Origin of the sequence: Streptomyces sp. NPDC006798, assembly GCF_040635975.1 — a bacterium.
Taxonomy (GTDB): Bacteria; Actinomycetota; Actinomycetes; order Streptomycetales; family Streptomycetaceae; genus Streptomyces.
Map to the genome: position 1 here is coordinate 1 of NZ_JBEYIS010000013.1, position 115,343 is coordinate 115,343.

Below are 115,343 nucleotides of genomic sequence, written 5' to 3' on the forward strand. Positions count from 1 at the left end.
TGGGCGCGGCCTCTTTCTTTGCGTGTGTGGCTGGATCGGTGCTCGGCAGTTTGCGCGCCGTCGACGACGAGTTGCCGCAGCCGGGGGTAGACGGAGCTAAGGCCGTAGCCTGGCATGGCGTCGCTGGCGACCGTGGCCGCAGTGGCGGTCCCGCGGGCATGCAGCGTCCACAGGATCGGAGTGGCGTGCCGGGCGGCGATCAGCACTAGAGCGTCCTCGACGTCCCGCGCCCCGCGGAACTCGTCGGACGTCACCGGGCCGGGGTCCGTCTCCAGATGGGTCCCGGCCCAGGAGGCGATGGCGGTCAGCACGGGAACCAGATCCGTACCGCGGGCGGTCAGGCCGTAGGTGACGTGGCGAATACCGTGCTCGGTACGGTCGGCGAGTCCGAGATCGACGAGCTGGCGTAGCTTGGGGTGGAGCTGACCGTCGGCCATCCACGGCATGCGCTGCTTGATCTCCGTGTACCGCAGCGGCTGGTGGGACAGGGCCAGCAGCAGATGGACGTGCCAGCGCGGGGTGATCATGGACAGGGACTCGGTGACGCGCGCCAGATCGGTGCGGGCAGAGGGGGCCGGGCCGTTGGTGGCCAAGGGTGCACTCCAGAATCGACGGTGGCGGGTTAGCGCGCCGGGGCGGGCGCGGGAGACGGCGGTGGAGCCGGTACGGCGGGCGGGGCCTCCGCCGCCGGGGTGCGGTGGAGGCTGTCGAGAACGGCGGTCAGGCTCTGGACGTGGGCGTCGCGGACGGCGACGGACTCGGCCAGGCGGCGGGCGCAGTCCGCGATATGGCCGGTGTCCGCCCGGTCCAGCTCACGCTCCGGGTGCGCCAGCAGACGGAGCCGCGCCTGCTCGAAGGCGATCCGGCGGTCGGCGAGATCCAGATCGGTGAGGGTGGTGAGAAGGGCCGCGAGCAGGTTGCCCCCGGAGCGCTGGTCGGCGTGAGCGTGGAGGTCGGCGAGCGGCTGGCCGTACAGGGCCTCGATCCGTTCGCCGAGGCTGCGGGTTACCGGCTGTCCGGCCATCAGCAAGCCTTGCCACCCCGGCCCGGGGCCAGGACAGGGGCGGGGGCGGGGGCCGGGGGGCCGGTGACGGCGGTCAGACGGGGACGGCGGGATGCCGCCTTGGTTCCGGCGGCCGGGCCGGGCGGGGGCATGGTGCGCAGCAGGTGGTCCAGGGCGGTTCGGTAGCCGGCGCGGGCGTTGAGGGCCGCCTCGATCCACTGCGCGTCGAATCGCAGCGCGTCGGCGGACAGCTCGCTCAGGTCGCGGCCGGGGTCCGTGGACTGGTGCACCCGGTCCCGGGCCCTCGCCACCTGCTCCTCGGCCAGCACCAGGAACGATCTCAGTTCCAGGGCCCGCCGCAGAGAGGCACCGGGCTCCGCGGTGGCGTAGAGCTGGTCGACCGGGGCTCCGAACGCGGCTTCGAGGGCGTCGTCCTGACTGCTGGGCCGGTCGGTCACGCTCACCGTGGCCCCCGTCCGGTCGGCAGCGGCGGCTTCACCGGTATCGCGGGGGCGGCCGTGGCGAGCGCGGGCCGGTCCCGGCGGTGTGCGGCGACCGCTCCGCGCCAGGCCGCCGCAGGACCGGACCTTGCCGACGGGCCGGGGTCGAGGAGGAAGGCCAGCACGGTTGCCCGGCCGTCCCGGATCCCGACGGCGTCGTTGACCCTGTTGGCGGCGAGCATGATGCGGTCGTGATCCTCGGCGAGGTCGCCGGGCACGGTATCGAGGACGGCTACGAGGGCGTCCTCGGCGCGGTCCAGCGCAGCCTGGGCGACGGCGAGGAGGCCGTGCCAGCGCACGACCTCCGCCGCCGCCGGACTGGCGAGCGTCCGGGTGGAGACCGCACGGCGCAGCGAGGGCACACTCATTCCGAAGCGCCGCTCGATATGGCCGGTGAGGACACCGACCACGTCGGCTTCGTCAGCCACGGAACTCATCTCCTATATCCCTTCCAAAAATGCGGACGGGTTGAAGGATTTGACGGTCAGTTGAGGCACATGCGGACGGTCCGGTAGACGTACTTGGCGCTGACCCAGCCCTTGACGCCGGTGGTCCGGTCGGTGATGTAGTGCCAGGCTCCGCTGGTCTTGTGGACGGTGAAGGTGTGGTGGTCGTAGAGGATTCCGACGGCAGTCGAGGAGGTGGTCGCCTTGGACCGGACGGTGACGGCCTTGGTGCCGACGACCCATCGTCCGGGCCGCTCACAGGGCTGCGATGCCGCCGCAGGGGCGGACAGGGGCGCCGACGAGGAAGCCGTCGGGGAAGCGGCGGTCGCGGAGGGCGCCGAGACCAGCGGCAGAGCGAACGCGCCGAGTACGGCGGCCGTTACGGTCATACGTGTACGCATGAAGATCTCCAAGGGAAGTTTGGGGCATGGGAATTGCGCGGCGAATGGATGCCGTTCGCGTGATTCCAGAGTCCGGAGAATCACCGGTTTCGCGAACCGGGAAAGTGCTGCTAACTTCCCCCGCGTTTCGTCGCTGGCGGGGGTGATACCAGGCCGAGTTCGGTCAGCGGGTCCGGCCAGGGGGCTGCGTCGCCGGCGGGGGGACGACGGGTTCCGCGAGGCTGGTGGTGCCGGCGGCTGGGGGAAGTTGCGGGTTTTCGCCGCTCCAGTAGGCGTTCCACCAGGCAGTGGCGTCCTGGACGGTACGGAACTGGCCTTCTTGGAGGGTGTGCGTCCCGGACGCGGGGTCGATCCGCTCCAGCAGTACCCGGAACGGGCGCGGCTCCGCCTCGTCGACCGCGCGCAGCAGCACGGTGATCTCCGGCGTCTCCGAGGTGTCATGGGTGTAGCTGGCGAGGACGGCGAAGTGGTCGCCGTCTCCCGCGAGTCGTTCCTCCAGGGCGCGGGTGGTGTCGTCGGCCGGTGTGGTCCCGATGCCGGGGAGCAGGCGGATGGCGTCTTTGGGGCAGCCCCGGGCGATCAGCCAGGACTGTGCCATCGCGGGAAGTGGCAGGCGCCGGTGTTCGTAACGGAAGACCCGCGAGTCGGGGTCACGGCGGATGTGCAGGGCGACGATCCGCGGCTCGCAGGGAAGGCCGCCCCCGTCGAGGGTTCCGTCGTGGAGGGCGTAGTAGCTGTGCCGACCGTCGGTGTGGTGTTCGGCGAGGGACGTGAAGTCGTCCTCGTCGATGGCGATGTCCTCCCAGAAGGCGGCGCCGACCTGCTCGGTGGCCGGTTCGAATCCGTCGAGACGGAAGTCGACAGGGGAATACGCGGGCTCTCGGGTTGTCAGGGCGGAAGCCTCCTACACAGATGCGGGACCGGGTTCACGGTCGGGGGCGGGCGGCCGGGGCGGGCCAGGCGCCCGGCCGATGGGCAGATGGGGTGTACGGCGGAGCACAGCGGAGGGTGGCCGCCAGGGCGGCCCGGCCGGCGCCGGTAAGGGTGACGGGCTGGCCGGCGTGGAGCGAACGGGTCGTGTCGCAGTCGACGAGCCCGTCCCTTTCCAGCCTCCGGAAGTCCTCGGCCGAGATCCGGATACCGGAGGCGGCAACGACCGACACCCGCTGGGTGAGGAGATGCTCACGGAGCCGGGCTCCCCGGGCGATGGCCAGCAGCGCGGCCCGGTCCCGTGGCGACAGGACGTCCGAGGTGACGGGCGGTGTCGTACGGGCGGCGGCTTCGACGGGCTCCAGCGCCGTCAGCGCCGTATCCCGAAGCGCGTCACGCCGGGCGATGGCGTCCCTCATCTGACGAACCGCTCGGTCGATACGAACCAGCAGCGTCTCGTCGGCCGGATGCTCGCCGCTCGCCAGCCGGTGCAGCAGCACACGGTGGAAGTCGACCCCGTCCTGCGCCCGGACGAGGGCCCGGCGGGCATCCACCAGGGCGGTGAGCGGCCCGTCGAGGAGGCCGCGGTCCCGCTGCTCCGACAGACGGTCCGGACTGTGACCGGTGGCCCTTTCGATCCGGTGGTCGAGACCGGCGAGATCCTTCGTCACGGCGGTACGGGCATGATTCGTCAGGTCGGGATTGGCGCTGGTCACCGCTCGGTGGCGGCCAGGAGCGCGGCGCGCCGGTACGCCTTGCGGCGCCGCCCGTCCGGGAGGGTGATGTCGCGCGGCTTGACCTCGTACGGGGCCAGGAGCCGGGCAAGGCGGGCGGAGGTGAGGTCCGCGTAGCGCCAGCGTCCCTCGGCGATACCGGGCAGGACGCGCAGGGCGTCCACCAGGTCCGTGGATGCCAGGGCGTCCGGGTCGCCGCGGCCGGCGAAGACACCGAGCACGGTGTGCAGGATGGACCCCGCTTCGTCCTCGTCCGGCTCGTCCGGCTCGTCCGCAGGAACGTCGCCTTCCGCGTCACCGGTGAAGGCGCTCGTTTCGGCGGAGAGCAGCAGTGCCAGCTCCTGCCCGGCGGCGAGCCGTTCGACGAGGAGGTCGGCCAGCTCGTTCCGCTGGGTGCTGGTGAGGGTGTCGTCCAGGGGACTGCCGGGGCCCAGGAGCTGCTCGTCGAGCTGCTGGACTTCGAGAAATGTGTCCAGGATCGCCCGGTGACGGGGAGTTTCGGGAGGAAGCTCGGTCTTCAGCAGGGCGGCGGCGAGGTGGTCGAGGACCGTGGGAAACAGGAACGGGGTCGTCAACGAAAAGGTCCCTTCGGGGCGGGTGTGGGCAGGGGTAGGCCGTGCCGTGCCGGGGACACGGACCGCGGCGGGCTGATCTGGCGTCGGGTGGCGTCGAGTTGAGGGGAGCGGTGCGGGAGGCGTGCGCGAGTGCACTGGCCGGGCGGGTGCGTCCGAGCCGGGCGCGGACGGTTTCGTGCAGGTGGGCGCCAGCGGGTCCCACGGCGACCACGTGGACCTCGGTGCGGTGTGCCGAGGCGGGCGGTGCCGGGCGCTGGACATGGACGATTCCCCACGCGCTGCCGAGCGGCATCCCCCCGAAGCCCGCCAGGTTCTCGGCGAGCGCCCGTACGCCTCAGGACGGCCCGGTGGTCGCCTCGGCGATCCGGGCGAGGGCCTGGTCCCGCACGTCATCCGGTGCGGTCAGCAGATCGGTGAGCACCCGGGGGTCGAGGCTGAGTCCGGAGCGCGGCACCGGCCCGGTCACGAGGCGGCCTCCCCCGGCTCACCGGAAGGCCGTACGGCTCGGGCGGAGGGTCCGGGACCGGGCAGAAGCCGGTGGGAGGGCCGGTCCGGATCGGTCATGCACGCCGACAGTGGCCCGCCGGGAGCCCGTACGGCGGCCATGGTGTGGGTGAGGCAGTCCCGGTGCCACGCCAGCATCCCGGACAGTCCGGCCTCGGGGTCCTTGTGCTGTTCGTAGGCCATCCACAGGGCATGGAGCCAGGCGGTGACGTCCCGGTGCTCCTGCCAGTGGTCGCACCACGGGGTGGCGGTGGTTACTTCCGCCCCGTAGGAGGGGAGGAGGAAGTCGTCGACCCAGTCCGTCAGAGCGTCCACCTCGTTCTCCAGCGCTTCGCCGTCGAGTTCGAGGATGGGCTTCGGGTCCGGTGGCGGGGGTGGCGGCGGAGGCATACCGGGGAGCCCTGGGAAGTCGGCGGGCAGGCCGAACCCGGCGAACGGCGACGGGCCGGGGCCGGAGAGACTGTCGATTTGCCTCGCTTGGTCGGCCGTTTGGTCCAGGAGTTTCCGGACGCTCGCCTCGATGCTCTCCAGGCCGGAAGAATCAGGGAGCCGTATCGGCTCCGTCTCCCCGTCGTCGAGGGGGTCTATGGGATCGGACAAGATTCGGGTCTCCTTGACGCCGCAGCCTTGGTTGGGGAATTGCAGCTTCCACGGTCCTGGGATTCCCCGATTTCACCAACCGGGGGCTGGCTGCTATAACACCGGCAAGCACGGCACGGACAGGCCGCCGGAAGGGCGGTCCGGCCCGTGCCGCGCAGCCAGCAACTGTCAGGCTGAGAGCACGAAATCATCCTGTGAACGGACCTGCCGCAGGGTTTCGGTGAGCCGGTCGGCGGCGATCTCGGCGTAGTGCTCGGTCTTCTCGACACCGATGAAGCTGCGGCCTTCCAGCAGGGCCGCCACGCCCGTCGATCCGGAGCCCGCGCAGAAGTCGAGCACCGTCCCGCCCGGCGGGCAGATTTGCACCAGTTCACGCATGACGGAGACCGGCTTCTGCGTGATGTGCTTGCGGTCCTTGCCCGACGGCTGCGACGCCGAGTACAGGCCCGGCAGGTACACCGGGTTCCGCGAGGCGTCGACCTTGCCCTTCGCGCCCCAGACGATGTACTCGCAGTCCTGGCGGAACTTGCCCTTCTGCGGCCTGGCCTGCGGCTTGTGCCAGGTCAGGACGCCCAGCCACAGCCACCCAGCGGCCTGGAACGCGTCGGTGGTAATGGGAAGCTGTCGCCAGTCGGTGAACACGAGTGCGGTGCCGCCGGTCCTGGTGAGGCGGTGGGCCTCGGTCATGATCTGAGTGAGCCAGAACCCGTAACTGCGCTGGTCCATGTTCTCGCCCGTGAAGTCCGGCAGGGTGTGTCCGGCGTCGGCGGAGGTGTACTTCTGGCGCGCGGTCCGGCTGGTGCGCTCCTTCGCAGTGCGCCCGCCGGAGTTGTACGGCGGGTCGGTGATGACGGAGTCGACGCTGTCGCCGGGCAGGCCGGAAAGGACGGTCAGGGCATCGCCCTGGTGGAGGGAAAACGGCAAAGAGGCACCCCGGATTCGGGTGGGGGACAGGTGGAGGAAATCCCCGGCATTGCCGAATAGACCACGGGCTTCGCGCGGGCAGAGCACGGCCCGCAGCGCCGTGACGGCTTGATGCGCGAGGGGGGTACCAAAAACTGTAGGACACGATCCCCGGTTGACCACTATCACCACCGGACCCGATCGCCGGCGGGCGTGCCCGGTGCGGGAACTATTTCGCCAACCGGGGATCGCCGTTTACTGTTTTGGAACCGGGCCGACGCGCACTGCCGCCGCCCGCCCCGCCCCCCTTTACCCGCCCACGGAGGCCCTGTGTCCCCGCACACCTGACTCCTGTAGGGCAAGGGACTGCGAGCGGCCTCGTATCCCGAGCCCGGCCATTTCACTTCTTCCACCACCGGCCCCCCTTTCCACCCGTGGACACAGGGCAGCCGGGACCCTCACTTGAAGGAACGCGCCTGTGACACACGCATGCCCTGAGCCTCCCGTTCCCCGGACGCCGTTCGACCGCCGTACAGGAGGCAACACCGGGTGAAGGCCGCAGCCGCCATCGGCGTGCTCTGCCTCTCCCCCCTCCTGATCGCCGGAGTCGCCGTGATCGCCGCGGCTGGCAGCGGCGCCGCCCTCAACGCCACGTCCTGCGCGCCTGGTTCGGACGTCGACACAGACGCGGTGGCCAAGCAGGTCGCCGCGATCCTCGGTGGTGAGGGAGCGGACGCCGACATTCGCATCGAGGGCCTGGAACTGCCCGGCGAGCAGATCCCGCACGCGAAGTCGATCGTGGCCACGGGCATCTCGATGGAGGTGCCGGAGCGGGGACAGGTCGTCGCGCTGGCCACCGCGCTCCAGGAGTCCCGACTCCGCAACCTCAACTACGGGGATCGCGACAGCCTGGGCCTGTTCCAGCAGCGTCCGAGCATGGGCTGGGGCACACCGGAGCAGATCCGCGACCCCGTCTACGCGAGCACCAAGTTCTACGAGGGGCTGCTGAAGGTGCCGGGGTGGGAGTCGATGACGATCACCCAGGCCGCCCAGGCCGTCCAGCGGTCCGGATACCCGGACGCGTACGCGCAGTGGGAGCCGCTCTCCCGCGCGCTGCAGAAGGCGATCGTCGCCGTCCTGCCCGACGGCGGCACCGCCCCGGACGGGGACGCCCCCGGCACCCCTCCGGCCGGGTGCGTTCCCGGCGAGGACGGGGCCGGGTTCGGGCCTGTACCGCCCGGCACGGTGCCCAAGGGGTACGAGATCCCGGAGGACGCCGATCCGCGGGCGCGGGAGGCGATCCGCTGGGCAATGGGCCAGTTGGGCACCCCGTATCAGTGGGGCGGCCACTGCACCGATCCGCGCGGTCCGGATCCCATGGGCCGCTGCGACTGCTCCAGCCTGACACAGAAGGCATACGCCGCCGCCGGTGTGACCTTGACCCGCACCACGTACACGCAGGTCAAGGAGGGCAAGGCGGTCTCCGCGAAGGCTCTGAAGCCCGGTGACCTGATCTTCTCCCGCGGCACGGCCGCCGTACCCGAGCACGTCAGCCTCTACATGGGATCCGGCCTGCTGATCAACGCCCCGCGTACCGGGACCGTGGTCCGGATCGAGCCCGTAGCGGACACCAAGATCCTCACCGTGCGCCGCATCCTCTGACTCATCGTCAAATAATTCGAGGTTCCGGCCCCCTCCCCTCCGCCCCTTCCCCGCTGTTCCACAGACCACCGCGCCTGTATACGCAAGGAGCCCTGCCATACCCATGTCCGTCGCCGACCGTGTCCGTCTCGCCTTTGACCCCGGGGTGAAGCCCGCCGATGGCGGGCTCCCCGGTCTGAACGTGCTCAAGGAAGTCGTCTCCAGTATCAATTTGTTCGGGATCGTGGCCGTGGTCGGCGCCCTGGCGGTCTCGCTCGGGGTGTGGGCCTGGGGGCATCACTCCGGCGGTCACCAGTCCGAGGCCAACGGGAAGAAGGGCGCGCTCGTGAGTGCGGGCGCCGCCCTCGGTCTCGGCGCCGCAAACGGGGTCGTGGAGTTCTTCTCGACCCTTGGGAGCCGGATCTGATGGCCCGGCCGCCCGTGCTTCACCGGCATACCGGTCACTGGTCGGCGAACCGGCGGATCGCCACCGCCACCGTCGTGATCACACTGCTGGTCGCGGTGACCGGCCTCGTCGCCTGGGCCACCGGCGACCGGGACCAGCGCTCCGGCACCACCCCCGCGGCGTCCGCGAGCAGCACCCCGGACACGGAGGACAGCCCCGGCGTCTCGCCGGAGACGGGGTCGGTGGCGAAGCCGCCGGACCTCGACGATCCCCTCATGTACGCGAAGGCGGCAGCAGCGATGCTGTGGTCGTACGACGCCCGCTCCACCAACCGGGACCAGCAGCTCGCCGGGATGCGTACCTGGATGTCGGCGGAGACGACGTACGCCGACTGGCCGGCAGTCCAGGCCCAGATCCCGGACCCGGTGCTGTGGTCCCGGATGCGGGACAACGCCCAGCACGCCACCGCGACGATCAGTGACGCGAAGTTCCCCTCGGCGTTCAAACAGGCGTTGGCGGACGATCCGGCGGCGCTGACCGAGGCGTACATCTACGCCGTCACCGTCACCGGCAAGCAGACGATCCGGTGGAAGGACGGCGGGGGCGGCGCGGAGGACCGCGCGGTCACCCTCGCGGTCCAGTGCCGCCCGGACACGAGCTGCAGCCTCGTCTCCATCGCGCCCCGCATCGCCCCCTAGGCCACTGAACTGCACAGATAAGGAGGTCCGGTTCAGTGGACTTCTGCTCCATCCCCGTCGCCGGCGCACTCTGCGGCGCCGCGGACGCGATCGACTTCATCTCCGACCCCGGCAAAGCCATCACCGAGGGCATCGGCTCCTGGATCGCCAAGAGCTCCGGCGAACTCGCCGCCGCAGCGGCAGAACTCGCAGCCGACGCCGTCAACGTCACCACCGCGGTCGACCTGAACGCGGTCTGGTTCCGGGACAACTACGAACTATTGCTTCCCATCGGTCTCGTGGTACTGGTCGCCACGTTCTCCGCGCAGTTGGTCCGCGCCGCGATGAAGCGCGACGGACAGGCCCTCAGCCAGGCTTTCACCGGCACCGCCAGCGGTGTGCTGTTCGCGTTCGCCGCCATCGCCCTGACCACCGTCGCGATCGAAGTCGTCGACGCTCTGTCGGACGGCTTGTTCAAGGCGGCGAACACCTCGGTCGAGGACTCCGTACGCCGTATGGTCAAGGTGAGCCAGATCGGTGCATTGTCCGGGCTCGGCTGGCTCGTCCCGACCTTCGCCGCCCTCGGCTCCGCGATCGGCGCGTTCCTGTACTGGTGCGTCATGATGGTCCGAAAAGTCGGCATCTTGGTGCTGGTGACCTTGGCCGTGTTCGCCGCGGCCGGCGGAGGGTGGGAGGCCACCCGCCGGTGGCGCAGGGGCTGGATCGAGGCCACCGCCACCCTCGTCGTGTCGAAGCTGCTGATGACGGTGATCTTCCTCCTCGGCGCGTCCGCCATGGGCCGCACGAACCCCGAGGACGGGATCGCGGCCCTCGCCGATGTGATGGCCGGCATCGTCATCATGGCTCTGGTGCTGCTCAGCCCGTACGCGACGTTCAAGTTCGTGCACTGGGCCGCGGAAGGCACCGACGGCGAGTCGATGCACCGCGCCGGAGGCGCCGGTGCCCAGGTCGCCCGCCAGTACGCCGAGCAGGCCGCCCGCAAGGCCGCGACGGCCGCGACCGGCGGAGCCGGAGCAGCAGCCGGAGCGGGAGCCGGTGGCGCAGCGCCGCAGGGCCCCCCGGTTTCTGAGTTCCCCGGCGACATCGCCTCCACTTCGATGTCCTCCGGCAGCGACTCCGGTGGCGGCAGCAGTACGGGGACCGGTGGTCTCTCTCCGGGCGCCGACGCCGCCGCCCAGGGCCTGGAAAAGGCTGTTGTTTCCGCGACCGAAGGCGCCCGGGGCGACGCTACCAGCGGGGCCAGCGCCCAGCCCGGTGGAGACGTAGCCGACGCTCTCCCGGCCGAGGGCGCGGCCTGGCAGTCCGGGCCCCCGGCCAGTGCAGCTCCGCCCCCGCAGGGTGCTCCGCCGACCCCGGACAGCGCCGCCCGGCCGTCGTCCGGCCCGGGACCGGCGGCCGGACCGTCACCGGTCGGCGACTGACCCCCGCCCGTGATACCGGGCGGGACACCGTCACACCGATGCCGGTGTCCCGCCCGGCTACCTGAACCCATTCGCCCCGCCTCCGGAACGGTTCCCCCTCGTGTCTGACACCACCGCCCTCACGGTCACATTCCCGCACCGGTCGCGGCGGGGCATCCTTCTCGGACTGTCCCTGCCGCAGCTTCTGGTCACCTTCGCCGCGCTCGCCCTGCTCATGGTCACCGTGGTGTCCACCGGGCTGACCGGCGCCGCGGTACTCGCCCCGCTGTGGGCGGCCGTCGCCGCCCTCGTCCTGGTCCGGCGCCGTGGCCGGTCCCTGGTCGACTGGGCGCCGATCGTCCTGCGCTACACCCACCGTCGCCGTACCGGCCAGACCCTGTGGCTCGCCCGTCCGGTCACCCGTCCCCGTCAGGACGGCGTCCTCCACCTCCCCGGAACCAGCGCCTCCCTGCGGGTGGTCACGCCGCACGGCTCTTCGGCGGCGGCCGTCTACGACCCGCACCGCCGCACCCTCACCGCCGTCGCCCGCGTCTCCAGCAGGGCCTTCGCCCTCCTCGACCCCGCCACCCAGACCGCCAACGTGAGCGGCTGGGGCCGCGCGCTGGCGGGCATCTCCCGCAACGGGACCATCGCCGCGATCCAGGTCCTGGAACGTACCGTCCCCGACTCGGGGGACACCCTCGCCCGGCACTGGACCCAGCACGGCCACCCCGATACCCCGGTCGCCGGACAGGTCTATGCGGACCTGGTTGCCGCCGCCGGACCGGCCGCCGCACCACACGAGGCGTACCTCGCGATCTCCCTCGACCTGCGCGCCGCCAAACGTCTCGTCGCCCAGGCCGGCGGGGGGTTGCCCGGGGCGTTCACCGTGCTGGAGCAGACCACTTCCTCCGTCGCCCAGGCCGTCCGGTCCGCCGGGCTGACCGTGACCGGCTGGCTCACTGCCACCGAGATCGCCGCCGTGATCCGGACCGCCTACGATCCGGCCGCCCTCTCCCGGCTCCAGCAGTGGTCCGAATCCGGAAGGGCCGAGGCCGACCCCGCTGCCGCCGGGCCCGTCGTCCAGGTCGAGGAATACGACCGGGTGATCACCGACAGCGCGCGGCACGCCACCTACTGGATCGAGAACTGGCCCCGCACCGAAACCTCCCCCGGGTTTCTGCACGGGCTGATGTTCTCCGCCGGGGTCCGCCGGTCCCTCTCCCTTATATACGTGCCGCAGAAACTCGAAGCGGCGCTCCGGGATGTCCAGCGGACCAAGGCCACGATCATCGCCGACGCCAACGAACGGCGCCGCCGCGGCATGGTCGACGCCGAGGCCGACAGCATCGAGTACGCCGACGCCAAGGCCCGTGAGCGGCAGCTGATCGCCGGGCACGCAGACGTCGACCTCACCGGACTGCTCACCGTCTCCGCCGAGACCGACGCCCTCCTTGACGCCGCGTGTGCGCAGATCGAAACCGCCGCAGGATCAGCCCAGGTGGACCTCCGGCGCCTGGACTACCAGCACCCCGCCGCCCTGACCACCGCGGCTCTCCCCCTCGCCCGGATCGCCCTGTAACCCCGCCCGACGCCGTCCGCTCACCTCCCGGCCCCTGGGCAAAGGACACCTTGACCTCACCGTACTTGCGTGCCGCGACCACCGGCCTGCGCCACCACAGCCGCGACAGCGCGGCCCGGCCCGCCGACCGCGTCCACCTCGATACCCTCCACGCCCACATCACCGCACTGCACCAACTCGTCGACCGGCTCGGCGAAACTACCCGGCCCGCGCACCCGGCAGCCGGACGTCATCTCGCCACCGCCCACACCCGTCTGTGGCAAGCCGGCGCCGCCGTCCACACTGCCTTCCACATGCTCCCCACCAGCACCGACTGCGTCCCCGAGCAGATTCCTCAGGGCCCAGCCATTCTGACGATCTGCCAGCGGCACGTCGCCGCCGTCCACGCCGTCCGCCGTAAGACCACGCCCGCTGACCACACCCCCGCGTCATGAGCGGACAGCGCCGAAAGGGAACCCGTTCGATGTCCCACCGGCCCGCCCGCCGCGACCGCCGAGCGTCCGCCAGTCCGCTCTTCATCCCGCATGGCACCGACCGCGCCAGCCGTCGCAAGGCCCGCCGACAGCTCGCCGAGGCCAGCGCGGAGGCCCGCGCCCGCGCCTCCGCTCACCCCGAGGGTTCGGTACCGGCCGAGGAGCCGTTGCCCGCCCCGCTCTACGGGTTCACGGGGCGGCCCGGTCCTGCGTCAGCCCGCGGCAACCGGCTCAAGCTCCCCGCACATCGCATGACCACCGCCACTGCCTCCGGCGCGTATCCCTTCCTGGCGGAGGGTGGTCTGGGGGCCGACGGCATCTATATCGGCCGCGACGTCCACTCGGAAGCAGCCTTCTCCTTCGACCCGTTCACGCTGTACGGGAAGATCGAGGGCTTCACCAACCCGAACGTGTTGTTGGCCGGGGTGATCGGGCAGGGCAAGTCCGCGCTCGCCAAGTCCTTCGCGCTGCGCAGTGTCGCGTTCGGGTACCGGGTCTATGTCCCCTGCGACCCGAAAGGGGAATGGACGGCGGTGGCAACAGCCCTCGGGGGAACCTCCATCGCCCTCGGCCCTGGTCTCCCCGGCAGGCTCAACCCTCTGGATGCCGCGCCCCGTCCGCCGTCCGTGCCGGAGGACGAATGGGCGGGTGAGATCCGTAAACGGCGTCTGTTGCTGCTCGGGTCGCTGGCGCGAACTGTGCTGGGCCGGGACCTGGCCCCGATGGAGCACACCGCTCTCGACGTCGCCCTCGATGCCGTCGTCACCCACGCCGCCACCACCGGGCGGGCCCCGCTCCTCGGCGACATCGCCACCACCCTCAACAACCCCGCCACCCTGGACCTCATGGGCGGCACCCTGTCCGGACGCCTCGGCGACGCCGCCCGCGACCTCGCCCACGCCATGCGCCGCCTCGTGCACGGTGACCTGGCGGGAATGTTCGACGCCCCCTCCACCGCCCGCTTCGACCCCAGCAGCCCGATGCTGACGATCGACCTGTCCCGTCTCGGTGGCGCCGGCGACGACACCGCCCTCGTCCTCGCCATGACCTGCGCCTCCGCCTGGATGGAGAGCGCGCTCACCGACCCTGCGGGCGGGCGCCGGTGGATCGTTTACGACGAGGCGTGGCGTCTCATGCGTCACCCGGGCCTCCTCCAGCGCATGCAGGCCCAGTGGAAGCTCTCCCGCGGTCTCGGGATCGCGAACTTGATGGTGATTCACCGGCTGTCCGACCTGCTCACGGCAGGCGACGCCGGGTCCCGCGGACGGGCACTCGCGGAGGGCCTCCTCGCCGACTGCTCCACCCGGATCATCTACCGCCAGGAGAACGACCAGCTCCAGGCCGCCGCCACCCTCCTCGGCCTCACCTCCGTCGAGACCCAGGCGGTAGCCCACCTCACCCGCGGACGCGGCCTGTGGAAGGTCGCCGGACGGTCCTTCATTGTTCAACATCTTCTGCATCCACACGAGCGCGCACTCTTCGACACCGACGCCCGCATGCACTGAGTTCTCGGCCCGCAGGTTCACGAATCCCGCCGTACTGACCTCTGGTCTCCCTGTCGGCCCCGACAGCAATCCCCTTCCCTTCATCCCAGGAGTTACAGATCGACTTCCACCCGACCATCCTTCTCTTCCCCGACCTCGACGAGGAGGACCTCCAGGCCCTCGCCGACGACATCCAGGCGAACGGTCTCCTGCACCCCGTCGTCCTCGACGGCAGCAGCCGGGTCATCGACGGACGCAACCGTCTGAGGGCATGCGAGATCGCCGGCGTCGAACCCGCGTACACCACCTACGAAGGTGACGACCCCAGCGGCTACGCCCTGTCCGCGAACGTCCACCGGCGCAACCTGACCAAGGGCCAGGTCGCCATGATCACGGCCAAAGCCTGTTCACTGAGTGAACACGGCGAGCGTTCACTGAGTGAACGGTCCTCCCGTTCACTGAGTGAACAACTGGGAGTCTCGCTCGGCACGATCGGAAAGGCGGGCATCGTCCTGCAACACGCGCCCGACCTGGTGGACCCGGTGATCAGCGGTGCCACCGGGCTGAACGAGGCATACGCCACTGCCCAGGAGACCAAAGCCAAGGCCAACAGCGCCGAGGTCCAGCTCGCCCGCCTGCGCGAGGCAGACCCCGAACTCGCCGACCGCGTCGTCGAAGGCGACCTCACCCTGGCCGGCGCCTGGGCGGAACGCACCGCCCGGGTGGAGGAGGACAAGCGGCAGCGGCGGGTCGCAACCCGGCTGCTGGACGAGATCATCCCGCCGCTCGCCCAGGCCCGCGGCACCCGCACGTTCAGCCGCTACGACCCCGCCTACGCCTCCGGTACGCCCATCACCCGGGAAACCATCGCGCACGCCGTAACAGCGCTGGCGGAGATGGACCAGGTCTGGCAGGAGCGTGACCTTCCGTGACGTCCACGGCCGACAGCCGCCTGCAGCGCATCGTCGAGCAGAGCGCCACGGCGCTCACCGACGCCGACGGCCGCTTCCACAAACGCAGCCTCACCGACGCGGTACGCGAACAGCTCGCCCGCGAAGACCTCGACGCCCACATCAGGATGGCCGCCCTCGACCGGCTCGCCCAGAGCCTGGTCACCGGCTTCGGTGAACAGCGCAACCCCCGCCGGCGGCGGACCGGAGCGCTCTTCCACCCCCGCGACCTCGTCAAGCTGGGCACCGGCGTGTGGGTGTGGATGGACCGGTCCACCGACTCCGACCTTCTGGAATGGTCCCGCCTCTCCCGGCGCAACCGCTCTCGTGTCGATGCCGCGGACTCCGAGGTCCAGGACTACGTCGACCAGCGCATCGACGCCTTCCGCGCCCACGCCGACGTCGTCTACCTCGGAGACCTGGAACGCCTGGCGTTCGGCTGGACCTCCGACCAGGCCGACGTCTCCGGGAGTCCGAACTGAACACCGAAGCCTCGACGGCGCAAGGGGACCCCGCCGACGAGAAGACCCAGATCACGGACGGCACGTCCGGGCCGACAGAGCCCTCCTCGTCCGGGACGCTGACCCATCACGTGCCACGGTCACTCGCAACAGGCCGCAGATACACCGCGAGTCCCGCAGCGCACACGTAGCCGGACCGCTCCATCACCGCGATCCGGCTTCTCCACCAACGACACCCGTCGTCAGAACACTTGCGAGCTCACCCCCATGGAACCCCTGCCCCCCGCACCTGGCGCCCGTCCAGCGGCGGACCCCGAAACCGCCACCGGACCCGCCGACGACTACCTCCTCGGACTCCACCTGGGAGCACTGACCGACCAGCTGAACCGCGCCCCCTGGTACAGCGACGCCGCCATCGCCCTGGACCAGATCCTGGAACCGAACCGCGGACTGCTGGAGAAGCTCGCCGACTTCTTCGAAGCCGCGGCCGAGAAGGCGAGGGAAGCCGAGAGCGACGAAGGCTTCGACCTCCACGACGACCTCACCAACGCCGCGGCAGACGTACGCCAGCTCAGCGAGGAACTGCACCTCGCCGTCGACCAGATGCGGGACCTCAGCGCCCCGCACGACCCCGGCCCGCAGGCGCCCACCAAAGCCCGGGCATCCGCCGTACCCCCTCCCCCGCCGGCCCTCCCGCCGCCCGGCCGGACCCGCTGACCCGATCGGAGGACTGTTTGTCCCATCCCGACTTCGAGCTGTACGACAACGTTGGCCGCACCGGCGAGCAGACAGCCGCCGCCCGCTCCGGCATCGCTACCCCTGACGATCTCCTGCGCTGGGCCCGGCGCGACGCGGAACCCTTCCTGGGCGAGCACTCCGTACCGGAAGGTCCCCTGCCGAGCCCGGACCTGGCCCCCTACCTCAAGGCGCTCACCGCCGCCGCTACTCCCGCCGAGGCGCACGCCGTCACCGACCAGTTCCTGGACGCCGCCGAACCGGTCCTCCGAGCCGTGAGCGACTACCTCGTGGCCGCCGCCAAGCGGAACGGGCGCTACCTCGATGCCGCCCCCGGGTCACCGCCCCGCCTCCTGATGGAGGCGGCCAGCAGGAGCCTCTCCATCATGCACATCGCCGACGAGGCGAGCATGGCGACCCTGCGAGCCCACTACGACCCGGCACCGGCGCCAGCCGCCCCGAACCGGGAGCAGAGCCCGCCGGGCCTCCCCCCGGCACCGCCGAGCCCACGGCCCGGCCGGTAGGCCACTGCGCCGGACCGCGCCCTACGGCTCGGTCCGGCGCCCCCGGCCCGAAGCCGCGCTCCGCCCACCACTGCAGCCGGATGCCACCCCTCTCATGCTCTTCGGAAGGACGCCTCCATCTCCGCCCAGCAACCTCTCGCCCCGGACGAGCCGGTGCATTTCAGCCCCCGCTACCTCGCGGCCAGCCCGCCCACCCTGCACCGCCAGCACCTGGTGGCCTTCGCCCAGGAACACCAGTGGCCCCTCGCCGTGCATCCGTACGCCGTCAGCGCCACCAGCCCGTGCGACCGGATCACGATCCGCCACAGCCGGGCGGAGGAGGGGCTGGGGCCGCACCTGACGGTCACTGCCCGCACCGGTCCGGGTGCCCCGGAGCGGTGGCGGGCCGACGTCGGCGGAGCCACGCCCGTCGAGTTCCTCGCCTCCCTCACCTCCGCCGTCGCCCGCGGTCTGGAAGCCGACGCTGACCATCTGATCTACGGGATAGCAGGCGGCACGGAGCCGGACATGGTCGAGCTACATGTCGACGCGCGGTGGGAACTGGCCGACAGGCTGGGGCTGGTGGCCTTCCAGTCGGTGGACGGGCTCGCCGCGATAGTAGGCCGCCCACCGGGCACGGGCGCCCCGCCCCTTGAGGGCGACGAGGACATCCTCTGGCACGTCTTCGCCGCCACCCCGGACCTCGGACCCATGTGGGGCATCTCCTTCACCCAGGAGGCACCGCCGTTCGTCGTCAACGCCGTCCTGAACAACACCCTGAGTCCGGAGCCGCTCGTACGGCCCGCCGCCCTCGCGCAGCATCCCGACCTCGCGCACCTGGTCACCGCCCGCCCAGTCCGCCCGCCTGCCGACCGGTCCCCGCGCAGCGGCCCCGGGCTTCCCCCGCCCATGCCCGGCCCAGCGCAGCAGCCGCACACCCGCTGACCACCAGGACCACCGGTGCCCTCCTCCTCTCTCCCCGCCCAGATCAGCCTGAGCGTCAGCGCCCGTTCCGGGATCGTCGCCACCGTCGGCGGCGAGAAGTACTCCTGGGCCGAAACCGCCCTCAAGCTCGCCGGATTCACCCGCGACCACAAAGGCGTCTACACCCTTCCCGACAGCGACCCGGCCGCCACCCGCCTCGCACTCGCACAGCTCGTCGTCATCGCCGGCCGCCACCGCAGCGCGGTGACCACCAGCAGCCGCCCCTACATCGGCGACGTCGCCGACTCCATCGCCCGCCACCTGCCCGGGACCTGGACCTGGACGGTGGAGATCTACAGCCACCCGATCTGGCAGGAGGACCTCGTCCCCTGGCTCTGGGACTCCGGCCCTCTCGCCTCGGCGGTGCGCACCGAACGGGTTCCTTACGCTGTTCAGTTCGACAACGGCGATGGCGTTCACCTGCTGCTCGCCGAGCGTCCCGGCCACGCCGACGGGTATCTGCTGGGTGCTCTGGCGCCCGAACCGTTCGACGACAACGACACCGAGCCGAACGCCCCGCTGGGCATCGTCCTCCCCCAGGCCCCCGACGCCGCCGCCCGGGCGATCACTGATCAGTTCCTGCCCGGCTACCATCAGGCCGTCCAGCGCCGCCGGATCGACGCCGTCGACCACGCCCTCGCCCGCACCCGGGCACTCGTCCGGGATCAGAGGCCGGGCATCCCCGCCGCCGGCCGGGACAGCGGCGGACACCTCGTGCCGGACGGCGCCGTGGCCGCCTGGTACGAATTCCGCGAGTTCCTCGTCCACGGCCCCTTTCTCTTCGCGCACGTTCCGCCCGAGCAGGGTCCGTCTGCGGAACGGGCCGCGCTGGAACGGCTGCGCGGTGCCCTCGAAGCCGGGAGCGAACTCCTGCGTGACGACTGGGACGCCGCGTACACGGATCCGGCACCGGCAGCCGCCCTCATCCGCACCGAACAGGAATCCGAGGCTCAGCGCAGCCGGCTGGCGTGGCCGTTGATCCGGACCTGGCTGGCCGACGGCGACACCCTGATACGGCAGGCCCGTGCCAGGCTCGACCGCCCCGGTGCCCGCTCTCCTGCGCTCGCCCCCTTCATCCCGCGGGCGCTTCCGCCCGGGGCGAGCGCCGGCCACCACCGCTGACCCCGACCAAAGATCCCGGAGCCTGTGGACCATTCCTCGCACTTCGTGTTCGGCACTCACCCCGACCACGGCTTCGCCGCCACCGCCACCGCCCACACCCCCCTCCACCTCGCCGACTGGTACCTCACCCGGACCCAGTTCGAACAGGTCCCCGGCACACCGGGCCTGTACCGGCTGACCGACCCCGAGCATGACGGCGCGCGCCGTACCCGGCAGGCCGTCCACGACCTGCGCGCCCAAGGGTTCGCCGTCTACGCCGACTACGCCCTCGACCCGGCGTCCGAGCCCGCGCTCCCGGAGCAGCTCGTCACCGCCCGGCAGACCCGGCTCGCCCGGGCCGCCGCCGCCCGCTCACCTCAACTGCGCACCACGGCATCTCCGTCCCCGCTGCCGGTGGCCGCCCCGGTACCCGGCGCGACGGCCGCTGTACGGCCAGCGGGGAGAAGCCGGTGACCGCCGTACGCGGGGTGGGCGGCCATCGCGTACGGCATGAGAATCCACGGCGCCGCCGGTCTCCTCACCGGTCCGCCGATGGAGTGCTGTCACCGCGGCCCACCGTGTGCTGAGCCCCGGGCACCCGCCACCGATCCCGCCCGGGCGGGTGACACCCCGCTACTGACCGACCCGCACCGCAGGGGGCCTCCCGCCCCTTCCCGACCGAAAGCCCACCGCCTATCTCTTCGCCGCGTACCGCCGACCAACCGCTCTCCACACCACCGCGCGGCCCCCTGCGGGTGGTCCTGTCCCGCCCCCATGTCGTCCGGCTGCTGACCGCCACGATGGTCGGGCGGCTCCCCACCGTCATGGCGCCTATCGCGGTCATCCTGCTGGTCACCACGGCCACCGGCTCGCTCGCCACCGGCGGCCTGCTCGGCGCCGCCTACTCCCTGACCGCCGCCGTGTCCCAGCCGGGCAAGGGCAGGCTGCTGGACCGGTACGGGCCCGTGCGGATCTCCGGACCGGGCGCCGTCCTGCACGCCACCGCCCTGCTCGCCCTCCCGCACGCCGTCGGCGCACACCGGGCCGGCGCCGTGGCGGCGGTGGTGGTCGCCGCGCTGACCGCGCCCCCGCTGGAAGCGGGCCTGCGCGCCATGTGGCCCCGGATACTGGCCGACCCCGGCGAACGACGGGCCGCCGTCGTCCTGGACAGCACCTGCTCCGGCCTCGTCTTCATCACCGGCCCCCTCCTCACCGGCGCCCTGGCCGCCGCGCACGGCCCCGACGCCGCGCTCACCGTAGCCGCCGTCCTCGGACTGGCCGGCACGGCAGGCGTCCTCACCTCCGCCCCGGCACGGTCATGGCACCCGGCCGGCCAGCCGGTACGGAAATCCGGGCGGCTGCTGACGGCCTGGCTCGGCGGTCTCGTCGCCGTCCTGACCGGAACGGGGCTTGCGACCGGCGCGATGAACGTGTGGGCCGTCCAGCTCGCCGACGTCAACGGCGACCCCGCCCTCACGGGACTGGTACCGGCCGTGTTCTCCCTCGGTGCCCTGGCCGGGAGCGTCCTGTTCGCCAGTCATCTGCACCGCTCAAGCGCCCGACGACGTCTGATCACCGGCGCGGCAGGGCTCCAAGCAGCCTGGGTCGTTCCGCTGCTCGCCGTACACCACCACCCCGCGACCGGTGTCACCGTGGCGGCCGTGGCCGTACCGGGCCTGTTCCACACCGTCGTCACCACCAGCGTCGTCCTCACGGTGCAGGCCCTGGCCCCCGCGGGACGACGGGCGGAAGCGTACGCGTGGCTCATCCTCGCCGGCGGCACCGGACACGCTCTCGGCACCGCCCTGGCCGGAGCCCTCTCCACACACCCCCTCGGCGGACCCGTCCTTCCCGCGCTCGGCGCCGCACTCACCCTCGCCGCGGCCATCCGCACACTCGCGCACACGGCGCCGGGCGTACGCGCGTAACCGACGCAGAACCGCCCATCATCTACTGGCCCAGGAGGAACAGATCACCGATTCGCCCCATCCGTCCACGAACGCAGTCGGCCGGGCTCGCGACTTCGCCCTGCGGTTCTCGGTCATCCACCGGCGCTGCGAGACCGTCCTCGACGGCCTGCGCAACCGGCACGGAGCCGTCATCGACGCCCACGCCGCCGCCGAGGCGGTCGCACAACGCAACCACGCCGCCGCCGAGGTCTACCGCAACTTCCTCCTGCCGCACACCGGGACGCTGCTCACGGCGGCACGCGGCGCGCTGGACAGGCTGCCGCCCGCCCGGCACCACGCCGGATGGGCCGCGCGACTGGACACCCTGAAGCACGCGGCCGACCAGATCCAGCAGATCCTCGCCGAGGCAGCCTCCGAGCCGGACAGCGAGGCCGCCCGTACACAGGCGGCCATGTGGCCCCACCTCGTGACCTGGGCCGAGCACACCAGCACCGCCTGCGACCTGGCCGGCCAGCAGCAGACCTCAACGACCACCGCGCTGTCCGGCGACGACCTGCGGGAGTGGACGCAGTTGGCCCGGGCGGCGCGGTCCTCCGGCCGCCTCACCCCGTATGAGTCCTGGTACGACGCCGACCAGCGGCTCATCACCATCGCCGTCCTTGAACACCAGGCCGAGACCTTCACGGTGGTGGCCCTCGCGGGCGACCTCGACAGCCCGAACGTACAGGTCCTGGGGCACTACGAGGACGAGGTGGAAGCCATCGAAGCGAGCCCGCCCCCCGTGCCGCCCGGAGTGCTGCACCCTGCCGCCTCCCCGTACGCGGAGCGTGCCCACTCCGCGGAGGTCAGCTTCCAGGCTCTGATCCAGGACGTCCGCGAGGCCCGCCGGGCGTCGGAGGTGGCGGAGGCGATCGAGGCCGCCGTCGACCGCTACGGGCTCACGCGCGGCCAACTGGTCCGCCTGGAGGAATTCGTCAGCGTCTGCGCGGAGTTCGCCCAGGCCCTGGGTACCCAGCACGCGCAGCGTGTGGCGGGGCGGCTCAGCGCTCTGTCCCGGCAGTTCGCCGTTCTCACCACCGAACTCAGAGACGCCGGCGACGACCTGAGCTCAACGGTGGCCGTGCTGCCACCCCACCGGACCCCGCTCCCCCAGCGTCCTCCTGGCAATGACCATCCCGCCACGCCCACCACGCTCCCCACGGCACCGCCCGCCACGACACCCGCGCACCGCCGCTGATCCCCACGGTCAGGCTCGCGGCTCGCAAAGGACACCGCACCGCACCCCAACACCCCACCGCTTTCCCGCCACCACGGATAGGAGATCCGCCTTGCCCGACGCGCCAGCGGAGCCGTTCATGCCGATCCGGCACACCGTCACCGGCGAGATCACCACCACCGGCTACAACGCCGCCGCCCGGCGGATCCTGCTCCAGGACGGCTTCGAGGAGGCGCCAGGCTGCGCCTGCCGAGCGGCGGAACCCGCTACGGAGAAGACCTGCGGGCCTGCTCGGCAGCCGACGAGCTGCTCGACGCCCGGCATCCCCTGCGCCTGGACCGGGCCCTGGGGCGGCCGGTGAGCGCCGACGGTACGCCCCGCCTGTCCCGGTCGCCGATGCCGGCCCAGTCCGTGATCCGCTCCGGGAGCGGCCAGCCCCTCTCCAGCGCATCGCCACCCCGCTCGAATCCGCACCTGTTGAAGGGCTTCGTTCTTGACCACACCCGGAACGCCTACCAGTCCGGCGCGTACCAAGGGCGGTGAGCTACGGGCCAAGGTGGCCCGGTTGCTGGCCGACCGGCCGGCGGACAGGCTCACCATCGGGGACATGGCCAGGCAGCTGGGCCACTCCCACGGCGCCGTCCGCAACGCCGCCCTCACCCTGGTGCGACGCGGCGAGGCCGACCAAGGCGGAACCGGACAACCCACGTTCCGGGCGAACGCGAAGACCGCGGCAGCCGCGCGGACCGCTGTGATCAGCCCGCCGGGCACCCACTCTCCCCGCGCCCAGGCGGCCACGGCCCGCACAACCATTACCGCGGCGGCCACGCCCAGGCAGACCGGCCCGATCCGCCGCGCGGGGGGCCAGCTCTACCACCCCCGGGAACTGGCCGATCTGCCCGACGTCGAGGCGCTGAACCGTCTGCGCGACGCCGACGTACCGGTTCTGCTCTACGGCCCTCCGGGCACCGGCAAGACGAGTCTGGTCGAGGCGGCGTTCCCGGACCTGCTCACCGTCGCCGGTGACGGCGACACCACGGTCGGAGACCTGGTCGGCGAGTACACGCAGGACGACGGGGGAGGTTACGTCTTCCAGTACGGTCCGCTGGTCACCGCGATGGCCGAGGGCCGCGCCCTGCTGATCGACGATGCCACCTTGATCTCACCGAAGGTCCTGGCGGCGCTGTATCCCGCGATGGACGGGCGCAGGCAGATCCAGGTCAAGGCCCACAAGGGCGAGACCATCAAGGCCGAGCCGGGTTTCTACGTGGTGGCGGGCCACAATCCCGGCGTCCACGGGGCGGTGTTGACGGAGGCGCTGTCGTCCCGGTTCAGCGTGCAGATCCAGATCGGCACGGACTACGACCTCGCCCTGGCGCTGAAGATCGACGCCCGGGTGGTCCGGGTCGCCCGGCACCTCGCCCGCCAAGTCGAACTCGGCGAGCTGGGCTGGGCCCCCCAACTGCGGGAACTGCTCGCCTACAGGAAGACCGAAGCCGTCCTCGGCACCAACGCCGCGCTCGCGAACCTGGTCGGCATCGCTCCCCTGGAGGATCGCGACGCGGTCGCCGCCGCCGTCATCAAGGCTGCCGGCATCAAGAAGATCGCTCCCCTCACCCTCGGCAAACAGCTTCCCGCCTCGGCCCTCCGGCAGCCCCCGGGCATCACCGGCTCCGCGCACCGGGGCCGCTCGCGATGAGCGCCCACCACCACGTCCACTCCCCCACACCGGACGACGACGCCGACCTCGCGCGATGGGACGACGACGGCGCCCCGCCCGCCCAAGCCCGCTCCTCCCCCAACGCGTGGCTGCGCGTGGGAGCCGAACTCGGCGACCGGCTGGTCGCCCTCTCCGGCCGCCAGGACCTCCTCGTCACCTGCCGCCCCGGCACCCGCAGCGGCGCACCGGCCGCGTTCTACCCCACCCTGGGCGAGGTCGAATTCGACGCCGCCCTGTTCGCCCCGCTGAAGCCCCACGAGATCCATCCGCGGATCGTGGGCGACGAGGAACGGTATCCCGCCGCCTGGGGAGTGTTCGTCCACGAGGCCGCGCACGCGGCCCACTCCGTCTGGACGGCGCCTGCCGGTGCGGACCCCCGTGTCGTCAAGGCCGCGCTCCTGCTGGAGGAGAGCCGCGTCGAAGGCGCACACCTGATCACGCGGCCCACGGACCGCACCTACCTGCGCACCAGTGCCCGAACGCTGGTCATGCCCGACATCGCCCACCCCACCCTTAAGGGTATCGAGCACGCCGCCGGCGTGGCGGCCCTCGTCCTCGGCCGCCGTGACGTCGGCATCCTGGACGCCGGCGAGACCCGGGCCGTCGCCGATCTGTGCGAGAAGGTGCTGGGAGCGCCCTTGCTGGCCACCCTCACCCGCATCTGGACCGCAGCCCACCAGTGCGCCGATCACGACGCCACGACCATGCTCGCGCACGCTCAACAATGGTGCGACGCTCTGGACACCGCGACCCCCTCCCTGCCCGTGCCGGACAACCTCACCGACCTGCTGTCCGGCGCCGTGGGGATCGTCATGGACAGCACGGCAGCCACCGACGCCGCCGACCTCGCGGCACAGGCCGCGGCAACCGACGCCCTGGCCGCGCGGTCCAAGGCGCAGGCCCAGGACCGAGCCCAGCAGGCCGGCCAGCGACGCAGAGCCGCCGCCACCGCCAAGTCGGTCTTCAACCCCCGTAGCACCACCGTCACCCCCGACGGCAAACCGGCGCCCCACGACAACCCGGTCACCGGCACCCGCAGGCCCACCGCCGCCGAGCAGAATGCCGCCGCACGCCTGAGCCGCGCCCTGCGCGCCGCCGCCTACCGCGAACGGACCGAGGAGCGGACCACCAGCCCCACCCCGCCCGGCCGCCTCAACATGCGCGCGGCCCTCGCCCGCGACGCCCAGCGCGCGGCCGGGTCGGTCCCCACCGCGCAGCCGTTCACCCACACCCGCCGCCGGAACTCCCCCACCCCACCGCTGCGCGTGGGTATCGCCGTCGACGTCTCCGGATCCATGAGTGCCGCCTGCGCGCCCGTCGCGTCCGCCGCCTGGATCGTGGCACGCGCAGCAGCCCTGACCGACCCCGACTCCCTCACCGCCACCATCGCCTACGACAGGCACCTCACCGCGCTCACCCGACCCACCCACCGGGCACCAGAGCACGTGACCTTGTTCGAGGCCAACGGCGGCCAGCACAACCTCGGCGACGCCATCGACGCACTCAACCACGGCCTCGAACTCAGCCGCCCCGGCGCCGGCCGCCTCCTCGTGATCGTCACCGACGCCCGGTACCGCAGCGATGAAACCGCTCAAGCCGTCACCCGCGTCAAGCAGCTCACGACCGCCGGCTGCGCCGTACTCCAGCTCACCCTCACCGCGAAGTCCCACCACTTGCCGGGAACCACCCTGCTGCACCTGCCCCAGCCCTCCAGCGCTCCCGCCGCCATCGCCACGGCGGCCACAGACGCCATCCGCAGGACACGCTGAGACGACGCAGGCCACCACCCCAACCGCCCCCGAAAGGCACTCGATTTGAAGCCCCAGACCAGCAGCCCGACCTCGAACGTAACGCCCGTCAAACGGAATTCTTCGGGAGTCCCGAAGCACTGGACGGTCGTCCACACCTGTGGACACGAATGGGCCCACGACCTGTCCGGCCGGGCCGCCGACAAACGCGCGGGCTTCGCGCGCTGGCTCGGCAGCCGGGACTGCACCGACTGCTGGAAGGCCGCCCGCGACAGCGACACGGCCGGCCGGGAGGAATGGCTCGCCGCCCGGCGCGCCGAAGAACAAACGGCAGCCACCGCGTGGGCGGACCGGTTCGACATGCCTCCGCTGGAAGGCCCCGAGAAGGCCCTGGCCTGGGGCGAGCGCTCCCGCCACCAGCTGGTGACGGCCGCGCACACCGCCCTGGTCGCCGAGGGCACCTGGGACGAGACGAACTGGGCCGTCCTAGAGGAGAAGGCGCGCACCGTCTCGCGGGCCGGTTGGTGGATCGACCAGCGGGACGCCGATGGCGCTGACCTGCCGGAACTCCTCGACGCCGCTACCGAGGCGGACCGCGGGACGGAGAATCCGTACCGGTAGCCGCGGGGCTTTATAGCCGACGATGCCCGGTTCGTGAAACCGGGGATCGTGCGGACCCTTGAATCATCCCCACCGCCACCCCGTGCCCTGTGGAAGGACCCCGCCGTGCCCGACCCTCACCACCCGCTGTTCCTTCCCGCGGACACCGTCACTCCGGAACGGGACATCACCCACCAGCACTTCCGCCCCGGCGATCAGGTGATCATCGTCAAGGGCGTTGCCGGCGCGGGGCTGTGGGGCGAGGCGATGACGGTCGTCACCCCGTCGTGGCACACGGCGACCGATGAGGACGGCTGGCGCCTGCGGAACCCCCGCGGCGGAGCCCAGAGCTACATCACCGCCCACCCCCGCTACATGACCCACACCTCGCGGCTCTGCCGGGACTGTCTCGTTCACCAGCGGGCCCTGGAAGTCCACCTCCTCCCCAAGGTCTCCGGTGCCACCGGGCCGGTGGACTGCGGCTGGTACACCCTCACCGGCCTGAACCAGCTGGTCCACACCGGCGACGCCCGGGGCGGCCGGTGATCGCTCACCTGTGGAAGCCGAGCCTGAGCGCGTACCGCCCCGTCGAAGAGGCGCTCGGCCGGGCGCACACCGCGACCGGATCGGTTCACGACTCGGTCGTCGCCTACTGGGACCGCCTGGGTGACCACATACAGGGCGAGCAGCGGCACTGGGCCCCGGTGGACTGGATCAATCACCTGGACGGTATGACCTTCGAGTGGCCGTTCGCTGCCGACGACGGGGGCGTCCGGGAGCCCATCTTTCACCTCACGGCCACCTTGCATCCCTCCGACCGGCCCCTGGGTTCCACGGAGTGGGGTGATATCGCCCACCGTCTGGCGATCACCGCCCGCCTCGCGCAGCCTCTCGACGAACTGGGGTGCCAGTGGGTGGCCTTCCAGGCCCGGCCACGGCGCCTGGATCTGCTGGCCAATTTGATCCGGCTCGACGGCAACTGGCAGCGGCTGGACGCTTCTCCTCTCCAGGGAGTCAGGCGTCAACTCCGCCGAGTGGAGCTGGATTTCGGCCTGGTCCGGGCACACTCCGCAACCTCGTCTCCGCCCCCGCACCCGCCCGGCCGTGGCCCGGGGCGCCGATGACCTATTCAGAAAGTACCGCCCGTGCTCCCTCTCGCCGACCGATTCCTGTCCCTTCGCCGCGATCCACACTCGGGCGAAGTCCTCGCCCGAGGCGGCGGCCCCGACGCCCACAGCATCCTGGAGCGCTCCGGTTTCGTGCCCGTAGTCCGGGCCCACGAGACGTACCACCGGTTGCCGACCGGCCTCGACTCAGGCGAGGAGATCCGGCTCGCCACCCGGGCCGTCGCCCGGCTCCGCACCGCCGGCGTCCCGATGGAATGCGACCACGCGTTCGACACCGACGTCCGCGAAGTAGCCGACCTCACCCTCGGCGCCCAGGTCGGCGCCCTCGCCGCCGACATCTGGCGGGCCACCACCAGCGAGGAGGTCGCCGACTTGCTGGCCGAGGTGACCGCCGCGTACGACGGCGTCCTCGCCGGACTGTCCGACGTCCTGGTCGCCACGGCCGACTTCTATCGGGAGCTCGGTGGTCCCGCCGACAGGCCGAGAGGCGAGCGGCTGCAATACCTCGCGGTCCACGGGCTCGGCGCCGTCACCGCCGATCTGCGCGAGTCCCGCGCAGATCTGGCCGACCGCCGCACCCCGCATCCCCGGCGGTCGGTGTGCAACGGCGAGGTCCCGCCGGCCGAGAGGGAAGCATCCGCCGTCTGCGCCTGCCCACCACCGCCCCCGGCGCCCGTCCCTACCCGGCGCCGCTGACCCTCCCTTCCCCACGACCGAGGAGCCCATGCACGAACACGAACACGACCACGACGTAGAGGGGTTCGCCACTGTCCTGGCCGGTGAGCTGCCCGGCCGCTGGAGCGTGGAGTACCGCGAACACGCCAACCGGGCCGAGCAAATGGCGCGGGCCGAGGCGGTGTGGGACATGGGCCCGGTCGCTGACGCCGTCGCCCGGTACCCACTGCGGCACGACGCGATCCTCACGGCCGGAGACGGAGTCCGCCTCTACGTCACCGGCCACCCCAGTCGCGACGGTTTCCTCGTCGCCGCTATCGCCCCGCCGCTGATAGCGGAGGCGTTCCGGGGGGTGCGCGAGCCGGACGGAATCGCGGTGCCCGCCGACCCGTTCAGCGCAGCGGACGCCGTCTCCACCGGCCTGCTGCCCCGCTATCAGGCCGCCTTCGCCCAGGTCCAGGACGCCGCCGCGCGTCTGGAGTCCCGGCCGCCGGTGGTCCTGACCTGGGCGGGGCCCGACCTCCACGCCACGGCCGATTCCGAATCCGTGATGGAGATCCTCACCGAGTGCGGGTTCACCCCCTCCCTCCCCGGCCGGACGACCCTCGTACTCGGCGGGGCCGACACCGCCCAGCAGGCCCGGGCCGTCCGCGCGGCCGGAGCCCGGCTCGCCCAATTCGGGATTCACCTCGCTCTGCGCCACCCGGCTGTCCGACCCGGCCCCGGCACCACTGTGTCCCCGGCCCAGCAGCCCCGGCCGACGGCCCGGGCCCGGTGAGCGGCTTCGACGACGAGCCGGAGTTCTTCGTCCTCGACTACATCACGATCACCCGCGACCCCCGTACCAAGCTCGTCGTCGCGGTCGGCGGGAACGAACGAGCCTCCGGCATCCTCCAGACCAAAGGCGAGTTCCTCCCGGTTCACGGGCCTCGGGGCGACTACCACCGACAGCCCGCTGATCTGCCGGTCGAGAACCAGCGCCAGGGCGCCACCGCCGCAGCCCACGCCCTCCTGCTCGCCGGGGCCAGTGTCCACCTCGACCCGGAACTGAACACCCTCCTTACTCCGGACGGCGACCGTGACGCCGTCCACCGCTACCTCGGCCAGCTCGCCGACCGCGCCTCCAGGGCGACGTGCGACCGCGAGGTCGCCGCTGTCCTGACCGAGATCGTCGCCCCCGACGTGGGGCTTCTGCCCCGCCTCACGGCCGTACTCGTCGACACCGGATTCGACTGGTACCAGAGCAAGGACGCCGCAGGGGAAGATCCCGCCCTCGCCGCCCTGCTGGTGACCGCCGCCGCTGATCTGCGCCGGTCCTCCCAGCAGTTCGGGCACATCCGCAACCAAGCCGCCGCGCCCCCGCCGCTGCCGGCCCGTCCGGCACCACCCCCGCCGCCCGGGCCGGCCACCTCCCCCCGCCGCTGACATCCCCCTCGCCCCGACAGCCTCCGCCTGTCCAGCGGCAAAGACCCCGTCCGCCGGACCGGCTCCACCGCCGTTTCCCGCGCCCGCCCCGGAGACTCCCATCGCCCCGCATACCCCCGCCCCGCCGACGACGGCTCTGTCGTGGCTGCGCCGCCTCACCGCCCGGCTGACCCGCGGACGGCAGCGCCCCCGCGCACCCCGTTCCCCCGGGCACCGGGAAGCCGTCCCGGCCATCCCCACCGTCTGGGGACCGGTCCCCAGCCGCCCCCGATACGACTTCCGACCGCCCCCTCCACCCAGCTGACCGGGAGGACCATGACCGACCCCACCCCTGTTCCCGTCCGGCTCGCCGGTGAGATCGTCCGGCAGATCGACCAGCTCTCCGAGCAGCTCATCCAGGCACCGCCCGCGCTGGCCGCCCAGATCATCGCCACCGTCCTCGACCCCGAGAACGGTGTCCTGGGCCGGTTCACCACCCTGGTAGCCACGGGAAGCCACTTCGCCAAGGACCACGCCGAGAGCGGGTTGCTCCCACCGGAGGTCTGGCTCTCCCTCGGCCGCGCCGCGAACGGCCTGTACGGCATCGGGCTGGATCTCGACGAACACACCGACGCTCTCCGGCAACTCGCCCGCCCCGGCCCATCGGAGACCGCCCCCAGAATGCCGAAGTCTGCCTCGCCACTGATCGCGAGGCGGCACCGGTGACCGACCGTCAATGGGCCGATTGGCACCGCCCCCAGCAGCACTACCTGATCGAACCCCGCTACCTCGCCGGAGGCGGCGACATCCGGCACGCCACCGAGTTCCTCCGTGCCTCCGGCTGGAAGGACCGGTCGAAGACCGGCGGCCCCCTCGTCTTCCACAACCCGGACAAACTCGTCCGCGTCGTATTCGATCCGCTGGCCCAGCCCGGTGGCTGGACGGTCGAGGGCCGGGCCACCGCCGACCGGCCCTCCTGGGAGGCGCGGTTCGGGACCGGGACCCCCGTCGAGATCATCGCCGGGCTGACCGACGCGCTCACCCAGCAGCCCACTGCCCACGCCCCCAACGTCTGGGCACCTCTCGGCACCCACGGCTGGGAAGCCCGACGCGGCCAGCACGTCACCGCCGTCAGCCCGGACAAGAGCGCCTTCGTCCAGTTCCATCAGTCCTCTCCTGGACAGGCCCACTGGTGGATCGGCGCCCGTACCGAACACGGCCGAGCGTGGGACGCCCACCTGTCCCCCACGACACCGCTGTCGCTGGTCCAGGCGCTCACCACCGCACTGTCCGACCCCCGGCCCGTCATGCGCCCCCTGGGCAACGTTCCGCCCAGCGACCGGATCCGTTCCACGTCGGTGTCCGTCACCCCCGCCCAGCTCGGCGCCTGGCAGCAGGCCCGGCTCACCGCCGCCCGCACCGCGATGTGGGCCCGCAGCGCCTGGACCGCCGCCCGCCCCCGCAACCGGCACCCCGCCACCGCGGCGCCCCGTGTCCCCGCCGGACACACGACCGGCCGCCGCTGACCTCCGCCCGGACCGTCGGCCCGACCACCAAGGAGTATTCAATCCCCCTGGCCCCCATCCACCCCCCGAGGCACCTCGACGCACTCGCCCGGTTCGTCCACACGGCAGCCGAGATCATGGCCACCTACCACCAGGACCCCGCCCAGGAGCAGGGCGACGACGGCCGGCCCACCGACATCGAGGCGTACGGCTGGGCCGCCCACCGCCGCGACCGCAGCATGTGGGCCGCATACGTACCCGTCCGGTCCACTGTCGGCACCCTTCTCGCCACCGCGACCGCGCAGCTCGACCTGCTCCCCCAAGAGGCCCGGCCCGCGTGGGCGTCCAAGATCACCGCTCTCGCGCGCGCCGCCGACACCCTGGAAACTCATCACGACCGCCTGATCAGTGAGCTGCGCGATCACCTCGTGCACAGCAACGCCCCGGCTCTGATCAGCATCGACGTATCCATGACCGAGTTCTTCGACGAGGCATGGTCCGCTCTCCACGTCTGGGCGAGCGGCGGGCACGCCGTCATCGAACTGAACACCATGGTCGGGAGTGCGTCCACTCCACCTCCCCAGCCTGCGCTTCGCCTGCTGAACGGCGGCGTCGCGTCCCCGCCGCGCGGACAGGGCCCGGCCCGGGGAGGGCGTTGCTGACGAACCGGCAGGTCAACGGATTCGCCGCCGACCACGAAACAAGCCTCCTCGACGACATCGCGCCCCGGTATCTGGCAGGGCCGGGGGATGCCCGCCACGTCACGCACGCCTTGGCGGCCACCGGGTGGAGGATACGGTCCGATCCGCTCGCGCCGGTGGTCGACCTCGTCAGCCCCGACCTGCGCTACGAACTTCGGCACGAGCCACAGGTCATGCCCGGCGGGACGACATGGCGCCTGCGCGGCAACGACCCCCGCGGGTCCTGGTACGCGCAGTTCACCGCGATCCCCGCGGAGATCCTCGCCGGCCTCACGGATCAGCTCTTCCTCCCGCCCCCCGCCGAGGAGCCGCCCACAGTGTGGAACCTGCTGGCCGACGTCGGCTGGTCCCACACCCCCCACAAGGACGGTGCCGCGGCCCGTTCTCCCGACGGCATGGTCGTCGTCGAGGACATGCAGATCACCGAGGGCTACGAGGCGCGTGCCTGGCGTATCCATGTCCGGCCCCGCCCGGACCAAGGGCCAGTGATCTGGAGTGCGTGGATCGCCCACGAGCCCCCCGCGCACCTGGTCACCGGTCTGGTCGCGGCGCTCACCGACCCCGCGCCCCTGCGACGCAACTGGGGACAGATCGGGGCCCACTACAGCGCCCGGCGCACCGAGAGCCGGGTGACCCCCGAGGCACACGTCGAAGCGCACCGCACGCGCATCGACACCGTCCGCGCCCAAGTCCGCGCCGCCCGCCGCACCAACTCTCCCGAAAGCAGCACGCCTTCACCCGCCCCCGCTGCTTCCTCCTCGCTCCGACAGGCAAGGTGACCCCCTATTCCGACGCATACCCCCCGGCCCGACCAGCTCCTGTCCGACTTCCTCGCCCGCATGGACCAGCTCCAGAGCGCGTGGGAGTACCACATCGACACCCACACCGACCCGAACGGTGTGCCCTACGACGACGAGGCCCACCAGCAGGCCGAAGCCCGCCGCAACGCCGAAGGGTGGGCCGCCTACGAGCCCGTCGCCCTCCTCACGGAGCGGCTCGTGATCTCCACCGAGAGCCGCCTCGCGACCCTCCCCGGCTCCGTCGTCCAGGCCCGCTGGGGATCCCAGCTCAGCGCACTCACCGCCGCCACCCGGGCGCTCACCGTCGTCCGTACCACCTGGGACGACGAGATCACCGCCCTGCCTCCGGACGCCCGGCCGGGAAACGCGGCCTACGACACCGTCACCGCCGAGCGCGATACGGCGGTCTGGCCCCTGCTGGAGGAATGGGCCCTGCACGGGCAGGCGGTACTGGACATCCGTGCCGCCGCCGGAACGGAACGGACGCGGATGACCACCCGCGCCCCCGCCCCGCCCGCGACCACCCGGTCCTCGCCGACGGTGCGCCGGTGACCGGGCGCGCGCTGGTCGAGGTCGCCTTCGTCGCGCCCCGGTATCTGGCCGGCGGCGGTGACCCCGCCTGGATCACCGTGCCCCTCCACCGGACCGCCGGGTGGAGCCACGGACACGACCCTTTGATGCCGCGGGTCATCCTCTCCGGCCCCGGCCAGAAGGCCCTGCTGAGACTTGAGCCCACCACCGACGGCCAGTGGTGGACCCTCACCACGCCCCGGACGCCGGACGGCCCGCCCGGTACGCGACCTTCGGCGGACGCACCCCGGTCGAAGTGATCGCGGGAGTCACCGACGCCTTCACTTGGGCACTCGCCGCCCCCCCCTGCCCAGAGACCTCCTGCCCCTGCTACCCCACGACCGGTCCCGCACCCAGGTCACCGTCCGCGAAATCCCCGCAGCCCAGCGGGCCTTCGCGCTGGAAGCCCGCATCCGGCAACTCACCTCCCCGGCTTCGCACGCGGTTCCGCGCGCCCCGGCCGCGGGCCGCCGCAACCGCTGCCCCGGCCCCTCCCCCACCTATCCCCCGGACCAACTCTCTTGCCGAACTCCCCCTCCGCTCCCTCTTCCTCGTCCACCCCCGGCACCGACCTGGCGTTCAAGGCCCTGCTAGGGGTATTCGCGGTCTCCGTCCCGGCCGCCAACCTGGCCTGGCTCGCCGGTAACGCCACCGCCTGGCTGACCAGCTCAGGCCCCTCAGCCCCGTACCGGCCAGCAGACGCCCTCCTCCACCCCGAACAGCTCTGGCCCGCCCTAGGCGAAACGTTCCTGCTCATCGGGACCCGTATCACCCCCGCCGTCGTCCTGGTCGTCGCCGGTACGATCGCCGCCACCGTGTGGAACCGGCACCGGAACGGCGTCGGGGGCCGCCGCCGGGTTCGCGGTACGGCGAAGGCGAGGGACATCGAGCCCCTGCTCACCAAGGCCGTCACCGCCAAGGCGCGAAGTCTGCGCCCCAGTCTCAAGGACGCGAAGGCCGTCGCTCCGTCCGACGCCGGGGTTCGCCTCGGCAACCTCCGGGGCACCCGTACCGAGGTGCGGATGGGGTACGAGGACGTCGCGGTGGCGATCATGGCCCCCCGGTCCGGGAAGACCACCAGCCTGGCGATCCCGAGCATCCTCTCGGCCCCCGGGGCGGTGCTCCTGACCTCCAACAAGGCGGGCGGCGACGCCTACACCGCCACCATCGACGCCCGTGCGGCTGTCGGGCAGGTGTGGTCGATGGATCCGCAGCAGATCGCCCACGCCGAGCGGACCATGTGGTGGAACCCGCTCGCGGACGCGAAGACTCTGGACGGTGCGGGTCGGCTGGCCGGGCATTTTCTCGCCGCGTCCGTGGACGCGAGCCAGCAGGGCGACTTCTGGTCCAAGGCCGGCAGCAACATCCTGAGCCAGTTGTTCCTGGCCGCGGCGCTCGACGACCGTCCGATCACCGACGTCATGGACTGGCTGGCCTTTCCCGCCAACCGCGCCCCCTTGGATATCCTGCGCGATCACGGCTTCACCGCCGTCGCCGCCCAGCTCAAGGGCACCGTCGAAGGGCCCCCGGAGACCCGCGACGGTATCTACGAGACCGCCCGCCAGTACGCCGCCGCCCTCCTCAACACGCAGATCGCCCGCTGGGTCACCCCGCAGGAAGGGATCGCGGAGTTCCGGCCCGCCGAGTTCGTCACCTCGACCGACACGCTCTACCTGCTGTCGAAGGACGGGGGCGGCGGCGCCTCCGCGCTGATCGCGGCGTGCGCGGACTCCGTCATGCGTGCCGCGACGGCCCAGGCCGAACGTGCCGGCGGGCGACTGGACCCGCCGATGCTGGCGATCCTCGACGAGGCCGCGAATGTGTGCAAGATCAGCGACCTCCCCGACCTGTACTCCCACCTCGGGTCCCGCGGGATCATCCCCATGACGATCCTCCAGTCCTACCGCCAGGGCCAGAAGGTCTGGGGCGACGCGGGCATGGACGCCATGTGGTCCGCCTCCACCATCAAGGTCATCGGCTCCGGAATCGATGACCCGGACTTCGCGGACAAGCTCTCCCGGCTGATCGGCGACCACGACGTCGAGACGAAGTCCACCTCCACGTCCGACTCGGGCACCTCCACGAGCATCAGCATGCGGCAGGAGCGGATCCTGCCAGCCGACGCGATCCGGGCCCTGCCCAAGGGCACCGCCCTCTGCTTCGCCACCGGAATGCGCGCCGCCATGCTCGATCTGCGGCCCTGGTACCTGGAGCCCGGCGCCGACGCCCTGTCCGCCGCCTCCGCCGCCGCGTCCCAGGGCATCACCGCCCGCGCGGTCGCCAAGGCCGCACCCCAGCAGCGCGACCTCAGAAAGGCCGTATGAACGGAACGGCTCTCCACCTGGAGGAGCTGCTGCTCCTGGCCGACCGGGCGACCAATCTGTCGGACTCCCTCCATCTCCTGGAAGGCGCCGACCGCGACCAGCGGCAGCGCTCCCCCGCTCCGCGCTCCCGGCCGTCTCCGGCACCGGCATCTCCCCGCCTCGCGGCCTACACCGCGCCACCGGTCGGCGGCCCCACCCGCGCACCTTCCCAGGGCCCTGCACTGCGGACCCCGCCGAGAGCGCCAGGCTCCGGCGCCCTCCCCATCCCCCCACCCGTCAGGAATTCACCCATTTCCCCCACTCCGCAGTTCCGCGCTATTTCACTCGGCGCGGGCATCCAGTCCAGCGCCATGCTCGCCCTCTCCGCCGAGGGAATCCTCCCCAAGGTCGATTACGCCATCTTCGCCGATACCGGCTGGGAGCCCAAAGCGGTGTACGACCATCTCGACCGCCTGGAACGGGAGATCGCCACACCCGCCGGGATTCCCATTCTGCGGGTCTCGTCCGGAAACATCCGGGATGACGCACTCGACCCGGAGCACCGTTTCGCCAGTATGCCGCTCTACATTCTCAACAAAGACGGCAAGGCTGGAATGACCCGGCGCCAGTGCACTGGCGAATATAAGATCAAGCCAATAAAGAAGCAGGTCCGCAAACTCCTCGGATACCCTTATCCGGCACGCGTCCCGAAGGGTATTTTCGTCGAACAGTGGGTCGGCATATCCACCGACGAATTCCATCGCGCCAGAGACGCTGACGTCAAGTACATGCGCAACCGGCACCCTCTCATCGCCGATATGGACTGGTCCCGGGCCGACTGCATCCGCTACCTGACATCCCGCGGGCTGGCCGACACTCCTAAATCATCGTGCCTGGGATGCCCATTCCACGGAAACGCGCAGTGGAGGGAGATCCGCGACAACTCACCCGAGGAGTGGGAAGACGTCGTCGCGTTCGACGCGGCGATCCGGCAGGGAAATGCCCGTGCGAACGCCTCCGGGAATCCGCTGCTCGGGCAGGCGTTTCTGCACCGCTCCCGTGTCCCGCTCGGCCAGGCACCAATTGACCACGTCACCGCGGCCGAATGGGCCGCCCGCCAGCAAGACCTCGACAGCGCCCGCCCCGACGCCGAAGAACTCGAACAGAGCGTTGTCGACGGCTGCTCCCCGTGGGCGTGCCGGGGCTCGGTGGAGCCGGTGCAGGACGAATTCGGACTGAGCGCGTGAGCGGGCTGGTTCTGGATTTGTTCGCGGGCCCGGGCGGCTGGACAGTCCCCATGCACCGGTGGGGTATCCGGGATGTCGGTCTGGAGTGGGACGAGTGGGCCTGCCGAACGCGGGCGGCTGCGGGCCAACTGACCATCCGTACCGACGTCGCCCTCTACCCGGTTTGGCCGTTCGCGGGCCGGACCGGGGGGTTGATCGCGTCACCGCCGTGTCAGGCGTGGTCGATGGCGGGCAAGCGGCTCGGCCTGGTGGACCAGCCGCTGGTCCACCAGGCGGTCGCCGACCTCGCCCAGGGGCGTGACACCCGCGAACGGCTGCTGGGCGCCTGCCGCGACAAGCGCAGCCTGCTGGCGGCCGAGCCGATGCGCTACCTCCACGCCCTGAACGCGGCCGGTGAGCCGGAGTGGGTGGCGATGGAAGAGGTCCCGCACGTCCTGCCCCTGTGGCGCCAGTACGCCGAGGTCCTGCGGGGATGGGGGTATTCAGCGTGGACCGGGATCCTGAACGCCGCCGACTACGGGGTGCCGCAGACAAGGAGGCGGGCGATCCTCCTCGCCTCCCGGGTCCGTACCGCGACACCGCCGCCCCCGACGCACGCCGCCACCGCCGAGCCCGAGTCGCTGTTCGGGCCGGGCCGGGACCGCTGGGTCTCGATGGCCGAGGCACTCGGCTGGGGCGCCACCGACCGGCCAGTGCCGACGGTGTGCGCGGGCGGGGGGCCGGGCGGCGGGCCGGAGCCCTTCCCCTCCGGCTCCCGCAAGACCCTGACCGACGCTCGCGACAGCGGAGCCTGGACAGCCCGCCGGATCTCCGCTCCAGCTCCCGCCAACCGGACCCGCGGGCAGCGCGCGGTACGGCAAACCGTCCGGGACAGCGACACCCCCGGAGCGCGTCCCTCGGCATGCGTCGCGGCGGCACACGGCCGAGCGTGGAGCCTGCGGAGCAACAACCAGGCCAACGCCACCGTCCGGTCCATCGACGAGCCGGCGGGGACGCTGTTCTTCGGGCACCGCGCGAACGAGTGCGTCTGGGTCGCCGAGCCCCTCCCGGAATCGCCGGGCGAGGAAGGCGGGGCGGTGGAGTCGATCCGGATCACCGCCGCCGAGGCCGGGCTGCTGCAGACCTTCCCCGCCGACTACCCGTGGCAGGGCAACAAGGGGCAGCAGTTCTCGCAGATCGGCAACGCCGTCCCGCCCAGGCTCGCGGCCCATCTCCTCGCCCCGCACCTCGGAAAGACTTTCACCCGCGACGACTTCACCCTGGCGGCCTGATGCCCGACACCACCGACCCGTACGGCGACGAGGAAGGTCCGGAGGACTCCGCGCCGTTGCCGCCGGCGCACTTCGCTGAGCAGGCGCTCCTCGGCGCCCTCCTCCTCAACCCGGAACGGCTCAAGACCCTCGGCCCGCTGGAAGCGGTCCAGTTCGCCAATCCCGCCCACGCCGCCGTGTTCGCCGCCATGAGCGCCCTCTCCCCTCCGGACGCCTCCGTGCACGCGAAGGAACCGGCCTGGCTGATCGCCGTCCTCGACCACGCCCGCCGCGACGCCCGCGGGCTGACCGCCTCCTACCTCCACGCCCTCGTCCAAGCCTGCCCTGACCCCCGGCATGCCACGGCCTACACCCGGATGATCCGGTCCGACCACGCGCGCCGCACCCTGCGCGTCCACGCCGGGCGCCTCGCGCAGACCGCCACCGTCCCCGTCCAGCCCGACCCGGCCACAGCGGTGCTCGCCCAGGCCGACGCCCTCACCGGGCATCTCGACCTTCTCGCGGGCCAGTTCGCGCCGCACCCCGGTTCCCTCCCCCGCACCCCCGCACCCCCCGATCCGCCGAGAGACACCGGCACGGACGTTGCGGAGGAGGAACGCATGCTGGTGGCGACCGCGACCGCCCACTCCGGTGAGCTGGCCCGCGTGCGGTGGCTGCAGCCGAGCGACTTCGCCCTCCCCATGCACGCGGTCCTGTTCCACTGCCTGACCGCCCTCGCCCACCGCGGCGAGCCAGTGGACCCCGTCACCGTCCTGTGGGAGTCCCAGCACCGCGGTCTCCTTCGCGACGCGCCCCCGGCACACATCCTGACCCTCCTGTCGACACCGGCCGGTTCCATCGAGCACTGGGGCGAGCGGGTTCTGCACCGCGCGCTGCTCCACCAGGCACACACCACCGCCGGACGTATCCGCGCCTTCACCGACGACCCGGCCAACTCGGTTCACCAACTCATCACCGGCAGCCGCCGCGCCCTCGCCGGACTGACCGCCGTACGGACCCGGGTCCGGCAAGCGCACCAGCCCTCACCGACCGCCACCTCGTCCCCCGCCGCCCCCCGGGCGGGGCCCGCCCTGCGCACCAGAGCCCACGCGAGCGGGCTTCGCTAGGCTGTCGTTCCTCCGGACCACCTTCACCCGCCCGGTTCACCGGGCCGCGACACCGACCGCGACGGTTGCCATCAAGGCCATACCCGCCAGCGCCACCGTGAGAGGGATCGCGACACGGGGATGAGCAAAGGCGAGATGGAAGAGTACGACGCCCACCACGCCGGTGAGCACAGCGATTACCAGGACGATCATGGCGGTCGTCGTAGACACAGCGAGTTCCCCTGCGGTCGATCCGAAGCAGCTCGACGATCATGTCGATCGGCGGGCGTTGCGGCACGAGCACACCGTTGCGGAATCAAGGCAACGGTGCAGGGTGGCAGGTAGAGGGCAGAGGCGAGTAAATGACATCAGGTGAGCTGGTTCCGGACACTCCGCGCGCGATGATCTTCCAGAAAGACATCGACCAGACGCAGGTCGGCCCCGAGCGTTACGAACTCGCCCGCGCGCTCCGCGACCTGGCCCCCAGGCTCGGCGTGAGCCTCAGCCGGTACGCAGTCCGCATCTTTTTGGACCGCTCCACCCTCTCCCGGTACTTCAGCGGCACGGTCGTACCACCCGCCTCATTCGTCGAGCGGCTCGTCGAAGACGGCGACCGGGCAACCGGTACCGATCTCACCGCAGAAGCGCGCAAGCTGGTACGTGAGCTGCACCGAGCCGCTCTGCGGGCCACGAGCCCGGGAAGCGCGGACCTCCAAGACCTGAGAGACAAACTGGCGGCGGCCGACCAGGAGAGTCACCACCTCCAGCAGGAGGCCCTGCTCCTGCGCGACATGCTGATCCGTGTGCAGGAGCAGCTCGACGAGCAGAAGACCCGGATCCGTCAGGTGGAACGCGCCAGCGCGGCCAGCCGCCTCGCCCACCGCACCGAACTGGAACAGCAGTCCGCCGGCTCCGAGGCCCTTCGGACCGAACGGGACGAGCTCCTGCAGAAAATCGCCCGACTGAGGGCAGAACTGGAAAAGGCTGAGCTGCGCGCCCGGACTGCGGAAGGACGGTGCGCCCTTCTTGAACAGCAACTGGAAGCCGCCGAAGGGCAGGCCGAAGAAGCCGAGACTCCAACACAGGAGGTCATAGAATATCTCGCTACATTTACACGCGAGAACAGAATATTCCGCGACCTTCAACTGGAACCCGGAGACGGGGACCAGAGTTGGGGCGGCGGCATAATCAAACTGCTCGGCTCGGCACTGGGCTCTCGGATCGAAAAATCCCTCTATAGCCCGAGCCCCGCACCGCTGACCGAAGCAGCAGTCCTCAACCTGCCCGAAAAACCCGGAGCCTTCCAGCTGATCCGCCGGTCTGCAGACGGGTCCGACGTCTGCGTTTACCTGGGCAAGGACGAGCACTCTCTGCGCCGACGACTGACGAAACTCCGGCAGAAAATCCGAGGACGAAAGAACCTCTCTTCGAGTGAAATATTTTTTAATTACCTCCACATCGAGGACGACCTCTCCACCTTTGCCGTTGACAAAATCCTCCTACAGAACTGGAATGCGCGAAACGGGGAACTCCCGCCATGGAATAAAAACGATTTTGGCGCTATGGACGCAGGACGCGCCCGCGACCATTCTTCGCTGGCCCCTCATCATTTCGATGCGCTCCATCCCATCGACCTGACCTGGACAGTCTATGACCATCAGCACCCGGCAGGGTGGAAGTCCGAATGGCAAATCATCCGTCGCCTTAAATCAGCACTCCCCTACACCTTCAGAACCCTCGGGGACCAGAGGTACTTCGACGCGGGAATGATCATGATCCCGGGGGGGTCACTGACCGCCGATACAGCGTTCCGTCTACTCGCACAGGCCCTCGGCCCGGAATGGCAGATAAGTGCCCTCGCAGGGCGCGTCATCCTGCACGTTGAACGCGTGGAGTACCCCTCCGCGATCCGCTATTATCGAGGGTTCGAGGTGGAGGACGGTCCGTACGCAGACGCCTGACCAAACGGAATTACCAGCGCACTTCCGCGCTTCTAGCTACCGGTGAAGCTGCAGATCACGCAGGGGCTCGCACGCGCTGCAGATGATCGCCCCGAGGGCGGCAAGTCGCGTCAGCTCCCCCTGCCCGATACGCCGGGTGCGCTCCGCAGGCAGCCGGACCTCGCAGCCGACCGCGTGAAGCTGCGGTGCGTCCGCCACCCGTTCCGGCGTGAACACCACCCATCCGGGCCCGCCCTCCGGCGACTCCGGCTCTCCCGCCAGTTCCGCTTCCGCGACCCGTCGGCGTTCCTCGCCGATCCAGCGGTCCGTACGGGCGAGGTCCTGCAACTGGACCTGTCGCAGGAACAGCAGTCGCTCCAGCCGGCCGGAGCCGCTTTCGGTCATTCCAGCCCCCTGCCGGACTGTCGGGGATGAGCAGCCCGGCGCCGCTCTCCGCTTGAGCCCCGTCTGGCCGACAGCCCCGTCTGCCGCAGGCGCGTCCGTCCCGAAGCCGCACGTCGAGGCCGCGACCGGGGCCAGGCCGAAGTCGCGCTGCCGCTCCTCCCAGCGCACTGTTCGCCGCTCCAGTACCGGCCCGCCCCGGCCTTCGCCAACCACGGGAGCCTCCGGCCCAGCGCCTTGCGCGCTGGCGCCAGCCGGTGAGGCCGGGCAAGCGGGCCGAGGGGGTCAGCAAGGGATTCAGCCATGACTGAAACCATACCCAATGTCGTGCACACGTTCGATTCTCGGCGCTGGAACGTACCGGTCCGGCCTCCGGCAGTCCGAGAACGGCCGGCCCGGGCACCACTGCGGTCGGGCCGTACCGACTGGCTGTTCTCCCCTACGAAAGGAACCGATGCCCCACCCCGACTCCCCCGTCCATGTCCGCCTGGCGCTCCATCCCGTTCACCGCTCGGCCGTCACCGCCGCTTTCACGGGTGCGCCGCCCGCCGAAGTCCGAGAAGTCCTCCTGTCCCACGGCTTCCGGGATACCGAGCCGGGGGTGATGGTGCTGGCCCGGATCGACCGGGAGGAGCCCCATTACACCGCCCGGGCCGTCGGCGCCCTCGCTCGCCGCGGCCACCGGACCACGGTCGACCCCGCCCTGCAGGAGGAGATCGACACCGAGTGGACCTGGGGCGGCTATCCGATGCCCTGGCTGACCCGCGACGAGATCCGGGAGGTAGGAGCCGCAGCCCAGGTGATCCACGACGACATCGTCTCCGGCCGTCTCACCATCCGCCTGCACGCCCACGACGGGTACACCATCGTCGCGGTCGGCACCCACGAGGACGGCCGCCACCTCCATTTCCACGGCGAGGACCATCTCCGGCAGATCACCGGCGTCTACGACACCGAGACCGAAGCCGTCGCCGACTTCCACCGCCTCCACACCGTCGCCGTACGCCCCGGACCGGCCCCCGCCACCGAAACCGAACGCGCCGCCGCCGAAGCCCTCACCATCCCCCTGTCCGCCAGCACCCTCCCCGGCGCGACGACCACGACCGAGACACCGGCCCCCACCCTCGCCAAGGTCCCCGGCCCCGGCGAGCACGAGGCGCTCCTGACCTCCTTCCTTGACGCCCAGAGGGACTGGGAGCGCTACCGGACGTGGTCCGACGCCACCACCCACGCCGTCCACGAGAACCTGTGCCTGCGCGTCGAACTCGACCATGAGGCCCGGGACCATACCGACATCGCCTGGAGTGTCGCCGCGTACGACTCGCCGGTCGGGCAGCGCCTGTGGCACGCCACCGCCACCGTCGGCACCCCCATCCCGATCATCAGCACCTTCCTCGCCGGTCTAGCCTCCGACAACGCCTGGACCGATATCCCCGAGCCGCTGACCGAGACCTCCATCGCCGAGGCGATCCGTCCTCTCGCCGACGCCGGATGGGCCCACACGGTCGACGGTCACCGGATCACTGTCACCGCCCCGGGCCCCAACCCGGCCGGAGTGACGGTCGACCCGCTCGCCCGGCCCGGCGGCTGGACGCTCTGGAGCGGCCCCCACCCCGACCGGCCCGACTGGACCGTCAGCCTGTCCCGGCACACCCCGCCAGCCCTTCTGCAGGACCTCACCCACGAACTCGCCCACGGCGCAGACCTGCCCGCGCCGCAGCTCCGCCCCCACCACCCTCCGGTCACCGCCTTCCCCTCCGCACTCCGGCCGTCCGGCCCGTCACGAGGCCGCTGACGCGCGCCAAGCGTTTAGCAGGGGATGCCCGGTTCACCAAACCGGGCATCCCCTGGACCATTGATTACTCCACCGCCACCCACCGTCCGCACCGTCGAAAGGCCACCGGCACGATCACCAGCCACAGCCAAAGCCGCACACCGCCGACCGCCCCACGCCCGGCCGACCCTCGGCTACGACCCGGTGTAGGCGAGGCGGAACAAGTCGCCGGCCCGCTCCAGATCCCGCTCGGACCGGAGCTGGACCTCCAGGTCCCCCGTACCGTGATGCCCGAGCCCCGTCACATCCCGGGTGAACCCGGGAACGAGGTCGACCCCCTGTGGGCGGACCTTGAGATAGGCGAGGACCTTGGTCTGCTGCGGCAGGCAGACGCAGGCGAAATTCCGCAGCCGCTGGTAGGCGCGGTACTGCTTGCGGTGCACCGTGACCACATCGGCTCCCAGGCCGAGCAGGACCTCGTCCACCGCCCCGGCCAGCTCCCGCAGCGCACCCACCGGTGCGGCTGCCGACCGCCGGACGGTCCGCCGCCGCCGACGGGGCACCGCGGCGTGCCCGGCCACGGACGCGACGGTCTCCAGGCCGATGTGGTCATCGCCGTAGAGCCGGTAGCGGACCAGGTCGATGCTGCGCCGGTGCTCCCGCACGGCGTGGACGTCGTACCGGGTGAAATCGCCGGCCACGCAGATCAGCCGCGGGCTGCTCCACAAGATCCGACTCGCGGCATCGGCACCGAGGCGGTCGCGCACCAGGCGCTGGAACTCCGCCTTGTGATCCATCAGCCACGCCAGGTAGTACAAGCCCTGGTGGATGACCCCCGCGTCCGTCGCCCGCTTGTACTCCACGATCACGGGCGCGCCGTTCTCGTCCAGCCCCAGCGAGTCGATCCGCCCGCCGTGGACCGGCCCGGTGTTGTACTCGCTCGCCAGGAACCTGACGCCCAGCATCGTCTCCATGTGCGCCTCGACGAGGCTCTGCACATCCGCCTCGATCTCAGCGAGACGCGGCACCACCTCTGTCAAGCCGCCCGCCGTGTTGAACAGCTTCAGCCCCGACACCTCCCCTGATCGACTCACTGGTCGACAACACCGGGCAGGTGCGGATTTGTTTCCACGAGACGCGCGAGTGGCCGCACGGATGGCATGGGAGACCTTCTTCACCCGGGCCAGGGACCAGTTGTCCCCCGATTCCTGAAGACCCGCTGTTCCCCCATGTGTCCCCCAGGCCAGGTGACGATGCATCAGTCACAAATGAACCCGCAGGTCACAGCCACACAAGCGGCGACAGATCGAAAGTCTTCTAAGCGCTTGGCCGCAGGTTCGAGTCCTGCCGGGGGCGCGCATCCTTTTAAGACTCCGCCCTCCCGTCCGGGAGGGCGTTTTTACTGTTCAGGGATGCCGGATGGACCCGAGGCACTCACCCCGGGCCGCGTAGTGCGCGCCCAGGGCACTCTCCGACCCGGAGCCGAGGGACGGCATGATCCGCCGCCGGCCGGCCGAACGCAGATCGCCCGCCACGACGACGCGCGGATGCGTCCGAGTGCGACGGCACACATCGACCACGCGCCTACTCCAGCCCCACGGCCCCCTCGTACGCGGTGATCTGATGTACCACGGCTGCCGCGGAGACGAGTTGCCCGGATCCGATCAAGCGACGGGCGACGACAAGTCCCGCGGCGTGGACGTCCGGTCCCGCGTCACTCGCGGACGCGTCCGTGACGATCCACGGCGCGTAGCCGTACTCGAAAGCGTCCACGGCGGACTTCAGAACACAGCTCTCGGTCGCGATCCCGCAGAAGACCAGATCGGTCCAGCCCACCCGGCGGATCAGTTCCGCGGCTTCGGACGTGAACAGCGTGTACCCGGCCTTGTCGACCACGGCGTGGGCACGAGCACCGGCCTCGACCAGTTCGGGCACGAGGTCGGTCTCCGGGGACGCGCGGAGACGCCGCCATTGGAAGAAGCGCTCGTAGGGGCTGTCCGGATAGTTGAAGTAGCGAGTGAAGACGACAGGACGCCCGGCGCCGGTCCACCGCGCGACCAGATTCGAGACCGCACAGCATGACGGCTGTGACGGTCTACGAAGCCGTTCTGCGTATCGATCACGACCAACGCGGCGTTCCCGATGTCCATGCGCTACCTCTGCCCACCCACGTCTGACGACATGCTCTACCGGGCTCCGACGAGAGCCGTCGTCACCGGGCGGACAGCGACTCCCCGACCTCTTCGGAGATCCCGGCGGCCCACTTGTTGATCGTGTTGAACGTGGCCGGGGCGACCGCGATGGCGTCGGCCGGCGGCAGCGGGCGCGGTCGCGGGCCGCCATGTCGGCCACCAGTTCCCGTACGGCGGGGCGGCGGATGTCCTGCGCCGCGCGGCTCTCGGCGATGCGCAGCGCCTGGTAGCCGTCGGCGAGACGGCCCTGCTGGTCGTCGGCTCGGGCGGTTCGACCCACAGGGCGGCCCGGCGTTCGGGCACGGGGGTACGGCGGCGCACGAGGCGCCCGCCGGACACCCGGACGTGCCCGAACCGGGGGCGTATCAGGAGCCGGTCGGATCAATCCGTGACGGGTACGCACTCGGCGAGCAGGGCGACGATGTCGTGCCAGGCGCGCTGTGCGTGGCGTGGGTGGTGGCCGACGCCGGGGAGCACGGTGTGGTCGACCGTCGGGTGGTGGAAGGCGTGGAGGGCTCCTCCGTAGACCACGAGGCGCCAGTCGACGCCCGCTGCCTCCATCTCCGTGGTGAACGCCTCCCGTTGGGCGGGCGGCATGATCGGGTCTTCCGAACCGACCCCGGCCCAGACCGGGCAGCGGATGCGGGCCGCCTCGCCCGGTCGGCCCGTGATCAGTCCGTTGACCGTTCCGATCGCGCGGAGATCTACGCCGTCGCGACCGAGTTCCAGGGCGATCGCGCCCCCGGTGCCGTAGCCGATGGCGGCGGTCCGGTCGGGGTCGGCCCGGGGTTCTGCGCGCAGTACGTCGAGTGCGGCGCGGCCGATTTCCCGCATCCGGTCGGGGTCGGCGAGCAGCGGCATACAGCGGGCCAGCATTTCCTCCGGGTCCGCCAAGTAGCGTCCGCCGTGGAGGTCGAAGGCCAGTGCCACATATCCCAGCTCGGCCAGGGCGTCGGCCCGGCGGCGTTCGACATCGCCGAGTCCTGTCCCCTCGGGTCCGATCAGGACCGCGGGTCGGCGCTCGGTACCGGCCGGGAGCGCGAGGTGTCCGGTCATCGTCAGGTTGTCGGCCGAGTACTCGACCGTACGAGTGGTGATCGTCGTCATACGACTGGACGGTAATGACCACCGCGCCCGATCGGTGTGGTGTTCACCGATGGCAGAGCAGTTCGTCCGGCCGCAACACCCGGACCCGCGCGGTCGGCCGGTCCCGGCGCGCTCACCATTCGGCGGGCAGTTCCCGGGCCGCGTAGTACGCGCGCAGGGCGGCCTCCGCCCCGGAGCCGAGGGCCGTCATGATCCGCTGGTAGCGGGCCGAACGCAGATCCCCGGCCACCACGACGCGCGGATGCTGGGCGGTCGGCGGGCAGTAGCCGTCCGGGCCGCGGACCAGGTCGCCGGGCGGAGCCGTCGGGGTGCTGCCGAGGGAGAGGTACGCGGCGTCCGCCACCAGGTCGCGCCTGGCACCGCTCCCGTCCGTCACCTCCGCCGCGACCGCCCCTCCTTGACCGTGACGCAGTGTCACCTGCTGTACGGGCAGCGGCACGACGCGCGGGTCGCCCCGTACCTCCTCGATCTTGTACGCGTCCGGCTCCGGGTACGCCACCAGCAGCCGTACGTCCAGGGCCGGATGGGCGCGGAGGAAGGTGCCCACCGGGCGGTCGCCGCCGAGGACGAGCAGCGTACGACCCCCCACCTCACCCGGCTTCGCCCGCCACAGCGGGGACGGGGCCGGACCGGCGGCAGCCGTGAGCCAGGGGACGTCGTCCGGCCGCAGTGGAGCCACCCCGGTGGCGACGACGGCGTACGGGGCCGCCAGCCCCGCGCCGTCGTCCAGGGTGACGGTCACCCGGTCCTGGGTGGCGCGGAGTTCGACGGCGCGGCGGCCGAGTGCGAGTCGGCACAGTTCCGTGGCGTTCAGCTCCGCTGTCATCGCGTCGGCCAGCTCCGGCCCGCTGGTATGGCCGCCGAGGACATTGTTCAGTGCCGGGATTCGAAAGAGATTCCGGCACAACCTGTCCGGCTCGATCACCACCGAACGCATACCGACACTCGCGGCCATCCGCGCGGCGGCGCAGCCCGCGGGGCCGCCGCCGATGACGATCAGATCCGTGTCGTACGGGGCAGGCGGCCCGGAAGGGGGCGGCATGGCGGTCATCCGGCTATTCCAGCACCGGTCTCCCCGCGCGGGCTCTGTGTGCGGACGGTCTCGCCGCTCCCGGAGCCTTCGCAGGAGGTGGGCTCGGGATCCGCTCGTCGTAATCCGTGAAGAGCCGGCCGACCAGTTCGCCGCGGCTGGAGACGGCCAGCTTCTCGAAGATCGATTTGATGTGGTCGCGGACCGTGTGGGGGGAGAGATGGAGTTCGGCGGCGATGGCGTTGGTGGGGAGGCCGCGGGCCACGCACCGGGTGACCTGGAGTTCCCGGTCCGACAGTTCGTACGCCTGGACGATCAACGGGGTGATCTCGGAGGCCGGGGCCCGTTCGATGACGACCGCGGAGAAGCCGGGTTCGCCGTCGGCGCCGCGCAGGCAGGAGCCGTGGCAGACCAGCCAGCGGCCGGTCCGGCCGCGCATTCTGATCCGGGCGGTGTCGCCGCCGTGCCGTTCCGCGATCGCTCTGGCGCGCATCGCGGTGCCGTGGACCCAGAGGGGCACGCGGACGCCGAGGGCGGTGACCGAGGTGGGTCCTTCGGGGAGTTCCTCCAGGTAGCGGCGGGCTTCGTCATTCGCGGAGACCAGGGCGCCGCCCGCGTCGAAGAGGAGGAGCCCGGTGCCGGTCGGGCCGCCTTCGGCGGGGGCGGGGCGGGTTTTGGCGTACGATCTGAGTCGGCGGGCGATCGGTGTGCCGAGGTCCTGGAGGAACCGCCGTTCTGCGGCGGTGAAGGCGGCTCGGCCCTTCTCGCGGAACAGGCTGATGTAGCCGTGCGGGCGGCCGTCCACCCGGAGGACGGCCCGGAGTTCGTCGTGGAGTCCGCGCGGTACCAGGAAGTCCCGGTAGAGGGCGCTTCGGCCGGGTCGGCCTCCGGTGCTGTCCCAGAGGCTCGCCACCGGTACCGGTGCCCGGGCGAGATCGCTGAACAGGTTGATCCGCTCCGTGAACAGTTCATGCCGCCAGTAGGCGGTACAGCTCTGGTCCTCGGTGTTCTCGGCGAGGACCGGTGAGGTGATCATCCCGGTCTCGGGGTCAGTGGCGCGCCAGACGCCGACGTCGTACGGGACGGCCCGGCGCAGTTGTGCGGCGAGGATGCCGAACATCGCGTCCGGGCCGTCGGCCCGGATCGCGCGGGCGATGAGTTCTTCGCGTCCGGTCACAGGGGGCATGCTGCGGCACTCCGTTCCGGGTCGCCTGTGGATGGGGGAACGTACAGCGGCCGACTTCACGGTAGGCGACACCCCGGGTGGTACGGGGCGCCGTCGGTGCCGGGTCACGATTTCCGCCCGGAGCGGACGGGCGGGAGCTGGAGGGCGGTCACCCCCGCGAGCAGGGGGAACAGGGCGACGACGGCCAGCGCACCGGTCAATTCCAGATGTTCGGAGAGGGTTCCGGTGGTGGCGGAGCCGATGCCGCCGCCGACGAAGAAGAGCAGATTGAGGATGCCCATGGCGGCGCCGCGCCGGGCGGGTTCGAGCCGGTCGGCGAGTACGGCGGTGGTGAGTACCTGGGTGGCCGCGAACGTCGCCATGCCCATGGAGGTGCCGATCAGCATGACGAGGACACCGCCGTCGACGAGGCCCACGATCCCGAGGCAGACGGCCGAGGTGACGGCGGTTCCGGCGAGCAGGAGGCCGCCGCCCCTGCCGGTGGTGAGCCGGCCCGCGATCCGGGCGGCCACCGCGCCGACCACCGCTCCCGGCAGCAGCCAGGCCCCGACGGCGAAGACGCCCCAGCCGTACTTCACGGTGAGGATCTGCGGGATCGCGTACATCGCGGCGAACAGCCCGGCATAGCCGCCCAGTCCGATCAGGGCAGCGGTCAGGAAGGCGCGGTCGGTGGCCAGTGGGCGCGGGAAGAATCCGTCGGGGCGCCGGCCGGTATGGGCCGCGAGGCCGACCACCGACAGGAGCAGGAGCGCCGCCAGGGCGACGACGGGCCCGGTCGTGAGGTCGAGTGAGGGTGCCTGGATGAGCAGGAGCAGGGTGGCGGCGGCGGTGCCAAGCAGCAGCCCGCCGCGCGGGTCGACGGGGGTGCCGAACCCCGGCCGGGCCGCGGCGAGCCTCAGGCAGAAGGGCACGGCCAGCAGGGAGAGAGCCGGTAGTACGAGGGTGATCCGCCAGTGCGCCCACTCGGTCGCCATTCCTCCCATGAGGGTGGCGGTGGAGGAGAAGAGGGCCATGGACGCCCCGAATATCCCGAGGATCCTCGCGCGTCGCTCGACGGGCGCGGCGGAGGCGAGAGTGAGGGCGGCGGACGTGATGGCTCCGGAGCCCGCCGCCTGGACGAAGCGGCCCGCGACGAGGGTGCCGAGGGTGGGGGCGGTGAGGCAGATGACGGCACCGGCCGCGAGGAGTGCCGATCCGGCCAGGAGGGTGTCGCGTACGCCCCGTTTCGCCGAGAGCCGCCCGAAGAACGCGGTACCGATACCGAGCGCCAGGGCGTGGGCCGTCAGCACCCAGCCCGCGACGGCGGGGCGGACGTCCATGCCGGCCGCGACATCGGGCAGCGCGACCCCCGCGGCCGTCACTCCGAAGATCACGGGCCCGAAGAGGGCCCCGAGCCGGAGCCCGGTCGCACCCGCGTCGCAGGTGTTCCGTGGTGGGGCCTGAACGGTGGCAGTGGTCGTCATCAGGGCTCTCCTTCCGGAGGCCGGACGCACCGGACCGATACGGAGCCGTGGGTGCGGCGGCCCTCCGCGGCTGATCCGGTCGGGCGCTGATCACGGTTCCAGCCGTGGCACCGGACGCCCATCCCCCTTTTGAGGGGAGCCGGGCGCCGGTGGGTCCGGCTCGGTCCGGCCGGTCCGGCGACCCCCTGACTATCCCCCCGTCGGCAGGTCCTCCGGCAGCAGTGTGCGGAGGTCGTCGATCGTCGGGTGGGTGACCTTGGTGAGGCGGCGGGCCTGGTGGGTGACCATGGTTTCGAGGAGTTGGCGGGCCAGGCGCGCGTTGCCGAAGGTGCGGTCGCGGGGGACGCCGTCGACGCGGGTCCGCAACGCCTCCAGGGTGGGGGGCGGGCAGGTGTAGCCGGTTTCCTCGGCCTGGTGGGACATGATCGTGAGGAGTTCGTCGGTGGTGTAGTCCTCGAATTCGACCGTCCGGGAGAAGCGGGAGGCCAGGCCCGGGTTGGAGGAGAGGAAGCCGTGCATTTCGGCGGTGTAGCCGGCGACGATCACCACGATCTCGTCGCGGTGGTCCTCCATCAGTTTCAGCAGGGTGTCGACGGCTTCCCGGCCGAAGTCGTTGGCCGAGCCCTCGGGGGTGAGGGTGTATGCCTCGTCGATGAAGAGGACTCCGCCGATGGCGCTCTGGAAGACCTCTTTGGTGAGCTGGGCGGTGTGGCCGACGTAGCGGCCGACCAGGTCGGCGCGGGCGACCTCGACGAGTTGGCCGCGGGAGAGGACGCCGAGGGAGGCCAGCAGGCTCGCGTAGAGCCGGGCCACGGTGGTCTTGCCGGTGCCGGGGGCGCCGGAGAAGACCAGGTGGCGGCTGATCCGGGGGACGGGCAGGCCCGCCGCCTCGCGTTGCCGGGCCGTGGTGAGCAGGCTGACCAGGTCGGTGACCTCGCGTTTGACGGCGTGCAGTCCGACCATGGCGTCGAGCCTGGCCAGCATCGCGGCCCGGTCCTCGGCCTCCGTCGCGGGGGCCGCGGCGGATTCGGCGACGTCCTCGGGGAGCAGCAGGGTGAGATCCCGTTCGGCGGGTTCGTCCATGGTGGCCAGGCGGAACGCCTGGCGGTCGACCATCTCTTCGAAGACCCGGCGGGCGGCGCGGCCGTTGCCGAAGGCGGCGCCGCGTTCCATGGTGTCGTAGTGGGCGGCCAGGGCCTGGGTGGTGCCGGGGCCGAGTTCGTACTGGTTGGCGCGGCACATGCTCTCGGTGATGGTGACGAGCTCGTCGACGGAGTAGTTGCCGAATTCGATGGTGCGGGTGAAGCGGGAGGCCAGGCCGGGGTTGGAGGAGAGGAAGTCGTCCATCTCGGCGGAGTATCCGGCGGCGATGACGGCGACGTCCTCGCGGTGGTCCTCCATCAGCTTCAGCAGGGTGTCGACGGCTTCCCGGCCGAAGTCGTTGGCCGAGCCGCCGGTGGTGAGGGTGTACGCCTCGTCGATGAAGAGGACTCCGCCGATGGCCTTCCTGAACGCCTCCGTGGTCTTGATCGCCGTGCCGCCGATCACCTGGGCGACCAGGTCGGCCCGGGAGACCTCGACCAGATGGCCCTGCGGCAGTACGCCGAGTTCGGCGAGGATCGAGCCGTAGAGCCGGGCCACGGTGGTCTTGCCGGTACCGGGCGGGCCGGCGAAGACGAGATGGCGGCTCATCGACGGTACGGGCATGCCGAGCCGTTTCCGGCGCTGGGCCAGCTGGTTGAGGTTGACCAGGGTGCGGACCTGGTGCTTGACGCCGTCGAGGCCGATCAGCGCCTCCAGTTCGTCCAGCGGGTCGCGCGGGCCGTCGTCGGGGCGGCCGCCCTGGGTGCCGGGGCTGCCGGTGAGGGCCGTGTCGGCCTCCAAGGCGTCCGGGGAGCCGTTCTCCGAGCTGGTCAGTTCGTGTACGTCGAGCCGGTCCCCGGCCCTGGTCCGGGTGAGGCCCGCGCCCCGGTTGTCGCGTACCGCGCAGTCGTGGAGCGTCACGGGTTCCGCCGTGTCGATCCGTATGCCGTCGCCGACGCTGCCGGAGATCTCGCAGAAGCGCAGTTCGGCGCGGGCGCCCGCGGTGAGGAGGACGCCGTGGGCTCCGGCGCCGGTGATCCTGACCCGGGTCAGTTCCGCCTCCCCGCCGTCCTCGACCAGCAGCCCGGAGGAGCCGGGGGCCTCGATCTCGGTGTCCCGTACGGTCGCCGAGCCCTCCCGGCCCACCGAGACGGCCGCGTCGCCGCACTGCCGGAAGGCGCAGTCGTCGAACCGGACCCGGGCCCCGCCGGCGACCCGTACCCCGGCCTGCGCGGCCCGTTCCACGACGCAGAACTCCAGCCGTCCGCGGCCGTCGTCCCCGGCCTCCACGCCGTGCCGTCCCGCCCCGCCGACCAGGACGCGGCGCAGCAGCGGCTTGGCCAGGGCGCGGAGGGAGATGCCGCTGCCCTTCGGGTCGGTGATCTCCAGCCGGTCGAACTCGGCGGTGGAGTCCTCGGTGAGCTGGACCGCGGCCTCCGGATCGGCGCAGTCCCGGACCGTGGTCCGCAGGAAGGCCGGTGAGCTGGATCCGGTGACCCGGATCGCCGCCCCGGCGGCCGAGTCGAAGGCGCAGTCCTCGAAGGTGCCCCGGGACCGGTCGGTGACCAGCAGTCCCTGGCCTTTGGTGCGGCTGGTGGAGCACCGGCGCAGCAGGGGGTCGGCGCCGTCGGAGAGCGCGATTCCCGGGCCGGTGGTGCCGGAGACGGTGACGTCCTCCAGGACCGGGCGGGACGCGCTGCTCAGATGGATGCCGACCGCGCAGTCCCGGACGGTGGTCCGGGTGACCCTGGTGGTGCTGTCGCCCTCCAGCGCGAGGGCCGGTTTGTCGGTTCCGCTGATGTCGCAGGATTCGACGGAGCCCTGGGACTCGCCGTTGGCGAGTACGCCGTTGCCGCGGGCGTCGCGGATCCGGCAGTCGCGGATGGTGGAGCGGGCGGATTCGCCGAGTACGACGGCGGAGGAGCCGAGGTTCTCCAGGACGCAGTCCTCGACGACGCCCGGGGTGGTGGAGGTGTCGACGATCCCGGCGCCCTCGCGGTTGGTGATCCGGCAGCCGCGGATCGCCAGTGAGCCGGTCTGCCGGGCGAGCAGCGCCGTCCAGCCGGAGCCGATCACCGTACAGCGGTCCAGGGCGACTTGGCCGCGTGGCGCGTCGACCACGGCGACGTCGTCGGCGCCGCCGCGCAGGACCAGGTCGGTGAGGAGTACGGCGTCCGCGACCAGGGTGACCGCGGTGCCCCGGCGGGGGCAGATCTCGACCGAGCCGGGTTCGCCGTCGCCGACGATCGTGACCCGGGTGCGTACGGTCAGATTCTCCGGGTACCGGCCGGGGCCGACCCGGACGACGGCTCCCGTACGGGCCGCGGCCAGTGCCTCCTCGACGGTCCGGAACTCGTCCGACTGCTTCTGACCAACCGTCAGTACTTGCCGTGACACGCTTGCCCCTCCTGTGTGCCGACCGGGTCCGGCGCCTGCCCGGAGCCGTACGTCCCGTCCGTCGTCCCGGCTCCGGGTCGCCTAGCATGTGCCGCATGCCGTCTGCCCGTTGCCGTCGTGTGATCAGTCTCGCGGCGGCCGTCGCGATACCCGTCCTGCTGCTGGCGCCGCCCGCCCGCGCCGACGGCGAAGAGCCGGTCAGTCTGCCCCCGCTGCGGCTGCGGACCGCCGACGGCGACCCCTGTGCGACGGCGTCTCCGAAGACCGCGACGATGAGCCCCTGGACCCATCGGGCGCTCCAGCTCTCCCGCTCCTGGCAGCTCACCCGGGGTGCCGGTGTCACGGTAGCCGTCGTGGACACCGGTGTCGGGGCGGACGGCGGGCGGGTACCGGCGCTGGCCGGCCGGGTCACCGCCGTCGGCGGGGCCGGTGAGGACTGCGTCGGGCACGGCAGCTTCGCCGCCGGCCTGATCGCCGCCGCGCCCACCGGGAAGGGCACCGTCACCGGCGTCGCGCCCGCGGCCCGGATCCTCGCCGTACGCGGTACCGACGACCGGGGCGTCCCCGACGGGGAGCTGATCGCCGACGGTATCCGTACGGCCGTCGACAAGGGCGCGAAGGTCGTCTACGTCGGCCAGGTACTCGGCTCCGGCAGCCCCGGGCTGACCGAGGCGGTGTCCTACGCGGCCGGGCGCGACGCGCTCGTCGTGGCACCCGCCGCCCCGGACGTGGCACCGAAGGGCGCCGACGGGCGCCCCGACACCCGGGCCCGCGCCTACTGGCCCGCCCGGCTGCCGGGGGTGCTGTCGGTGGTCGACCACGGGCCCGACGGCGGCCGCCCGAAGGACGCGCCCGGCGCGCTCGCGGCCGATCTCTCCGCCCCCGGCGGCGCCGTGGTCGGTATCGGGGCGCGGGGCCCGGGCCACTTCATCGGCTCCGGTTCGTCGCTGGCCGCCGCGCATGTCGCCGGGGCGGCGGCGCTGCTGCGCTCGTACCATCCCCGGCTGGGCGCGGCCGCGACCGCCCGCAGGCTCACCGAGGCCGCCTATCCCGACCACACGCCCCGGCTCGACGTCTACGCGGCCCTGACGTCGCTGCTCTCCGGGCAGCGGGCACCGGCCGAACCCGCTCCCGAACCGGCGGCGGTCCCGCCGTCCGCCGCCGAAGGCCCGAAGAACCGGGCCCTGTTCATCGGCGGTGGCGCCCTGTTCCTGGTGCTGCTGGTGGGGGCGGCGATGGTGATCGTCCCTCGCGGCAAGGCCCGCGGCTGGCGTCCGGCGGGCCAGGGCCTGTCCGGAAAGTCCCGACCGGCACGCGACGCCCGGCACGCACACTTTCCCCCGTAGCCCTTCGGGCGCGGGAGGGACCCCCGGCGTTGTCGTCGGTCGCCGAAGGCCCCCTGCGCCCGGCGGCGCGGGTGGGGGCACCTCCGAGGCGGAGCCCAGGGGGCGTACCCCCACCGCGTGGACTCGCCCCCCGGGCCCTGGCGGCCCGGAGGAACCCCCGTCCTCCGCCTTGCGACCGCACGCACCAGACCCCGCTCGCCCATCCGGCCCGGTCCACCAGAAACTCCCCGCGGCGTATCCGGAAAGCGGCGCCGTCCGCCCGGGCGGCGGGGTCCGCGGCGTCCGGCGCGGGCGATCGCAGGGCCGGGGGGTTCCCTCGTACCGGACGTACCCGGGAAATCCCGGCCGTGCGCGGGCCGGGCGGCGCGGGCCGGACAGACCTTTCCGGACCCGCCCCGGGGCCCGCCCGGAAGACCCCGCCCGGCCGTACGGGACGGGCTCCGCGCCCCCGTCCGTCACCCGGTCTCCCCGGCCGGGTCGACCAGAGCCGTCTGGATGTCGACGCTGTCGCGGCGGGTGATCCGGGTGCCCCGGCCGGGGATCAGGTTGCGGCCCTTGACGTTGCCGAAGACATAGCCCTCGGTGGGCGGGCAGGAGAGCAGGACGCCGGGGGTGTTGACCTCCAGCATCCGGCGGAGCAGCGGATCGTTGAGTCCGCGTCCGGCGCCCGCCGCCGAGCGGGCCACCACCAGGTGCATGCCCACCTCGTAGCCGAGGGCCAGATGGTCCATCAGCGGGGCGAACGGCTGGTTCAGCGGCCCGCCGCCGCCGACCATGTCGTAGTCGTCGACCAGGACGAACAGCCTCGGTCCTGTCCACCAGTCGCAGAGCCGCATCCGGGCGGGCGCGATGTCGGGGCCGGGGACGCGGGTCTTCACCGCGCGGGCCGCGCCGTCCAGGAGTTCCTTGAGGGCGTCGGTGGAGACCGCGTGGCCGAGGCGGTACGCGTCGGGGACGGCCTCCACCAGTTCGCGCCGGTAGTCGACGACCATGATCCGCGCCTCGGCGGGGGTGTACCGGTCGGTGATCGCCTTCGCGGCCAGCCGCAGCAGGTTGGTCTTGCCGCTCTCGGCGTCGCCGACGACGATCAGATGCGGGGTGGCGGCGAAGTCGTGCCAGAGCGTGCCCATGGACTTCTCCTCGACGCCGAGCGGGATCCGCAGGCCCTCGGGGTCGACGGGCGGCAGTTCGGCGGCGGGCAGCAGGGCCGGCAGCATCCGGACCGGTGGCGCGGGCGGGCCCGGCCAGTGGTCCCGGACCCGGGCCACCAGGTCGGCCACGCCGTCGGAGAGGTCCCCGGCGCCGGTCCGGCCGTCGACCCGGGGCAGCGCCGCCAGATAGTGCAGCTTGGAGTCGCGGGTCAGGCCCCGGCCGGGGATCCTCGGGACCGCGCCCGCCATACGGACGTCGATCGTGGAGTCCATCGGGTCGCCCATCCGCAGCTCCAGCCGGGTCCCGGTCTGGTCGCGGACCGCCGCCGTCAGCTCCACCCAGCGGGAGGTGGTGATCAGCAGATGGATGCCGTAGTTGAGGCCCCGGGCGGCCAGCGCGTTGAACGTGGCGAGGTACTGCTCGTAGTCCTGGCGGACCGTGGACCAGCCGTCGACCGCCAGGAAGACGTCGCCGTGCGGCTCGTCGGGGAACTCCCCGGCGGCCCGGCGCCGCCGGTAGGTCGCCATGGAGTCGATGCCCTGCTCCAGGAAGAACCGTTCGCGGTATGCCAGTACGGCGCCGACCTCGGACATCACCCGGCCGACCCGTTCCTTGTCCATCCGGGCGGCGACCCCGCCGACATGCGGCAGCCCGGCCAGTCCGGCGAGCGTGCCGCCGCCGAAGTCGAGACAGTAGAACTGGACCTCGCGCGGGGTGTGGGTGAGGGCGAGACCGGTGATCAGCGTCCGCAGCAGGGTCGACTTGCCGCTCTGCGGGCCGCCCGCGATCCCGGCATGGCCCCCGGCGGCCGACAGATCGACCAGCAGCGGGTCGCGGCGCTGGTCGAAGGGCCGGTCCACGATGCCGACCGGGGCCGTGAGCCGTCCGCGCGCCGCCGGGTCGGTGAGTCCGTACTCGGGGTGCGGCACCAGGTCGAGCAGCCCGTCGAGGGCCGACGGTTCGTCCAGCGGCGGCAGCCAGACCCGGTGGGCGGGCGGCCCGGCGTCCCGCAGCCGTTCCACGGCCACCGCGAGCAGTGACTGGTTCGCCTCCTCGGGCTGTTCGGGCGGGGCCTGGCCGGGGGGCGGGTCGGGCAGCCGCCGGGGGACGACCCAGCCGGAGGTCCAGGGCACGACCTGGCTCGCGACCCGGGCCCGGTGCGCCGAGCCGCTGCGGCGCCGGTAGGGGCCGGAGACGTACGCGGCCCGGAACCGGGTCAGCGCCTCGACACCCGACTTGACGAAACCGCTGCCGGGCGTCGGCGGCAGCTCGTAGGCGTCGGGGACGCCGAGGACGCCCCGGCTCTCCATCGCGGAGAAGGTCCGCAACCCGATCCGGTACGACAGATGCGACTCCAGCTGGTGCATCCGGCCCTCGTCCAGCCGCTGCGAGGCCAGCAGCAGATGGACGCCGAGGCTGCGCCCCAGCCGGCCGATCATCACGAACAGCTCCATGAACTCGCGGTGCGCGGCGAGCAGCTCGCTGAACTCGTCGACGACGACGAAGAGGCTGGGCAGCGGGTCCAGCGGGGCGCCGTCCGCGCGGGCCCGTTCGTACTCCAGGGCCGAGGTGTAGTTGCCCGCGGCCCGCAGCAGTTCCTGTCGCCGGATCAGCTCGCCGTGCAGGGCGTCCTGCATCCGGGCGACCAGCTCGACCTCGTCGGCGAGGTTGGTGATCACCGCGGAGGTGTGCGGGAGTTCGTCGAGGCCGAGGAAGGTCGCGCCGCCCTTGAAGTCGACCAGGACGAAGTTGAGGGTCTCGGACGAGTTGGTGAGCGCCAGGGCCAGGACCAGGGTCCGCAGCAGCTCGCTCTTGCCGGAGCCGGTGGCGCCGATGAGCATGCCGTGGGGTCCGGTGCCGCCTTGGGCCGATTCCTTGATGTCCAGTTCGACGGGGGTGCCGCCGGGGCCGACCGCGATGGGGACCCGCAGCCGCTCGGAGCGGGTGCGCCGGTTCCACAGGGCCGCCGGCTCATGGCGGTGGAGGTCGGGGATGCCGAGGAGGGCGGTCAGTTCGGTGTCGGCGGCCATCGGCTCGCTGGCCTCCCGGCCCACCCCCATCCGGTACGGCGCGAGGCGCTTGGCGAGCGCCGCCGCGGTCGGCAGGCCGAGGGCGTCCGGCTCGCCCAGGCCGACCAGTTGTTCCTTGCGGTCCCGGTCGGTGCGGACCAGCCGGAGTCCGTCCTCGGCGAGGTCGAGCCGGAGGGTGGCCCGGCCGGGCCGCCAGGTCAGGGTCCCGTCGAGGTCGAGGAGGACCGTGTTGCGGAAGCCGGGCCCGTCGGCGCGGTGTCCGGCCGGGAGGGTGACCCCGTCGAGGACGACCAGGACGTACGGCTCCTCGCGGCCTGTCCTGGCCTCCGGGTCGAACGGGGGCCGTTCGGCGAACTCGGGACCGAGGAGTTCGTCCAGCTCGTTGACGGAGGTGACCACCATCCGGACGGCACCGGCGCCGTCCGACTCGGCCCGGTGCAGATTGTGCGGCAGCCACTTCACCCACTCCCAGTCGGCCCGCCGGTCGTCGGCCGTACAGACCGCGATCCAGACGTCCTCCGGGGAGTGCACCACGGCCAGCTGGGCCACCATGGCCCGGGCCAGCGCGCGGGACCGGTCCCGGTCGCCGCGGAACAGGACCCGGGCCCAGGCCCGCAGATAGACCGCGATCGGCTGCCGGGGCACCGTGGAGTAGGCGCGGGTGAAGCTGCGCAGCGCGTGGGCGCTCAGCGGCTCCAGGTCCTCCACCGGTTTGGTGGAGAGCGGCGCCAGGGTGAGGCCGAGCTTCTGGTCGCCGACGGCGACCCGCACCTCGCCGAAGTCCTCGTCGGCGGGGCGCCGTTCCCAGAGCCTGGTGGTGCCGACCAGGGACCAGAGGGTGTCCGGGGCCGGATGCCGCCAGGCGAGGGCCCGCTGCTGTTCGGCGACCGCCGTCCTGGCCTTGCGCCGGACCTGGCGGAGATAGCGCAGATAGTCCCGCCGTTCGCCGTTGAGCCGCTGCTTGCGCTCACTGATCCGGCGGACGTACTGGCCGAGCATCATCGCCACCGCCGACACCACCATGATGCCGAGGGCGAGATAGATGAAGACCCCGCTGCGGGAGCCGCCGGGGCGCATGTACATCAGCACCATCGAGACCGACATCAGCGCCATCGGCAGGTAGTTCCAGACCGCGGAGCTGTCCGGGGTGACCTCGGGCAGTCCGGGCGGCTCCTGGAGGCTCAGCTCCCCGTCCGGCATGTCGGGTCCGCGTCTGCGGGCGGGCCGGCGGAAAAGGACGGTACTCAACGAGCGCTCTCCTTCCGGGCGCCGCGAAGACGGCACGGGCGGGGTCACGGGCAGGGGTCCGGGACGGGCGGCGGCGACACCGTCCGGGGTCCGCGAAACGCCGAACGGACGTAAAAACCGGGCGGGTTGGACAGACCGCCATGAAGCGCGCACACCGTCGCGGCCGCCCCCGAGGGGCGGAACCCACCGGCCACGGGCAGTCTACGATCCAACTCACGGTTCACTCGTACGGGCGCACGCGGGGCAGTCGAACCGGTGCCCCCGACCGGTGTGCGGCCCGGCCACCGCACGACGACGTTCGACCGACCCTCCGGAGACCTGACGGGGTCTCCCGACGAAGCGTGAGCTCCCATGACCGACAGCACCACGTCCGAACTGTGCCGCGTCACCGTACGCGCCCCGGACACGTCCATCGATCTCGCGGTCCCCGCCGACGTCCCGGTCGCCGACCTGCTGCCGACCCTGGTCCACTACGCCGGTGACGACCTGGCCGAACAGGGCCTGGAGCACGGCGGGTGGGTGCTCCAGCGGCTCGGCGGCCCCCCGCTCGACGAGGACGCCAGTCTGGAGTCACTGGGGGTGCTCGACGGCGAGACGCTGTATCTGCGGCCGCATACCGACGCCCTGCCCGAGGTCCTGCTGGACGACCTGGTCGAGGGCGTCGCCCAGACCATGGAGACCCGGCCGTTCGCCTGGACCGCCCCGGCCTCCCGGCGGGTTCTGCTGGGCCTGGTGGTGCTCACTCTCGCCGCCGGGCTCGCCGCCCTCGCCTGGCCGGGTCCTTCCGCCGAGCTGCGCGCGCTGGCCGCGGCGGCGACCGGGCTGCTGCTGCTGGGCGGGGCCGCGTCCGCCGGGCGGGCGGTCGGCGACGCGGAGGCGGGGGCGGCGCTCGGCCTGGCGGCCGTACCGTACTTCGCCCTGGCCGGGTGGTCGCTGCCGGGCGGCGCGCTCGACGGCCCCGGCCAGTGGGAGGTGCTGGGGGCCCGGCTCCTGGCGGCGGGGGCCGCGGCGGCGGGCGGGGCGATGCTCGCGGTGGCCGGGGTCGCCGCCTTCGCGGCACTCTTCCTGGCGCTGATGGTGGTGTCCGCCGCCGCGGTACTGGCCGGGGCGCTGATGATGACGATGGGTCTGGGGCCGGGGCATGTGGCCGGGGTGGTCGCCCTGGTCGCCGTCATTTTCGGGGCGTTCGTGCCATCGATGTCATTCCGGCTCTCGGGGCTGCGGATGCCGCCGCTGCCGTCCAACGCGGAGCAGCTCCAGGAGGGCATCGAGCCGCACTCCCCGTCGGCGGTGGCGGCCCGTACGGTCGTCGCCGACGGCTGGATGACCGGGCTCTACGCCGCCACGGCCGCCGTTTGCGCCGCCTGTCTGGCCGGTCTGGCGCACCGGTTCACCCTGCCGACCGTACTGCTGGCGTTCGCCCTGTCGCTGCTGCTGCTCCTGCACGCCCGGGCGCTCGGCAATGTCCTCCAGCGGCTGTCGCTGGTCGCGGCCGGGGTCTGGGGCGCGGCACTGCTGGTGTACGCGGCGGCCGAGGGGGCCGCTCCGGCCGAGCGACTGCTGCTGGTCGCCGGGCTGGGCGCGGTCTCCGCCGCCCTGGCGATCGCCTCGTGGACCGTGCCGGGGCGGCGGCTGGTGCCGTACTGGGGGCGGGCGGCCGAGATCCTGCACTCCGCTACGGCGATCAGCCTGCTGCCGCTGGCGCTGTGGGTGCTGGGCGTCTACGGGTGGCTGCGGGCCATGAACGGCTGACCGGCCACGACGACCGCGCGGTCCGGGGCGGACCCTGACGGACCCCGCCCGTCCCGGACCGGACGAAACCTGACGATTCCCTACGGGCGGCCGACCCCTGAGGGCCCCCGGCCGGCTCCCGGCCGACGGGCCCGGCCGCCCGGCGGACCGCCGACGCGAAGGACCGACCAACCCCATGCAGAACAAACGCGACCAGGTTCAGGCCCATATGTTCCTGATGGGCCGCCTCACCTCCAGCATGCTCCGCTCCGACCCGGACTCCCCCGAGAGCCCCCAGGGACGTACCAACCGGGGAATCGCCATCGGTGTGATCGTCGCCGTCCTGGTGGCGGTCGGCGCCTTCGTCGTCGGCCTGGTCAGCCCCGGCAAGCAGAGCTCCTGGAAGACCTCGGGCGATCTCGTCGTCGACAAGGGCACCGGAGCCCGCTATCTCTATCTGGACGACCGGCTCCGCCCGGTGCGCAACTACGCCTCCGCCAAACTGATCGGCGGTACGAAGCTGGGCACCGCGGCCGTGAGCACCAAGTCGCTCAAGGGCGTTCCGCGCGGCACTCCCGTGGGGATCGAGGGCGCCCCCGACGAACTGCCCGCCGCCGGTGATCTCGCCGGGGCGACCTGGCAGGTCTGTGTCACCGAGACCCGGCGGGCGGACGGTCCCCGACCCGTGACGACCCTCGCCGTCGGCCTCGACGGGGCGGGCGAACCACTGGACCGGACCCGGGCGCTGCTGGTCGCCGGGCCCGACGGCCACGACTATCTGATCTGGCAGGGCAGCCGGCTGCGGATCGACCGCGCCGGGGCCGCCGGGGAGGCCCTGGGCTACGCCTCCGTACGCCCCGTCCCGGTCTCGGCGGCGTTCCTCAACGCCCTGCCCGCCGGGCCCGATCTGGCGGCCCCCGCCGTCGAGGGCGCCGGGACGCCGGGGCCGCGGCTCGGCGGCCGGGCCACCAGGGTCGGCCAGCTCTTCACCCTCGCGGTCCCGGGCGCCGACGAGCGCCACTACGTGCTGCGCGCCGACGGGCTGGCCCCGCTCACCGCGACCGAACTCGCCCTGCTGCTGGCCGATCCGGCGATCCGTACGAAGGCGTACGGCGGCGGCGCGCCGGTCCCGGCGGTACTGACCTCCGACGCCCTGCGGGGCGGGCTGGCGCCCGACGCCGGACCGGCCGCGCGGCCCGGCCGGACGCCGGAGACCCCGCCGAAGGCGGTCGGCGTGCCCCGGGACCGTACGCCCTGCGCGGTGGTCACCCCGGACGGCGACGCCACCCGCTTCGGGGTCGCCCTGGCCCCCATCGCCGAACTCGGGCCGGTCGCCCAGCACTCCGCCGGGATCGCCGCCGCCCCCTGCGTACCCGTCGACCGGGTCGCCGTACGGCCGGGACGCGGCTCGCTGGTCCGGCTGGTGGGCGCGGGCGGCGGCGACCTCGGCGGCACGCTCTACCTGGTCACCGAGGCCGGGGTGAAGTACCGCCTGACGGACTCGGCGGCGGTGGCCGCCCTCGGCTACCAGAAGGTCGTACCCGGCGAGATCCCCGCCCCGATGCTGGCGATGCTGCCGTCCGGACCCGATCTGGGGTCCGAGGCGGCCAGGACGGGCCGGGCCTCGGTCACCGCGCCGCGCTGCGCGCCCGCACCCCCGGGAACGGCCGACAACGAAAAAACAAGGTGACGGCAAGAAAGCAACGCCCGGGTGCAAGCCGGGCTTCCTAGCATCGACCGCCTCGGACCGAACCACGGAGAGGGCGGACATGGCCGCGAACGGAATGCAGCAGTCGGAGGAGTCCGCGACCCGGAACGGCATCCAGGCGCTGGAGATGGCCTTCACCGGCATCACCAAGTGCCGCCAGGACGTGGAGACCACCAAGGCCAATCTGATGTCCCACTACAAGGGCGCAGACGGCAAGGCCTTCGCGGACCTGGTCACGGCCTGGGAGGAGAAGGCCGACGTCATCCTGGTCAATGTCCAGGACATGATCGAGACGCTGAACCAGACCCTCTCCGAGCACGGCCGCCAGCAGGGGTCCGCGGTCGACTCGATCAATCAGGAGTACGCCCGGTCCGACGCGGTCTTCGACGCGCTGCGCGGCTGATCCTCCCCGGGCCCGGCCCACCCCTTCATTCCGGTATCCACGCGATCCGGCGATCCATGTGATCCAGGCGATCCACGCGATCCGCTCGAAAAGAGGACGGCTCATGACGGACTTCTCCGACGGCTATATCTACGTCGACTACTCGCATATGAACAACGCCGCCGACGACATGGTCAGCCAGACCAAGGCGATCGACAGCATCCTCACCAATCTGGACGCGGAGCTGAACGAGCTGCGGAACTCCTGGATCGGTGACGACAAGGACGTCTACGCGCAGAAGCAGCAGGTCTGGAACAGCGCGGTCGAGGCGATGGAGCAACTGCTCACCAAGCACTCCGTACTGCTGACCAGCGTCTCCGAGAACTACCAGTACAGCGAGCGGTCCCTGACCCAGATGTGGGACTCGGTGAAGATCGGCCGCTGACAGCCGGTCCTGTGGGGCCGCCGTGCGGCGGCCCGGCCCGCCGCTCATCGCCCCGACTTCCAGGAGACGTGCCATGGCGAAGGAAGACCCCAACCCGAAGACCGGCAGGCTCAGCATGGACAAGGCCGGTCTTCAGGCGTTCCAGCGCGACCGGGTCGAGCCGTTCCAGGAGGAGCTGCGCAAGATCACCGTGGACGATCCGACGTTCGGCCCGTCCATGGGGAAGCTGATCGGGAACACCGACTTCTCCGGCAAGCGCGACTTCGACAGCTACGGCTCCTCCCGGCCCCTGGCGATCGGGCTAATGCTCAAGCAGGAGCATCTGCACGGCAAGGGCCTCGCCCTCAACCAGGCGATCGGCAAGGCGGCGGACCGGCTCACCGAGATCTACGAGGAGCAGGCCGGGCTCTTCAAGGACCTCTCCACCAATCTCGAAACCAGTATCGAGACCCTGTTCGGCGCCCAGTCGGGCAATCTGACCGGGATCGACGGCCAGGACTTCCTCGATGTCTTCGAGGACGTGGAGGCCAGGCTGACCGGTGACCAGAGCGGCGGCGGAGGCGGGGGCAAGGGCGGCGACAAGGACGACTGACCGCCGCCGCCCGCCGCTGTTCCCGGAGCCCTGCCCGGCCGCTCCCGACCGTCCCGACCCGATGCCCGGAGAACCCCCTCGTGGCCGAGAACGTCGTTTACCCCGCCGACTCCGTCGACGACTACTGGCATACCGCCGTCCAGGTACTCACCGGCTATGTGATGCCCAAGCGGGAGACCGTGTTCGGCTCCCTGGTGGGCAATGACTCGATTCCCCTGATGCGGGTGGAGTTCTCCGACCACGACGGGGAGCCCTCCAACGCCATCGTCGACGCGGTGGACGATCTGGGATGGCGGACCGAGAACTCGGGCTGGCGGGTGGAGAACACCGACTTCGTGGTCCCGTTCTACTCGGGGAAGAACGGGGCGATCGCCGAGGCCCCGGTCGGTACCCGGGTGAAGATGAAGAAGGCCCGGATCACGCTGCTCGGCACCTCGGGCACCGATGACCCGCCGGCCGGTGGTGTCGTCCTCGGCGGGGAGTTCAAGAGCGGCCTCGGCAAGGACTTCCAGGGACAGAGCAAGGACACGGTCTGGAGCAACAAGGCGCTCGCCCAGTACAGCTACGGCGGCGGCAAGGCCCTGGAACAGTTGCTGAACCGGGGCAATACCCGGTTCTTCAGCTGGAACGACCTCCCGGTACACGACGCGAACGCGGTCGATCTGGATTCCTTCAACCGGAACGCGCAGGCATTTGACCGGGTGGCCCAGTTCTTCGCGGGCCGGCTGAAGGAGCTGAAGGACTGGGAGTACGACCTCGGCAAGCAGGAGGCGGTCTGGAAGGGGCAGGCCGCCGGGGTGTTCAAGGACCTCGTCCACGGACTGGTCCGTACCTACGAGTCGTACAGCAAGCAGTTCCCGGTCTCCGGGACCGTCAACTCCACCTACGGAAACGATCTGCGGGGCTTCCGGGACGACGTCCGGACCGCCGCCGACAAGCTCCACGGCAAGTGGGACACCTGGCAGTTGCTGACCGGTAATCCGCTGCGCTGGCTGCACGACATCCTGCTGGACGTCACCGACACCATCTGGAACCAGAACATCCGCAAGGTCCGCTACAAGCCGAGCTACAGCTCGCACGCCTACGCCACCTCCGCCGGCTACCACTACGTCAAGTTCGAGAACTTCACCGCCGCGGTGACCCCCTACGGGAAGCTGGAGGAGAAGGACACCTGGAAGAAGATCGGCGAGGAGGCGATCCGGCGCTGGCAGAAGTCCGTCCAGGACGTGCTCTCCACCGCGGGCAAACAGGCCCTCATCGATGTCGAGAACGCCTTTAACGGGCAGCGGTTCCCCGAGAAGGTGACCACCGTCTCGATCAATCTCTCCAACCAGCTCGCCAAGGACCAGGCCGCCCGGGACCGGGCCGAGGCCGCCAAGGCGAAGGCGGACGCCGACGAGAAGCTCCGGCTGGCCAAGGAGGAGGCCGACCGCAAGGAACGGGAGGCGGCGGAGCGGGAGCGGCTCGCCCGCGAGGAGGCCGAACGCAAGCAGCGGGAGGCCGAGGAGCGGGCCCGCCGCGCGCAGGAGGAGGCCGAGCGGCGGCAGCGGGAGGCCGAGGCGCGCGCGGAGCAGCGGCAGCGGGACGCGGAGCGGCGGGCCGAGGAGAAGCAGAGGGAAGCCGAGGCCCGGCAGGCGGAGAAGGAAGCCGAACAGGAGCGCAAGCAGGAGGAGAAGGAACGGGAGGCGGAGGCGAAACAGGCCGAAGCCGAACGGAAGCAGGAGCAGAAGGAAGCCGAGCAGAAGGCGAAGCAGGCCGAGGCCGAGGCGAAACAGGAGCAGAAGCAGGCGGAACAGGAGGCGAAGCAGGCCGACGCCGAGCGGCGCGCCGAGGAGCGGCAGGCCGAGCAGGAGGCCAAGCAGGAGCAGAAGGAGAAGGAGGCGCAGGACCGGCAGATCCTGCTGACGAACCAGGCTCGCGCCGATCAGCGGCGGCAGCGCGAGGAGCAGGAGCGCAAGCAGGCGGAGGCCGAGGCGAAACAGGAGCAGAAGGAGGCCGAGCAGGAGCGCAAGCAGGAGGAGAAGGAACGGGAGGCGGAGGCCGAACGGGCCGAAGCCGAACGGAAGCAGGAGGAGAAGCAGGCCGAGCAGGAGCGGAAACAGGAGGAGCGGGAAGCCGAGCAGGAGCGGAAACAGGCGGAGGCCGAGCAGCAGCGGATTCGTACGGAGTCCGAGTACAAGGCCGACCAGCAGGAGCAGCGGCGGGAGGCCGAGGAGCGGCGGGCCGAGGCCGAGGCGAAACAGGAACGGAAGGAAGCGGAGGCGGAGGCCCGGCAGGAGGAGCTCCGTACCGAGCAGGAGCGGAAACAGGCCGAGGCGGAAGCGAAGCAGGAGCGGAAAGAGGCCGAGCAGCTTTCCCGGCAGGAACAGCTCCGGGCCGAACAGGAACAGAGGCAGGCCGAGGCCGAGGCGAAACAGGAGCGCAAGGAGGCCGAGGCGCGGGAGCGCGCCGAGCGGCAGTCCCGGGATCTCGGCCGGGATGTCGACCACGGCCCCGGCGGCCAGGGGCGGGGCGGCGCCGACGTACCGATACCCGACGGTCTGCGGCTGCCCGACGGCTCCGGCTCCGGCACTATCACGCTCAATCCGGACGGCTCGGTCACCACGGAGTACCGCGACGGTTCGACTCGTACCATCGACCTGCCGGGCGGCGAGGTCGTCACCACCCGGCCCGACGGCTCGACGGTCGTCGACACCCTGCGGCCCGGCGACGCGATCACCGACCCCGACGGCGGGGTCACCCGGCTCGGGGCGGACGGCACGCTCACCACATCCCTGCCCGACGGCTCCCGCAGCGTCCTCGACCCCGACCGGGGCACGCTCGTCAGCGATCTGCCGGACGGCACCAGGGTCACCACCCCCATCGACCCGGGCGAGACGCTGCCCACCGGCCTGGGCGGCGGTACGGCCCTCCCGGGTGGCGGGGCCCTCTACTCGTCCGACTACTCCGGCGGTTACGAGGAGGAGCTGTACGACCGTGAGCCGGGCTCCGGCAGCGGCGGCGGCGCCGACTACGGTCTGGGCAGCGGGAACGGCGCGGGGATGGGGATGCCGATGCTCCCCATGGGCACCCGGATCAACGGCGGGACCACCGGCGGCGGCGCCGAGGGCGAACGCGTCCGGGGGGTGGTCGACGACGGCCGTCCGGTCACCACCCGCCATGGTCAGGGCGGCGGCCGGGACGACGTCTCGGCGGCGGCCCGCGGCTCGCTCGCCACGGCCTCCGGCGGGATGCCGTACCTGCCTCCGGCGGGTGGCGCGGCCGGTCAGCCGACCGAGAGCGGCGACCGCGAGCGGGCCTCCTGGCTGGACGAGGACGAAGACGTATGGGGTACGGACGAGGGCGGCGCCCCCGCCGTCCTCGGCCGCTGAGCTTCGGAGGACGAGAGATGAGTGAACCCATCCGGGAGCGGCTGGCCGAAGCGGTGGCCCGGCTGGAGCGGACCCAACAGGCCGTCGCCGCCGCCGAGTCACGGCTGCGCGGCGCCGCCGTGACCGTACGGTCCGGGGACCGCAGTGTCGAGGTCACCGTCAATGCCCAGGGTCAGCTCTCCGATCTGCGGTTCCTCGACGGCAAGTACCGCACCATGGGCGCCGTGCAGCTCGCGGCCGCGGTACTCGACGCGGCCCGGCAGGGGCAGGCGGAGATGGCCCGTACGGTGCTCGACACCTTCCAGCCGCTCTCCGAGACGGTCGGCGACCGGCCGCGGATCGAGGGCTCCGGGGTCGACTGGGGTCAGGTCTTCGGTCCGCTGCTGGACTCCGCCGGGCTGGGCGCGGCCGGGACCGGGCGGGGCGGCGGAAGCCGGCGGCTGCGCGACGAGATAACCGAAGACGGTGAAGACGGCGAGGCTGCGGCGTCCTCGCCCCGTACGGGCGGCCGGACGAAGGGGCAGTGATGAGTTACGGATACGGACCGCATTTCGAGGCGGACCCGGCCCGGCTGTCGGCGTTCATCTCCGAGGCCCGGACCTTGGCCCAGCGGCTGAAGCGGGTCGCGAACGACTTCCCGGCGACGGTGGAACCGACGTCGATGTGGTACGGGATCAACGACGACTACGCCCAGGAGACGGGCCCGCAGGCGGAGCGTGAGTTCCGTTACGTCATGGACGGGCTGAATCTGGTCGCCAAGGGCTTCGAGGGCTCTGTCGAGGGCCATTTCGCGGCCCTGCGGAAGATCAACTCCACCCAGTCGGAGAATCTGGACGACATCGGCCGGCTGGGCAACGGGCCCGACCCGCTGAGCGGCGGCGGGGGCGGCGGCCCGGGTGGCGGGAAGCACTGACCGTTGATCCCCGACAGTATCGAGTTCCCCGAAGCGGCTCGCTATATCCTCTTCGTCCTGCTCGGCGAACTGCCGTTGCAGGCGTCCTCCGATATGGCGTTCTCCAGCTCCATTCCTTACGAGGACAAAGCGGGCCAGGTACTCGATCTGCGGAGTGAGATCGCCGATCTGCTGAACAAGGTCGACGGGGCGCTGCCCCCTCAGGTCGCGGCCAGTTTCAAGGAGGCGCTGGCCCCGCTGACCGGCGCGGGCGGCCAGGATCTGCTCGGAGAGTTGGCGGGACAGATCAGCCAGGTCTCGGACAACCGGATCAGGCAGTCCCAGAAGATCATGGAGTCCAAGTACGAGATCATCGCCGAGGCGCTGATCCTGCTGGCCGAGCTGGCGATCATCGCGGCGCTCTCGTTCTTCACCGGCGGACTCTCCTTCAGCCAGGCCGCGACCGCCAAGGCACGTACCACGGTGGCGGTCCTCACCATCATGCAGCGGCTGCTCAACCAGACGCATCTGCTCCCGGCGCTGAGCGAGGCCGTGCAGGAGGCGCTGACGACCCTCGCCGTCCGGCTCGCGATGCTCACTCTGAACGACGGCCCGCGCCGCCCCGACGGCATCGACGGCCGGGACATCCTGAAGTCCCTGGCGGTCGGCGGTCTCGCCGGTTTCTTCGGCTCCGGAATCTCCGATCTGATCGGCGACATCTTCAAGCGGCAATTCCGGAACTTCGGCGACAACAAGTGGGGTGTCTTCGGGGGAAACGTCTTCCGCAACGCGGCGAGCGAGGGCCCGAGTGAGGCATTCGCCGAATTCCTGGTGAACGGGCTCTTCGACAACCGCTGGAAGTTCGATCTGCTGTCGATGGCGGGCGGCAGTCTCAGCGCAGTCACCGAGATGATCCTCAGCGGCGCCCTGGACCACATCGCCAAGGGACTCAACAGCAAGTTCTTCGACGGCCGCAATGTCTTCACCACCTATAATCCGCCGCCGGGGCCGGACACCGTACTCGGCGGCGGGGGCGGATCCGCCGTGGTCCACACCCCGAGGACCACACCGGACACCACCGTCACGACTGTGTCGTCCGACGGTCCCCGGTCGGTACCCGGACTTCTCGGACCGACGCCCCCGCCGGTACGCACCTCGGTACCTCCGGTGGTCGTACCACCGGCAGTCGTACCGCCCCTGGTGACCGGCGGGGCGACACCGGTGAACACCCTCTCGCCCGAGCTGCTGACCGGCGGAGTGGACCCGTACCGTACGGACGGCCCGCCGCCGGGCGGCTCCTCCCCGTACTCCCCCGGCGGGCAGACCGGCAGCCGCGAGACACCGCTGGTCACACCGCCCGTGAACCCGCCGGATCCCGGGGATTCCAGGGATTCCGGCAACCCTGTCGGTCCGGTCCAACCCGGCCGGTCCGTTCAGCCGGTCGATTCGTCCCGTGATCTCACCTCACCCGGACCCGGCACCACCGGGTCCCCGGTCGTCGGCCCGGCCCCCGGTACGACTCCGGCGGCCGTGACGACCCCGGCCGCCCCCGATCGCGGCGCGACCGTACCGTCCGTCAACTCTCCGTCGCCGACGACTTCGCCGTCGACCACATCGCCGTCCACGGCCGCGCCCGCCTCCGGTGGCCGCCCGGACGTGCCGGGGTCACGCGGAACCCAACCGGAGGACGCCTCTCAGGAGGAGACGCGGACGGCACCCGAGGCCCACGAGAACACCGGTCGGCGCGGCTCCGGCTCCCCGGTCGACGCACCGGCCGTCCCGGCCCCGCCGCCGACCACCCCGACCACCCCGAACGCCCCGACCACCGAGCCGGTCAGGTCCGAACAGTGGCGGCCCCGCCAGGACGCGGCGCCCTCCACCGTCGTACGGACCGTGATCCCGGCCGGGCCGGAGGCCGGCGGAACCAACGGAACCGACGGAACCGACAGCGCCCGCGGAAGCCGCACGGCCGACGGGACGAACCCCAGGGGCACATCGGCGGCGGACGACGGATCCACCACCGTCGCTACCGAGGTGCGGCGGGTACAGGCGGACGACGGCCGCTGGGTACGCGCCCTCTCCCTCGACGTCCCGGTCCGCCCGGGCCCCGGACTCGCCGGGCTCGACCTCGACGATCTGCGGGAGCGGGTCCGCGTACTCCTCGATACCGAGGTCAATCACGGGCTGTCGCTGCCCCGCTCCGGCGACCAGCTCCATATCGACCTCTCGGTGCTGATCGCCCCGGGCGCCGCCGGTGCCGTGGAGATCTCCGCCGCGGACCACCCCGGCCCCTCCACCCAGCGGCACATCCGGCTGTACGGCGACGATCCCGGGCTCGCTCCGGCCGAGCGCGAGCGGCGCCGCGCCGACAACGCGGTCACCGTGCTGCGCCAACTGCTCCGCCGGGCGGGCCTCACCCCCACCGCCGACCCGGCGACGGGTCCGCTGGTCACCCCGGAGGCGCTGCGGACCACCGAGTCCGTCACCGACACCACCACGGCGGCCGGGCCGGATCTCCTCCCGCCGGTGGTCCGCCCGTCCCTGGAGTCCGACGGCCCCGGCTTCGGGCCAAAGCCGGCGACGGCCCGGCCGGACCGGCCGCGTCCGATCGTCACCGCCCTCGCCCTGCCTTCGGACCCCGACGCCGACTCCGGCACGGACTCCGAATCCGAATCCGAATCGGACTCCGGCAGCGAATCGGAGAGCGAATCCGGCGGCGGTACGGAATCCCGGCCCGTCCGGCACTCCGACCCGGCACCGCAGGCGCGGCCGGAGCCGGAGCCTCAGCCGACGGGGCTCATCGTCAAGCACCATCCCGACTACATGCTGACCGTCGGTTCCGGCGTCGGCCGGCTGCTGCACGGCCTCGGCCATCCGGCGCTGCTCGCCGGGGACGCCCGCGCCCGGGTCCAGTTCGGCAACCCCCGCCCACTGCTGACCGTGGACTTCGAGGTGGTCGCCAACGGCCTGCCCGACATCGACGTCCTCCGCCGCGAGCTGGAACGGCTGCCGGGCGACCCGGTCGTCACCGTCCCCGTCCAGAACCGTCCCGGGGCCGTACTCCTGACGGTGAACGGGGTCGACATCCGGCTCACCGTCGGCACCCCGCCCAGGGCCTTCGCCACGGCCCCCGGCTTCACTCTGCCGTCCCCGCCGGACTCCCTCGCCGACGCGGCCCTCGCCCTTGCCACCGCGCCCGACCGGACGTCCCGCGACGAGGCCCTCTTCGATCTGCTGTGGACCCTCGGCCGAGCCCCCGCCGAAGGCCCCCCGGCCGCCGCGCTCATCGACGCCCGGGAGGACGCCTACCGGGCCGCCGCGCCGCCGGGAGCCGCGCCCTCCCTCGCCGTACAGCTCAGTGAACTGCTGGACGCCGCCCTCGACCCCGACGCCCTGCACCAGCACGAAGTCCTCTGGGCAGACAACGAGGCGGACGAGGACGACGAGTCGCTGCTGACGGAGGAGTTGACCACCTTCGCCGCCGAGCTGCGGTCCCTGCCTCAGGTGACCGCCGACCCGGTCCGCGTACTCGCCCGCCGGATCCCCGGCATGACTGGGAACGAACGCACGCACACCATCGCCCGCCTCACCCCCGACCACCGCGAACGACTCGCCAACACCCCCGCCCTCATCGACACATTGCGCGACACCCTCACCCACGACCAATTCGCCACCACAGCCGCCGACCTCATCATCCAGATCCCCGACGGAGTCCACCAGCCGACCTCCGCCCGCGAGGCCGCCCGTGAGCAGGTCGCCCGGCTGCTGCGCGATCCCGTCGTCACCGCCCGGCTGGTCAAGCTGGGCTCACGGGTCGTCGTGGTGCCCCGGGACCGGCCCGTGACGTCCCTGGACGCCTTCAAGGAGTTGGAGCACCGGACCGGTCCCGACGGCCGGTGCTTCCACACCATGCGCGGAGTGGCCACCCTGCACGCGGCCGTGAGTGAGGAGAACCTGCTCGGCGAGCACACCACGATCGGGGCGGTGAGACACCTCCCCGACGGCTACTCGGCCACGTTCCACGAGGTCTCCCACATCGTCCACCGGGTCGGTCTGGACTTTGCCGACCTCGGGCTGATCAACCACGTCTTCCAGGCCACGACCACGGCGGGCGAGGCGGGCGCCTGGCCCGACGGCGCGCTCTACGTCCACGACACGAGGACCGGCCGCCGCCGGGGGCCCAACTACAGCAGCCTCAACCAGTACGAGTTCTTCGCCCAGCTCACCAACGTCTATCTGCGGGCCAACACCGGCAACGACCCCGTCACGGGCGGGCCCCGCGAGAACGGCGGCCCCAAGTGGGTCGAGGCGAACCATCCCGACCTCTACCGGCTGCTGCTCCGGCTCTACGGCCCGGGGCCCGAACGCTCCCTCAAGGCCAACCCGGTCGTGGCGACCCAGGGCATGAACGAGGGACTGGCCGGGGCCCGCGCCCTGCTGAACAGCGACACCGCCCGCGAGATCGATTCCGATACCGATACCGGCCTCGCGTCCGACTCCGGCTCCGACTCCGGCTCCGATTCCGACTCGGACTCGGACTCGGACTCCGGCGACGGATCCGGAGCCGTACGCGGTACGGGCCCCGGCCCCCGCGACACGACCGCCGCTCCCCGGCGCGCCGGGCTGTATCCGCCGCTCGCCGTACCGACACGATCGGTCAGCTCGACGGAGTCGGAGGAATCGGAGGAATCGGCGGGCGCGGCCGTACCTCCGCACCCAAATCCCGTGCTGGAGGTCGGCCAGTACGTGGCCCTGGCGCTGCGCGGCCTCGGCGCGCCGGCGGTGCTGTCCGGTACCGCGCGCGATGTGGTGCAGTTCGACAACCCCCGCCCGCTGAACGCCGTGGACTTCCGGCTGGTCGCGGCCCGGCCGCCGGCGGCCGACCGGATCCGCGCGGCGCTGGAGCGGGAGCTGCCGGATGCCCGGATCGATCCCCTGCCCGCCCCGGACGGCGACCGGGCCTTCGCCCTCTCGGTGGACGGGGTCACGGTCCGGTTCGGCGTCGGCGACCCGCCCGCCGCCACCGTCACGGCCGACGGCTTCACCCTCCCCGCCCCGGCCGGCTCCCTCGCCGAAGCCGCCCTCGCCCTGGCCACCGGGACCGACCGCGACCGTCTCGACCGGGATCTCCTCGATCTGCTGTGGGCGGCGAGCCGCACTCCCGCCGACGGTCCCCGGGCCGCCGCCCTCCTCGGTCCCGTGGCCGACGCCTACCTGTCCGTCGCGCCGCCCGGGGCCGCCCCCTCCGTCGCCGTACGGCTCAGTGAACTGCTGGACGCCGCCCTCGACCCCGACGCCCTGGCCGGACACGAGCGGATCTGGACGGCGCTGGGGGTCGAGGAGGCCGATCTGCCGGGGCTGCGGACCGAATTGTCCGCCCTCGCCGCCGAGCTGCGGTCCCTGCCCGAGGTAACCGCCGACCCGGTCCGCGTACTCGCCCGCCGGATCCCCGGCATGACCGGGAACGAACGCACGCACACCATCGCCCGCCTCACCCCCGACCACCGCGAACGACTCGCCAACACCCCCGCCCTCATCGACACATTGCGCGACACCCTCACCCACGACCAATTCGCCACCACAGCCGCCGACCTCATCATCCAGATCCCCGACGGAGTCCACCAGCCGACCTCCGCCCGGATGACCGCGCGGACCGAGATCGCCCGGCTGCTGCGGAACCCCGATATCGCGGCCCGGCTGGTCAAGGGCGGTTCCCGGATCGTGGTGGTGCCCCGGGACCGGCCCATGACGGATCTGGACGCCTTCAAGGATCTGAAGGGTCTGGCCACCGACGACGGCAGACCCTGGGACGAGGTCCGCGGCATGGGGCGCCACAGCGCCGCCGTCACCGAGGAGAACCTGCTCGGCGAGCAGCCCGAGGTGGGCGACGAGGAGGCGTACCCCGACGGCTACTCCACCACCCTCCACGAGGTCGCCCATACGATCCATCTGCACGTCCTGGACGCCGCCGACCGGCTGCTGATCACCGAGGCCTTCGAGGCCACCGACGAACTGGGCGAGGACGGCGCCTGGCCCGACGGCGCGCTCTACGGCTACGACGAGGGCGGCGAGCGCAGCCTGCCGAACTACAGCAGCCTCAACGAGAACGAGTTCTTCGCCCAGCTCACCAATGTCTATCTGCGGGCCAACAGCGGCAACGACCAGTTCACCGGTCTGCCCCGCAACAACGGCGGCCCGAAGTGGGTGGAGCGGAACCAGCCGGGTCTCTACCCCCTGCTGCTGCGGCTCTACGGCCCCGGGCCCGAGCGGCCGGCGGCCGTCAACCCGGTCCACGCCACCGGCACCGAGAACGAGGCGCTGGCCCGCGCCCGCGCCCTGTGGGACGTCGCCGGGGGCGAGCCGGGCGAGGGCGGTGACGCGTACGACGACATGCGGAAGCTGTGGGAAGGGCCCCGGGGCGACGGCCGTACCGGTGACGTACTCCCGCCGGGCGGCGGACGGCGGAAGTACGAGGGAGTACGCGCCCTCTGGCACGCCGCCACCGGCAGCCACCAGCCGCAGGGCCATCCGGAAGCCCCGGCGCCCACCCCGGGCGGACGGCGGCGGAGGGCGGCGCGCGCCCTCTGGCAGGCGGCCACCGGCGGCCGTTCGCGCGACCCCGCCGCAGCGCCGCCCGCCCCGCTCCGGCCCGCGCCGCCCTCCGCCGCCGTCCGCCCGGAGACACCGGAAACACCGTCCGAAGCCCCGGTGGAGACCGGCGAGACCCCGGTAGCAGTCGAGGAGACACCGGGACCGGCCGATCTCCCCGAGCTGTCCGCGTACGCCCGCTCCTACGGCACGGACCACGACGGACAGATCGGACTCGTCCTCTTCGAGCGCACCCCGCGGGCCGTACTCGACGGTCTGTACCGGCAGATCACCGACGCCCTCGGCATCCCCGGCGGCACCCCGGACGCCACCGCCGTACGGAACCGGCTCGCCGGGCTGCTGACCGCCGAGGACGTCGAGGAGCACCGGCCCCGGCTGCGCGACAGCGGGGGCCACCGGATCACCGTGCGGCACGGGAACCGGGACCGTACCGTCGACATCCGGTTCCTCCACCGCGACACCCGGCACTCCGCCCGGTACTACGGCGCCGGGCAGCTCACGCCGCCGGACGCCCGGGTGGAGCGGCGGGCCGAGGGCGCCCAGGGGTTCACCGCCACCGAGGACTCGGGCACGTACCGCACCCTCGTCCTGCCCTGGTCGCTCAACCACTCCGTCGGCTCCGGGCCGCTGCGCTGGGGCGACATCACGGTCACCACCAGCCTCACCCACAACCAGCTCACCCAGAGCATCACCGTCGGGGAGACCTTCCAGATCAACAGCAAGCACTTCGCGAAGGAGCCGGCCCGGCCGCTCGACCTCGACGCGCTGTGGCAGATCCGGGTCGACGCGGCGGACAGCACCGACAACGCCGACAACGCCAACGGTACCGACACCGACACCGACGACGGATGGTCGGCCGCGCGCTCGCACGGGCCGCTCACCGGCTGGTTCCCCGAACACCGGGCCGTCGGCGACGGCACCGGCAGCCCCGGGCCCGGCACGACCACAAGCACAAGCCGGCCCGCCCGGCTGCCCGAGCCGGGCCCCCTGGACGATCTGCCGCTCTGGGGCGTGGAGTCGCTGGCCCGGCCGGGGCGGCTGCTCGCCGAGGTGCTCGCCGCACCGGCCTTCCCCGAACTGCGCGCCCTCGGCACCGGATCCGCACAGGCCCTGGACGACTTCTTCGCGGAGATCTTCGGGCGCGGTACCGCGTTGCCGCAGACCGACGGCGGGGTCTTCTCGCCCGTCCTCACCGACGCCGATGACAACGCCGTCGGGGTGGTCCAGCTGATCGCCCGGGTGACCCCGGGCCGTCCCCTGCTGCGCGCCCCCGACGACAAGCTGTCCCTGGAGATCTATCTGGGCCGGGGACTGACCATGGAGCAGTCCGCGCGGCTCAGCAGCGGTATCGGGGTGGATGTCGCGGGCGGTCCGACCTTCAACCCCGGCCGGGGGAAGGGCGAGAGCGATACCGCGCCCCGGTTCGGGATCGGGCTGCTGGGCCGGTTCGGCGGCGGCTGGAAGGTCGACGAGGGCCTGATCGGCACCGCCACGACGACCCTGATGCACGGCGCCTTCACCACCGGCGGGCAGCTCCTCACCCCGGCCACCGTCGACTACGAGGTCGTCCTGCACCGGGCGGCCGGGGGCTCGGCACGCGCCGCGTTCGGCCCCTGGCGGGACGGGCTGCGGCTGCTGGTGCCGCCCGCCGACACCATGGCCGGGCAGCGGCCGGTGGGCGGCGGGGTCCGGGCGCTGACCGGGCGGCTGGACCGGCTCGACAGCATCGGGCCCGCCGAGCTGCCGTTCCGGGTCGACAGCCCCGAGTTGACGGCGTTGCTGGACCGGGCCGCGAGCTGGCTGCGCGCCGAGGGCTTTCTGCCGCCCACCGATGGCCCGGCGGCCGGCCGGTTCCCCGGCGGGCCGGTCCTGGACGAGCCGGCGCGCCGGGCCCGGCTGGCCGGACTGCGGCGGTGGAGCCGGTTCCGTACCCGGCTCGGTCTCGCCCTGGCGATACCGGAGGCGGTCGACGGCGGACACCATCTCTTCTTCGAACGGCCCGCCACCGTCGGCGCGACCCGCCGGGTACGGCTGCGGCTCTCCGCCCGGCGGGACACCGGGCGGCGCGCCGAGCACCTCCGCAGACTGCCCCGGGTCCATCCGCTCGGCTCCGGCGGCTACGAGACGGGCGGCGCCCGGCAGCGCGGCACGGCCCTCAGCGGCTACGGCGGGGGCGGTTTCACCCTCGGTTTCCCCGTCGCCGACGGCCGGGGCACGGTGACGGGCGGGCCGGATTACACGGCGACGGGGCAGCGCACCGAGGCGGTCTCCGTCGGTGACACCACCGGGCTCGAACAGCTGATGCTGGCGGCGGGGGACGGCGGCGACGTCTTCGGCGTACCCCTCGTCCTCGAACTCGACCTCTACGAAGGCGATGACGAGACCCCTCTGATCCGGTTCGCCGACCGCGCCGACGAACCGGGCGAGGGTTCCGGCGACGATTCCGACGACGACTCCTACGACGCCTTCGACGCGGACGGGACCGGTGGCGGGAACGCCATCGCCCTCGTACCGCTCGGACCCGGCGCGCGGCGGCGCGGTGTCCCCGGCACGCTCTCCCTCCTCGTCCGGCATCACCTCACCCGGCCCGCCGCCGGGGCACCGGCGCCCGCCGAGCCGGCCGCCCATGTGCTCCGGGCGCCGGTATCCGACGCCACGGACCGCGACGACCAGCGCCGGCTCCACCCGGCCGCCGCCCAGGAGGGACCGGTCACCTCCCCCGTCCCCGTCCCCGTCCCCGGTACGGTCCCGCTTCCGGCGGGCTCCTTCGTGGACGGCTTCCGGGTCACCGCGGCCGTGATGGACGCCCTGTCGCGGATCGCCGCCGGTACCTATCCGGGCGTTCCCGGGCCCGGCCCCCTCGCCCGTGCCGCCCGGACCACCGGCGCCGTGCTCTCGGACACGGCCGGACGGGTCGGCGGCACCACGCGCCGTACCCTCGAACTCGCCCGGCAGAGGCTGCCCGTCGGCCGGCTGGGGCCCGTCAACGACATCGGCGTACGGCTGCGCGCCCCGCTGTCGCAAGCCGCCCGGACTTCCAAGGCCGAGGGCGCGGCGGTCTGCAAACGGCTCTCGGCCGCCGCGCTCGGCGCGGCCCGCAACGACCCCGGAACCCTCGCCGCCGAGGCCCGGCAGTCCGCGATCCGCCCCGGTCAACTGCTCGCCCGGGCGCAGCAGATCCTCGGCGGGCGCTATGTCGTGGACGCGCTCACCCTCCCCGGCATGCTGGCCGACGAGGTGCTCCAGGTGACGATCCGGGGCTATCTGCACCAGCCCCGGTATCTGGGTGACGCCACGCTCTACACGGAGCGGTCGGCGATCTCCGGCGGTTCCGCCGCCCGGCAGCACGGCACGGGTCGGACCCACCAGTTCACGGGCGGGCTCACGGGGCTCCAGAGCGCCCCCGCCGACCGGTCCGCCCTGGTCCACCAGTTCAATCCGAGCCTGCGGCACGGCTATACCCGCCGTAACGAGACGGCGGACACCCGGACCGCGATCACCAAGGTCACCCGGGTCCAGTCCCATACCGGACCCCACCATCTGATCGGCGCCCATGTCACCCTGCTGATCACGGTCAGGCGCGGGGTGCGCAACGTTCTCGGCAATACGTTCGGAGTGGGTGAACTGGATCGCGTCGAGGTCGCCGTGGACCTGCCCGAGGCGATCACCTTCCTCACACCCGCCGCGGTACTCGCCCGGTACGCCCACTGGTACCGCTTCCCGGGGGTGACGATTCCGGTGCCGCCCACACCGAACCTGCCGCCGCCGGACGACTTCGCCAGGACCGGTCTCCTCGGGCTCGGCACCGTACTGTCGCTGACCCAACTCAGCGGCGAGGCCGACGGGACCGGCGGCAACGTCGGTGCGCATCGCGCGGAGCACCGCGACCGGCTGGGCGACGAGCTGATCCGGCTGGTGGAGCGCGAGGCGCCCGGCGCCACCCGCCCCGGGCACTCCTCCTATCTGCCCGGTGTCGCCCCCGAGATAGCCCGCAGGACCGAGCCCGCCGCGCTGCAGTCGCTGCCCGGACGCGGACCCGACGGCTCCGCCTTCCAGTTCGTGCACGCCGCGCTCGGCGGCGCCCGGCTGGTCGAGGTGGCGCTGGCGGCGGTACCCCTGCGGGGAACGGCCGCCCTGCGCGAGCTGCGCGGCCGGCCCGTGACCGCCGCCGGGATCGAACAGACCCAGACGCACGCCCCCGGGAACCGGGCGACGACCCGGACCGTCACCCGGGCCCATCAGACGACGGCCGCCCCCGTCTCGCGCTTCCCGCGCCCCGGGGTCTTTGGCCGGACCGACCGCGAGGGCCCGGCCCTCGCCCTCACCCATCAGCGGGCCCGGATCGCCCGCCAGGACCGCACCGGCGAGGACCGGCTGTGGACCCGTACCGACGTCGTCGCCGACTTCGAGGGCGTGGAGTACGTCCTCACCGCGTCGGTACGCTCCCGGCTGATCACCGAATGGCCCGCCAACGTACCCGGCGGAGTGCTCCGGGCCGGACTGCTCTCCTTCAAGGGACTGGAGGGCACGACCGCCGAGCGGCTCGCCGACTGGTGGCAGCGGATGCTGGCCGGGCGGCCCGACCGCCGGATCTCCGTCCCGGCCTCCGCCGTGATCCGGTTCGCCGGATCGGAAGCGGCGCCGCCGCACGCGGTACACGGCCCGCTGTCGCCCGCGGTCCACACCGACGATCCGGTACGCACCGGACCGGCCCCTAACTCCGGTCCCGTCGACGGCACAGCAGGTCCGGTCGACGGCACGGCGGGCCGGATCGACGGCACGACCCGCCTGGTGCCCACCGGACCCGCCCCCGTCTTCCACTTCAACGGCTTCCCGGAGCTGGTCACGGCGTTGCGCGAGGTCGCGCCCGGGACGGTCGCCGACTGGGGTCTGCCCGCCGCCGTCTCCGCCGAGGCCGCCGCCACCCGGCTCGGCGAACTCGTCCAGGCCGGACGGCTGACCGTCGACACACCCCGGACCGGTGCCGGGCTCACCCCCCTGGTCCCGGGCACCCGGACGCTGCCTGGTTCCCGGCGACCGCCCGTGCTCTCGATCGCGTTCTACGCCCCCCGGCCCCTCGCCGCCAGCGCCGATGTCGCCGTGGACCGGGTCCGCCGCCAGGGGCGCGGCACCACCGTCACCGGCTCGGCGGGCGGCGCCTTCGCCCTGACCAACCAGGGCACTCTCTCCCTGAACACCGCCGACCGGCAGCTCCTCGCGTTCTCGTCGCCGCTCGCGGCCCAGCAGCCGCACACCTCCGGCTACGGCGGCAGCGCCACCGGCAACCGGCTCAACCGGCTGCGGACCGGACAGGCCACCACCCCGGCCGACCGCGCGGGCACCCCGAACCACCAGGCGCTGACCGATGTCGTCATCACCGTCGAGGGACCGAAGGGGACCCGCCGGGTCAGCGGCGCCGCCGTCGTCCGGCTCTGGGAGAACGACGTACTCGGCTTCGGTGTGACGGCCGCCCGCCCCCGCCCAGGGGTGTACGACGTCCCCGCGTTGCTCACCGACGGGCAGCGCGCGGCCGATCTGCGCGACTGGGCCCGGCATCCGCTGACCGACCTGCCGGACGCCCTGGCCGCCGCGCTCGATCCCCTGGACCCCGCAGCCCGGCTCTGGTTCGGACTCGGCGCCGACCCCGGCGGCGACCGGCTCGCCCACGCCGTCCGGGCCGCCGCCCGGACCGCCGCACGGGCCGGACGGCCGGTGGAAGCGGTGGTCAGAACCGTCGACGGCCCCCGGCACTGGCCGTTCGACGCGAACGGCGACCCCACCGACACCACCCAGGGCACCGCCGCCGGATGGCAGGCCTGGCGGGACGCGGGCACGGCCCATGACGACGCCGTCGCCGCCCAGCGGCGGGCCGCCGCCCTGATCCGGGAGCGGGGCGGGGAATCGGTCGCCGCCGCCGAGACGCTGCGGATCGCGGAGGCCGCGTACGCCGACGCCGTCACCACCCACGAGGAGGCCCGGGCCGCGCACACCACGGCGGTCTCGGCCGCCGACACCGTACGCGGGACCGGCGCCGAGTCCGTCGCGGCGGCCGAAACGGTGTACGCGCGCACGGAGTCGGCGGTCCGCGAGGCCGAGGCCCTGCCGACGGAACAGCAGGTCGAACGGGCCGGGGACGGTTGGCGCCGGGCCGACGGCGAGGCGCGCGCCGCCGAACGCCGGGCACCGTCGGCCACCGAGACCGTCGCGCTCCGCAACCGGGCCGACGCGGCACACGACGCCTGGCGGAGGGCGGCCGAACTGCACGAGGGCCGAGCCGCCGCCGTGGCCGCCGCGCACACCGCCAGGGCCCGAGCCGCCCGCGCCCTCGAACGGGCCGAGGCCGAGCGGGACCGGCGACAGCGGGAGGCCGACGCCGCGATGGCCGAGGCGGCCCGTACGGCGGATGCCGCCGAACGCGCCGCCGACCGGCAGGCCCGGCTCCGCGACGCCGACCGGGACCGGCTGGACGGCATCAGGCGGGAGCTGGGCGAGCTACAGGCCGAACTGGCCGTCCAGGCCGCCCGGCAGGGCGCCGCCCTGCGCGAACTGGCCCGGACCACCCGGGCGCTGGACCAGGCGCGCCGTGCCGAGGGGATCGGGGAATCCGGGTCGCTGCTGGGGTCGCTGTCGGCCGCGCCCCAGGAGTCGGAGCCGGGACCGGGTCCGACGGGTCGGGCGCCACGGGTCCGTCCGGCGCCCCCGGCGACGACGGCCCCACCGCCCGCGCGGTCCGACCGGTCGGCGGCGTCCGGCACCACACCGCCGACCGGTCCCCCGCCGGCCGTCGCGCCGAGCGCCCCGCGCCGTACCGACGACGGCGGTGCCGTACTCGACGGCATCCGGTACGCCCCCCATCCGGTGGCCGCCGGAGCCGAAACCGCCCCCGAACCCGCCTCCGGGCGGGCGGCGGAAGCCGTCGTACTGGCCGCGCTCGGCGACCGGGCGCCGCTGGCCGGGCTCCTCCCGGCGACGGAGCCGGACCGGAGCACCGCCTTCCGGGCCTGGCTCGCGACCACCCTCGACGGCGCCGAGATCGCCGACGACCAGGTGCCGCCGCTGTCCCCGTCGGCCCGGATCCCGCTGCCCCTGCTGACGGACGCGGGCCAGGTCCTGACCGACGCCCAGCGCGCCCAGGGCACCCTCCTCGGCGATCTGCTCCCGGCCGCCGAAATCGCCGCCGGACCCGCCGTACGACTGCGACTGCTGCTGGCCGACCCCGCGTTCGGCGGAACCGGCACCCGACTGCCGCTGCTCCCGCTGCTGACCGCCGCGGCGGTCGCGCTCGGTGTGACGGCGGCGGTGGCCCCGGCGGACGGCCCGCTCGTACGGCTGCCCGGCGGCGCGCCGGGCCCGGTCGCCGTACCGCCGCCGTACGTCCTGCTCCTCCACGACGGCGACCGGTGGATCGTGCTGCGCCGCTCCCCCGCCGATGAATCCGCCGATGAATCCGGCACCGAGTCCGGCGACGAGTCGGGGGGCGAGACCGGGCCGGGCGGGGCGCCCTGATACGGGGGCGGGCCCGGGGGCCTCGGTCCGTACCGAACTCCCCGGGCCCGCCGCCCGATACGACCCCGCTCAGGAGCGGGCGAAGCTCCACTCGTGGTTGTTCTGCCCCTCCGGCGCGCACGGCCAGATGATCAGCTGGCGTTCCTTCTCGCTATTGCTGTACGAGTCCAGGCACTGATTGTTACTGGCATAGTTACGGATCCAGTACTTGCCGTCCGCCCGCTTGTCGAGCCACCAGAGCTGGTTGTCCTTCGTCGTGCCGTTGCAGGGGTATTCGGTGACTCCGGTCGCCCCGCCGACTCCGCCGTAGCCGGGCAGATCCAGACACATGCTGTCCATGACGTTACGTATCTGGAAGAGCGGCACGCCACCGGGCCCGGCGTCGGCGTAGCGCCGCTCCACACTCCACAACTGGTTGTCGCCGTTGGTGTTGTTGCAGGTGGCGTGGTGGATCTCGGTATCCGGCCGACCACTGGAGTAGCCCGGGACATCCACACAGGTGCCATTGGTGTTGTTCCTGATCAGTACCCGGGTCAGTACGGCGGGCAGATCACTCGCCGCGCCCCGGGCCTGCGACTTCGGCTTCGACTTCGGCTTGGTCTTCGGGCCGGACTGCCCCGGCTGCCCGGACTTCGCCTCGGGCCCGGTGCCCGGCGGCGGGGGCGGTACGGCGGCCTGCCCCCCGCCCCCGGGCCGGGCCTTCGACTCTTCCTTCTTTCCTTCGACCGGCTTTTTCGACGGTTCCTTCTTCGCCGGCTTCGACGGGGGCGGCGATTCGGCGATGAACGCGCCCGCCGGGTCGTCCTCGTCGTTCAGAATGTGTTCGGCCGCCCCGGTGTTGACGGCATTCTTCTCCTCGCCCTTGCTGGTCGCCATGATCAGCAAGGGGACGGCGGCCAGGAGTACGCCCACCATGGCGGCACCGGCCAGTACCGGCTTCCCGATCCGGCCGGGCTCGCGGGTATCGGGTCCGTCCGCGTCGCCACCGGATCCGGCGGCCGTCGCGGCGGCACCCCGGCGGGTCTTCCCGGCCCGCGCGGCAGCCGCCGTCGCGGCCACGGCGGTGGTCGCGGCCCCGGCGCCCGTGCTCGTGGCGGCCGGGGCGGCTGCGGCCACTGCGGATTCGCCGTTCGCCGCGGACCCGGGCTTCTCGGCCTTCTCCCCCGCCTCGGGCTCCTCGGATCCGGACGCACCGGACCCCGACCGCTCGGACTCCGGCTCGGGATCGGATTCGGACTTTCCGGGCTCCGGCGCACCGGACTCGGGCTCCCGGCCTGCCGCCGTGGTCCCGTTCGTCCCGTTCGTCCCGTTCGCCCCGTTCGTCCCGGCGGATCGTTCCTCTTCCCCGGCCCGCGTCGTACGGGACTCCGAAGCCCCGGTCTTCGGAGCCTCGGACTCCGTTTCCCTCGCCGGTTCCGGGGTCCGGGAGCCGGTACGGGACGTCCCCCGGCCCAGGAGATCGGCGGCGACGGCCTCGGCGTCGGGTTCGGCGGCGGACCCCGCCGGTCGGCCGGCGGGCTCTCCCGATGCCTTGTGCTGGTCGGACATCTGTTTCTCCTCTGGTCCCGGCGGCGCTGCCCCGGGGCGATACGGATACGGGGAACGGGTGGCGCGGTTTCCGGCGGCCGGGTCAGGGCCGGTCCGGGTCCGCGCCCCTCGGTGGACCGGGCGGCACGGTCGACGGCACGGGCGCCAATGGGCCCGCCGCCCGGAAGTGTCCGGCGAGCCGCGCCGGGTCGGTGCCGTCGCGGCCGGTCAGCGCGCGGGCCAGGGCGGCGTGCAGCAGTTGGCGGCCGGAGGGGGTGAGGGTGCCGAGCAGTACCTCGTGGACCAGCTCGGGGAGCCGGTAGTGCCCGGCGAAGGGGTCGCCCCGGTCCGGATGCCAGACCAGCAGTCCGGCGGTGACGGCGGCGTCGACCAGGGCCGGCAGCCGGTCGGCGGCCAGCCCGGGGATCTCGGCGAGCAGTCCGAGATCGAGCCGTCCGCCGTCGGCCGCGGTGTGGGCGAGTGCGGTCCGGGCCTCCTCGGAGACTCCGGCCAGCCGGTCGTGGACGATGGTGCCCACCGCGGCCGGTACCCGCGCGCCCGGTCCCGTACGGCGCCCCGGCGGCAACCCCAGCAGCTCCGTCAGGACGAACGGATTGCCCGCCGACCGCCGGTGCAGGGCCCCGGCGTCGGCCGGGTCCTCGTCGCGCGCGGTGAGGAGTTCGGCGATGTCGTCGGCGGTCAGCGGCTCCAACTGCAGCCAGAGGGTGCCGCGTCGGGCCAGATCGGCGAGCAATCCGCTGACCTGCGGCGCCCCTGTGTCGCGTAGGGCGCAGACCACGGCGGCCGGGGTGTTGCGGAGCAGTTCGGCGAGGCGCCGCAGCCGGGCGTGGCTCTCCGGGGCGGCGGAGTCCAGGTCGTCGAACTGGACCATGGCGGGCGTCCGGCGCAGTCCGCGGACGAGTGCCTCCACCGGATCGGGCCGTCCGGCCGCGGACTCACCGGATTCACCGGATGTACCTGATTCGCCGGCCTCGTCCGGTGTACCGGGACCGCCCGGACCGCCGTACCCGGCCGGACCGCCGGGACCCGGCTCCCGCCGCCCCAGCGCGTCCAGCAGACCGGCCAGCGGGCAGGACCGTTCCCCCGCGCCGCCGAACTCGCCCACTCCGTCGGATCGGTCGCCGCGTAAGCGGACCACGGGCAGTCCGGATCCGGCGGCCCGGGCCGCCAGTTCGTCCAGCAGCCGGGTCTTGCCGGTGCCCGCTTCGCCGGAGACCACGGCCCACCGGGTGCCGCCCCCGGCGACGGCCGCCAGCAGCCCGTCGAGCCGGGCGATTTCCTCGGCCCGCCCCACCAGGTGCGGCACGTCGGCGGAAGCGGTCGCGGCCGAGGAGGGCGCGGCCAGGTGGTACGGGCCCGGGGCGCCGCGTACGGGCCCCAGGACATCGGTGTCATGGCGCAGTACGGCGGTCTGGAGTTCACGCAGTCCGGGGCCGGGGTCGAGGCCCAGTTCGCGGGCGAGGAGGGAGCGGAACCGCTCGTACTGCCGGAGTGATTCGACCGACCGCCCGGCCGTGTACAGGGCGCGCATCAGCAGGGCCCAGGACGTTTCACGGAGCGGGGCGTCGGTGGTGAGCCGGGTGGCGGCGGGTACGGCCCGGCCGGTGTCGGCCTGTTTGATGAGGACGGTGACGCGGAGTTCGCGGGCGTCCTGGCGGGCGGAGTCGAGCCGGGCGCGCTCCCGGAGGGCGAAGGCGTGGTCGGCGGCTTCGCCGAGGGCCGGTCCGCGCCAGAGGCCGAGGGCCCGGTCGAGCAGTTGGAGGGTCCGGTCGAGCCGTCCGTCGCGGAAGGCGGTACGGGCCGTGAGGACGGACTCCTCGAAGACGGCGGTGTCCCGGGCCTCCCGGGGTATCCGGAGCGCGTATCCGGCCCGGCTGCTGACCAGCAGCTCCGAACGGCCCTGGCGCCCGGGGTCGATGGCCGACCTGAGCCGGCTGATGTGCGCGCGTACCGAGGACGCGGCGGCCGTCGGCCGGCCGCCCTCCCAGAGGTCGTGGCAGATCTCGCCGAGGGAGACCGGACCGCCGTCCTGGATCAGCAGCCGGGTGAGCAGTACCCGGCGCTGGCGGGGGCCGAGGTCGAGCGGTTCCGTGCCGCGCAGTACCTCGACGGGGCCGAGCAGGCCGAACCGCAGCGGGGAACCGTCACGGGTGTCCATGAGATCGGCCACCTCCTGATGGCGCCGTCCGGAGCGAGCCGCACGACATGTCCGGGGGTACGCGGAGTCCGGGGTTCACGCGGGTACGGGTGTACGGGTGTACGGGTGTACGGGTGTAGGGGATACGGGCGCGAGGAGCAGGGGCACGCGAACGGGACTCCCGGGTCCGGTCCGGTCCGCGCGGTGCCGGCAGCCTATGCGATCCAATGCGACGTACAAGGATCAAGGTGGCGCCGGTGCGACGCGGTTGGGACCGGTCGGCGACGGTCCCGTGACACGCTCGTTCCCGGTCTCCGTTCCCGACCGGGTCCGAACGGCCGTCGAGCCCGCTCACCGCGCCCATACTCTCCGGTAACGGCCGTACCGGGAAATGCCGTTCGCCCCTGGGTACAGAACTGTGACACGGGCCCGGCGGACCGCCCGGGCCCGTGCCGCGGCGCCGAGTACCGGGGCGTCAGGCGGTGTCGAGCGGCAGATCGAAGGCCGCGGGCAGCCGCCGCCACGCCTCGCGCCCGGAGGCGTACTCGGCGTCCGTCAGCAGACAGGAGTCGAGGAGGCGTTCGAGGCCGGGCGAGGTGAAGACCAGACGCCGGCAGCGGTCGCCGTGGTCGGGGTGCCAGCCGAGCGCGGCGACCGCGCGGCGTACCGGCGGCACCGCCTCCCCGGCCGCGTCGGGCAGGGACGCCGGCCAGGGGCCGGTGGCCTCGACGCAGAGCGCCCCGCCCGCCGCGTCCCGGGCGAGGAGGGTGGCGACACCGGCCTCGTCGGCGTTCTGCGGCAGCAGCGCGCACGCGGGGTGCCCGGCCGCCGCGGTGGCCTCGGTGTCGAAGCCCGCGAGGGCGGCGGCCGCGAGTCCGGGTGAATCGGCGGCGTCCCGCCGGGCGGTGGGGTGCGGTCGGGCGGGGAGCGCACGGTCCTCGTCGTCGGCCCCGCCCCCGTCGATCACGGCGAGGACGGGGGCGTACTCCAGTTGGCGGGCCCCAATGCCGCCGACGGTCCGCCGGTCCGTGGGGCGGAGGCGAGACCGCGTTCGGCGAGGTCGTCGCCGTTGCCGAGGTACGGCAGGACGAGCGCCGGGTCCACCGCCGTGAGCCCGCCCGTGACGAGGAGCCGGTCGCCGCCGTACGCCGCGACGGACTCGGCCACGGCCCTGGGCTCGATCGAGTCCCACAGCTCGACGACGGCGAGCCGGGTCGCGCCGTCGGCCGCGAGCCGCTCCGGCTCGGGGCCGAGATCGGCCCGGAGCGCACAGCAGACGCAGTCGTCGACCAGCGGGATCTCCTCGGCGGCGAGCGGACCGGCACCGTCGCGGACGGTACGGAGCACGGCGCGGCCGGGCGCCCCGGCCGGATCGAGGTGCAGGGCGACGCTGCCGGGGAGGCTCCGCAGCAGCTCTTCGACCACCCGTTCGCGGGCCTCGGCGGGCAGCCCGGCGACGATCGCGACGGGGAGGCGGTGTCCCTGGTCCATCAGCGGGCTCCGTAGCGGCGCTCGAACCGTTCGACCCGTCCGGCGGTGTCCACCACCCGGGCGTTGCCCGTGTAGAAGGGGTGGCTGGCCGAGGAGATCTCCACGTCGACCACCGGATAGGCCGCGCCGTCCTCCCAGACCACGGTCTTGTCGCCGGTCATGGTGGAGCGGGTGAGGAAGGCGAATCCGGAGGCGGAGTCGCGGAAGACGACGGGGCCGTAGGCGGGGTGGATTCCGGGCTTCATGGGCGGGGTCCTTCTGCGGTGGGCGGAGCGGGGCTCGGTTCGGGTTCGCGTTCGGGGTCGGGAGTCGGACCTGGGGCGCCGGGGGTTATCGCTCCTCGCGGAAGAGGACATGCCGGCGGACGACCGGGTCGTACTTGCGCAGCACCAGCCGGTCGGGGTGGTTACGGCGGTTCTTGCGCGTCACATAGGTGAAGCCGGTGCCCGCGGTGGAGCGGAGCTTGATCACCGGGCGGAGTTCGTTGCGTGCCATGAGGCTAGTATATGACAACGGTTTTCATTCTCGATAAGAGCGGAAGGGGACATCTCCCCCCATGGCCACCTACTGCCAGCTCACCGGCGCCAAGCCCGGCTTCGGCAACTCCATCTCCCACTCGCACCGGCGCACCTCGCGCAGGTTCGACCCGAACCTCCAGCGCAAGCGGTACTGGCTGCCCGGAGAGGGGCGCTATGTCCGGCTGACCCTGAGCGTCCGGGGGATCAGGACCGTGGACACGATCGGCGTGACCGCCGCGGTCGCCCGGATCCGCGCCCGGGGGGAGAAGGTCTGATGGCGAAGAAGAGCAAGATCGCGCGGAACGAGCGGCGCAAGGAGGTCGTCGCGCGGTACGCGGTACGCCGCGCCGAGCTGAAGGAGATCATCCGCCGCCCGGCCTCCACCCCGGCCGAGCGCGCCGAAGCCCAGGCGGAACTGCGCCGTCAGCCACGGGACGCGAGCGCCACCCGGGTCCGCAACCGCGACAGTGTGGACGGCCGCCCACGGGGGCATCTGCGCGCGTTCGGACTCTCGCGGGTACGGATGCGGGAGCAGGCGCACGCGGGATTCCTGCCCGGGGTCACCAAGTCGTCCTGGTGACGACGGGGCCGGCCGGAGCGGGCGGTCGGGTCCGGGCAGTCGGGCGGTCCGGCGAGCGGGTCCGGGCGGCCGGAGCGGACCGCGGCCGGGCACCTTTCGGTACCCGGCCGCGGACGCGCGCCTCTCAGCCCCGCCCCGACCGAACCCGGCCCCCGGCCCGGCTCCGGTCGGGACGGCTCGGGACGTCCCGGCGCGGAGCGGAGGCAGCGGGCGGGGCGGGGCGGAGGCAGGGTCAGATCAGGTTGTGGCCGGGCGCGGTACCGCCGCCCGCCCAGTCGAGCCGGGGCGCCGAGCCGGCGGACACGATCGCCGTCGCCGCCGTCCAGCCGTTGCCGGAGAAGTCGTTGCCCACGACGGCCGCACCGGTGGAGTCCGCGGTGAGGGTGATGCCGTTCTGGGTACCCCCGGTGGCCTCCACCCGGTTTCCGGTGACCGTGCAGTCCTTGGATCCGGCCGCGAGGCGGATACCCGCCACCGCCGCACCGCGAATGTTGTTCCCCGAGATGACGACGTCCGCGGCGGCGGCCCGGCCCGCCCCGACATAAACCCCGTGGTTCGTGGTCGTCGTACGAATGGTGTTACCGGAGACGGTCGCTCCTATCGACCCTCCGATGTTGATCCCGTTCGACTTCGTACGGGAAGTGACGTTTCCGGTGACGGATGCGCCTTCGGAGTTCACCGCGTAGATCCCGGTACTGTCCGTCGCCTCCACCTTGTTGCCGGAGATACTCGCTTCCGGACAGTCCTCCGCCTGGATACCGTTGCCCAGGATGTCGCGGACGACATTGTCCGCGATGACGACCCCGGGGATCCGGTTGAGGTGGTTGCCCTCGACCCGGATCCCGGACGTACCGGGCCTGGGACCGGCATTGGTGACGACATTCCCCTTGATGACGACGGAGGACACGTCGACCACCTGGGGATTGGTCACGGCCATCAGGATTCCCGTCCCGCCGGTCCCGCTGATGACATTGTCGGCGATGACGGAGTAGCGCCAGTTGAAGCCCTGGATGCCCTCCTGAAGTGCCCCTTCGATCCGGCAGCCGATGACCTGGATGTTGTCATAGGTACGCCCGGTCTCCGCGGTGTGGCCGCCGATGGCACGACCGGCGGCCCCGAGCCGGTCGGATCGGCCGAACCAGCAGCCCTGGATCAGGATGTTCCGGCAGGTCGTCCAGTCGTTCGGGGGAAGGGACGAGCTGCCGCTCCGAGCGATGTCCAGCTGGACGGCTTCGGAGAAGCCGCGGTCCTGCGCGGTCGTGTTGTCCTTGAAGCCCTCGAAACGGGAGTTGAGGATCCGACCGCTGTCGATGGCGTTGAACTCCACACCGTGCGCCCCCGAGATATTGCGGATCACGGCGTCCCGGATGGTGATGTCCCGGGCGTGGATGAATGCCATGACATTGGTGGCCCCGGTGACGGTTCCCTGCCCCTGGTCGGCCGCGTTGCCGTCCCAGATGCCGCCTTCGACGACGATCCCGGAGTTCCCCGAGTAGAGGGGATAGGAATCAGTCGGAAGGAAGTTCCGCAGAATGCCCATGTCGGTCGCTACGGAGCGGATGGTCGCCCCGTAGGCGGATATCCGAGTATTACTGAAGACCACCAGGAAGCCGTTCACGGCATAGGTGCCGAGGGGTATCACCACCGTTCCGCCGCCGGCCGTCCGGGCCGCGTTCAGAGCGGCCTGGATCGCGGCCGTGTCATTGGTCGTACCGTTACCGATGGCACCGTAGTCGCGAACGTTGAAGACTCCATGTCCAACAGGGTTCACAGCAAGTTCCTCTCCATCGGGCGGTCGGGAAATCGAAATGTCGATACCCCGCCGCCGGTTGATTCAGGGACAGCAGAAGCGTAGGACGGGCACCTGGCTATCACCCGGTAATTCCGACGCGCTCGGATCCGGTGATATCGGTTTCCGCCGACGGCGCCGGGCCGGGCGCGGTAGGGAGGGTCGCGGGTTCACCGGTTACGGGCCGCGCGGGCCCGCCCGGCCGTATACGGGGGCGCGGGAACGGGTGACACGTACACCCGACGGGCACACGGGACAGCCCGCCGGCCAGGGCGACCGACCGCACATAGTCGGGCAATAGCCGCTTCTGGTTGAAGGGGCGTCACATCCCGGATCATCCTTGACCGATGAGCCTGAGAACCCTGGAAACCGACGTGTCCAGCCTCCGCGGCTACGCCTTCGACTGGGCTCTGGTCGATGTGGAGACATCCGGCCTGATCGCCCGGCGCGACCGGGTGCTCTCGGTCGCGGTCCTGACCCTCGGGCCGGACGGGGAACCGGTCGAGGAGTTCTCGACACTGCTGGATCCCGGCTGCGACCCCGGACCCGTCCACATCCACGGTCTGACCGCCGAGCGGCTCCGCGGGGCACCCACCTTCGACCAGGTGGCGGGGAAGATCGGGGCGATGCTCCAGGACCGGGTCCTGGTCGCCCACAACGCGCAGTTCGACTACGACTTCCTCGCCCACGAGTTCGCCCGGGCCAGGCTTTTCCTGCCCGTGTCGCGGCGGCTGTGCACCCTGGCGCTCAACCGGCAGGTGGATCCGCCGACGCGCGACATGACACTGGGGACCCTCGCCGCCCACTACGGCGTACGGCAGACCCGGGCGCACGACGCCCTCGACGACACCCGGGTCCTGGCCGGGATCTTCCGGGCCACGCTGCGGGAGGCGGCGGGGCTGGATCTGCCGCTGCCCCTGGTGCCCTGTCCGCCCCGGCAGGACCCGCAGTTCGCCCCCAACCCGCCGAAGACCCCGTGCGCGTACCGCAATCCGGGACGGTGGTGGACCGGCGGCCCCCTCGTCCAGGGCATGAAGATCGCCATCACCGGCGAGACGGAGACCTCACGCGCCGAACTGGTCGCCCGGTCGGTCGCGGCCGGACTGAACATGATGGGGTCGGTCAGCCGCCACACCAGTCTGCTGGTCACCAACGCGTCGGCGGCGGACTCCACGAAGGCCCGGCGGGCCGCCGCCGAACGTGTGCCCGTCGTCGACGAGCACACGTATCTGGGGCTGCTGCGGGACGTCCGCGCGGGAACCCCGCACCGGACGGCCGCGAGCGGGACGGCGGCGGGGACAGCGACGGCACCGGCGGGCCCGGCAACGGCCCCGGCAGAGGTCCCGGCAACGGCCCCGGCCCCGGCAGAGGTCCCGGCCGACCGCACCCGGCCGGAACCGGAATGGGAGTCGCCCGTCCCGCCGCCGCGAGCCGCGGTCCCGGCACCGCGACCGCCGGAGGCGTCGGAAGCTCGGGAGATCTCGGGGACCGGGTCCGGGTCCGCAGGGGTCCGGCCGCTCGCCGGGCGGCGGGTCCTCGTCCTCGGCGGTACGCACCCCGAGGCCGCCGCCGCGCGGACCCGTGTCGTCGAACTGGGCGCGTCGGCCGCCGTGAACCTCTCGCGCAGCGTCACGGACGTCCTGCTGCTGGGCGGAGGTGAGCGGGACCGCCGCATCCGGCGCATCACCGAACTGGAACTCCCCGTGCACCAGGCGCCCTGGCTCGACGCGCCGACGGCCCCCGCGCCGTCGGCAGGCGAGAGGGGCCGGGCCGGGACGGGGGCGCCGGACGTACTGCCCCGGGGCGGGGTCGTCGATCTGCCCGTGCCCCCCGCCGGGGCTCCCGCCCCGGCCTGGCACATCACCGCGGCCTGGGCGCCCCGGGACGGCTGCGAGATCGATGTCGTCGCGTTCGTGCTGGACGAGGACGAACAGGTCTCCTTCGACGAGGACTTCGTCTTCTACGGCGCCCCGGAGAATCCGGCGGGCACGGTACGCCTCCTCGCCGACGGCCCGGCGGAGCAGACCGTCGCCGTCGACCTGGCCGCGTTCCCGCCCGGCTGCCACCGGATCGCCGTGGCGGCGGCGATCGACGGGACACCGGCGTTCGGGGACGTCGGCGCGGTCCAGGTCGCCGTCTCCCCCGGGCTCGGGGCGGCGCCCCTGGCCCGGGCCACCCTGGACGCCGCCACCACGGAACGCACCCTGCTGCTCGCCGAGTTGTACCGCCGGGGTCCGCTGTGGCGGTTCCGCGCGGTCGGGCAGGGCTATGACCACGGCCTGGACGCGCTCGCCCGTGGCTACGGGGTCGACATCGCCGACTGAGCCGACGGCCGCCGAGCACGACCGGTGGCAGATGCCGTACGCCACGGGTTGCGGGGCGGGGCCGGGCGCGTACCACGGAAGTCGCGAGCCGGGCGGCGGCACCTACTCCACAGCGGTGATGACGCCGAGTGACGGGCTCTCCTACGCCGCCGACATGCCGGCAGGTACGGATGTCGCCCGTCGCTCGCGTCTCGCCCGCTTCCTCGCCTCGTCCCGGCTGACCGGCGACGGGCGTGGCGCCGGAGTGGTGGCCCCGGAGCCCGGATCGCAACTCTGGTGGTACGCGGGCCTCGTGAACCGCGACCATCGCCCTGATGGGCCTGGTCACCCTGGGCCTCGGCTCCCTTCAGGGGGTGGCGCTCGCCGTCGCCCTGACGGTGCTGGTGACCATGTCCGCGTCGCTGACGCTGCTGCCCGCCCTGCTCGCGGTGTTCGGCGCCGGGATCGAACGGAAGGTACTGAAGCGGGCGGCATCACCGGGCCCGGGGCGGGCGGGAAGGAGCCCGCTGGCGGCGGCTCGCGACGGCCGTGCGGCGCAGGCCGCTGCCGGTACTGCTCGCGGCGGTGCTGGGACTGCTGGTGCTGTCGGCCCCGGCCCTGGGGCTGCGGCTCGGTTTCGCCGGCGCGGGCAACGACAACCCCGGTTCGGCCAGCCGGGAGGCGTACGACCTGATGGCGGAGTGCTTCGGCCCCGGCTTCAACGGGCCACTGGTGGTGGTGGTGGCCCGGGGTGACGGCGGGGCCGTGGACGAGCTGCGGACCGTCCTGCGGCGTACGGCGGGCATCGCCGCGACGGCCCCCGCCCTGCCGACGGCGGACGGCACGGTCGCCACCGTCATCGCCTATCCGTCGACGGCACCCCAGGACGAGGAGACGACCGAGCCGGTGCGCCGGCTGCGGGGCGAGGTACTGCCGGAGCCGGCGCGGCGGACGGACGCCGAGTATCCGGTCGGCGGATCGACCGCGGCCACCCGGGACTTCGCGGACGCGGTGGAATCACGGCTGCCGCTCTTCGTGATCGTCGTGGTGGGTCTCTCCACTCTGCTGCTGACGGTGGTGTTCCGCTCGCTGCTGGTGCCGCTGAAGGCGGCGCTGCTCAATCTGCCCTCCGTGGCGGCGGCCTGGGGGTGATCACCCTGCTCTTCCAGCACGGCTGGTTCGGGGTGGAGCCCGGTCCCGTCGAGGCGGTCATCCCGGTGATGACCTTCGCGATCGTCTTCGGCCTCTCCGTGGACTACGAGGTGTTCCTCATATCCGGGGTCCACGAGGAGTGGGAGCGCTCCCGGGACGCGGGGCTCGCGGTCCGGGAAGGCCTTGCCACCACGGGCAAGGTCATCACGGCGGCGGCGGCCATCATGATCGTGGTGTTCGCGGCGTTCGTCCTCAGCCCGGACCGGACGCTCCAGCAGTTCGGGGCTCGGTCCGGCCGCCGCGATCCTGCTGGACGCGGTCGTGATCCGCTGTCTGACCGTCCCGGCCGCCGTGCAGTTGCCGGGGCGGCGGGCCTGGTGACTTCCGGCCCCGCTGGCCCGGCTGCTGCCGAAGGTGGCACCGGAGCGCCCCGGCCCGGGGTGACGGAGGCCGTCGTCCTCCCCGCCGGGGCGCACCGGTCAGGGCTTGAGGACGAGCTTCCCCGGGGCGTGGCCGTGCTCACTCGCGTCCTGGGCGCGGCCCGCGTCGGCCAGCGGGAACACCTCGGCGACCGGGATCCGCAGCCGGCCCTCGGCGGCCAGCCGGGCGTGCTCGCCGAGCTGACCGATGTCGCGTACGGCCCTGGACGAGTAGACGACCCCGTATTCGGCGGCGGCCGGGTCGGCGATGGTGACGATCCGGTCGGCCGTCCCGCCGCGCAGTTCGACGGAGTCCGGCAGGGCGCCCTTGCCCGCCGTGTCGAGGACGGCGTCGATCCCGTCGGGGGCCACCTCGCGGACCCGGGCGACCAGGCCGTTGCCGTAGGCGACGGGGGTGACTCCCAGGGCCCTGAGGGCGGAGTGGCGGGCGGGGGACGCGGTGCCGACGACCCGGGCGCCCCGGGCCAGGGCGAGCTGGACGGCGGCCGTACCCACACCGCCCGCCGCGCCGTGGATCAGTACGGTCTCCCCGGCGGCGAGGGCCAGCAGATCGAGGGTGCGCTGGGCGGTCTCGGCGACCAGGCTGAGCGCGGCGGCCTCCTCGAAGGAGAGCTCCTCGGGCTTCCGGACGACAGTGGACGCCAGGGCGTACTCGGCGTAGCCGCCGGTGTCGGTGAAGCCGAACGCCTCGTCGCCCACGGCCAGATGGCCGACGCCGTCGCCGACGGCGTCCACGACCCCGGCGGCCTCGGCACCCGGGGTGGCGGGCAGCCGGGTGGTGAAGACGCCCGCCATCGATCCACTGCGGATCTTGTAGTCGATGGGGTTCACGGCCGCCGCGACGACCCTCAGCCGGACCTGCCCGGGGCCTGGGTCGGGCGTGTCGGTATCGACCAGCCGCAGTACCTCGGGCCCGCCGAACTCCCCGAACCGGATCGCCTTCATCACTGGTGCCGTCCTCTCCCACCGCGTCGTCTCCCCCCGCCGGTCGCCGAACGGCGCCGCCCGGGGCCGGTCGTCGTCACCGCCGGCCGTCGCCGTTCGGCACCGTCGGCCGGGCGGCGTCCACCACCGGCGCCCCGGCTGGCCAGGGTAGGCCGTCCCGGAGCCGGTCCGCCGGGGCCCACGCCCGGCCGACGGGTGCAGTACCCCGACGAGGGACGTGAGGGACCCGGTTCACACGGGGGTGGCCGCCTTCGGCCCGGGCCGGGCGCCGAGCAGCCGGAGCGCCGTGGCATCGAGGGTCTCCCGGGCCTCGGCGAGGGTCATCCGGCCGGAGTGGACGGTCTCCCCGGCGGCGTGCCCCACCGCGATCAAGGTGGTCACCAGCCACTCCGGGGAGAGACCGGGGGCGAACTCGCCCGCGCGGATGCCCCGTTCCACCAGCCGGGCCAGCCGTTCGGCTACGGGCTCGTGCCGGTCGCGGTCGGCCCGGCCGGAGGCGGGCGTCACGGTCGCGGCGACCGAGTGGAGCAGCGACGCGTAGTTCTCGTACGGCCGCCAGGAGGCGTCGAGGAACCGCAGCAGCGCGTCCGCCGCCGGTCCTTCGTCCAGCGCCGCCGACTCCATCGCGGCCAGCGCCTCCGCCGTGATCCGGTCGACGACGGCGGCGAGCAGCGCCTCCCGGGAGGCGAAGTGCGCGTAGACGGTCTGCCGGGTCAGCCCGGCGGCCCGGGCGACGGCCTCGAGCCCGGCGTCGGGGCGGACCCGCAGCAGCCGGACGGCGGCGTCGAGGATGGCGGCCCGGCTGCGTTCGGCGTCGGCCCGGCGCTTTCTGGGCGGTTGACGGCCGCCGGACGCCGGGACGGGGTCGTCGGAGACGGGAGGCACGGCAGGCTGTGTCATCACGGTGAACTCTTACACCCTTGTCGGCTTTACGGCTGCTTCCTATCGTACCGAGGCACCGGGAACCACAGCTGTACTCCACCATCCCGACTCCCCGTGGAGAGCCGCGTCATGCCACCCCCGTCCGACCACCGTGTCCGTCTCCTGTCCGCCGTCCGCCGGTTGACCCTGCTCTGTACCGGACTGCTCGCCGGAGCGCTCTGCTACGGCGCCGCCAATCTCGTGCCGGCGTTCGGAGCGGTGCCTCTGGAGCTGCGACTGGACTTCCATACCGAGCTGATGCGGATGAACGGCATCACCGTGCAGGGCGCGATGGCGCTCTCCGCCGTCGGCTCCTTCGCCCTCACCCTCCCGGCGTTCGGCCCGGACCGCCTCCGGGAACGGATACTCGCGGGCGCGGCGGGGCTGTTGACCGTCGCCACTTTCCTGATCACCCGGTTCGGAAACGTCCCGATCAACGCCCGGATCAAGAAGTGGGCCGCGACGGTCCCGCCGGAGAACCACACCGACGTACTGCGCCGCTGGGAGCTGTTCAACCTCGCCCGTACGGCCACCGCCGTCGCCGCCCTCGCCGTCCTGGTCTACGCACTGACCCGGACCGACCGGCCCGTACCCCGTTTCCCGGCTCGTCCGGACAGCTCAGGGGGTGAGAACGTCAGGCCGACGCCTTGATAGTCGGCTTACGGGCCAGGAAGCTGGCGAACTTCCAGTTCAGTTCCTCGTCGGGCTCCTGCACCAGCCGAGCTGGATGGCGAATCCGGCCGGTTCAGCAGCTCGGCGAGCCGGGGCGCCGGCAGCCGGTACGACGCGCAGGACACCGGGTGGCCGCCATGGCCGAAGGTGGGACGGTGGGGCTCACCGGTGCCCACGTGCCCGGCGAGGAGGAGATATCCGCCGGGTGCCGGGGTGCGGTGGGGTTCGGCGAACCCGACCGGCGGCAGCTCCGGGGGGGGTGTGGTGGGTGGAGTAGTAGGCCAGGATGCCGCGACGTAGTCCTCGGCCACGGTGTCGTACGGCTCCCGGACCGCGGCGAGGCGGGAAGGCTCGGTCCCCGGTAGATCCAACCGGGGGCACTCACAGCGCCCTTTGACCGGTGGCCGGCGGCTCACCCGGCCGTCGCGGCGACCGGACCGAGCCGCCCGCCCGTACCCCGGATTAGGCTGACGGGGAGGAACCATACGACCCGGAGGCAACCCGCCGTGACACGCCCACTCGCCCGGCTCGGCGCAGCCGGTCTCGTACTGCTGACGACTCTGGCGACGGGCTGTGGCGCCACCGGCGGTTCGACGGGTCCGGCCGAGTCCGGCGGCCCGGGCCGGGCCGCGCTGCCGCCGGGGCCCGTGGCGGTCCGGGCCCAGGAGGCCCAGCGGGTCTTCGAGGCGTACGCCGGGGCCAACGCGGCAGCCGACGCGGCTCTCGACGGCTCCGCGATCCGCGCGGTCCAGACGGGTCCGCTGCTCGCCGAGTCGCTGGCGGAGTACACCGTCGCCCGGCGTACGGGGGCCGAGTTGCCGAGGGCGGGCTTCCGCAGGCCGACGTTTCTGATTCCGGACGCCCGGCACGACCGGGACTATCCGCGGTGGTTCGCGGCGGTCAGCAAGTGGGAGGACCGGGAGACGGACCGGACGTCGGCGCTCCACTACTTCGTCCAGCGGGAACCGGAGGGGCCGTGGCGGGCTGCGGTGGCTTCCTGGGTGGTCACCGCCCCCGAGACCGCCGCCGCGCCGCCGTCCGCGACCCGGCCGGACTTCACCGCCCACGATCCGGCGGCCGGAGCGCCGCGGGACCTGGTCCGGCCGGGTACGCCGGTACTGCCACCGCCCGACCGGGCCGCGACCGGCACCATCCGCACCTCGTCCACCCCCGCCGCCGACCGCGCGATCTGCGACACCCTGGCCACGTCGCTGAGCGGACCGGCCACCGGGCCCCGGTCCGCCGAGGCGGTCGCCGCCGAGCGGCGGTTCACCCCGGGCCCGTTCACCACCGGGCTGCGGTCGTACGTCTCCGGTCTCGCCGACGAACGGCTGATCCGCGGCTACACCTACCGCGCTACGGAGACCGGGGCGCCGGTGTTCCGGCTGCAGTCCGGCGGCTCCCTGGTGACCTGCTCCCTCGTCCGGGAACACCGCCTGGCGGGCTCGGGCGACGGCGATACGGTCGTCTTCGCCGAGGGCTCCGGCACGGACGCGCTGCTGGGTGGCGGCGGCCGGGAGTGGCGACGGGTCGAGGAACGGAGCAGCGCGACCGCGGTGATCTCGGTTCCCGCGCGCAGAAACGAGCCCGCCACGGTGCTGTCGTGCGACTGCTACGCGCCGCAGACGCTCTCCGCGACCGCCTCGCGCTGACCTCCCGGCCGGGGTACTCCCCCGCGGCCGGGAGGCCGGGGCCGTAGCACCGTCCCGCCCGCCCCGGCCGGGCGGGCAGGTGGCCGAGACGGGCTCACGCCAGGGACGCCAGCGTCTGCGGGTCGACGACCTTGGTGTTCTGCGCGGCGGCGATCCGCCAGACGCCCTCGTCCTTGGCGAGGACGTACAGCGGGGTCCCGGGTACGGCGTCGGGGCGCGCCACGACCAGGGCGGCCGGGTCCGCATGGCCGCGGAACACCTCGTCGAGCGCCTCGCCGTCCCGGGTGACCGGGCGCTGCCGGACCTTGACCGCCGCGATGTCGGGGCGGATGAAGAGGATGTGCTCGGCCTCGTAGGAGGCGGTCACCGGGTCGTCCGCCGTGGCGGGCAGCACCTGCCGGGTGAAGGCGCCGATCGCGTCGGCACCGGTGAGCCGCCTGCCGTGCGCGGTGGTCCAGAAGGCGTCCGGGCGGAAGGCGGTCATAAAGGCGTCCGGAAGTGCGTTCTGCTGAGCGTGCTCGACCCCGGCGACCAGGGCGAGGACGGCGTCCACATCGTCCTGCGGTACGGGGACTCCGGCGATCTCGGGTGCCATGACGTGCTCCTTCGTCCGGCCGCGACGGCATTCGGTACGACACCGTCACGGCGATCCGCGCCCGGTTGTCCGGTGCGCCGATGACCATCCTTCAACCTCGACATTGGTTGAGGTCAAGCTCTCTCCGCCCGATCCGGGGAGCTTCCGGACCGGTCGCGGAAACTGCGGAGAGCCCCTTCGCCGCACGGGGGAACAGCGGAAGGGGCTCTCCAAGGGCCTGGTGGGGGAAGCGCGTTACCGCTCAAAGGCCCTGCGGGTCGTCCACGGTCCCTGGGGATGGTGAGCGCCGTGGACGACGTCCTGGGGTGGCGGGCGGCGCGCCCTCACGGGCGCGCCCCCTGCTGCGATCAGCCCGGGGTGTCCGGCCCGGTGGGGCCGTCCGGTGCCGGGCGGTGTCCGCCGCCGTCCTCCGCGACCGCCGTGGCGTCGGTCGCCGGGGAAGGCTCGGACCGGACGGGCGGCGCGGACCTCGCCGTCGCCACGTCCTGGGGTGCCGTGAGGAACTGATGGAGCGACTTCAGGAAGAGGAAGAGGGTGTCCTCCCCCGGCTCGCCGGGCGAGGCGCCGCCCTGAGCCGCCCTGGTCCGGTGGCCCGTACCGCCACCGGCTCCCGGCTTCGTCCCGGCCGGACCGCACAGGTCGGGCGGCGGGGTCCGGTAGTCGATCCGGCGGGCGTCGGAGCGCCGGCGCTCGGGGAGCTGCCCCGCGCCGCGCCCGGGGCGGCCGTACTCCGGCCGACCGTGCTCGGACCGCCCGTACTCCGGTCTTCCGAGGTCGGCAGGGCCGTCGGACTCGGGTGCGGACTGGTCGAGTCCGCACGGGACCATGCCGCAGCGGGCGGGACGGCCGCCGGGGCCCCCGGCGGGCGCGGGGTGACCGTGGTGCCGCTGGTCGCGCCGGTCTTCGGGATCGCGCAGATGTAACGCGTTGGCGAGGGCGGTCCTCAGGGGTCGTTTCATCGCCGGGTCCCCTCGCCCTGGGCCCGCGCCCACTCCCCCGACCGCTCCCACTGGCCGTTCCCGTTCGGACCGGGGGCGGGGGCGGACGAACCGTCCGAGCCGCCGTAGCCGGGCGGTACGGAGATATAGCCGTCGGGACCGGGCTGCGGCTGGTGGGGGTGCGGGGGCTCCCCGCCACCCGGCCCCTGCCCGGCCTGCTGCGGCTGGTGGGTCTGATGCGTCTGGTGTGCCTGGTGACCGGGCTGGCTCGACTGGGGCGGGTAGCCCGGGTGACCCGGATGGGGCTGATGGCCGTGGCCCGCCTGCTGGGTCTGGTGCGGGTAGTGCACCTGGGACTGCTGGTGCGGGTAGGGCGGCTGACCGTATCCGCCCGTACGACCGTACGACGGACCGTGCTCGGGGGCACCGTACGGACCGTGCGCGGGGGCGTGTCCGTACGAGGACGGCTGGGGATACGGGTACTGGTGGTGCTGGGCGTGCTGGTGCTGGCGGCCGTACTGGGTGCCGTACACGACGGGACCGTGCGCATAGCCCTGGCCCATGGCGTGCTGGAACTCGAAGTTCGGCTGCGCGGGCGGTACATACGGCCGGAAGGTCTCCGGCTCGGGATCCTGACGGGCCCCCTCCGGCTCCGGTCGCGACCGGCCCGAACCGTCCGCGGCGGGACCGTCGAGCAGTCCGGGGGACGAGCCGGCGGCGACCCCGGCCGGTACCTTCTCCTGTTGCAGGGTGGCGGAGACATCCGCCGTCTCCGGCATTCCCTCGGCGGCGGAGTCCTTGGTCCCGGTTCCCGGGAGGAGGAGTTCGGTGCTTCCGGCGCCCGCCTTGAGCCGCTGGTCGACCCATCCCTCCAGCTGGGCCTGGCAGGCCATGTCCAGATGGGAGATGCCACGGCCGTCGACGACGACCCGCTTCTTGTCGGAGATCGCTTCCAGCGCGTCGATCAGTTTGGGCATCCGCAGGAAGGTGGCGTTGCCCTTGAGTTCGAGCCTGGCGGCGTCGCCGTCCGTGGTCGTCCGGATGGTCATATGGGACATCCGCAGCGCCGTCAGGATCACCGCGACGGCCAGTCCGCCGAGCACTCCGTCGAGCAGGTTGGTCGCCACGATCGCGCCCGTGGTGACGAACATGACCAGGCCCTCGCCGCGGTCCTTCTTCCACATCTTGACGAAGGACGGCGGGTTGAACAGCTTCCAGCCCGCGTGGAGCAGGACGCCCGCGAGGACGGTGATCGGGATCATTCCGAGCAGTCCGGGCAGCAGCAGACCGAAGCCCAGCAGCCAGACACCGTGCAGAATGCGGGAGATCTTGGTCCTGGCGCCCGCGTTGACATTGGCGGCGCTGCGGACGATGACCGCGGTGAGCGGCATGGCGCCCAGCGCGCCGGAGACGGCGTTACCGACGCCCTGGGCGAAGAGTTCCTTGTTGTACTGGGTGCGCGCACCGGTGTGCATCCGGTCCACGGCCGCCGCGCTGAACAGGCTCTCGGCGGAGGCGATGACGGTGAAGGTGATCACCATCATCAGCACCGCGGGGTCGGTGAGTCCGGAGATGTCGCTGATCCCGGGGACATTCACCGCGTCCAGCATGTTCCCGAAGGCGACCTTCTTGACGTCGAAGGCGGGCAGGGCGGCGAGGATGCTGCCCAGCATCACGGCGACCAGGGGCGCGGGGACCTTGCCGAGCGGCTTCGGAACCTTGTACCAGAGGAAGCAGATGGCCACGGCCATGACACCGAGGGCCAGAGCGCCGCTCTTGGCGCTGCTCTCGATGACATCCTTCGCCAGATTTGGCAGGCCCATGACATTATCAATGGCGGTGCCGTGCTGCTTGGAATCGACCAGGGCGTAGGTCTGGCTCAGGATCAGCGGTACGCCGATCCCCGCGAGCATGCCCTGGACCACCGAGAGCGAGATCGACTGGAAGACCCGGCCCATCTTCAGCGTGCCCAGGATCATCTGCAGGATGCCACTGGCCAGTACGACGGGGCCGAGCATGCCGACGCCGTGCTCCGTGACGAACTCCAGACAGAGCACGGCGAGTCCGGCGGCCGGGCCGCTCACCTGCAGGGCGCTGCCGGGCAGGAAGCCGACGACCAGCCCGCCGACGATACCGGTGATGATGCCCAGGGCCGGGGGAACGCCCGAGGCAGCCGCGACGCCGATGCACAGGGGGAGGGCGACGAGGAAGACGACGATGGACGCCATGAAGTCGGCGCCGAAGTCACCGGTCTTCCTGGCGGGGGCGGGAGAACCCGCGGGGCTGCCGCTACTCCTTCGCGCGTGCCGTCCCGCACCGGGACTTGTCTCTTCAGTGGACACTGTGTTCCTTTCGCCGCATCGGGGTCCGGGGCGCCGAGAGCGGGGGCTCCGGAGGGGTTCGCGTCCGGTGGACCGATACGAGTGGGGGGTGTAAGGACCGGGTGGGCTCGCCCGGGAGAAGTCAGTTGCGGTGGAACACTCCGTGCAGCTCGTCGAGTTCGAGCACCTCGGCCGTGTCGACGCGGTAGTACCAGCCGTGCAGCTTGAGCCGGCCCTGGTCGACCGCGGCCCGTACGGCGGGATAGCCGCGCAGGGTCTCCAGCTGGGCGATCACATGCCGCTGGACGTAGGTGGCGAGGGTCGCGTCGTCCGGCGGGGTGCCCAGCATCGGGGCGAGGGCCGGGCGGGCGAAGGCGACCCACTGGGAGACGCACGGCAGTTCGGTCAGGTCCTGGTCGTTGGCGAGTGCGCCGACGGCCCCGCAGTGGGAGTGCCCGCAGACCACGATGTCCTGGACCTTGAGGACCTCCACCGCGTACTCGATGGTGGCCGACTCGGCGGACTCCCGCTTGGGCTCGTAGGGCGGAATGATGTTGCCCGCGTTGCGCAGCTCGAAGACCTCACCGGGCACGGCACCGGTGATCAGGGCGGGGATGACCCGGGAGTCGGAGCAGCTGATGAACAGGGTGCCGGGGGTCTGACCGGCCGCGAAGCGGCGGAAGGTCTCGCTCTCGGGGGCGACGCGGTGGCGGAAGTTCCGGGCATTGGTGAGCAGTCGCTTCATAACAGGCTCCTCGCAGAGCCCAGCCGGCGGCCGAAGCCTTCTGGCATATGCGGGGGTGGTGAGGCATATACCGATCACAGGACTACGGGGCAGCTGGGACGGCCGAGACATCCGGAGGTGGACGTCTTGGCCGTGAAGCATGCGCCTATGCGATGAACCATCCGTGAGATCACAGTGAGAGAGTTCTCACTGGGAAAATGAGGATTTGACAACGATGTCGGAAAGGGCCGGGCCGGCTCCCTGAGCAGGGATACCGACCGGCGACCTGGGCATTTCCTACCCGGTCGCCGACCTCACCGCGGCGGGCGTGGGCCCGCCCGTGCACCGCGGCTCGGAGCGTCCGACGGCCGTCAAGTACCGGCCATTCCCGTGCCTCCGGCGGCCGGGGCCGCCACGCGGGTACGCGGCCCCGGGCTCAGGCCCGGAGCCGGTAGCCGACGCCGCGAATGGTCTCCACCCGGTCGGGCCCCAGCTTCCGCCGCAGATAGCGGACATAGACGTCCACGATGTTGGAACCCGGGTCGTAATCGAAGCCCCAGACCCGGCTGAGCAGTTGTTCCCGGGTCAGCACCTGGTCGGGATTGCGCAGAAAGACCTCGGCCAGCGCGAACTCGCGCGCCGACAGCTCGGCCACCCGCCCCTCGACATGGACCCGCCGGGTCCGCAGATCGAGGACCATGTCCCCGACCCGGAGCACGGACGCCTCGGGGCCGCCCTCACCGCGCAGTCTCAGCCGCACCCGGGCCAGTAACTCCTCGAACGCGAAGGGCTTGGAGATGTAGTCGTCCGCGCCGCCCTCCAGCCCCGCCACCACGTCCGAGACGCTGTCCCGGGCCGTCAGGATGACCACGGGCAGCGTCACCCTCAGCTCGCGCAGCTTCCGGAGGACCGTGAGCCCGTCGACGGCGGGCAGCCCGAGGTCCAGGATCATCAGATCGCAGTCCCCGGCCCGGGCGTGCTCATACGCCGAGAGACCGTCACCCACGACTGCCGTCACGAACCCGTTGCTCCTCAACCCCTTTTCGACGAAGGAGGCGATTCCGGCCTCGTCCTCCGCTATCAATATCCGTTGCATGGTGTCCTTTCTGCCAGGGGAAGTAGGCAGGTAGATCCAGTACGAAACGGGCTCCGCCCGTCTCGGCGTCCTCCACCCACGCCGTTCCGCCGTGCGCCTGGGCGATCTCGCGCACGATGGCCAGCCCGAGGCCGATTCCCGTACCGGCCTGGGCGGGTGAGGTGACTCGGCCGGCCTGGACGAACCGGCCGAAGATCCGTTCCCGGTCCACGGGGCCCACCCCGGGTCCGGTATCGCGCACCCAGAGCAGGATCCGGCCCTCGCGGACCGCGGACCCCATCTCGATGAGATCGCCGTCGAGGGTGTGCCGTACCGCGTTGGCGGCCAGCTGGATCAGGCCCTGGGTGAGCCGCTGCCCGTCGACCAGGACGCTGGCCTCGGAGACCGCGGCCACCCGCCAGTGCCGGTTCCCCAGGGCCCGGGCCTTGGCGACCACATCGACGATGAGATCGGTCAGATTGGTCTCCCCGACCGTGAGGAAGTCGGGCCGCTCCGCCTTGGCGAGTAAGAGGAGGTCGTCCACGATCCGGCTCATCCGGTCGAGTTCGTCGACCACGAGCGCGCGGGTGACGTCCCACTCGACGGCCCATTCCCCGCCGCCGTTCTCCATCAGCTCCAAGTGGCCGCGGACGACGGTGATGGGGGTACGCAGCTCATGGCCGACCTCGTCGAGAAAGCGCCGCTGGGTGGTGAACGCCCGCTCCAGCCGGTCCAGCATGTGGTTGAAGGTATGGGCGAGGGCGGCGACGTCGTCGTCCCCGCGGACATCGAGCCGCTGGGTCAGATCGGACTCCCCGATCCGGGCGGCGGTCTGCCGCACCAGCCGTACGGGGGCCAGGATCCGGCCCGCCACCAGCCAGCTCGCCAGCCCGGCGCAGACCAGCGCGCCGAAGCCGGTCGCCAGCAGCAACTTCGCGACCTGCCGCTCCTCCTTGAGCTGCCGGTCCCGGAACTCCAGTACCACCAGCCGTACATCACGGGTGTCGCCCGCGACCTTCACCGGCACGACTCCGTACCGCACCTTGCCCACCGAGGAGTCCAGCCAGCCCACGGCGGTGTCACGACGGCCCTGGGACGACAGCAGCTCGATCACGGCGGGGTCCTTGTCGAGCCGGATCGGCGGCTCCGACGCGCTGCGCAGGTCCGCCTGGCCGTCGACGATGCTGAAAAAGGTCTCGTCCCGGTTGGGGATGTTCTCCCGGAGGAACTCCTTCAGCAGGGACGCACCATCCGTATAGGGCTTGCCGTCGGGCTGCACCCTGGTCTCGGCGAAGACCCGTAAACGGTTCGCCTCCCACTGCAGCCGGGCGTCGACCTGTCCGTCGAGCTGGGCCTGCCAGACCACGGTGATCCCCACGACCGGAGCCGCCAGCGCCGCGCCGACCAGGAGCATCATCCAGCCGACGATGCGCGAGCGGGCGCTCGCCGTACGCCGCCGCACCACTAGTCCTCTCCCTCGAAGTCGCCCCGGAACCGCTCCCGGTCCGAGTAGTCACCGGGCTCGTCGTCACCCTCGCCCTCGTTGTCCTCTTCCTCTCCGGAGCCCGGGGTCGGCCGGGCGGGTCTGTCGTCGTCGCTGCGCGGCGGCGAGAGCGGGGGTACGGGCCTGCCGCCCGGCTGACGCGACGGCGACTGCTTGGCGGACGGCCCGTGGGCCACCGGGGTGCCCGAAGCCGAACCGGAGGACGAGGCGGACGGCCCAGAACCACCCGCCGAACCCTTCGGCAGGCGCTCCGCGGGCGGACGCGGACGGGACGACGCCGACGGACGGAGGTCACGGCTCCGGTCGTCATGAGGGGCCGAGTGGTCGACGATGACGACGGGGCCGAGATCGAGCGGATCCGGTTCGCTCGTCAGCATCCGTCCGGTCGCCATCCCGGCGCCCGCGAGTACCGCCACCGCGGTGATCACCACATTGGCCCGCCTCAGTCTCATGCGGAGAGTGTGCGTCCTAGATCGAACTGGTGAGTGAAATAGGAGAGCATTCTCATGTCGCCCCCCACGCCCGGTACCAGGGGAACTCGGCCTTCTGACCACGGCTCTCCCGGGTCCGGGGCGGGGCGGCTCGCCGCCTCCCGGACCGGCCGGACCGCCGCCGTCCGCCCCCGGTGCTCCGGGGAGGGACCGGTCCGGCGGACCGCTCCTGTGCCTGTCGCCATGACGCCCCCGGGGGCGTAACCCCCTGCACCACTCGACCAGTCGCGCCGACCCGAGAACCATCCGGAACCTCCCCTGCCTCACGTTTCCGCCGGGGCTCCGGCGATCACGGTCACCCGGAGATACGGCGCCGGGCGCCCCAGGACTCAAGTGACGGCGGGGAAGGCGCCGCCGTATCGATCCGGAATCCTCCCGGCCGAGGCCCGGCGCCCGCCCGGACCGCGCCCGCCCGGACCCGGCTCAGGAGCATCCGACCGCCGGCTCCCGGCGGCGGTCCGCCAGGGTTCCGTCCGCGCCGACAACGGCGGACCGGTACTCCGGCGTATTAATGAGCACTCATTCACCGCTGTCGTCCGCGGCCGACCCGAACCGGGATCGGGACCTGGCCGGACTGCCCGCGGTCAGCCCAGCGCGGCGGCGACCAGGAGCGCGAACGCGGCGATGACGAACAGGGTCCGGATCAGATGCAGCCGGTTCCACGGCCCCTCGAACGCGGTACGCACCTCCTTGTCGGAGAGCGCCGGCCAGTCGGCGCCCCGGCCGCCCCCGGCACCGCCCGTCCGGGGTTCGGCCGCTTCGGTCCCGGCGGACTTCTCGGCCGCCGCGAGCGCGTTGTTCAGCGGGATGTTGCCGCCGATGGTCACCAGATGGTTGAGCACGGAGCAGATCAGTCCGGCGACGATCAGCCAGGTCTGCGCGGTGGTCCGGCCCTCGGTCGGGACGGCCAGGGCCACGGCCGGGAACACCACGACGGAGAAGAAGGTGAGCACGAACAGCGGCCGGGGTACGACCTCGTTGATCCGTCTCATCGCGGCCAGGAACTGCTCATCGGTCAATTGGGCGAGTGCGGGCATGACGCCCGTGCGGAAGGTGAGCATAAAGCCCGCGTAGAGGCCGGTGGAGATGATCGCGAGGGCGAGAAGGACGGTAGCCATGCCCGACATGATGGCCTGTCACCGCCGGACGATCAGCTCCGTTTCCCCGCCCGCGCTCTCCGCACCCTCTATCCGGACCGGCCCGGATCGTCAGACCCGGACCGTCAGGCCGGGTTCGGTCCGGCCCGGCCCACGGTCGTACGGTCACGAACCGGCCCGGATACAGGCCCGGTAAGAGGGTCAGCCCTCTTCCCAGCTGACGCTGCCCACGCCGGTACCGCCGCCGCAGGTCGCCGAGGACCAGCCGGCCTGGCCCGGACTCAGGGTGATCCACTTGCCGTAGGCGTCGGGCCACACCCCGCAGACGACCACCGCCCGGAAGGCGACGACCTGGTTGCTGTGGTTCGAACAGTCCGCCCGGCCGGTCCAGCCGTCGGTACTCGTACGGCAGTCGAGCAGGGCGGGCCGGGGCGCCGACTTCACCGTCTCGGCCGCCTGCGCGGTGGAGACGGTCAGCGCCAGCGGCAGCGCGGCAGCGGCGAGGGCGGCGGCGGCGATCCGACGTGACATGGGAGTTCTCCTCTTCTCCGCGCACGGATGCGTGTCCGTACGCGGATGGTTGGTGGTGTGCGCGAGCGGGTGCGACTCACCTGCGGCGCGTCGGGCTCCGAGGCCCGTCCGCCGGTGCGACGCGCTCCGGCGGCTCTGACTTCATGGTGTCCGCGCCGGCGGCCGAAATCACCTGAGTGGCAAGGACTCGCCACTCTCCGATCAGGTTCTTGTCACGGCGTGCTGCCGTGTGCGTACATGGAGTGTCCGCGGATTCGAAGGGGACGGATCCCGCGGTGAAAGGAACAGCGGGGGATGATGCGACATGTCGGTGGCAGTCGTTCCGGGCTCCGCGCCCGGATGGGAGGTCTCACGGTCCGTACCGCGCGAGGCGCGGGGCGAGCGGGGACAGCCGTCTCAGCAGCTCCAGCACACGGTGCTGCCGCACCGGTCCGAACAGGGTCAGCGGATACAGCAGATCAGGGGAATCGCCCGGATCCGGGCCGCTCTGGCAAGTCTGGTCCGTTCGGCGCGGCATGAGCTGCTCAGCTTCGACGACCCGGCCGCCGCGCTGGGTCAGGGGATTCCCGAGTCCTTCCTCAGAAGCGGCACTTCGGGGTGCGCGACCGAGGTGCCGACGACCCGAGTCCGGCGGATCGCGCCCCGGCACGGGCTGCGTCAGCTCCGGGAGCCCTGGCGGTGTCTGGGTGAGGCCAGGGTCACCGAATCGGTTCCGTTCCGGATAATCGTCGCGGACCGTTCGGTCGCCGCGGTACCGCTCGATCTCGACCCCGATGACGACGGTGTGCTGCTGATCCGGGATCCCGTGGTCGTCCAGGCTCTCGTCCGGATCCACCAGGTCTGGTGGGAGACGGGCGAGGACCTGGCCCGGAAGGCCAGGTCCGTGGGTCCGCCGCCCCATCTGCGGCCGGTGCTCGAGGCGATACTCGCCGGTCTCACGGACGACGCGGCGGCCACCCGGCTCAATATGTCGGGGCGCACCTACAGCCGCCGGGTGGGTGAGCTGATGTCCGTACTCGGCACGACGAGCCGTTTCCGGGCGGGGGCCGAGGCGGCTCGTCGGGGCTGGATCTGAGGAACCGGCCCGCCGGGTCGTCCGGCGGGCCGGTCATCGGATCAGGACACGATGTCCTTACGGGTGAAGGTGCGGAACGCCAGGGCGAAGAGCACCAGGGCGTAGGAGACCGATACGGCCGTGCCCTTGATCATGCCGTCCCATTCCAGTTGCGGCTGGAGGGCGTCTATCCAGGCGAACTGCCAGTGCGCCGGAAGGATCTCGCGCCAGTCGCCGAGGGCCGTGACGGCATCGAGCACATTGCCGACGATCGTCAGGCCGACCGCTCCGCCGACCGCGCCCAGTGGGGCGTCGGTCTTGGTGGAGAGCCAGAACGCCAGTCCGGCGGTGACCAGTTGGGAGAGTGCGATGAAGACGATCACGATACCCAGCCGGGGCAGGGTTTCTCCGGTGTCGAGGGAGCCGCCCGTGGGGAGTCTCAGCGGCCCCCAGCCATAGGCGACGGTGCCGACCGCCAGGGCGACCACGGGCAGCAGCAGGATGGCCGCCGCGCTGAAGCCGAGGGCGACCACCAGCTTGGACCAGAGCAGCCGGAATCGCGGTACGGGCGCCGCCAGCAGATAGCGCAGCGACGACCATCCGGCCTCGGACGCGACGGTGTCGCCGTGGAACAGCGCCACCGGGATCACCAGCAGAAAACCCGCTGAGACGAAGAGGCAGGTGGCGGCGAAGTTGGCGCTGGACGCCGTGGCGGTGTCCATCAGGGTGATCCGGTCGTTCTCGCCGCCGTCCGGGCCGCCGCCGATGGCGAAGGCGGCGACGAGGACGAAGGGGAGGGCGCCGAGCACGGCGGCCATTACCAGGGTCCGGCGGCGCTTGAGCTGGCGTACGGCTTCGACGCGCAGCGGCAGGGTGCCCCGGGGCCGGTAGCCGGGTGCCGCTGTGGACGGGGCGAGCCCGCTCATGCGGTACCTCCGATCAGGGTGAGGAAGGCGTCCTCGAGGCGGCGGTGCGGACCGACTCCGGTCAGGGGGATGTCGAGCCGGACGAGTTCGCCGATGAGTTCGGTCGCGGTGGCGCCGTCCAGCCGGACGAGCAGGCCCTCGTCGGCCCGGTGGGCCGAGCCGACCCCGGGCAGGGCCGCGATCTTGTCGATCAGCGGGTCGGGGACGTCCCCGGCGACGGCGACGAGCAGGGTGTCGCTGCCGCCGGTGATCTCACCGACCGGTCCGGCCTGCACCAGCCGGCCCCGGTCCATGACCACCAGATGGGTACATGACTGTTCGACCTCGGAGAGGAGGTGGCTGGAGACGATGACCGTTCGGCCTCCGGCCGCGTACCGGATCATGACATCGCGCATCTCACGGATCTGCGGCGGATCGAGACCGTTCGTCGGTTCGTCGAGGATCAGCAGATCCGGCAGACCGAGCATGGCCTGGGCGATGGCGAGCCGCTGGCGCATGCCCTGGGAGTAGGTGCGGACGGCCCGGGCGAGGGCGTCGCCCAGGCCCGCGATCTCCAGTGCCTCCTCCAGATGCGCGTCCTCGGCGGGGCGTCCGGTGGCTCGCCAGTACAGTTCGAGGTTTTCGCGGCCCGAGAGATGGGGCAGGAATCCGGCGCCCTCGACAAAAGCGCCGACCCGGGAGAGTACGGGCGCGCCCGGGCGGATGGGGTGTCCGAAGACCTTGATCTCGCCCTCGTCGGGGCGGATCAGGCCCATCAGCATCCGCAAGGTGGTGGTCTTGCCCGCGCCGTTGGGGCCGAGCAGCCCGAGTACCTGGCCCTTCTCGACCCGGAAGGAGAGTTCCCGTACCGCATAGCGGTCCTGGGACCCGGCGTATCGCTTGGTGAGGCCGGTGATCTCCAGGGGGACGTCGGCGAGTCCGGGATCGGCCGCCGGGGCCGTGGTGCGGCGGCGGGCGGTGAGCAGCAGGGCGGCGGCGATCAGTGCCGCGGCGGTCGGCAGGCCCCAGGCCCACCACGGCAGTCCGGCGGCCTCGGTCCGGACGTCCGGCGCGGTCGGCACGGTCAGGGTGCCGGCCGGGTCGGCGAGGGCGACGGTGTAGGTGGCGGGGGCGGCCGGGGAGGCGTAGCCGAGGTCGGTGGCGGAGAGCACCAGCCGCAGCCGGTGTCCGGCGTCGACCTTGTGGTCCACGGCGGGGAGGGTCAGTTCGACCTCCTTGCCCCGTTCGGCGCCCTCGACTCTCAGGGGGGCGACCAGTTGGGAGGGGAGGACTTGGGTACGGCCGTCCGGTCCGACGTCGTACACCTTGCCGAAGAGGACGGCCTCGCCGGTCGACGAGGTGACCCTGAGCCGGACGGTCGGGGCGCCGGTGATCCGGAGGGGTTCGGTCAGCCGGTCCGATTCGAAGCGGGCGTGCTGGCCGGGGAAGTCGAGTCCGAGGCCGACGCCGAGGGCGGAGAGCTGTCCGAGGCCGCCGGTGAGTCCGGGTACGGCGGAGACGGCGGGCGGGGCGCCGCCCGCCGGGTTGGTGAAGCGCTGGGGCATTCCGGTGAGTTCGACCGGCCGGGGGCCGCCGTCGAGTCCCGGGTAGCTGTCGGCGGTCGCGCCGCGCAGCCGGGCGGTGCCGTCGGTGGAGTCCACTCCCCCGGTCCGGCTGACCCGGAAGGCGGGCCCGGTCGAAACACCGCCGTCCTGTTGGAGATATCGGTCGAACCAGGAGGTGACCCGTTGTTCCACGCGTTCGTTCTCACGATCGCCGCCGTCATGTCCGCCGCTGATCCAGTCGACGGCGACGGGCGCGCCGTTGGCGCGGATCCGCTGGGCCATGGCGTCGGCCTGGTCCAGGGGGAACAGGGAGTCCGACTGTCCCTGGACGACGAGGGTGGGCACCGTGATCCGCTCGCCGACGGCGGACGGGCTGCGCTCGGCCAGCAGTTGCCGGGCGGCGGTGTCGGGCTTTCCGGAGATCGCGGTCCGCTCGTACATGGCGCACAGTTCGGGCTGGAACCGGCCGCAGCCGACGGGGGCGGGGGTGCCGGTGCCGCGGGCGGCGGGCGGGCGGCCGCTCCCCGGCTCGCGGTCGGTGCCCGGCCCGTCGGGGGTGGTGCCGGGCGGCGGGGTGCCGCCCCCGGTGCCGGTGGAGCCCGTGGAGAAGAAGATCCCGGCCCACAGCTTCTTGAAGACACCGTCGGGGAAGAGGGCGTCCGCCAGGTTCCAGTAGGTGATGGAGGGGGCGAGGGCGTCGACGCGGCGGTCGTGTCCGGCGGTGAGCAGGGCGATCGCGCCGCCGTAGGAGGCCCCGGTCATGCCGACCCGGGGGTCGCCCTCGGCGTCCTTGCGGATCTCGGGGCGCGCGGCCAGCCAGTCGATCAGCCGGGAGACGTCCTTGACCTCGTGGTCGGGGTCGTTGAGCCCGATCTGTCCGGTGGACTTGCCGAAGCCCCGGGCGGACCAGGTCAGTACGGCGTAGCCGTCCCGGGCCAGCCGTTCGGCCTGGGCGCGGACGTCTTCCTTGGTGCCGCCGAAGCCGTGTCCGAGGAGGACGGCGGGGCGGGGTGCCGTCCGGTCGCCGGAGAGGAAGTAGGAGGTGTCGATCTGCGCCCCCGGCATCCGCTGGACGCGGTCCTCCCGGTGCACGGCCGGTGCCGTGTCGTCGGCGACGGCCGCGTAGGTGCCCCCGCCCGCGAGGGCGGCGAGGGCGACGGCGCCCGCCAGCCACTGGCCGCGCGTGCGGGGGCGGGGAAGTCGGATCTTCATGGGGAAACCCTAAGCGGGCCGGTCGGGGGGATGGACCGGCGCCGGGGGGAGGCGGGCGCCCTCCCGGGGAAGTACGCGGCGGGCGGATGTACACCCGACGCGGTACGTGCCGGGCCGCCCGGCTCCGCGACGGCACCCGGTGCCGGGGGCGCGGCCGGAGCCGGGGCCCCGGACGGGAGCGTCGACAGCGCCGGGTCGGACGGGGGCGCGTACCGGGTCGGGGCGGGGTTCGGGGGCGCGGCCGGGGCCGGGCGCGCCCCCGGTCGGTCAGCTGTTGCGGGGGAAGCCGAGGTCGACGCCGGCGTGGGGCTCGGACGGGTCGGGCCAGCGGGTGGTGACGACCTTGCCCCGGGTGTAGAAGTGCACCCCGTCGTTGCCGTAGATGTGGTGGTCGCCGAAGAGGGAGTCCTTCCAGCCGCCGAAGGAGTGGTAGCCGACGGGGACCGGGATGGGGACGTTGACGCCCACCATGCCCGCCTGGACCTCCAGCTGGAAACGGCGGGCCGCGCCGCCGTCGCGGGTGAAGACCGCGGTGCCGTTGCCGTAGGGGGAGGCGTTGATCAGTGCCACGCCCTCCTCGTAGGTGGCGACGCGCAGGACGCAGAGGACGGGGCCGAAGATCTCGTCGCGGTAGGCGTCGGAGTCGGTGGAGACGCGGTCGAGGAGGGAGAGCCCGATCCAGTGTCCGTTCTCGTATCCGTCGACGGTGTGTCCGGTGCCGTCGAGGACGACATCGGCGCCCTGGGCCGCCGCGCCCGTCACATAGGAGGCGACCTTGTCGCGGTGGGCCCGGGTGATCAGGGGGCCCATCTCGGACGCGGGGTCGGTACCGGGGCCGATAGTGATCTTCACGGCGCGCTCGCGGATCTTCTCGACGAGTTCGTCGGCGACGGATTCGAGGGCGACGACGGCGGAGATCGCCATACAGCGCTCACCCGCGGAACCGTAGGCCGCCGAGACCGCGGCGTCGGCGGCGGCGTCGAGGTCCGCGTCGGGCAGGACCAGCATGTGGTTCTTGGCCCCGCCGAGGGCCTGGACGCGCTTGCCGTGGCCGGAGGCGATGGTGTGGATGTGGCGGGCGATGGGGGTGGAGCCGACGAAGGAGACCGCGGCCACGTCCGGGTGCGTCAGCAGCGCGTCGACCGCGACCTTGTCGCCGTGGACGACATTGAGCACACCGTCCGGCAGCCCGGCATCGGCGGCCAGTTCGGCCAGCAGATTGGCGGGCGAGGGGTCCTTCTCGCTGGGCTTGAGGACGAAGGTGTTGCCGCAGGCGACGGCCAGCGGGAACATCCACATCGGCACCATCGCCGGGAAATTGAACGGGGTGATGCCGGCGACGACGCCCAGCGGCTGGCGGATCGCCGCGACATCGACCCGGCTGGAGACCTGGGTCGACAGCTCGCCCTTGAGCTGGGTGGCGATCCCGCAGGCCAGTTCGACGATCTCCAGTCCGCGCGCCACCTCGCCCAGCGCGTCGGCGTGCACCTTGCCGTGTTCGGCGGTGATCAGGGCGGCGATGTCATCGCGCCGCGCGTCCAGCAGGGCGCGGTAGCGGAAGAGGATCTCGGTGCGCCGGGCGAGCGACGAGGTGCCCCAGGAGGAGTACGCCTCCTTGGCCGTCGCCACGGCCTTCGCGACCTCGTCGGCCGAGGCCAGTGCCACCCGGGTGGTGACGGCACCGGTCGCGGGATCGGTGACCTCGCCCCAGTTGCCGGACGCGCCCTCGACGGTCTTGCCACCGATCCAGTGGTGGACGGTCTTCGTCATGACGAATGGCTCCTTCACAACCTTCGCTCGCTCCGGCGCGCGGGCCGGACGGGTCGGGGCGGAGGCGCGGCCTCCCGGTCACAGATGGCGCCGCCGGGCCGTGATCTGCCGTTCGTACTCCTCCCGGGCCTTGATCGCGGACGGACGGTTCGCCGTCTCCGCCACAGGAACATCCCACCACGCCTGTGCCGGGGGCGCGCCCGACAGAGTGTCTGCCGTTTCGGTCTCCACGTAGACACCTGTCGGGACATCCGACCAGCGGGCCTCGGCCAGGGCTTCCTGCAGGTCACGTACGGTTCGGGCGCGGATGACCCGCAGTCCGAGGGAGGCCGCGTTGGCCGCGAGGTCGACCGGGAGCGGCCCGCCGGTGTAACTGCCGTCCCCGGCCCGCAGCCGGTAGGCCGTACCGAACCGTTCGGCGCCGACGGATTCGGAGAGGCCGCCGATCGAGGCGTAGCCGTGGTTCTGCAGGATGACCACCTTGATCGGGATGTTCTCCTGGACGGCGGTGACGATCTCGGTGGGGTTCATCAGATAGGTGCCGTCGCCGACGAGGGCCCAGACGGGCCGCCCGGGGGCGGCCAGCGCCACCCCGATGGCGGCGGGGATCTCATATCCCATACAGGAGTAGCCGTATTCGACGTGGTACTGGTCGGTGGAGCGGGCCCGCCACAGTTTGTGGAGGTCGCCGGGGAGGGACCCGGCCGCGTTGATGACGATGTCGTCGCCGGTGACCAGGGCGTCGAGCGCGCCGAGTACCTGGGTCTGGGTGGGGCGTACGCCGTCGGCGCCCGAGTCGCCGGAGCCCGCGCCGCCGCTGTTCCCGGGGGCGTACGCCTGGTCGACCAGCCGTTCCCAGCGCTCCTTGGCCGCGCCGTACTCCCTTTCGTACGCCTCGGATACGCGATAGCCGCCCCCGGCCGTGAGGGCG

95 protein-coding genes and 4 pseudogenes (1 of these 99 running past the window's edge) are annotated in these 115,343 nt (G+C 72.4%); 54 read left to right on the top strand and 45 right to left on the bottom strand.

The window, feature by feature from the left end; translation table 11 throughout:
- The 11 genes from ABZ714_RS11170 to ABZ714_RS11220 form a co-directional block, all read right to left on the bottom strand.
- On the bottom strand, positions 1-593 hold a 593-nt coding region (locus ABZ714_RS11170), incomplete at its 3' end, for a helix-turn-helix domain-containing protein (RefSeq protein ID WP_358824910.1).
- 29 nt (positions 594-622) lie between these two features.
- Positions 623-1,024: a hypothetical protein gene (locus ABZ714_RS11175; RefSeq protein ID WP_358824911.1), complete on the bottom strand. Its 402-nt coding sequence runs from the start codon at positions 1,022-1,024 to the stop codon at positions 623-625.
- A complete protein-coding gene (locus ABZ714_RS11180) occupies positions 1,024-1,467 on the bottom strand; it encodes a hypothetical protein (RefSeq protein ID WP_358824912.1) in 444 nt (147 codons plus the stop codon). The genes ABZ714_RS11175 and ABZ714_RS11180 overlap by 1 nt, the downstream gene beginning before the upstream one ends.
- On the bottom strand, positions 1,464-1,940 hold the full coding sequence (locus tag ABZ714_RS11185) for a hypothetical protein (RefSeq protein WP_358824913.1): 477 nt from the start codon (positions 1,938-1,940) through the stop codon (positions 1,464-1,466). The genes ABZ714_RS11180 and ABZ714_RS11185 overlap by 4 nt, the downstream gene beginning before the upstream one ends.
- A gap of 47 nt (positions 1,941-1,987) precedes the next feature.
- Positions 1,988-2,350 (bottom strand): SH3 domain-containing protein, encoded by a 363-nt coding sequence (locus tag ABZ714_RS11190; protein ID WP_358824914.1) that lies wholly within the window; start codon positions 2,348-2,350, stop codon positions 1,988-1,990.
- A gap of 163 nt (positions 2,351-2,513) precedes the next feature.
- Complete coding sequence (locus ABZ714_RS11195) at positions 2,514-2,948, bottom strand: hypothetical protein (RefSeq protein WP_358824915.1); 435 nt, start codon at positions 2,946-2,948, stop codon at positions 2,514-2,516.
- A gap of 328 nt (positions 2,949-3,276) precedes the next feature.
- Positions 3,277-3,951, bottom strand: a complete 675-nt coding sequence (locus tag ABZ714_RS11200) for a hypothetical protein (RefSeq protein ID WP_358824916.1) — start codon at positions 3,949-3,951, stop codon at positions 3,277-3,279.
- A 41-nt stretch (positions 3,952-3,992) separates the two neighbouring features.
- The gene (locus ABZ714_RS11205; protein ID WP_358824917.1) at positions 3,993-4,589 is read right to left on the bottom strand and encodes a DUF3631 domain-containing protein; all 597 of its coding nucleotides are present in this window, start codon (positions 4,587-4,589) and stop codon (positions 3,993-3,995) included.
- A 334-nt stretch (positions 4,590-4,923) separates the two neighbouring features.
- The gene (locus ABZ714_RS11210) at positions 4,924-5,055 is read right to left on the bottom strand and encodes a hypothetical protein (RefSeq protein ID WP_358824918.1); all 132 of its coding nucleotides are present in this window, start codon (positions 5,053-5,055) and stop codon (positions 4,924-4,926) included.
- A complete protein-coding gene (locus ABZ714_RS11215) occupies positions 5,052-5,693 on the bottom strand; it encodes a DUF4913 domain-containing protein (RefSeq protein ID WP_358824919.1) in 642 nt (213 codons plus the stop codon). Before ABZ714_RS11215 ends, ABZ714_RS11210 begins: the two co-directional genes overlap by 4 nt.
- 168 nt (positions 5,694-5,861) lie before the next feature.
- Positions 5,862-6,617 (bottom strand): site-specific DNA-methyltransferase, encoded by a 756-nt coding sequence (locus tag ABZ714_RS11220; protein ID WP_358824920.1) that lies wholly within the window; start codon positions 6,615-6,617, stop codon positions 5,862-5,864.
- Between the two features lie 528 nt (positions 6,618-7,145).
- On the opposite strand from ABZ714_RS11220, the gene ABZ714_RS11225 reads away from it, so the two are divergent.
- From ABZ714_RS11225 to ABZ714_RS11295, 15 genes are all read left to right on the top strand, one after another.
- Positions 7,146-8,258: a C40 family peptidase gene (locus tag ABZ714_RS11225; protein WP_358824921.1), complete on the top strand. Its 1,113-nt coding sequence runs from the start codon at positions 7,146-7,148 to the stop codon at positions 8,256-8,258.
- Between the two features lie 103 nt (positions 8,259-8,361).
- Complete coding sequence (locus ABZ714_RS11230) at positions 8,362-8,664, top strand: DUF6112 family protein (protein WP_358824922.1); 303 nt, start codon at positions 8,362-8,364, stop codon at positions 8,662-8,664.
- The gene (locus tag ABZ714_RS11235) at positions 8,664-9,341 is read left to right on the top strand and encodes a hypothetical protein (protein ID WP_358824923.1); all 678 of its coding nucleotides are present in this window, start codon (positions 8,664-8,666) and stop codon (positions 9,339-9,341) included. Before ABZ714_RS11230 ends, ABZ714_RS11235 begins: the two co-directional genes overlap by 1 nt.
- Positions 9,342-9,376: 35 nt before the next feature.
- Positions 9,377-10,762 carry an ATP-binding protein gene (locus ABZ714_RS11240; RefSeq protein WP_358824924.1) on the top strand — a complete coding sequence of 462 codons (1,386 nt, stop codon included), beginning with the start codon at positions 9,377-9,379 and terminating at the stop codon, positions 10,760-10,762.
- Positions 10,763-10,862: 100 nt separating this feature from the next.
- A complete protein-coding gene (locus tag ABZ714_RS11245; RefSeq protein WP_358824925.1) occupies positions 10,863-12,323 on the top strand; it encodes an SCO6880 family protein in 1,461 nt (486 codons plus the stop codon).
- A 50-nt stretch (positions 12,324-12,373) separates the two neighbouring features.
- Entirely contained in the window at positions 12,374-12,757 is a 384-nt protein-coding gene (locus ABZ714_RS11250) for a DUF6238 family protein (protein WP_358824926.1), read from the top strand.
- Between the two features lie 29 nt (positions 12,758-12,786).
- Positions 12,787-14,301 carry an ATP-binding protein gene (locus ABZ714_RS11255; protein ID WP_358824927.1) on the top strand — a complete coding sequence of 505 codons (1,515 nt, stop codon included), beginning with the start codon at positions 12,787-12,789 and terminating at the stop codon, positions 14,299-14,301.
- Positions 14,302-14,666: 365 nt separating this feature from the next.
- The gene (locus ABZ714_RS11260) at positions 14,667-15,212 is read left to right on the top strand and encodes a hypothetical protein (protein WP_358824928.1); all 546 of its coding nucleotides are present in this window, start codon (positions 14,667-14,669) and stop codon (positions 15,210-15,212) included.
- Entirely contained in the window at positions 15,209-15,712 is a 504-nt protein-coding gene (locus tag ABZ714_RS11265; RefSeq protein WP_358824929.1) for a hypothetical protein, read from the top strand. The genes ABZ714_RS11260 and ABZ714_RS11265 overlap by 4 nt, the downstream gene beginning before the upstream one ends.
- Before the next feature lie 246 nt (positions 15,713-15,958).
- The gene (locus tag ABZ714_RS11270) at positions 15,959-16,408 is read left to right on the top strand and encodes a hypothetical protein (RefSeq protein ID WP_358824930.1); all 450 of its coding nucleotides are present in this window, start codon (positions 15,959-15,961) and stop codon (positions 16,406-16,408) included.
- A 17-nt stretch (positions 16,409-16,425) separates the two neighbouring features.
- The gene (locus ABZ714_RS11275; protein WP_358824931.1) at positions 16,426-16,950 is read left to right on the top strand and encodes a hypothetical protein; all 525 of its coding nucleotides are present in this window, start codon (positions 16,426-16,428) and stop codon (positions 16,948-16,950) included.
- 153 nt (positions 16,951-17,103) lie between these two features.
- A complete protein-coding gene (locus ABZ714_RS11280) occupies positions 17,104-17,874 on the top strand; it encodes a DUF317 domain-containing protein (protein ID WP_358824932.1) in 771 nt (256 codons plus the stop codon).
- Positions 17,875-17,889: 15 nt separating this feature from the next.
- The gene (locus ABZ714_RS11285) at positions 17,890-19,035 is read left to right on the top strand and encodes a hypothetical protein (RefSeq protein WP_358824933.1); all 1,146 of its coding nucleotides are present in this window, start codon (positions 17,890-17,892) and stop codon (positions 19,033-19,035) included.
- Positions 19,036-19,059: 24 nt separating this feature from the next.
- Positions 19,060-19,488, top strand: coding sequence for a hypothetical protein (locus ABZ714_RS11290; RefSeq protein ID WP_358824934.1), 429 nt, complete (start codon positions 19,060-19,062; stop codon positions 19,486-19,488).
- A 281-nt stretch (positions 19,489-19,769) separates the two neighbouring features.
- Positions 19,770-20,942 carry an MFS transporter gene (locus ABZ714_RS11295; protein WP_358824935.1) on the top strand — a complete coding sequence of 391 codons (1,173 nt, stop codon included), beginning with the start codon at positions 19,770-19,772 and terminating at the stop codon, positions 20,940-20,942.
- A gap of 22 nt (positions 20,943-20,964) precedes the next feature.
- Here ABZ714_RS11295 and ABZ714_RS11300 read toward each other — a convergent pair whose 3' ends face one another.
- The gene (locus tag ABZ714_RS11300) at positions 20,965-21,198 is read right to left on the bottom strand and encodes a hypothetical protein (RefSeq protein ID WP_358824936.1); all 234 of its coding nucleotides are present in this window, start codon (positions 21,196-21,198) and stop codon (positions 20,965-20,967) included.
- A 177-nt stretch (positions 21,199-21,375) separates the two neighbouring features.
- On the opposite strand from ABZ714_RS11300, the gene ABZ714_RS11305 reads away from it, so the two are divergent.
- From ABZ714_RS11305 to ABZ714_RS11400, 20 genes are all read left to right on the top strand, one after another.
- A complete protein-coding gene (locus ABZ714_RS11305) occupies positions 21,376-22,161 on the top strand; it encodes a hypothetical protein (RefSeq protein ID WP_358824937.1) in 786 nt (261 codons plus the stop codon).
- Between the two features lie 118 nt (positions 22,162-22,279).
- Positions 22,280-22,501, top strand: coding sequence for a hypothetical protein (locus ABZ714_RS11310; RefSeq protein ID WP_358825040.1), 222 nt, complete (start codon positions 22,280-22,282; stop codon positions 22,499-22,501).
- A 195-nt stretch (positions 22,502-22,696) separates the two neighbouring features.
- A complete protein-coding gene (locus ABZ714_RS11315; RefSeq protein WP_358825041.1) occupies positions 22,697-23,839 on the top strand; it encodes an AAA family ATPase in 1,143 nt (380 codons plus the stop codon).
- Positions 23,836-25,629, top strand: a complete 1,794-nt coding sequence (locus tag ABZ714_RS11320) for a hypothetical protein (protein WP_358824938.1) — start codon at positions 23,836-23,838, stop codon at positions 25,627-25,629. Before ABZ714_RS11315 ends, ABZ714_RS11320 begins: the two co-directional genes overlap by 4 nt.
- 45 nt (positions 25,630-25,674) lie before the next feature.
- The gene (locus tag ABZ714_RS11325) at positions 25,675-26,229 is read left to right on the top strand and encodes a hypothetical protein (protein WP_358824939.1); all 555 of its coding nucleotides are present in this window, start codon (positions 25,675-25,677) and stop codon (positions 26,227-26,229) included.
- A gap of 105 nt (positions 26,230-26,334) precedes the next feature.
- A complete protein-coding gene (locus tag ABZ714_RS11330; RefSeq protein WP_358824940.1) occupies positions 26,335-26,754 on the top strand; it encodes a hypothetical protein in 420 nt (139 codons plus the stop codon).
- Positions 26,751-27,332 (top strand): hypothetical protein, encoded by a 582-nt coding sequence (locus ABZ714_RS11335; RefSeq protein WP_358824941.1) that lies wholly within the window; start codon positions 26,751-26,753, stop codon positions 27,330-27,332. The genes ABZ714_RS11330 and ABZ714_RS11335 overlap by 4 nt, the downstream gene beginning before the upstream one ends.
- A 21-nt stretch (positions 27,333-27,353) precedes the next feature.
- A complete protein-coding gene (locus ABZ714_RS11340; RefSeq protein WP_358824942.1) occupies positions 27,354-28,031 on the top strand; it encodes a hypothetical protein in 678 nt (225 codons plus the stop codon).
- A 28-nt stretch (positions 28,032-28,059) separates the two neighbouring features.
- Positions 28,060-28,788, top strand: coding sequence for a hypothetical protein (locus ABZ714_RS11345; RefSeq protein ID WP_358824943.1), 729 nt, complete (start codon positions 28,060-28,062; stop codon positions 28,786-28,788).
- Positions 28,785-29,435 carry a hypothetical protein gene (locus ABZ714_RS11350; RefSeq protein ID WP_358824944.1) on the top strand — a complete coding sequence of 217 codons (651 nt, stop codon included), beginning with the start codon at positions 28,785-28,787 and terminating at the stop codon, positions 29,433-29,435. The genes ABZ714_RS11345 and ABZ714_RS11350 overlap by 4 nt, the downstream gene beginning before the upstream one ends.
- Before the next feature lie 315 nt (positions 29,436-29,750).
- The gene (locus ABZ714_RS11355) at positions 29,751-30,140 is read left to right on the top strand and encodes a hypothetical protein (protein WP_358824945.1); all 390 of its coding nucleotides are present in this window, start codon (positions 29,751-29,753) and stop codon (positions 30,138-30,140) included.
- On the top strand, positions 30,137-30,940 hold the full coding sequence (locus ABZ714_RS11360; protein ID WP_358824946.1) for a DUF317 domain-containing protein: 804 nt from the start codon (positions 30,137-30,139) through the stop codon (positions 30,938-30,940). Before ABZ714_RS11355 ends, ABZ714_RS11360 begins: the two co-directional genes overlap by 4 nt.
- A 116-nt stretch (positions 30,941-31,056) precedes the next feature.
- A complete protein-coding gene (locus tag ABZ714_RS11365; protein ID WP_358824947.1) occupies positions 31,057-31,581 on the top strand; it encodes a hypothetical protein in 525 nt (174 codons plus the stop codon).
- Positions 31,575-32,399 (top strand): DUF317 domain-containing protein, encoded by an 825-nt coding sequence (locus ABZ714_RS11370; protein ID WP_358824948.1) that lies wholly within the window; start codon positions 31,575-31,577, stop codon positions 32,397-32,399. The genes ABZ714_RS11365 and ABZ714_RS11370 overlap by 7 nt, the downstream gene beginning before the upstream one ends.
- Before the next feature lie 60 nt (positions 32,400-32,459).
- Entirely contained in the window at positions 32,460-32,972 is a 513-nt protein-coding gene (locus ABZ714_RS11375; RefSeq protein WP_358824949.1) for a hypothetical protein, read from the top strand.
- Positions 32,969-33,250 (top strand): hypothetical protein, encoded by a 282-nt coding sequence (locus ABZ714_RS11380; RefSeq protein WP_358824950.1) that lies wholly within the window; start codon positions 32,969-32,971, stop codon positions 33,248-33,250. Before ABZ714_RS11375 ends, ABZ714_RS11380 begins: the two co-directional genes overlap by 4 nt.
- 261 nt (positions 33,251-33,511) lie before the next feature.
- Complete coding sequence (locus tag ABZ714_RS11385) at positions 33,512-35,314, top strand: TraM recognition domain-containing protein (protein WP_358824951.1); 1,803 nt, start codon at positions 33,512-33,514, stop codon at positions 35,312-35,314.
- A gap of 350 nt (positions 35,315-35,664) precedes the next feature.
- Entirely contained in the window at positions 35,665-36,540 is an 876-nt protein-coding gene (locus tag ABZ714_RS11390) for a hypothetical protein (RefSeq protein WP_358824952.1), read from the top strand.
- A gap of 5 nt (positions 36,541-36,545) precedes the next feature.
- Positions 36,546-37,811, top strand: a complete 1,266-nt coding sequence (locus tag ABZ714_RS11395) for a DNA cytosine methyltransferase (RefSeq protein ID WP_358825042.1) — start codon at positions 36,546-36,548, stop codon at positions 37,809-37,811.
- On the top strand, positions 37,811-38,917 hold the full coding sequence (locus ABZ714_RS11400) for a DnaB-like helicase N-terminal domain-containing protein (protein WP_358824953.1): 1,107 nt from the start codon (positions 37,811-37,813) through the stop codon (positions 38,915-38,917). Before ABZ714_RS11395 ends, ABZ714_RS11400 begins: the two co-directional genes overlap by 1 nt.
- A 36-nt stretch (positions 38,918-38,953) precedes the next feature.
- Here the strand turns inward: ABZ714_RS11400 and ABZ714_RS11405 are convergent, their stop codons facing one another.
- Positions 38,954-39,127 (bottom strand): hypothetical protein, encoded by a 174-nt coding sequence (locus ABZ714_RS11405; RefSeq protein ID WP_358824954.1) that lies wholly within the window; start codon positions 39,125-39,127, stop codon positions 38,954-38,956.
- A 131-nt stretch (positions 39,128-39,258) separates the two neighbouring features.
- Here ABZ714_RS11405 and ABZ714_RS11410 point away from each other — a divergent pair, with 131 nt between their 5' ends.
- Complete coding sequence (locus ABZ714_RS11410; protein WP_358824955.1) at positions 39,259-40,857, top strand: helix-turn-helix domain-containing protein; 1,599 nt, start codon at positions 39,259-39,261, stop codon at positions 40,855-40,857.
- 36 nt (positions 40,858-40,893) lie between these two features.
- Here the strand turns inward: ABZ714_RS11410 and ABZ714_RS11415 are convergent, their stop codons facing one another.
- Positions 40,894-41,241, bottom strand: a complete 348-nt coding sequence (locus ABZ714_RS11415; RefSeq protein WP_358824956.1) for a hypothetical protein — start codon at positions 41,239-41,241, stop codon at positions 40,894-40,896.
- A 451-nt stretch (positions 41,242-41,692) separates the two neighbouring features.
- Here ABZ714_RS11415 and ABZ714_RS11420 point away from each other — a divergent pair, with 451 nt between their 5' ends.
- Positions 41,693-43,033 carry a DUF317 domain-containing protein gene (locus ABZ714_RS11420; protein ID WP_358824957.1) on the top strand — a complete coding sequence of 447 codons (1,341 nt, stop codon included), beginning with the start codon at positions 41,693-41,695 and terminating at the stop codon, positions 43,031-43,033.
- Between the two features lie 173 nt (positions 43,034-43,206).
- Here ABZ714_RS11420 and ABZ714_RS11425 read toward each other — a convergent pair whose 3' ends face one another.
- The 9 genes and pseudogenes from ABZ714_RS11425 to ABZ714_RS11465 form a co-directional block, all read right to left on the bottom strand.
- The gene (locus ABZ714_RS11425) at positions 43,207-44,088 is read right to left on the bottom strand and encodes a DUF5655 domain-containing protein (RefSeq protein WP_358825043.1); all 882 of its coding nucleotides are present in this window, start codon (positions 44,086-44,088) and stop codon (positions 43,207-43,209) included.
- Positions 44,089-44,596: 508 nt separating this feature from the next.
- The gene (locus tag ABZ714_RS11430; protein ID WP_358825044.1) at positions 44,597-45,073 is read right to left on the bottom strand and encodes an isochorismatase family cysteine hydrolase; all 477 of its coding nucleotides are present in this window, start codon (positions 45,071-45,073) and stop codon (positions 44,597-44,599) included.
- A 175-nt stretch (positions 45,074-45,248) separates the two neighbouring features.
- Positions 45,249-45,341: pseudogene (locus ABZ714_RS11435) on the bottom strand (flavoprotein); the annotation flags it as partial.
- Positions 45,338-45,528: pseudogene (locus ABZ714_RS11440) on the bottom strand (transcriptional regulator); the annotation flags it as partial. The pseudogenes ABZ714_RS11435 and ABZ714_RS11440, both read right to left, overlap by 4 nt.
- 57 nt (positions 45,529-45,585) lie before the next feature.
- The gene (locus ABZ714_RS11445; RefSeq protein WP_358824958.1) at positions 45,586-46,311 is read right to left on the bottom strand and encodes a dienelactone hydrolase family protein; all 726 of its coding nucleotides are present in this window, start codon (positions 46,309-46,311) and stop codon (positions 45,586-45,588) included.
- A 112-nt stretch (positions 46,312-46,423) separates the two neighbouring features.
- A complete protein-coding gene (locus ABZ714_RS11450; RefSeq protein ID WP_358824959.1) occupies positions 46,424-47,362 on the bottom strand; it encodes an FAD-dependent oxidoreductase in 939 nt (312 codons plus the stop codon).
- Between the two features lie 4 nt (positions 47,363-47,366).
- Positions 47,367-48,518 carry a LuxR C-terminal-related transcriptional regulator gene (locus ABZ714_RS11455; protein WP_358824960.1) on the bottom strand — a complete coding sequence of 384 codons (1,152 nt, stop codon included), beginning with the start codon at positions 48,516-48,518 and terminating at the stop codon, positions 47,367-47,369.
- A gap of 113 nt (positions 48,519-48,631) precedes the next feature.
- Positions 48,632-49,990 (bottom strand): MFS transporter, encoded by a 1,359-nt coding sequence (locus ABZ714_RS11460; RefSeq protein ID WP_358824961.1) that lies wholly within the window; start codon positions 49,988-49,990, stop codon positions 48,632-48,634.
- Positions 49,991-50,179: 189 nt separating this feature from the next.
- Complete coding sequence (locus ABZ714_RS11465; protein ID WP_358824962.1) at positions 50,180-53,470, bottom strand: right-handed parallel beta-helix repeat-containing protein; 3,291 nt, start codon at positions 53,468-53,470, stop codon at positions 50,180-50,182.
- 122 nt (positions 53,471-53,592) lie between these two features.
- On the opposite strand from ABZ714_RS11465, the gene ABZ714_RS11470 reads away from it, so the two are divergent.
- A complete protein-coding gene (locus ABZ714_RS11470) occupies positions 53,593-54,816 on the top strand; it encodes a S8 family serine peptidase (protein WP_358825045.1) in 1,224 nt (407 codons plus the stop codon).
- A gap of 455 nt (positions 54,817-55,271) precedes the next feature.
- Here the strand turns inward: ABZ714_RS11470 and eccCa are convergent, their stop codons facing one another.
- On the bottom strand, positions 55,272-59,246 hold the full coding sequence (eccCa, locus tag ABZ714_RS11475) for a type VII secretion protein EccCa (protein WP_358824963.1): 3,975 nt from the start codon (positions 59,244-59,246) through the stop codon (positions 55,272-55,274).
- A 351-nt stretch (positions 59,247-59,597) separates the two neighbouring features.
- On the opposite strand from eccCa, the gene eccD reads away from it, so the two are divergent.
- From eccD to ABZ714_RS11520, 9 genes are all read left to right on the top strand, one after another.
- Positions 59,598-60,998: a type VII secretion integral membrane protein EccD gene (gene eccD / locus ABZ714_RS11480; protein WP_358824964.1), complete on the top strand. Its 1,401-nt coding sequence runs from the start codon at positions 59,598-59,600 to the stop codon at positions 60,996-60,998.
- A 175-nt stretch (positions 60,999-61,173) separates the two neighbouring features.
- Complete coding sequence (gene eccB / locus ABZ714_RS11485; RefSeq protein WP_358824965.1) at positions 61,174-62,667, top strand: type VII secretion protein EccB; 1,494 nt, start codon at positions 61,174-61,176, stop codon at positions 62,665-62,667.
- 79 nt (positions 62,668-62,746) lie between these two features.
- The gene (locus ABZ714_RS11490; protein ID WP_358824966.1) at positions 62,747-63,088 is read left to right on the top strand and encodes a hypothetical protein; all 342 of its coding nucleotides are present in this window, start codon (positions 62,747-62,749) and stop codon (positions 63,086-63,088) included.
- Between the two features lie 103 nt (positions 63,089-63,191).
- Positions 63,192-63,512 carry a WXG100 family type VII secretion target gene (locus tag ABZ714_RS11495; RefSeq protein WP_358824967.1) on the top strand — a complete coding sequence of 107 codons (321 nt, stop codon included), beginning with the start codon at positions 63,192-63,194 and terminating at the stop codon, positions 63,510-63,512.
- Between the two features lie 73 nt (positions 63,513-63,585).
- Positions 63,586-64,104 carry a type VII secretion system-associated protein gene (locus tag ABZ714_RS11500; RefSeq protein ID WP_358824968.1) on the top strand — a complete coding sequence of 173 codons (519 nt, stop codon included), beginning with the start codon at positions 63,586-63,588 and terminating at the stop codon, positions 64,102-64,104.
- 80 nt (positions 64,105-64,184) lie between these two features.
- Positions 64,185-67,475: an AAWKG family protein gene (locus ABZ714_RS11505; protein WP_358824969.1), complete on the top strand. Its 3,291-nt coding sequence runs from the start codon at positions 64,185-64,187 to the stop codon at positions 67,473-67,475.
- A 17-nt stretch (positions 67,476-67,492) separates the two neighbouring features.
- A complete protein-coding gene (locus tag ABZ714_RS11510) occupies positions 67,493-68,002 on the top strand; it encodes a YbaB/EbfC family nucleoid-associated protein (RefSeq protein ID WP_358824970.1) in 510 nt (169 codons plus the stop codon).
- Positions 68,002-68,388 carry a hypothetical protein gene (locus ABZ714_RS11515; RefSeq protein WP_358824971.1) on the top strand — a complete coding sequence of 129 codons (387 nt, stop codon included), beginning with the start codon at positions 68,002-68,004 and terminating at the stop codon, positions 68,386-68,388. The genes ABZ714_RS11510 and ABZ714_RS11515 overlap by 1 nt, the downstream gene beginning before the upstream one ends.
- Positions 68,389-68,391: 3 nt before the next feature.
- A complete protein-coding gene (locus tag ABZ714_RS11520; RefSeq protein ID WP_358824972.1) occupies positions 68,392-82,482 on the top strand; it encodes a hypothetical protein in 14,091 nt (4,696 codons plus the stop codon).
- 69 nt (positions 82,483-82,551) lie between these two features.
- Here the strand turns inward: ABZ714_RS11520 and ABZ714_RS11525 are convergent, their stop codons facing one another.
- From ABZ714_RS11525 to rpmG, 5 genes and pseudogenes are all read right to left on the bottom strand, one after another.
- Positions 82,552-84,030 carry an RICIN domain-containing protein gene (locus ABZ714_RS11525; RefSeq protein WP_358824973.1) on the bottom strand — a complete coding sequence of 493 codons (1,479 nt, stop codon included), beginning with the start codon at positions 84,028-84,030 and terminating at the stop codon, positions 82,552-82,554.
- Positions 84,031-84,112: 82 nt separating this feature from the next.
- Complete coding sequence (locus ABZ714_RS11530; RefSeq protein WP_358824974.1) at positions 84,113-86,188, bottom strand: BTAD domain-containing putative transcriptional regulator; 2,076 nt, start codon at positions 86,186-86,188, stop codon at positions 84,113-84,115.
- 454 nt (positions 86,189-86,642) lie between these two features.
- Positions 86,643-87,658 (bottom strand): annotated as a pseudogene (locus ABZ714_RS11535) (cobalamin biosynthesis protein CobW).
- Complete coding sequence (locus tag ABZ714_RS11540) at positions 87,658-87,903, bottom strand: type B 50S ribosomal protein L31 (protein ID WP_358824975.1); 246 nt, start codon at positions 87,901-87,903, stop codon at positions 87,658-87,660. The pseudogene ABZ714_RS11535 and the gene ABZ714_RS11540 overlap by 1 nt, the downstream one beginning before the upstream one ends.
- 85 nt (positions 87,904-87,988) lie before the next feature.
- Positions 87,989-88,153 (bottom strand): 50S ribosomal protein L33, encoded by a 165-nt coding sequence (gene rpmG / locus ABZ714_RS11545; protein ID WP_358824976.1) that lies wholly within the window; start codon positions 88,151-88,153, stop codon positions 87,989-87,991.
- 61 nt (positions 88,154-88,214) lie between these two features.
- Between rpmG and rpmB the strand changes: the two genes are divergently transcribed.
- Together rpmB and rpsN are read left to right on the top strand one after the other, a co-directional pair.
- Positions 88,215-88,451, top strand: coding sequence for a 50S ribosomal protein L28 (rpmB, locus tag ABZ714_RS11550; protein WP_358824977.1), 237 nt, complete (start codon positions 88,215-88,217; stop codon positions 88,449-88,451).
- The gene (gene rpsN, locus ABZ714_RS11555) at positions 88,451-88,756 is read left to right on the top strand and encodes a 30S ribosomal protein S14 (protein WP_358824978.1); all 306 of its coding nucleotides are present in this window, start codon (positions 88,451-88,453) and stop codon (positions 88,754-88,756) included. Before rpmB ends, rpsN begins: the two co-directional genes overlap by 1 nt.
- A 232-nt stretch (positions 88,757-88,988) precedes the next feature.
- Here rpsN and ABZ714_RS11560 read toward each other — a convergent pair whose 3' ends face one another.
- Entirely contained in the window at positions 88,989-90,527 is a 1,539-nt protein-coding gene (locus ABZ714_RS11560) for a right-handed parallel beta-helix repeat-containing protein (protein ID WP_358824979.1), read from the bottom strand.
- 365 nt (positions 90,528-90,892) lie between these two features.
- On the opposite strand from ABZ714_RS11560, the gene ABZ714_RS11565 reads away from it, so the two are divergent.
- Positions 90,893-92,869, top strand: coding sequence for a TerD family protein (locus ABZ714_RS11565; protein WP_358824980.1), 1,977 nt, complete (start codon positions 90,893-90,895; stop codon positions 92,867-92,869).
- A gap of 305 nt (positions 92,870-93,174) precedes the next feature.
- Positions 93,175-94,381: pseudogene (locus ABZ714_RS11570) on the top strand (MMPL family transporter); the annotation flags it as partial.
- Positions 94,382-94,479: 98 nt separating this feature from the next.
- Here ABZ714_RS11570 and ABZ714_RS11575 read toward each other — a convergent pair.
- Together ABZ714_RS11575 and ABZ714_RS11580 are read right to left on the bottom strand one after the other, a co-directional pair.
- Complete coding sequence (locus ABZ714_RS11575; protein ID WP_358825046.1) at positions 94,480-95,385, bottom strand: NADP-dependent oxidoreductase; 906 nt, start codon at positions 95,383-95,385, stop codon at positions 94,480-94,482.
- A gap of 231 nt (positions 95,386-95,616) precedes the next feature.
- Positions 95,617-96,285 carry a TetR/AcrR family transcriptional regulator gene (locus ABZ714_RS11580; protein ID WP_358824981.1) on the bottom strand — a complete coding sequence of 223 codons (669 nt, stop codon included), beginning with the start codon at positions 96,283-96,285 and terminating at the stop codon, positions 95,617-95,619.
- 111 nt (positions 96,286-96,396) lie between these two features.
- Between ABZ714_RS11580 and ABZ714_RS11585 the strand changes: the two genes are divergently transcribed.
- Both ABZ714_RS11585 and ABZ714_RS11590 read left to right on the top strand, forming a co-directional pair.
- Positions 96,397-96,957 carry a DUF1772 domain-containing protein gene (locus ABZ714_RS11585; protein WP_358824982.1) on the top strand — a complete coding sequence of 187 codons (561 nt, stop codon included), beginning with the start codon at positions 96,397-96,399 and terminating at the stop codon, positions 96,955-96,957.
- A gap of 527 nt (positions 96,958-97,484) precedes the next feature.
- The gene (locus ABZ714_RS11590; RefSeq protein ID WP_358824983.1) at positions 97,485-98,630 is read left to right on the top strand and encodes a hypothetical protein; all 1,146 of its coding nucleotides are present in this window, start codon (positions 97,485-97,487) and stop codon (positions 98,628-98,630) included.
- 94 nt (positions 98,631-98,724) lie between these two features.
- Here ABZ714_RS11590 and ABZ714_RS11595 read toward each other — a convergent pair whose 3' ends face one another.
- The 9 genes from ABZ714_RS11595 to ABZ714_RS11635 all read right to left on the bottom strand — a co-directional run bounded on the left by ABZ714_RS11595 (position 98,725) and on the right by ABZ714_RS11635 (position 107,906).
- On the bottom strand, positions 98,725-99,225 hold the full coding sequence (locus tag ABZ714_RS11595; RefSeq protein ID WP_358824984.1) for an SgcJ/EcaC family oxidoreductase: 501 nt from the start codon (positions 99,223-99,225) through the stop codon (positions 98,725-98,727).
- A gap of 347 nt (positions 99,226-99,572) precedes the next feature.
- Positions 99,573-100,052, bottom strand: coding sequence for a hypothetical protein (locus ABZ714_RS11600; protein ID WP_358824985.1), 480 nt, complete (start codon positions 100,050-100,052; stop codon positions 99,573-99,575).
- A 128-nt stretch (positions 100,053-100,180) separates the two neighbouring features.
- Positions 100,181-102,505: a SulP family inorganic anion transporter gene (locus ABZ714_RS11605; RefSeq protein ID WP_358824986.1), complete on the bottom strand. Its 2,325-nt coding sequence runs from the start codon at positions 102,503-102,505 to the stop codon at positions 100,181-100,183.
- Positions 102,506-102,626: 121 nt separating this feature from the next.
- Complete coding sequence (locus ABZ714_RS11610; RefSeq protein WP_358824987.1) at positions 102,627-103,229, bottom strand: carbonic anhydrase; 603 nt, start codon at positions 103,227-103,229, stop codon at positions 102,627-102,629.
- A gap of 415 nt (positions 103,230-103,644) precedes the next feature.
- Complete coding sequence (locus tag ABZ714_RS11615; RefSeq protein WP_358824988.1) at positions 103,645-104,304, bottom strand: response regulator transcription factor; 660 nt, start codon at positions 104,302-104,304, stop codon at positions 103,645-103,647.
- A complete protein-coding gene (locus ABZ714_RS11620) occupies positions 104,207-105,700 on the bottom strand; it encodes a HAMP domain-containing sensor histidine kinase (RefSeq protein ID WP_358825047.1) in 1,494 nt (497 codons plus the stop codon). The genes ABZ714_RS11615 and ABZ714_RS11620 overlap by 98 nt, the downstream gene beginning before the upstream one ends.
- Before the next feature lie 47 nt (positions 105,701-105,747).
- On the bottom strand, positions 105,748-106,239 hold the full coding sequence (locus ABZ714_RS11625; RefSeq protein WP_358824989.1) for a hypothetical protein: 492 nt from the start codon (positions 106,237-106,239) through the stop codon (positions 105,748-105,750).
- Positions 106,240-106,862: 623 nt separating this feature from the next.
- Entirely contained in the window at positions 106,863-107,396 is a 534-nt protein-coding gene (locus tag ABZ714_RS11630; protein WP_358824990.1) for an anthrone oxygenase family protein, read from the bottom strand.
- A 180-nt stretch (positions 107,397-107,576) separates the two neighbouring features.
- Positions 107,577-107,906, bottom strand: a complete 330-nt coding sequence (locus tag ABZ714_RS11635; RefSeq protein WP_358824991.1) for a hypothetical protein — start codon at positions 107,904-107,906, stop codon at positions 107,577-107,579.
- Positions 107,907-108,210: 304 nt separating this feature from the next.
- Between ABZ714_RS11635 and ABZ714_RS11640 the strand changes: the two genes are divergently transcribed.
- The gene (locus ABZ714_RS11640; RefSeq protein WP_358824992.1) at positions 108,211-108,981 is read left to right on the top strand and encodes a DNA-binding response regulator; all 771 of its coding nucleotides are present in this window, start codon (positions 108,211-108,213) and stop codon (positions 108,979-108,981) included.
- 41 nt (positions 108,982-109,022) lie between these two features.
- On the opposite strand, the gene ABZ714_RS11645 is transcribed toward ABZ714_RS11640, so the two are convergent.
- The 4 genes from ABZ714_RS11645 to iolD all read right to left on the bottom strand — a co-directional run.
- Positions 109,023-109,886, bottom strand: a complete 864-nt coding sequence (locus ABZ714_RS11645) for an ABC transporter permease (RefSeq protein WP_358824993.1) — start codon at positions 109,884-109,886, stop codon at positions 109,023-109,025.
- The gene (locus tag ABZ714_RS11650; protein ID WP_358824994.1) at positions 109,883-112,642 is read right to left on the bottom strand and encodes an alpha/beta fold hydrolase; all 2,760 of its coding nucleotides are present in this window, start codon (positions 112,640-112,642) and stop codon (positions 109,883-109,885) included. Before ABZ714_RS11650 ends, ABZ714_RS11645 begins: the two co-directional genes overlap by 4 nt.
- A gap of 267 nt (positions 112,643-112,909) precedes the next feature.
- Positions 112,910-114,412, bottom strand: coding sequence for a CoA-acylating methylmalonate-semialdehyde dehydrogenase (locus ABZ714_RS11655; protein WP_358824995.1), 1,503 nt, complete (start codon positions 114,410-114,412; stop codon positions 112,910-112,912).
- Between the two features lie 78 nt (positions 114,413-114,490).
- Positions 114,491-115,343 carry the final stretch of a 3D-(3,5/4)-trihydroxycyclohexane-1,2-dione acylhydrolase (decyclizing) gene (iolD, locus tag ABZ714_RS11660; protein WP_358824996.1) on the bottom strand. Its footprint extends 1,076 nt past the window's final position, so only the last 853 of its 1,929 coding nucleotides appear in the window; its start codon lies beyond the right edge, outside the window; the stop codon is at positions 114,491-114,493.

Excerpts from the sequence above, each read along its gene's own strand:
- ABZ714_RS11610 (WP_358824987.1), bottom strand. The coding sequence starts at position 103,229 with ATGAAGCGACTGCTCACCAATGCCCGGAACTTCCGCCACCGCGTCGCC.
- ABZ714_RS11650 (WP_358824994.1), bottom strand. The coding sequence starts at position 112,642 with ATGAAGATCCGACTTCCCCGCCCCCGCACGCGCGGCCAGTGGCTGGCG.
- ABZ714_RS11460 (WP_358824961.1), bottom strand. The coding sequence starts at position 49,990 with ATGACGACCACTGCCACCGTTCAGGCCCCACCACGGAACACCTGCGAC.
- ABZ714_RS11355 (WP_358824945.1), top strand. The coding sequence starts at position 29,751 with ATGACCGACCCCACCCCTGTTCCCGTCCGGCTCGCCGGTGAGATCGTC.
- ABZ714_RS11375 (WP_358824949.1), top strand. The coding sequence starts at position 32,460 with ATGGACCAGCTCCAGAGCGCGTGGGAGTACCACATCGACACCCACACC.
- ABZ714_RS11320 (WP_358824938.1), top strand. The coding sequence starts at position 23,836 with ATGAGCGCCCACCACCACGTCCACTCCCCCACACCGGACGACGACGCC.
- rpsN (WP_358824978.1), top strand. The coding sequence starts at position 88,451 with ATGGCGAAGAAGAGCAAGATCGCGCGGAACGAGCGGCGCAAGGAGGTC.
- ABZ714_RS11595 (WP_358824984.1), bottom strand. The coding sequence starts at position 99,225 with ATGGCACCCGAGATCGCCGGAGTCCCCGTACCGCAGGACGATGTGGAC.
- eccD (WP_358824964.1), top strand. The coding sequence starts at position 59,598 with ATGACCGACAGCACCACGTCCGAACTGTGCCGCGTCACCGTACGCGCC.
- ABZ714_RS11230 (WP_358824922.1), top strand. The coding sequence starts at position 8,362 with ATGTCCGTCGCCGACCGTGTCCGTCTCGCCTTTGACCCCGGGGTGAAG.
- ABZ714_RS11600 (WP_358824985.1), bottom strand. The coding sequence starts at position 100,052 with ATGGTCCCGTGCGGACTCGACCAGTCCGCACCCGAGTCCGACGGCCCT.
- ABZ714_RS11450 (WP_358824959.1), bottom strand. The coding sequence starts at position 47,362 with ATGACCGCCATGCCGCCCCCTTCCGGGCCGCCTGCCCCGTACGACACG.
- ABZ714_RS11620 (WP_358825047.1), bottom strand. The coding sequence starts at position 105,700 with ATGATGCTCCTGGTCGGCGCGGCGCTGGCGGCTCCGGTCGTGGGGATC.
- ABZ714_RS11235 (WP_358824923.1), top strand. The coding sequence starts at position 8,664 with ATGGCCCGGCCGCCCGTGCTTCACCGGCATACCGGTCACTGGTCGGCG.
- ABZ714_RS11490 (WP_358824966.1), top strand. The coding sequence starts at position 62,747 with ATGGCCGCGAACGGAATGCAGCAGTCGGAGGAGTCCGCGACCCGGAAC.
- ABZ714_RS11410 (WP_358824955.1), top strand. The coding sequence starts at position 39,259 with ATGACATCAGGTGAGCTGGTTCCGGACACTCCGCGCGCGATGATCTTC.
- ABZ714_RS11640 (WP_358824992.1), top strand. The coding sequence starts at position 108,211 with ATGTCGGTGGCAGTCGTTCCGGGCTCCGCGCCCGGATGGGAGGTCTCA.
- ABZ714_RS11575 (WP_358825046.1), bottom strand. The coding sequence starts at position 95,385 with ATGAAGGCGATCCGGTTCGGGGAGTTCGGCGGGCCCGAGGTACTGCGG.
- ABZ714_RS11630 (WP_358824990.1), bottom strand. The coding sequence starts at position 107,396 with ATGGCTACCGTCCTTCTCGCCCTCGCGATCATCTCCACCGGCCTCTAC.
- ABZ714_RS11365 (WP_358824947.1), top strand. The coding sequence starts at position 31,057 with ATGGCCACCTACCACCAGGACCCCGCCCAGGAGCAGGGCGACGACGGC.
- ABZ714_RS11655 (WP_358824995.1), bottom strand. The coding sequence starts at position 114,412 with ATGACGAAGACCGTCCACCACTGGATCGGTGGCAAGACCGTCGAGGGC.
- ABZ714_RS11195 (WP_358824915.1), bottom strand. The coding sequence starts at position 2,948 with ATGGCACAGTCCTGGCTGATCGCCCGGGGCTGCCCCAAAGACGCCATC.
- ABZ714_RS11615 (WP_358824988.1), bottom strand. The coding sequence starts at position 104,304 with ATGCAACGGATATTGATAGCGGAGGACGAGGCCGGAATCGCCTCCTTC.
- ABZ714_RS11270 (WP_358824930.1), top strand. The coding sequence starts at position 15,959 with ATGGAACCCCTGCCCCCCGCACCTGGCGCCCGTCCAGCGGCGGACCCC.
- ABZ714_RS11580 (WP_358824981.1), bottom strand. The coding sequence starts at position 96,285 with ATGACACAGCCTGCCGTGCCTCCCGTCTCCGACGACCCCGTCCCGGCG.
- ABZ714_RS11635 (WP_358824991.1), bottom strand. The coding sequence starts at position 107,906 with ATGTCACGTCGGATCGCCGCCGCCGCCCTCGCCGCTGCCGCGCTGCCG.
- rpmG (WP_358824976.1), bottom strand. The coding sequence starts at position 88,153 with ATGGCACGCAACGAACTCCGCCCGGTGATCAAGCTCCGCTCCACCGCG.
- ABZ714_RS11515 (WP_358824971.1), top strand. The coding sequence starts at position 68,002 with ATGAGTTACGGATACGGACCGCATTTCGAGGCGGACCCGGCCCGGCTG.
- ABZ714_RS11510 (WP_358824970.1), top strand. The coding sequence starts at position 67,493 with ATGAGTGAACCCATCCGGGAGCGGCTGGCCGAAGCGGTGGCCCGGCTG.
- ABZ714_RS11390 (WP_358824952.1), top strand. The coding sequence starts at position 35,665 with ATGCTCGCCCTCTCCGCCGAGGGAATCCTCCCCAAGGTCGATTACGCC.
- ABZ714_RS11625 (WP_358824989.1), bottom strand. The coding sequence starts at position 106,239 with ATGAGACTGAGGCGGGCCAATGTGGTGATCACCGCGGTGGCGGTACTC.
- ABZ714_RS11345 (WP_358824943.1), top strand. The coding sequence starts at position 28,060 with ATGCACGAACACGAACACGACCACGACGTAGAGGGGTTCGCCACTGTC.
- ABZ714_RS11255 (WP_358824927.1), top strand. The coding sequence starts at position 12,787 with ATGTCCCACCGGCCCGCCCGCCGCGACCGCCGAGCGTCCGCCAGTCCG.
- ABZ714_RS11415 (WP_358824956.1), bottom strand. The coding sequence starts at position 41,241 with ATGACCGAAAGCGGCTCCGGCCGGCTGGAGCGACTGCTGTTCCTGCGA.
- ABZ714_RS11585 (WP_358824982.1), top strand. The coding sequence starts at position 96,397 with ATGCCACCCCCGTCCGACCACCGTGTCCGTCTCCTGTCCGCCGTCCGC.
- ABZ714_RS11500 (WP_358824968.1), top strand. The coding sequence starts at position 63,586 with ATGGCGAAGGAAGACCCCAACCCGAAGACCGGCAGGCTCAGCATGGAC.
- ABZ714_RS11565 (WP_358824980.1), top strand. The coding sequence starts at position 90,893 with ATGAGCCTGAGAACCCTGGAAACCGACGTGTCCAGCCTCCGCGGCTAC.
- ABZ714_RS11495 (WP_358824967.1), top strand. The coding sequence starts at position 63,192 with ATGACGGACTTCTCCGACGGCTATATCTACGTCGACTACTCGCATATG.
- ABZ714_RS11445 (WP_358824958.1), bottom strand. The coding sequence starts at position 46,311 with ATGACGACGATCACCACTCGTACGGTCGAGTACTCGGCCGACAACCTG.
- ABZ714_RS11400 (WP_358824953.1), top strand. The coding sequence starts at position 37,811 with ATGCCCGACACCACCGACCCGTACGGCGACGAGGAAGGTCCGGAGGAC.
- ABZ714_RS11260 (WP_358824928.1), top strand. The coding sequence starts at position 14,667 with ATGATCACGGCCAAAGCCTGTTCACTGAGTGAACACGGCGAGCGTTCA.
- ABZ714_RS11175 (WP_358824911.1), bottom strand. The coding sequence starts at position 1,024 with ATGGCCGGACAGCCGGTAACCCGCAGCCTCGGCGAACGGATCGAGGCC.
- ABZ714_RS11530 (WP_358824974.1), bottom strand. The coding sequence starts at position 86,188 with ATGGACACCCGTGACGGTTCCCCGCTGCGGTTCGGCCTGCTCGGCCCC.
- ABZ714_RS11420 (WP_358824957.1), top strand. The coding sequence starts at position 41,693 with ATGCCCCACCCCGACTCCCCCGTCCATGTCCGCCTGGCGCTCCATCCC.
- ABZ714_RS11190 (WP_358824914.1), bottom strand. The coding sequence starts at position 2,350 with ATGCGTACACGTATGACCGTAACGGCCGCCGTACTCGGCGCGTTCGCT.
- ABZ714_RS11525 (WP_358824973.1), bottom strand. The coding sequence starts at position 84,030 with ATGTCCGACCAGCACAAGGCATCGGGAGAGCCCGCCGGCCGACCGGCG.
- ABZ714_RS11310 (WP_358825040.1), top strand. The coding sequence starts at position 22,280 with ATGCCGATCCGGCACACCGTCACCGGCGAGATCACCACCACCGGCTAC.
- eccB (WP_358824965.1), top strand. The coding sequence starts at position 61,174 with ATGCAGAACAAACGCGACCAGGTTCAGGCCCATATGTTCCTGATGGGC.
- rpmB (WP_358824977.1), top strand. The coding sequence starts at position 88,215 with ATGGCCACCTACTGCCAGCTCACCGGCGCCAAGCCCGGCTTCGGCAAC.
- ABZ714_RS11540 (WP_358824975.1), bottom strand. The coding sequence starts at position 87,903 with ATGAAGCCCGGAATCCACCCCGCCTACGGCCCCGTCGTCTTCCGCGAC.
- ABZ714_RS11185 (WP_358824913.1), bottom strand. The coding sequence starts at position 1,940 with ATGAGTTCCGTGGCTGACGAAGCCGACGTGGTCGGTGTCCTCACCGGC.
- ABZ714_RS11305 (WP_358824937.1), top strand. The coding sequence starts at position 21,376 with ATGTGGCCCCACCTCGTGACCTGGGCCGAGCACACCAGCACCGCCTGC.
- ABZ714_RS11645 (WP_358824993.1), bottom strand. The coding sequence starts at position 109,886 with ATGAGCGGGCTCGCCCCGTCCACAGCGGCACCCGGCTACCGGCCCCGG.